The 115,343-nt window shown below is 40.9% G+C and carries 102 protein-coding genes and 1 other RNA gene (2 of these 103 only partly in view); 37 read left to right on the top strand and 66 right to left on the bottom strand.

The window, feature by feature from the left end:
- The 3 genes from HWV01_RS01595 to HWV01_RS01585 all read left to right on the top strand — a co-directional run.
- A protein-coding gene (locus tag HWV01_RS01595) for a bifunctional protein-serine/threonine kinase/phosphatase (protein ID WP_211673781.1) crosses the window boundary here: on the top strand, nucleotides 1-1,094 show its 3' portion. It extends 646 nt beyond the left edge of the window; the window shows 1,094 of its 1,740 coding nt (coding positions 647-1,740); the start codon falls outside the window, past its left edge; it ends in the stop codon at nucleotides 1,092-1,094.
- 271 nt (nucleotides 1,095-1,365) lie between these two features.
- Complete coding sequence (locus HWV01_RS01590) at nucleotides 1,366-1,974, top strand: MarC family protein (protein ID WP_211673780.1); 609 nt, start codon at nucleotides 1,366-1,368, stop codon at nucleotides 1,972-1,974.
- Nucleotides 1,975-2,041: 67 nt separating this feature from the next.
- The gene (locus HWV01_RS01585; RefSeq protein WP_211673779.1) at nucleotides 2,042-2,677 is read left to right on the top strand and encodes a bifunctional 4-hydroxy-2-oxoglutarate aldolase/2-dehydro-3-deoxy-phosphogluconate aldolase; all 636 of its coding nucleotides are present in this window, start codon (nucleotides 2,042-2,044) and stop codon (nucleotides 2,675-2,677) included.
- Between the two features lie 65 nt (nucleotides 2,678-2,742).
- Here the strand turns inward: HWV01_RS01585 and trpS are convergent, their stop codons facing one another.
- The 12 genes from trpS to pilM form a co-directional block, all read right to left on the bottom strand.
- Nucleotides 2,743-3,744, bottom strand: coding sequence for a tryptophan--tRNA ligase (gene trpS / locus HWV01_RS01580; protein ID WP_211673778.1), 1,002 nt, complete (start codon nucleotides 3,742-3,744; stop codon nucleotides 2,743-2,745).
- A 93-nt stretch (nucleotides 3,745-3,837) separates the two neighbouring features.
- Nucleotides 3,838-4,509 (bottom strand): phosphoglycolate phosphatase, encoded by a 672-nt coding sequence (locus tag HWV01_RS01575; protein ID WP_211673777.1) that lies wholly within the window; start codon nucleotides 4,507-4,509, stop codon nucleotides 3,838-3,840.
- Nucleotides 4,502-5,176: a ribulose-phosphate 3-epimerase gene (rpe, locus tag HWV01_RS01570; protein WP_211673776.1), complete on the bottom strand. Its 675-nt coding sequence runs from the start codon at nucleotides 5,174-5,176 to the stop codon at nucleotides 4,502-4,504. Before rpe ends, HWV01_RS01575 begins: the two co-directional genes overlap by 8 nt.
- A 148-nt stretch (nucleotides 5,177-5,324) precedes the next feature.
- The gene (locus HWV01_RS01565) at nucleotides 5,325-6,137 is read right to left on the bottom strand and encodes a Dam family site-specific DNA-(adenine-N6)-methyltransferase (protein WP_211673775.1); all 813 of its coding nucleotides are present in this window, start codon (nucleotides 6,135-6,137) and stop codon (nucleotides 5,325-5,327) included.
- Between the two features lie 69 nt (nucleotides 6,138-6,206).
- Nucleotides 6,207-7,694 (bottom strand): SPOR domain-containing protein, encoded by a 1,488-nt coding sequence (locus tag HWV01_RS01560; protein ID WP_211673774.1) that lies wholly within the window; start codon nucleotides 7,692-7,694, stop codon nucleotides 6,207-6,209.
- A complete protein-coding gene (gene aroB, locus HWV01_RS01555) occupies nucleotides 7,672-8,781 on the bottom strand; it encodes a 3-dehydroquinate synthase (RefSeq protein WP_211673773.1) in 1,110 nt (369 codons plus the stop codon). Before aroB ends, HWV01_RS01560 begins: the two co-directional genes overlap by 23 nt.
- Nucleotides 8,782-8,791: 10 nt before the next feature.
- A complete protein-coding gene (gene aroK, locus HWV01_RS01550; protein WP_211673772.1) occupies nucleotides 8,792-9,307 on the bottom strand; it encodes a shikimate kinase AroK in 516 nt (171 codons plus the stop codon).
- A gap of 212 nt (nucleotides 9,308-9,519) precedes the next feature.
- Nucleotides 9,520-11,781 (bottom strand): type IV pilus secretin PilQ, encoded by a 2,262-nt coding sequence (locus HWV01_RS01545; RefSeq protein WP_211673771.1) that lies wholly within the window; start codon nucleotides 11,779-11,781, stop codon nucleotides 9,520-9,522.
- A gap of 21 nt (nucleotides 11,782-11,802) precedes the next feature.
- A complete protein-coding gene (locus HWV01_RS01540) occupies nucleotides 11,803-12,330 on the bottom strand; it encodes a pilus assembly protein PilP (RefSeq protein WP_211673770.1) in 528 nt (175 codons plus the stop codon).
- Nucleotides 12,327-12,905 carry a type 4a pilus biogenesis protein PilO gene (locus HWV01_RS01535; RefSeq protein WP_211673769.1) on the bottom strand — a complete coding sequence of 193 codons (579 nt, stop codon included), beginning with the start codon at nucleotides 12,903-12,905 and terminating at the stop codon, nucleotides 12,327-12,329. Before HWV01_RS01535 ends, HWV01_RS01540 begins: the two co-directional genes overlap by 4 nt.
- On the bottom strand, nucleotides 12,902-13,462 hold the full coding sequence (locus HWV01_RS01530) for a PilN domain-containing protein (RefSeq protein WP_211673768.1): 561 nt from the start codon (nucleotides 13,460-13,462) through the stop codon (nucleotides 12,902-12,904). Before HWV01_RS01530 ends, HWV01_RS01535 begins: the two co-directional genes overlap by 4 nt.
- Nucleotides 13,462-14,493, bottom strand: a complete 1,032-nt coding sequence (gene pilM / locus HWV01_RS01525; protein ID WP_249185533.1) for a type IV pilus assembly protein PilM — start codon at nucleotides 14,491-14,493, stop codon at nucleotides 13,462-13,464. The genes HWV01_RS01530 and pilM overlap by 1 nt, the downstream gene beginning before the upstream one ends.
- 202 nt (nucleotides 14,494-14,695) lie before the next feature.
- Here pilM and HWV01_RS01520 point away from each other — a divergent pair, with 202 nt between their 5' ends.
- Nucleotides 14,696-17,257 (top strand): penicillin-binding protein 1A, encoded by a 2,562-nt coding sequence (locus tag HWV01_RS01520; protein ID WP_211673766.1) that lies wholly within the window; start codon nucleotides 14,696-14,698, stop codon nucleotides 17,255-17,257.
- A 109-nt stretch (nucleotides 17,258-17,366) separates the two neighbouring features.
- Here HWV01_RS01520 and oxyR read toward each other — a convergent pair whose 3' ends face one another.
- Nucleotides 17,367-18,263, bottom strand: a complete 897-nt coding sequence (gene oxyR / locus HWV01_RS01515) for a DNA-binding transcriptional regulator OxyR (RefSeq protein WP_211673765.1) — start codon at nucleotides 18,261-18,263, stop codon at nucleotides 17,367-17,369.
- Between the two features lie 297 nt (nucleotides 18,264-18,560).
- On the opposite strand from oxyR, the gene HWV01_RS01510 reads away from it, so the two are divergent.
- Together HWV01_RS01510 and HWV01_RS01505 are read left to right on the top strand one after the other, a co-directional pair.
- Complete coding sequence (locus HWV01_RS01510) at nucleotides 18,561-20,063, top strand: DUF1566 domain-containing protein (protein ID WP_211673764.1); 1,503 nt, start codon at nucleotides 18,561-18,563, stop codon at nucleotides 20,061-20,063.
- 14 nt (nucleotides 20,064-20,077) lie between these two features.
- Nucleotides 20,078-20,662 (top strand): DUF1566 domain-containing protein, encoded by a 585-nt coding sequence (locus HWV01_RS01505; protein ID WP_211673763.1) that lies wholly within the window; start codon nucleotides 20,078-20,080, stop codon nucleotides 20,660-20,662.
- An 82-nt stretch (nucleotides 20,663-20,744) separates the two neighbouring features.
- On the opposite strand, the gene dapA is transcribed toward HWV01_RS01505, so the two are convergent.
- A complete protein-coding gene (gene dapA, locus HWV01_RS01500) occupies nucleotides 20,745-21,662 on the bottom strand; it encodes a 4-hydroxy-tetrahydrodipicolinate synthase (RefSeq protein ID WP_211673762.1) in 918 nt (305 codons plus the stop codon).
- Nucleotides 21,663-22,058: 396 nt separating this feature from the next.
- Between dapA and rsmC the strand changes: the two genes are divergently transcribed.
- Nucleotides 22,059-23,093, top strand: coding sequence for a 16S rRNA (guanine(1207)-N(2))-methyltransferase RsmC (gene rsmC / locus HWV01_RS01495; RefSeq protein ID WP_211673761.1), 1,035 nt, complete (start codon nucleotides 22,059-22,061; stop codon nucleotides 23,091-23,093).
- A gap of 175 nt (nucleotides 23,094-23,268) precedes the next feature.
- Here the strand turns inward: rsmC and HWV01_RS01490 are convergent, their stop codons facing one another.
- A complete protein-coding gene (locus HWV01_RS01490) occupies nucleotides 23,269-23,988 on the bottom strand; it encodes a 1-acylglycerol-3-phosphate O-acyltransferase (protein WP_211673760.1) in 720 nt (239 codons plus the stop codon).
- A gap of 68 nt (nucleotides 23,989-24,056) precedes the next feature.
- A complete protein-coding gene (parC, locus tag HWV01_RS01485; RefSeq protein ID WP_211673759.1) occupies nucleotides 24,057-26,312 on the bottom strand; it encodes a DNA topoisomerase IV subunit A in 2,256 nt (751 codons plus the stop codon).
- 249 nt (nucleotides 26,313-26,561) lie between these two features.
- On the opposite strand from parC, the gene HWV01_RS01480 reads away from it, so the two are divergent.
- On the top strand, nucleotides 26,562-27,161 hold the full coding sequence (locus HWV01_RS01480; RefSeq protein WP_211673758.1) for a LysM-like peptidoglycan-binding domain-containing protein: 600 nt from the start codon (nucleotides 26,562-26,564) through the stop codon (nucleotides 27,159-27,161).
- Between the two features lie 110 nt (nucleotides 27,162-27,271).
- Here HWV01_RS01480 and ftsX read toward each other — a convergent pair whose 3' ends face one another.
- The 3 genes from ftsX to ftsY all read right to left on the bottom strand — a co-directional run bounded on the left by ftsX (nucleotide 27,272) and on the right by ftsY (nucleotide 30,503).
- Nucleotides 27,272-28,231: a permease-like cell division protein FtsX gene (gene ftsX / locus HWV01_RS01475; RefSeq protein ID WP_211673757.1), complete on the bottom strand. Its 960-nt coding sequence runs from the start codon at nucleotides 28,229-28,231 to the stop codon at nucleotides 27,272-27,274.
- Between the two features lies 1 nt (nucleotide 28,232).
- The gene (ftsE, locus tag HWV01_RS01470; protein WP_045112086.1) at nucleotides 28,233-28,904 is read right to left on the bottom strand and encodes a cell division ATP-binding protein FtsE; all 672 of its coding nucleotides are present in this window, start codon (nucleotides 28,902-28,904) and stop codon (nucleotides 28,233-28,235) included.
- Nucleotides 28,905-29,042: 138 nt separating this feature from the next.
- Nucleotides 29,043-30,503, bottom strand: a complete 1,461-nt coding sequence (gene ftsY / locus HWV01_RS01465) for a signal recognition particle-docking protein FtsY (protein ID WP_211673756.1) — start codon at nucleotides 30,501-30,503, stop codon at nucleotides 29,043-29,045.
- Nucleotides 30,504-30,676: 173 nt separating this feature from the next.
- Between ftsY and rsmD the strand changes: the two genes are divergently transcribed.
- The gene (gene rsmD, locus HWV01_RS01460; protein ID WP_211673755.1) at nucleotides 30,677-31,270 is read left to right on the top strand and encodes a 16S rRNA (guanine(966)-N(2))-methyltransferase RsmD; all 594 of its coding nucleotides are present in this window, start codon (nucleotides 30,677-30,679) and stop codon (nucleotides 31,268-31,270) included.
- Between the two features lie 38 nt (nucleotides 31,271-31,308).
- On the opposite strand, the gene HWV01_RS01455 is transcribed toward rsmD, so the two are convergent.
- On the bottom strand, nucleotides 31,309-32,223 hold the full coding sequence (locus HWV01_RS01455) for a helix-turn-helix transcriptional regulator (protein WP_211673754.1): 915 nt from the start codon (nucleotides 32,221-32,223) through the stop codon (nucleotides 31,309-31,311).
- Nucleotides 32,224-32,390: 167 nt separating this feature from the next.
- Between HWV01_RS01455 and HWV01_RS01450 the strand changes: the two genes are divergently transcribed.
- Nucleotides 32,391-33,299, top strand: a complete 909-nt coding sequence (locus HWV01_RS01450; protein ID WP_211673753.1) for a DMT family transporter — start codon at nucleotides 32,391-32,393, stop codon at nucleotides 33,297-33,299.
- A gap of 90 nt (nucleotides 33,300-33,389) precedes the next feature.
- Here the strand turns inward: HWV01_RS01450 and metH are convergent, their stop codons facing one another.
- Nucleotides 33,390-37,079, bottom strand: a complete 3,690-nt coding sequence (gene metH / locus HWV01_RS01445) for a methionine synthase (protein ID WP_211673752.1) — start codon at nucleotides 37,077-37,079, stop codon at nucleotides 33,390-33,392.
- Between the two features lie 84 nt (nucleotides 37,080-37,163).
- Nucleotides 37,164-38,075, bottom strand: coding sequence for a homoserine O-succinyltransferase (gene metA / locus HWV01_RS01440; RefSeq protein ID WP_211673751.1), 912 nt, complete (start codon nucleotides 38,073-38,075; stop codon nucleotides 37,164-37,166).
- Between the two features lie 253 nt (nucleotides 38,076-38,328).
- On the opposite strand from metA, the gene HWV01_RS01435 reads away from it, so the two are divergent.
- Nucleotides 38,329-38,946 (top strand): trimeric intracellular cation channel family protein, encoded by a 618-nt coding sequence (locus tag HWV01_RS01435; protein ID WP_211673750.1) that lies wholly within the window; start codon nucleotides 38,329-38,331, stop codon nucleotides 38,944-38,946.
- Here HWV01_RS01435 and HWV01_RS01430 read toward each other — a convergent pair.
- The 9 genes from HWV01_RS01430 to ampD all read right to left on the bottom strand — a co-directional run bounded on the left by HWV01_RS01430 (nucleotide 38,943) and on the right by ampD (nucleotide 53,542).
- Nucleotides 38,943-39,314, bottom strand: coding sequence for a YacL family protein (locus HWV01_RS01430; RefSeq protein WP_211673749.1), 372 nt, complete (start codon nucleotides 39,312-39,314; stop codon nucleotides 38,943-38,945). The two genes, HWV01_RS01435 and HWV01_RS01430, sit on opposite strands and share 4 nt — an antisense overlap.
- Nucleotides 39,315-39,482: 168 nt before the next feature.
- Nucleotides 39,483-42,062, bottom strand: a complete 2,580-nt coding sequence (acnB, locus tag HWV01_RS01425) for a bifunctional aconitate hydratase 2/2-methylisocitrate dehydratase (RefSeq protein WP_211673748.1) — start codon at nucleotides 42,060-42,062, stop codon at nucleotides 39,483-39,485.
- Between the two features lie 277 nt (nucleotides 42,063-42,339).
- Nucleotides 42,340-44,646, bottom strand: a complete 2,307-nt coding sequence (locus HWV01_RS01420) for a patatin-like phospholipase family protein (protein ID WP_211673747.1) — start codon at nucleotides 44,644-44,646, stop codon at nucleotides 42,340-42,342.
- Between the two features lie 168 nt (nucleotides 44,647-44,814).
- The gene (gene lpdA, locus HWV01_RS01415; protein ID WP_211673746.1) at nucleotides 44,815-46,245 is read right to left on the bottom strand and encodes a dihydrolipoyl dehydrogenase; all 1,431 of its coding nucleotides are present in this window, start codon (nucleotides 46,243-46,245) and stop codon (nucleotides 44,815-44,817) included.
- 233 nt (nucleotides 46,246-46,478) lie between these two features.
- Entirely contained in the window at nucleotides 46,479-48,062 is a 1,584-nt protein-coding gene (aceF, locus tag HWV01_RS01410; protein ID WP_211673745.1) for a pyruvate dehydrogenase complex dihydrolipoyllysine-residue acetyltransferase, read from the bottom strand.
- 10 nt (nucleotides 48,063-48,072) lie between these two features.
- Entirely contained in the window at nucleotides 48,073-50,733 is a 2,661-nt protein-coding gene (gene aceE / locus HWV01_RS01405; protein WP_211673744.1) for a pyruvate dehydrogenase (acetyl-transferring), homodimeric type, read from the bottom strand.
- An 85-nt stretch (nucleotides 50,734-50,818) separates the two neighbouring features.
- The gene (gene pdhR, locus HWV01_RS01400; protein ID WP_211673743.1) at nucleotides 50,819-51,580 is read right to left on the bottom strand and encodes a pyruvate dehydrogenase complex transcriptional repressor PdhR; all 762 of its coding nucleotides are present in this window, start codon (nucleotides 51,578-51,580) and stop codon (nucleotides 50,819-50,821) included.
- A 539-nt stretch (nucleotides 51,581-52,119) separates the two neighbouring features.
- Nucleotides 52,120-52,968 (bottom strand): regulatory signaling modulator protein AmpE, encoded by an 849-nt coding sequence (gene ampE, locus HWV01_RS01395; protein WP_211673742.1) that lies wholly within the window; start codon nucleotides 52,966-52,968, stop codon nucleotides 52,120-52,122.
- Between the two features lies 1 nt (nucleotide 52,969).
- Nucleotides 52,970-53,542 (bottom strand): 1,6-anhydro-N-acetylmuramyl-L-alanine amidase AmpD, encoded by a 573-nt coding sequence (gene ampD, locus HWV01_RS01390; RefSeq protein ID WP_211673741.1) that lies wholly within the window; start codon nucleotides 53,540-53,542, stop codon nucleotides 52,970-52,972.
- A gap of 144 nt (nucleotides 53,543-53,686) precedes the next feature.
- On the opposite strand from ampD, the gene HWV01_RS01385 reads away from it, so the two are divergent.
- From HWV01_RS01385 to yacG, 8 genes are all read left to right on the top strand, one after another.
- Nucleotides 53,687-54,193, top strand: coding sequence for a TIGR02281 family clan AA aspartic protease (locus HWV01_RS01385; RefSeq protein WP_211673740.1), 507 nt, complete (start codon nucleotides 53,687-53,689; stop codon nucleotides 54,191-54,193).
- Between the two features lie 24 nt (nucleotides 54,194-54,217).
- Nucleotides 54,218-55,060: a carboxylating nicotinate-nucleotide diphosphorylase gene (nadC, locus tag HWV01_RS01380; RefSeq protein WP_211673739.1), complete on the top strand. Its 843-nt coding sequence runs from the start codon at nucleotides 54,218-54,220 to the stop codon at nucleotides 55,058-55,060.
- Nucleotides 55,061-55,448: 388 nt separating this feature from the next.
- Complete coding sequence (locus HWV01_RS01375) at nucleotides 55,449-55,862, top strand: prepilin-type N-terminal cleavage/methylation domain-containing protein (protein WP_211673738.1); 414 nt, start codon at nucleotides 55,449-55,451, stop codon at nucleotides 55,860-55,862.
- Between the two features lie 6 nt (nucleotides 55,863-55,868).
- The gene (pilB, locus tag HWV01_RS01370; RefSeq protein ID WP_211673737.1) at nucleotides 55,869-57,572 is read left to right on the top strand and encodes a type IV-A pilus assembly ATPase PilB; all 1,704 of its coding nucleotides are present in this window, start codon (nucleotides 55,869-55,871) and stop codon (nucleotides 57,570-57,572) included.
- Between the two features lie 85 nt (nucleotides 57,573-57,657).
- Complete coding sequence (locus tag HWV01_RS01365) at nucleotides 57,658-58,908, top strand: type II secretion system F family protein (protein WP_211673736.1); 1,251 nt, start codon at nucleotides 57,658-57,660, stop codon at nucleotides 58,906-58,908.
- A 119-nt stretch (nucleotides 58,909-59,027) separates the two neighbouring features.
- The gene (locus HWV01_RS01360; protein WP_211673735.1) at nucleotides 59,028-59,915 is read left to right on the top strand and encodes an A24 family peptidase; all 888 of its coding nucleotides are present in this window, start codon (nucleotides 59,028-59,030) and stop codon (nucleotides 59,913-59,915) included.
- A gap of 11 nt (nucleotides 59,916-59,926) precedes the next feature.
- On the top strand, nucleotides 59,927-60,532 hold the full coding sequence (gene coaE / locus HWV01_RS01355; protein WP_211673734.1) for a dephospho-CoA kinase: 606 nt from the start codon (nucleotides 59,927-59,929) through the stop codon (nucleotides 60,530-60,532).
- A 26-nt stretch (nucleotides 60,533-60,558) separates the two neighbouring features.
- Nucleotides 60,559-60,750, top strand: a complete 192-nt coding sequence (gene yacG / locus HWV01_RS01350) for a DNA gyrase inhibitor YacG (RefSeq protein ID WP_211675603.1) — start codon at nucleotides 60,559-60,561, stop codon at nucleotides 60,748-60,750.
- 22 nt (nucleotides 60,751-60,772) lie between these two features.
- Here the strand turns inward: yacG and mutT are convergent, their stop codons facing one another.
- The 20 genes from mutT to rsmI form a co-directional block, all read right to left on the bottom strand.
- Nucleotides 60,773-61,165: an 8-oxo-dGTP diphosphatase MutT gene (mutT, locus tag HWV01_RS01345; RefSeq protein WP_211675601.1), complete on the bottom strand. Its 393-nt coding sequence runs from the start codon at nucleotides 61,163-61,165 to the stop codon at nucleotides 60,773-60,775.
- Between the two features lie 119 nt (nucleotides 61,166-61,284).
- Nucleotides 61,285-64,002 carry a preprotein translocase subunit SecA gene (gene secA, locus HWV01_RS01340; protein ID WP_211673733.1) on the bottom strand — a complete coding sequence of 906 codons (2,718 nt, stop codon included), beginning with the start codon at nucleotides 64,000-64,002 and terminating at the stop codon, nucleotides 61,285-61,287.
- A gap of 46 nt (nucleotides 64,003-64,048) precedes the next feature.
- Nucleotides 64,049-64,951 carry a M23 family metallopeptidase gene (locus HWV01_RS01335; protein ID WP_249185412.1) on the bottom strand — a complete coding sequence of 301 codons (903 nt, stop codon included), beginning with the start codon at nucleotides 64,949-64,951 and terminating at the stop codon, nucleotides 64,049-64,051.
- 138 nt (nucleotides 64,952-65,089) lie between these two features.
- Nucleotides 65,090-66,013, bottom strand: coding sequence for a UDP-3-O-acyl-N-acetylglucosamine deacetylase (gene lpxC / locus HWV01_RS01330; protein WP_211673731.1), 924 nt, complete (start codon nucleotides 66,011-66,013; stop codon nucleotides 65,090-65,092).
- A gap of 169 nt (nucleotides 66,014-66,182) precedes the next feature.
- Complete coding sequence (gene ftsZ, locus HWV01_RS01325) at nucleotides 66,183-67,364, bottom strand: cell division protein FtsZ (protein ID WP_211673730.1); 1,182 nt, start codon at nucleotides 67,362-67,364, stop codon at nucleotides 66,183-66,185.
- A 29-nt stretch (nucleotides 67,365-67,393) separates the two neighbouring features.
- Entirely contained in the window at nucleotides 67,394-68,641 is a 1,248-nt protein-coding gene (gene ftsA / locus HWV01_RS01320) for a cell division protein FtsA (protein WP_211673729.1), read from the bottom strand.
- Nucleotides 68,642-68,646: 5 nt separating this feature from the next.
- The gene (locus HWV01_RS01315; protein WP_211673728.1) at nucleotides 68,647-69,465 is read right to left on the bottom strand and encodes a cell division protein FtsQ/DivIB; all 819 of its coding nucleotides are present in this window, start codon (nucleotides 69,463-69,465) and stop codon (nucleotides 68,647-68,649) included.
- Between the two features lie 15 nt (nucleotides 69,466-69,480).
- Entirely contained in the window at nucleotides 69,481-70,419 is a 939-nt protein-coding gene (locus HWV01_RS01310; protein ID WP_211673727.1) for a D-alanine--D-alanine ligase, read from the bottom strand.
- On the bottom strand, nucleotides 70,407-71,867 hold the full coding sequence (gene murC, locus HWV01_RS01305; protein WP_211675599.1) for a UDP-N-acetylmuramate--L-alanine ligase: 1,461 nt from the start codon (nucleotides 71,865-71,867) through the stop codon (nucleotides 70,407-70,409). Before murC ends, HWV01_RS01310 begins: the two co-directional genes overlap by 13 nt.
- A gap of 9 nt (nucleotides 71,868-71,876) precedes the next feature.
- Entirely contained in the window at nucleotides 71,877-72,935 is a 1,059-nt protein-coding gene (murG, locus tag HWV01_RS01300) for an undecaprenyldiphospho-muramoylpentapeptide beta-N-acetylglucosaminyltransferase (RefSeq protein ID WP_211673726.1), read from the bottom strand.
- 70 nt (nucleotides 72,936-73,005) lie between these two features.
- Complete coding sequence (gene ftsW, locus HWV01_RS01295) at nucleotides 73,006-74,187, bottom strand: cell division protein FtsW (RefSeq protein WP_211673725.1); 1,182 nt, start codon at nucleotides 74,185-74,187, stop codon at nucleotides 73,006-73,008.
- Nucleotides 74,187-75,527: a UDP-N-acetylmuramoyl-L-alanine--D-glutamate ligase gene (murD, locus tag HWV01_RS01290; protein WP_211673724.1), complete on the bottom strand. Its 1,341-nt coding sequence runs from the start codon at nucleotides 75,525-75,527 to the stop codon at nucleotides 74,187-74,189. Before murD ends, ftsW begins: the two co-directional genes overlap by 1 nt.
- Nucleotides 75,527-76,609 (bottom strand): phospho-N-acetylmuramoyl-pentapeptide-transferase, encoded by a 1,083-nt coding sequence (gene mraY / locus HWV01_RS01285; protein WP_211673723.1) that lies wholly within the window; start codon nucleotides 76,607-76,609, stop codon nucleotides 75,527-75,529. The genes murD and mraY overlap by 1 nt, the downstream gene beginning before the upstream one ends.
- Nucleotides 76,610-76,618: 9 nt before the next feature.
- Nucleotides 76,619-78,040, bottom strand: a complete 1,422-nt coding sequence (murF, locus tag HWV01_RS01280) for a UDP-N-acetylmuramoyl-tripeptide--D-alanyl-D-alanine ligase (protein WP_211673722.1) — start codon at nucleotides 78,038-78,040, stop codon at nucleotides 76,619-76,621.
- Nucleotides 78,037-79,548 carry a UDP-N-acetylmuramoyl-L-alanyl-D-glutamate--2,6-diaminopimelate ligase gene (murE, locus tag HWV01_RS01275; RefSeq protein ID WP_211673721.1) on the bottom strand — a complete coding sequence of 504 codons (1,512 nt, stop codon included), beginning with the start codon at nucleotides 79,546-79,548 and terminating at the stop codon, nucleotides 78,037-78,039. The genes murF and murE overlap by 4 nt, the downstream gene beginning before the upstream one ends.
- A 37-nt stretch (nucleotides 79,549-79,585) precedes the next feature.
- Complete coding sequence (locus tag HWV01_RS01270) at nucleotides 79,586-81,313, bottom strand: penicillin-binding protein 2 (protein ID WP_211673720.1); 1,728 nt, start codon at nucleotides 81,311-81,313, stop codon at nucleotides 79,586-79,588.
- A complete protein-coding gene (gene ftsL / locus HWV01_RS01265; RefSeq protein ID WP_211673719.1) occupies nucleotides 81,310-81,624 on the bottom strand; it encodes a cell division protein FtsL in 315 nt (104 codons plus the stop codon). Before ftsL ends, HWV01_RS01270 begins: the two co-directional genes overlap by 4 nt.
- 1 nt (nucleotide 81,625) lies before the next feature.
- Nucleotides 81,626-82,567 carry a 16S rRNA (cytosine(1402)-N(4))-methyltransferase RsmH gene (gene rsmH, locus HWV01_RS01260; protein ID WP_211673718.1) on the bottom strand — a complete coding sequence of 314 codons (942 nt, stop codon included), beginning with the start codon at nucleotides 82,565-82,567 and terminating at the stop codon, nucleotides 81,626-81,628.
- Nucleotides 82,568-83,469: 902 nt separating this feature from the next.
- An RNA gene (rnpB, locus tag HWV01_RS01255) (RNase P RNA component class A) lies at nucleotides 83,470-83,845 on the bottom strand.
- A 43-nt stretch (nucleotides 83,846-83,888) separates the two neighbouring features.
- Nucleotides 83,889-84,728, bottom strand: a complete 840-nt coding sequence (gene rsmI / locus HWV01_RS01250) for a 16S rRNA (cytidine(1402)-2'-O)-methyltransferase (protein ID WP_211673717.1) — start codon at nucleotides 84,726-84,728, stop codon at nucleotides 83,889-83,891.
- An 84-nt stretch (nucleotides 84,729-84,812) separates the two neighbouring features.
- On the opposite strand from rsmI, the gene HWV01_RS01245 reads away from it, so the two are divergent.
- The 4 genes from HWV01_RS01245 to HWV01_RS01230 are packed head-to-tail and all read left to right on the top strand — an operon-like array spanning nucleotide 84,813 to nucleotide 88,216.
- Nucleotides 84,813-86,687: a penicillin-binding protein activator gene (locus HWV01_RS01245; protein WP_211673716.1), complete on the top strand. Its 1,875-nt coding sequence runs from the start codon at nucleotides 84,813-84,815 to the stop codon at nucleotides 86,685-86,687.
- On the top strand, nucleotides 86,650-87,057 hold the full coding sequence (locus HWV01_RS01240; protein ID WP_211673715.1) for a YraN family protein: 408 nt from the start codon (nucleotides 86,650-86,652) through the stop codon (nucleotides 87,055-87,057). Before HWV01_RS01245 ends, HWV01_RS01240 begins: the two co-directional genes overlap by 38 nt.
- Nucleotides 87,058-87,068: 11 nt before the next feature.
- Nucleotides 87,069-87,665, top strand: a complete 597-nt coding sequence (locus HWV01_RS01235; protein WP_211673714.1) for an SIS domain-containing protein — start codon at nucleotides 87,069-87,071, stop codon at nucleotides 87,663-87,665.
- Complete coding sequence (locus HWV01_RS01230) at nucleotides 87,662-88,216, top strand: BON domain-containing protein (RefSeq protein WP_249185411.1); 555 nt, start codon at nucleotides 87,662-87,664, stop codon at nucleotides 88,214-88,216. The genes HWV01_RS01235 and HWV01_RS01230 overlap by 4 nt, the downstream gene beginning before the upstream one ends.
- Before the next feature lie 102 nt (nucleotides 88,217-88,318).
- Here HWV01_RS01230 and sspB read toward each other — a convergent pair whose 3' ends face one another.
- The 9 genes from sspB to zapE form a co-directional block, all read right to left on the bottom strand.
- On the bottom strand, nucleotides 88,319-88,810 hold the full coding sequence (gene sspB / locus HWV01_RS01225; protein WP_211673713.1) for a ClpXP protease specificity-enhancing factor: 492 nt from the start codon (nucleotides 88,808-88,810) through the stop codon (nucleotides 88,319-88,321).
- Between the two features lie 3 nt (nucleotides 88,811-88,813).
- Entirely contained in the window at nucleotides 88,814-89,449 is a 636-nt protein-coding gene (sspA, locus tag HWV01_RS01220; protein ID WP_006032937.1) for a stringent starvation protein SspA, read from the bottom strand.
- A 112-nt stretch (nucleotides 89,450-89,561) separates the two neighbouring features.
- Nucleotides 89,562-90,362 (bottom strand): cytochrome c1, encoded by an 801-nt coding sequence (locus HWV01_RS01215; RefSeq protein WP_211673712.1) that lies wholly within the window; start codon nucleotides 90,360-90,362, stop codon nucleotides 89,562-89,564.
- Entirely contained in the window at nucleotides 90,362-91,576 is a 1,215-nt protein-coding gene (locus tag HWV01_RS01210; protein WP_211673711.1) for a cytochrome bc complex cytochrome b subunit, read from the bottom strand. The genes HWV01_RS01215 and HWV01_RS01210 overlap by 1 nt, the downstream gene beginning before the upstream one ends.
- Nucleotides 91,576-92,166 carry a ubiquinol-cytochrome c reductase iron-sulfur subunit gene (gene petA, locus HWV01_RS01205; protein ID WP_211673710.1) on the bottom strand — a complete coding sequence of 197 codons (591 nt, stop codon included), beginning with the start codon at nucleotides 92,164-92,166 and terminating at the stop codon, nucleotides 91,576-91,578. Before petA ends, HWV01_RS01210 begins: the two co-directional genes overlap by 1 nt.
- Before the next feature lie 381 nt (nucleotides 92,167-92,547).
- Entirely contained in the window at nucleotides 92,548-92,940 is a 393-nt protein-coding gene (rpsI, locus tag HWV01_RS01200) for a 30S ribosomal protein S9 (RefSeq protein ID WP_211673709.1), read from the bottom strand.
- 18 nt (nucleotides 92,941-92,958) lie between these two features.
- Nucleotides 92,959-93,387 (bottom strand): 50S ribosomal protein L13, encoded by a 429-nt coding sequence (gene rplM / locus HWV01_RS01195; protein ID WP_067045873.1) that lies wholly within the window; start codon nucleotides 93,385-93,387, stop codon nucleotides 92,959-92,961.
- A 247-nt stretch (nucleotides 93,388-93,634) separates the two neighbouring features.
- Entirely contained in the window at nucleotides 93,635-94,567 is a 933-nt protein-coding gene (gene coaA, locus HWV01_RS01190; protein ID WP_211673708.1) for a type I pantothenate kinase, read from the bottom strand.
- 251 nt (nucleotides 94,568-94,818) lie between these two features.
- The gene (gene zapE / locus HWV01_RS01185; protein ID WP_211673707.1) at nucleotides 94,819-95,931 is read right to left on the bottom strand and encodes a cell division protein ZapE; all 1,113 of its coding nucleotides are present in this window, start codon (nucleotides 95,929-95,931) and stop codon (nucleotides 94,819-94,821) included.
- 179 nt (nucleotides 95,932-96,110) lie between these two features.
- Between zapE and HWV01_RS01180 the strand changes: the two genes are divergently transcribed.
- The 3 genes from HWV01_RS01180 (at nucleotide 96,111) to degS (ending at nucleotide 99,094) form a co-directional block, all read left to right on the top strand.
- Nucleotides 96,111-96,482, top strand: coding sequence for a YhcB family protein (locus HWV01_RS01180; protein ID WP_211673706.1), 372 nt, complete (start codon nucleotides 96,111-96,113; stop codon nucleotides 96,480-96,482).
- A gap of 67 nt (nucleotides 96,483-96,549) precedes the next feature.
- Nucleotides 96,550-97,911, top strand: coding sequence for a Do family serine endopeptidase (locus HWV01_RS01175; protein ID WP_211673705.1), 1,362 nt, complete (start codon nucleotides 96,550-96,552; stop codon nucleotides 97,909-97,911).
- Between the two features lie 97 nt (nucleotides 97,912-98,008).
- Nucleotides 98,009-99,094, top strand: a complete 1,086-nt coding sequence (gene degS / locus HWV01_RS01170; RefSeq protein WP_211673704.1) for an outer membrane-stress sensor serine endopeptidase DegS — start codon at nucleotides 98,009-98,011, stop codon at nucleotides 99,092-99,094.
- 72 nt (nucleotides 99,095-99,166) lie between these two features.
- Here degS and murA read toward each other — a convergent pair whose 3' ends face one another.
- Nucleotides 99,167-100,429, bottom strand: a complete 1,263-nt coding sequence (murA, locus tag HWV01_RS01165; protein WP_211673703.1) for a UDP-N-acetylglucosamine 1-carboxyvinyltransferase — start codon at nucleotides 100,427-100,429, stop codon at nucleotides 99,167-99,169.
- Nucleotides 100,430-100,440: 11 nt separating this feature from the next.
- Nucleotides 100,441-100,698 (bottom strand): BolA family protein, encoded by a 258-nt coding sequence (locus HWV01_RS01160; protein WP_211673702.1) that lies wholly within the window; start codon nucleotides 100,696-100,698, stop codon nucleotides 100,441-100,443.
- 325 nt (nucleotides 100,699-101,023) lie between these two features.
- Between HWV01_RS01160 and HWV01_RS01155 the strand changes: the two genes are divergently transcribed.
- From HWV01_RS01155 to mgtE, 10 genes are all read left to right on the top strand, one after another.
- Nucleotides 101,024-101,992: a calcium/sodium antiporter gene (locus HWV01_RS01155; RefSeq protein ID WP_211673701.1), complete on the top strand. Its 969-nt coding sequence runs from the start codon at nucleotides 101,024-101,026 to the stop codon at nucleotides 101,990-101,992.
- A gap of 55 nt (nucleotides 101,993-102,047) precedes the next feature.
- Entirely contained in the window at nucleotides 102,048-103,019 is a 972-nt protein-coding gene (locus HWV01_RS01150; RefSeq protein ID WP_211673700.1) for a KpsF/GutQ family sugar-phosphate isomerase, read from the top strand.
- A 1-nt stretch (nucleotide 103,020) separates the two neighbouring features.
- Nucleotides 103,021-103,569 (top strand): 3-deoxy-manno-octulosonate-8-phosphatase KdsC, encoded by a 549-nt coding sequence (gene kdsC, locus HWV01_RS01145; protein WP_211673699.1) that lies wholly within the window; start codon nucleotides 103,021-103,023, stop codon nucleotides 103,567-103,569.
- Nucleotides 103,566-104,126: an LPS export ABC transporter periplasmic protein LptC gene (lptC, locus tag HWV01_RS01140; protein ID WP_211673698.1), complete on the top strand. Its 561-nt coding sequence runs from the start codon at nucleotides 103,566-103,568 to the stop codon at nucleotides 104,124-104,126. The genes kdsC and lptC overlap by 4 nt, the downstream gene beginning before the upstream one ends.
- A gap of 22 nt (nucleotides 104,127-104,148) precedes the next feature.
- Nucleotides 104,149-104,610 carry a lipopolysaccharide transport periplasmic protein LptA gene (gene lptA, locus HWV01_RS01135; protein WP_249185410.1) on the top strand — a complete coding sequence of 154 codons (462 nt, stop codon included), beginning with the start codon at nucleotides 104,149-104,151 and terminating at the stop codon, nucleotides 104,608-104,610.
- A 15-nt stretch (nucleotides 104,611-104,625) separates the two neighbouring features.
- Nucleotides 104,626-105,351, top strand: coding sequence for an LPS export ABC transporter ATP-binding protein (gene lptB, locus HWV01_RS01130; RefSeq protein WP_045112149.1), 726 nt, complete (start codon nucleotides 104,626-104,628; stop codon nucleotides 105,349-105,351).
- Between the two features lie 49 nt (nucleotides 105,352-105,400).
- Nucleotides 105,401-106,918 (top strand): RNA polymerase factor sigma-54, encoded by a 1,518-nt coding sequence (locus HWV01_RS01125; RefSeq protein WP_211673696.1) that lies wholly within the window; start codon nucleotides 105,401-105,403, stop codon nucleotides 106,916-106,918.
- Nucleotides 106,919-106,949: 31 nt separating this feature from the next.
- The gene (hpf, locus tag HWV01_RS01120) at nucleotides 106,950-107,237 is read left to right on the top strand and encodes a ribosome hibernation promoting factor (protein WP_067045899.1); all 288 of its coding nucleotides are present in this window, start codon (nucleotides 106,950-106,952) and stop codon (nucleotides 107,235-107,237) included.
- A 142-nt stretch (nucleotides 107,238-107,379) separates the two neighbouring features.
- Nucleotides 107,380-108,243 carry an RNase adapter RapZ gene (gene rapZ / locus HWV01_RS01115; RefSeq protein ID WP_211673695.1) on the top strand — a complete coding sequence of 288 codons (864 nt, stop codon included), beginning with the start codon at nucleotides 107,380-107,382 and terminating at the stop codon, nucleotides 108,241-108,243.
- Between the two features lie 149 nt (nucleotides 108,244-108,392).
- Entirely contained in the window at nucleotides 108,393-109,751 is a 1,359-nt protein-coding gene (gene mgtE, locus HWV01_RS01110; RefSeq protein WP_211673694.1) for a magnesium transporter, read from the top strand.
- Between the two features lie 104 nt (nucleotides 109,752-109,855).
- On the opposite strand, the gene pmbA is transcribed toward mgtE, so the two are convergent.
- The gene (pmbA, locus tag HWV01_RS01105; protein WP_211673693.1) at nucleotides 109,856-111,196 is read right to left on the bottom strand and encodes a metalloprotease PmbA; all 1,341 of its coding nucleotides are present in this window, start codon (nucleotides 111,194-111,196) and stop codon (nucleotides 109,856-109,858) included.
- 125 nt (nucleotides 111,197-111,321) lie between these two features.
- Here pmbA and yjgA point away from each other — a divergent pair, with 125 nt between their 5' ends.
- Nucleotides 111,322-111,873: a ribosome biogenesis factor YjgA gene (yjgA, locus tag HWV01_RS01100; protein ID WP_211673692.1), complete on the top strand. Its 552-nt coding sequence runs from the start codon at nucleotides 111,322-111,324 to the stop codon at nucleotides 111,871-111,873.
- Between the two features lie 120 nt (nucleotides 111,874-111,993).
- On the opposite strand, the gene tldD is transcribed toward yjgA, so the two are convergent.
- The 3 genes in view from tldD to HWV01_RS01085 are tightly spaced (at most 8 nt apart) and all read right to left on the bottom strand, a layout consistent with a single transcriptional unit that may run on beyond the window.
- Nucleotides 111,994-113,442, bottom strand: coding sequence for a metalloprotease TldD (gene tldD / locus HWV01_RS01095; protein WP_211673691.1), 1,449 nt, complete (start codon nucleotides 113,440-113,442; stop codon nucleotides 111,994-111,996).
- A gap of 8 nt (nucleotides 113,443-113,450) precedes the next feature.
- Nucleotides 113,451-114,323 carry a carbon-nitrogen hydrolase family protein gene (locus HWV01_RS01090; RefSeq protein ID WP_211675596.1) on the bottom strand — a complete coding sequence of 291 codons (873 nt, stop codon included), beginning with the start codon at nucleotides 114,321-114,323 and terminating at the stop codon, nucleotides 113,451-113,453.
- A protein-coding gene (locus tag HWV01_RS01085; RefSeq protein WP_211673690.1) for a YhdP family protein crosses the window boundary here: on the bottom strand, nucleotides 114,323-115,343 show its 3' end. 2,882 nt of this gene lie beyond the right edge of the window; 1,021 of the gene's 3,903 nt are visible here — the last part of the coding sequence; its start codon lies off the right edge, out of view; it ends in the stop codon at nucleotides 114,323-114,325. The genes HWV01_RS01090 and HWV01_RS01085 overlap by 1 nt, the downstream gene beginning before the upstream one ends.

Below are 115,343 nucleotides of genomic sequence, written 5' to 3'. Positions count from 1 at the left end.
GTGATTTCGAAGCATGCTGCGATCAACTAATTCAACATGCGATGGCCAATAACAGTAATGATAATATCAGCTGCCAATTGTTGCGTATCGACAGTTTACCTAAGCTCAGCGCCGAAGATGTACATGTGCACCTTGCCTCCATGCCTTTCCCTCCCGCATTACGCACTGGGTTATCAATTGATGGACTAAAAGTCATTAAAGAGTTGCATGCCAGTAGTAGCAGTCATTTATATTTAGTCGAAGATAAGGAGACCAAACAGCAATACTGCATGAAAGCACCCTCGGTCAATTATATCGATGATCATGCTTATATCGAGCGTTTTACCATGGAGACCTGGATTGGATCACGACTGCATAATCCGCATATTTTAAAAATTGTCGAAACCAACAGGAAAAAAAGCCACCTCTATTATTTAATGGAAGTCATTGAAGGTATTACGCTAGAGCAATGGATAAGTCAAAATCCGAATCCGCCAATCCAAGATGTACTTAATATTGTAGAACAGGTCATTAAAGGCTTACGTGCTTTTCATCGTAAAGAAACACTGCATCAAGATTTAAAGCCCGGCAATATCATGATCGATAACAACAGCCAAGTTAAAATTATTGATTTTGGTTCTTGTTTCGTCAAAGGCATCGCAGAAATAGCGACCCCATTACAACGAGACAAGATCCTTGGCACAGCAGCCTACTCCGCCCCAGAAACCGTGATCAATGGTGATAGTACTGCGCAATCAGATATCTTCGCCATTTCAGTTATAATTTTTGAAATGCTCACAGGTAAACAACCTTTTAATGGCAAACTCGAAACCTGCCGAACCCAAAAGGCCTATCTTAATACCAAGTATATTCCGGCCTATGAACACAACCCATTAGTCCCATTCTGGTTAGATGGCACAATAAAAAAAGGCCTGCGCTTCAATCCAAATAAGCGTCATGCAGATGTATCCGAACTCTTATATGAGTTACAACATCCTAATCCCAAATATAAGAATAATCGTAAGCAAACATTGGTTGAAAAGAATCCGGAACGTTTTTGGCAAGTTATCTCACTATTATTACTCTTTGCTTTGTGCATTTCATTATTTAGCTAAGCCATACGAGGTTAAATCTAACCTTATATGTAAACATACGTAAAACACCTCAATATCATTGGGTATTAAATAAATGCGTATACTATACAAAGTATAATACTGATCTATAAAGTTGAACCTATTTAACCGCAGATCATTAAAAACCAACTGTATGACAGGAGCCCATTACCGATGAATAATGTGTTTACACTCATTATAAAAATAACGACGCCAACATTACTCCACACACTTTTCTGCCATCAGCACACACCTCAGTTAATAGGTAACCACTATGATTGATTATATATCGGTATTTATATTTTTCTTTGCTGTGATTGATCCAGTGGGAACTGTGCCTGTATTTATTGCAGCAACCAGTCGGTTTGATGAAAAATCAAAACGCAAAATTGCATTACAAGCAGCCTGTGCTGCGGCACTAATTTTGCTCTTTTTTATTGTCGCAGGAGAATTAATTTTAACGGCGATAGATATACCGTTACCAGCATTTGAAATCTCCGGCGGCATCATCTTATTTTTATTTGCGTTGACCATGATATTTGGTGATAGCAAACCCGATACCGAAATGCAGCTGGTCAAAGATGGCAGTGAGACAGCCATCTTTCCACTCGCAGTACCTTCCCTAGCAAGCCCCGGGGCGATGTTAGCAGCGGTATTACTCACTGAAAATTCGAGCTTTAGCATTTTTCAACAAATGCAAACCGCGGGCGTGATGCTGTCGGTATTATTTATCGCTTTTCTCTTCATGCTCGCAGCCAGCTGGATCCATCGCTACATTGGCAATAGTGGCGCCAGCATTATCAGTAAAGTAATGGGCATGATCTTGGCAGCCGTTGCGACCAACAGTGTGTTATCAGGTATTAAGGTTTATTTCTTACTTTAATGTCATGACATCTGGGCTATTATTCCCCAATAGCGACAGACAAATTTCAAATAGCAGGAGCATAACCATGTCTAAAGATCTAATTGCTAAATTAAAGCAATTCAAAATCATCCCAGTGATTCAAATTGATGACGCTTCACAAGCCGTGCCATTGGCTAAAGCCTTAGTAGAGAATGGTTTACCGGTTGCAGAAGTCACATTCAGAACAGAAGCGGCAACTGAAGCTATCCGCCTAATGCGTGAAGCCTACCCTGACATGTGTATTGGCGCAGGCACTGTATTAAACGCCGAACAAGTGGATAAGGCACAGGCTGCCGGTGCTGAATTCGTCGTGGCACCAGGGCTAAACCCAACCACAGTAAAATACTGCCAAGAGATTGGTATGCCGATCGTTCCAGGCATTAATAGCCCCAGTCAAATCGAGCAAGGCTTAGCACTTAACTTAACGTTAATGAAATTCTTCCCTGCTGAAGCGTCAGGCGGTATTGCAATGGTCAAATCCTTACTAGCACCTTATGTCGACGTTTCTCTAATGCCAACTGGCGGCATCAGTAAGAACAATGTATCTGATTACCTCGGTTTAGAGCGTGTAGTCTGTTGTGGTGGCACTTGGATGGTCGCGCCGAAGCTAATTTCGGCAGGAAACTGGGAAGAGATTGGCCGTCTCGTACGTGAAGCTGTTGCACATGTAGCGGAACACTAAATCACAAAAAAACCCTATACCAATATAATATAGGGTTTTAACAATTCTATCATTCAGTAATATTGTTATTTATTAGCAATAAAACCAACAGCCTCGTATGCTTTCGCTAACGTAGGAGCAGCACGCTCAGACGCTTTTTCAGCACCGACACGCATAATACGCTGTAATTCAGTCTCATCAGCACGTAACTCATGGTAGCGCGCTTGAATCGGCTCTATCATAGCGACTACTGCATCTGCCGTATCACCTTTCAAATGGCCATACATTTTATCTTCGTATTCAGGTACTAGATCAGCAACTGGACGTTTCGTAGCAATAGAAAGTAGCGTTAATAAATTAGATACACCCGGTTTTTCTTTATTATCAAAGTAAATACGCGCTTGTTCATCACTGTCTGTGACTGCACTTTTCAGCTTCTTAGCAATCTTTTTCGGATCATCTAATAACTTGATAAATGCTTTTGGATTAGCATCTGATTTTGACATTTTCTTCAGCGGATCTTGCAAGCTCATAATACGTGCGCCCAACGTTGGGATCATCGGTTCTGGTACTTTAAATACATCACCGTAGATATTATTAAAACGAGTCGCGATAGTACGCGCTAACTCTAGGTGCTGCTTTTGATCATCGCCTACTGGTACTTCATCTGCTTGATAAAGTAAAATGTCTGCAGCCATTAACACAGGGTAAGTATATAAACCTGAATTACTGCTGCTAGAGTTATTCGATTTATCTTTAAACTGCGTCATGCGGTTTAATTCACCCATCTGCGTATAGCAGTTAAGTAACCAACTCAATTGTGCATGTTCTGGTACTTGAGATTGTAAGAAGATAGTCGATTTTTCAGGGTCTAAACCACATGCAACATACATTGCTAGGCCTTCAAGCACCTGAGATTTAAACTCTTTAGGGTCTTGACGTACCGTGATGGTATGTAAGTCCGCAAGCATGAAATGACAGTCGCTGTGTTCCTGCATGTCCAGCCATTGATTGATTGCACCAATATAGTTACCAATAGTCATACTGCCAGAAGGCTGAATACCACTTAATACCACAGGTTTTGTCATAGATATATTCCCAATCTCTTAATTTATTCAATTGTGGGCAAGCTTACTTACCCAATCATGTTTATCACGGCTATTTATCGCTAAAGTAGGCGATTACTTTAATTTCACTGCCGTTAATAGCTCACTGATATCATCTGCCACAAAGTCAGGATTACTGTCACTAATTGGAATGCCGTAGTTATAACCATACGTTAAACCAAAGCTAGTGAAGTTTGCCGCTTGTGCTGCAATAATATCGTTCTTAGAATCTCCCACCATTAGCGCATCTTCAGCTTTAAACTGATAGTGATCTAAGCAATGTAATAACGGTAATGGATTAGGTTTTTTCTCAGCCAGCGAATCGCCACCAAGTATCAGTTCAAAGAACTCACTGATACCCGCTAATTCAAGTACTGGCGTGGTTTGAACCATAGGTTTGTTGGTCACTATAGCAAGTTTAAACCCTGCCTCTCTCAGTGCTGTTAGCGTTTCTTTTACATTTGGGTATAACACGCTGTGTGTATATACATTTGCAGAATAGTGCTTTAAAAATGACGCCAGCGCATCATTAAATAATGCAGGATCAATATCATCAGATATATTAACACTGCCCGATAACGCACGCTGCACGAGTACTTGAGCACCATTACCAACCCAACCGCGCACTTCATCTTCCGAGAAATGAGCACGTTCAAAATCACTCAGCATACAATTAACGGCAGCTGCAAGGTCAGGTACACTATCAACAAGGGTACCGTCTAAATCAAAACAAATAAGCTTAAACATTGGCTTTTTCTAACTCCGAACGCATTTCATCAATGACTTTTTTATAGTCTTCTTGGCCGTAAATAGCAGAGCCTGCAACAAACATATCAGCACCTGCTTCTGCAATTTCACGGATATTATCAACTTTAACACCACCATCAATTTCAAGAATGATGTCATGACCACTGGCATCAATCAATTTACGTACATCACGTAATTTTTGTAAGGTGGAAGGAATAAAACTTTGACCGCCAAAACCAGGGTTTACCGACATCAATAAAATCATGTCCAACTTGTCCATCACATAATCTAAGTAATGCAGAGGTGTCGCAGGATTTAATACTAAGCCAGCTTTTAAACCATGCTCTTTAATTAGTTGCAAAGAACGGTCTACATGATCAGACGCTTCAGCATGAAAAGTGATCATTGATGCACCCGCTTTGGCAAATTCATTAATCATATGATCAACCGGTCGTACCATTAAATGCACATCAATCGGAGCGGTCACACCGTGATCACGCAATGCTTTACAGATCATTGGACCAATAGTTAAATTAGGGACGTAGTGGTTATCCATAACATCAAAATGAATGACGTCAGCACCAGCAGCTAGTACAGCATCGACTTCTTGGCCAAGGCTAGCAAAATTAGCAGACAGAATTGAAGGGGCAATCAGAAAGTTTTTCATTTAGCGTGCTCTCAGTTGTTATTATTCCATTACTCTGTGCAAATCTTACCCTAAGTTAGCCCCTAGGGTAAAATAATAAAACCAGAATAACACTGACAACTCAGCATTGGCCGATAAATTAAAGCGAATAGTGTTAATACATTAGGATTTAGCTGTATAACGCCAACAGTTCGTCGACTTTATTACGCTTACCAGCATTACGGCTGATGGTGCGTTTAACCTGAACAACCTCAAATATAGAACCATGATAAAGTTCACGCGTTAAAGGAATGTCATGATTCGAAATCAATATCGGGATCTGTCGCTCTTGAGCTGTTTCACGAGAAACTTTAGCCAGTAGCGCCTGATCATCCAGACTAAATCCATTGGTCGCATACGAAGTAAAACTTGCTGTTGTACTTAATGGCGCATACGGCGGATCACAATAAACCACATCATCACTGCGTAAACGTTTATAAACTTCAGAATAAGATTCACAAATAAACGTGGCTTTTTTCGATTTTTCAGCAAAAAAACGTAATTCTTTTAACGGGAAGTACGGCTTCTTATAAGAACCAAATGGCACATTAAAACCACCCGATTTGTTATAACGACATAAACCATTAAAGCCATGACGATTCATGTAAAGAAACATTAACGAACGCTGATAAGGGTCACGAGTTTTGTTAAACTTTTCACGTATTTTATAATAACGCTCTTTATCATTAAATTCAGGCGTAAAGAAACGCTGAGCATCGGCAATAAATTGCTCAGGTTTTTGTTGCAGGATCTTGTACATATTAATCAAATCAGGATTAATATCATTCAACAAGTACTCGTCATAATCAGTATTTAAAAATACTGAGCAAGCGCCAACAAACGGTTCAACTAAACGCTTACCAGCCGGTAGTTTTTCACGTAGACGATCAACCAGAGAATACTTACCTCCGGCCCATTTTAAGAAGGCTCGCGTTTTCTGCATTTGTGACTTATATCGCTAAATAAAAGGGGGCCGATTGTACATGGATTACAGCTAAATTGCGCTGTTTATTTATAAATCTCTTTGGATCTGAGCGAATCGTTTCAACCACGGTTTATCTTTTTGTACGGACGTCGGCAATTTTAGTTTCGCGGCATTAGCCTGCTCAACACTGGTAAAGCTACCATAAAGAACCACATACCAAGGCTTGTTGTTACGTAGTGTTTGATATGTCCAGACATTTTCAGGTAATTCGTTCTCGTTTAAATACTGCTTTAGCTGTGATTTACGACTTAACCCTGCAATTTGAAATGTATAATTTTTCGCCGGTTGAGCCATCAACCAAGCTTGGCTGGTTAATGTTTTAGCTGTATTTACAACGTCTTTTAGTACCACTTTGTCAGCGACTTCCACAACCATTTTACTATCAATTACTTTTGCAGTATCTGATGTTTTTTGCTTGGCAATCATCTTATTCACAGCAGCATCATCAATCACAATTCGCTGTTTACCCACTTGCGGTCTTGGTACGGACACAACAGGATCTGTTAACGTGATAGTTTGACCTATTTCGGTTGGTAACTCATCATCCCAATCACTGGCTAACATTTGAGGTTCGCTCGCATCGACAATAGCCCCTGCATCTGTATTTACATCCGTTGTCACTGCATCATCTTGTGTCATCACAGGAGAAAGCAATAGAGGCTCTTTCAGTACAGTATCAGCAGCTTGTTGTTGCTCAGTTTGATAAGTGTCATATAAAAATGAGCCTGCACTACCTAACAGCAACACGCCAGCAATCATCGCCGCTAAATAAAATGACTTATTTGACGTTATCACAGATTTATCCGTCGTACTCGGCGTTGGTGATTCAGCGCGATAAACCTGCCCCTGCATGATCGCTTGCGCACATTTTGCTAATTCAGATGGATTACCATGACACGCTTCAATTTGACGATTAATTGCATCCTGATTAACAAACGTGGGTTTATAATCAGCCTGACTAAATTGCTGCTCAACAAATTGCACAGCGGCTTGCGGATCTAATACGGTCATTTCCAACTCCAATACATTGGTTGCTGATTTTGCCAATGGCAGTATGGTTATATCAACCCACTTACTTTCTGCAAATAAAATGATATTTACTTTAATATTAATTTTATGATTAAGGCTTAATTCTACTAATTGCGCAAACTCAGCAATACTTGCTGGCGATAATGACATGGCATTATCAATACATAGCGTGAATTCATGTTCAAGCTGCTGAGCAAATAACGGTAAGCTCTCGGCTAACATTATATGCGCATTGAAACGACCATCATAGCTGATCTGCTGTAATACTTGCGTTCTCACTCCCGTATCATCATGGCACTGCTGCGCATCAATTGTAATGGTTTTTTGATTAAAATCTGATTCTACATAATTACGTAATACCGTTGATTTACCAGAACCAGATTCACCGCTTACGAATAATAAATGTGAAGAGAATTGTGTGAGATGACGCAGCCGTTCACACAGCTGCGTTTGAGAATAAATTTCAGTTTGAACTGAATAGTGCACTAGAATCCGCCTGATTATGGAAATTAACCACATCGCGTAACGTACTTTCAGTTACTGTCGATAATACTTCGGCACTGCCAATTGATGTTGGTAAAATAAAACGAAGCTGGCCATTAAGTACTTTCTTATCACGTTTCATGTGCTGCATAAATGCGTCAAAGCTCATTTCTGCTGGTGCCAGTAAAGGCAGCTCAGCAGCCGCAATTAATGCAGCAATACGTGTTACTTGAGATGCTGTTAATAGCCCCATTAATGCCGATGTTTGTGCTGCCATGACCATCCCAGCAGCAACCGCTTCACCGTGTAGCCAAACACCATAACCCATTTCAGCTTCAATAGCATGACCATAGGTATGACCAAGATTGAGCAACGCGCGTAAACCCTGCTCTTTTTCATCAATAGCAACAATTTCAGCTTTAATTTCACAGCAACGATAAATTGCGTATTCCAACGCTGCCGTATCGAGCGCCATGAGCGCTACAATGTTTTCTTCTAGCCAAACAAAAAAGTCCGCATCATAAATGATCCCATACTTAATCACTTCAGCCATACCAGCCGCCAGTTCGCGTCGAGGCAAGGTAGCTAAACAATCCGTATCGATAAAAACAGCATTGGGCTGATAAAAAGCACCAATCATATTTTTACCCAACGGATGATTAACAGCCGTTTTACCGCCAACCGAGGAGTCAACTTGACTCAACACAGTCGTCGGGATTTGAATAAAGGGGATACCGCGTTGGTAACAGGCGGCCGCAAAGCCAACCATGTCACCAATAACACCACCACCGAGAGCGATCAACGTGGTATCACGTCCACAATTCTCACGCAGTAGCGCGGTAAAGATCTCATTTAAAGTATCTAAGGTTTTAAATTGTTCACCATCAGAAAGAATAATACTGTCAAATTTATAGTCGTGTAACAATGCTTGAACGCGTTGTAAATACAACGGTGCAACCGTATCGTTTGAGATCACGACAACTTTATTGGTTGTTATTGCAGCCGTAAATTGCGCTACTTGCGTTAATACGCCTTCACCAATATAAATAGGGTAGCTCCGCTCACCCAGTTCAACAGTTAAACTTTCCATGTTACTCCAATTAAAAATCCAATAACTTTATAATTTGATTCGCCACAACTTTCGCACTTTGTTCGTCTGTTTTAACTGTAAAATCAGCAATCTCTTCGTATAAAGGATTACGAGCATCAGCTAATGTTTCCAGAACTTCACGTGGTTCTTCTGTTTGTAGTAAAGGGCGACGCTTATCGCGTGATGTTCTTACTAACTGCTTATCAATAGTTGTTTCTAAATAAACAACTACACCACGAGCAGAAAGGTAATTACGACTCTCGTTACTTAAAATAGAGCCTCCACCCGTTGCTAACACAATACCTTGCTCTTGTGTTAGATCGTCAATCACTTCCGCCTCACGAACACGGAAACCAGCTTCACCTTCAACATCGAATACCCATGAAATGTCAGCACCTGTACGGCGTTCAATTTCATGATCCGAATCGATAAAGTCTAAATGCAACTGGCTCGCTAGTTGGCGACCAATTGTACTTTTACCTGCGCCCATTGGGCCTATTAGGAATATATTACGTTTTTCAGCCATTTTAACTCTTCAATAAATCTAAAGTAATAACACCCTTTTTCTTAGGGGCACCAGACCTACCTATAAAATGTCCTCTGATTGCAGCAACCAGTGATGAGACATTTGGCAACAGCCAAAATCAGCAACACCCGGTAAAAAAACCAGGTGATGACATTTCAGGCAGAAAAAGACCGCTATTTATATAGTTTTTACGGCCTTTTGTCAAAGGTAGGTTACAACGTATCCACTACCACTTTTGGTGTAACGAAGATTAACAGCTCTCGTTTTTGGTTAATATTCTTAGTACTACGGAACAATACACCTAACCAAGGGATATCACCGAGAACCGGAACTTTCGTTACAATCTTTTTAATTTCATGCTTAAATATACCGCCTAACACGATAGTTTCGCCATTCTCAACCAACACTTGCGTGCTAATAACTTGGGTATCAATAGAGACAGCTTCACCACCAACGGTTTTCACATCATCACCACGAGTATCCTGATTAATTTTCAAATCTAAGATTATTTTATTATCCGGAGTAATGTGTGGTGTAACTTGTAAACCCAATACCGCTTTTTTAAAAGCAATAGTGGTTGCACCACTTGAACTTGATTCAACATACGGGATTTCCGTACCTTGTTCAATATACGCAGACTTTTGGTCAGTAGTGGTAATTCTTGGACTCGCAATCACTTCAGCTTTTTGTTCTGCTTCTAATGCAGAAAGTTCTAAATCGAGTATCTGACCATTCGCTAATTCAGCAATCTGAAAAGCGATAGAACCTGCGGGTGATGCCACGGGTAAATTAACATTGAGTCTGTCACCAATAGCGGGTACACGACCACCAGAAAGAGCATCGTTACCTTCAATCGAACCCGATGATAAACCAAAGCCACTGCCAATGTCAGTACTGCCGCTTAGACCCCAACGGATCCCAAGTTCATCATCCAGATTATCAACTACAGACACCATTCTCGCTTCAATAACCACCTGACGAACCGGAATGTCCAATACGTCAACAATCCGCCTCACATTAGCGATTGCAGTCGCAGTATCTTTAATTAATACCGTATTCGTGCGTGCATCAAAACTAACCGAACCCCGCGATGATAACAGACTAGAATCTTTTTGTGCTAAAAGCTTTGTGATATCAGCGGCTTTTGCAAAGTTAACCTGAATAAATTCTGATTGTAACTCAGCTAAATCTTCCACTTCTTTTTTACTGACAAGATCACGGCGCTCTAATGCCGATAATTCATCCGAAGGGGCAACCATCAGTACATTACCTTCAAGCTGCTTGCTTAAACCTTTCACTTTCATGACAATATCAAGTGCCTGCTCCCATGGTACACTATCTAAACGCAGGGTGATATTACCATTCACAGAATCAGTGGTAACTAAGTTAAACTCATTAAAATCAGCGATTAATTGTAATACTGTACGCACAGGAATATCTTGGAAGTTAAGCGAGATCGCTTGTCCTTGATATTTACTGGTTTTTTCATCTGGATCTTGCTTAGCAATTTCAATCACAAAAATATTATCAGCTTGATCATAACGGTAAGTAAAATCATCATTCACGTCTAATTCAAACGCAGTCACACCTTCATCATGAAAAGTTTCAATCGCGGTTACAGGTGTACCAAAATCAGCCACATCTAAAATATAGAGCAATTCTTTCAAAATAGCCGTACTGTGAAACTCTGCGATTAATTTATTGCCTTTACGTTGAATATCAACGGCCATAGAGCTATTTTTCATGGTTAAAATTAATTTACCACTGCCATCATTACCAGTACGAAAATCAATCCCACGCACTTGGTTTACAAAACCGCTAACATCTTCTTCAACCGGTATAACCTCTTCAGTTTTAGGCGATTTCACTGTCACTTGACGACCATCTTTAGTGACTAACAATGAAGGACTTACTGTCGCAGAAGGTACATAAAGACTAACAATATTATCAACAGCAGAAGCAGCCGGCAGTACTGCACTATTGCCGATAGTAGCAACTGTCGGCTCAACAGCAAGCACCAAAGTATCCATATCTGCGGTATTATCTGCGATTTCAGGTATAGTCACATCACGAGTAAGTAAACCAAACGTCGCGATTAAGCTGTTATTAGTTTGAGTGATTTGATACGGCACGAGTTCATCTAAGGCAATGGTAATTTTAAGGCCTAAATCAACACGTTCTGCTGCTACATTTAATACATTACCTTGTTCGATAACCACCGGGTTAAGTAGTAAGGTTGAGCTAGCATCCGGTACTAAAATAATTAGTTGATGCGGTGAATATTGCAATTTATCTGCATATTCAACAACATTTTCACTAAACTCCAGTTCGAGCTCTAACTGCCCTTCTGCCAAAGCGTTTAAATGAATTTGTTTTAGTTGCGGTTCAGCAAAGCTGAAAGCAGAACATAAAATGGTCGTCCATAAAACCAAAATTTTTGCTATTTTGGCACATCTTACATGTGATTTAGTCATTTTATCATCCCTGAAAATGGCTTAACTGTGGTCTTGGTTACTGAGTGGAATTTGGGTCGTACGTACTTGCCAGCATCCCTTTCCTGTTAATATCAACTCAGAAAGTTCAATATAGTTTTTAGTAATATCGAGTATTTCACCGTGATTAAGTCCAATATAATCACCTGGTGAGACTCTAAATATTTCCCCCGAACTTGCTCTAATCAATCCCCAGAGGTGTTTATCACTTCCAAGGGTGCCATGCATGTCCAAATTATCTAATGAGTAAGTTTCTAACGGTCCTTTAATCCGCGCAAAATTAGGCTGCGGACAATCTTGTGGAAACGGTGTTTCTGCTTTTACCGATTCCGGACGAGGATTTGAAAAGGGATTACGCGCCCCTGTTTCAGAATAATTTAAAGCTACAAAACCTTCCATATCCGGTACACTTTCAATCTGAACCATTTTACGCGCTTTAACTTCATTAATATAATCAACAAGATCCTGATTATCCGTGGTACAACCACCTATCGTCAGAGATAGAAAAATTAGGCTACTAATACGCTTCATTTATCCCCCTTATAACGATAAGTACGGGCAATCATATTCACTTTGAGTAATTCGCCTTGCAACTTAGTAATAGTGAAATCTTCTAGCGTTACAATCCGTGGTAACGCTGCAATATCACTGGTAAACTGACCAAGTTGATGAAAAGTACCTATCACTTCAAGATTAACGGGTACTTCATAAGAAAAGTCTCGTTTTACTTCCTGCAACCATTTGAATTTACGTAATTGCAAACCATTATGCTGACCAATATAGCTCAAATCATCAAGCAATCCAGCAGTCTCACTTTTGGATGGTAACTGCCTAAGCATACTGTTAAATAAATTTTCCATCTCCGACATCTGATCGGTATATAAACCTAAGTTACCAGCAAGACTTGCTTTTGCTTCAAACTGTAACCTTAAACTCGCCTCTTTCTTTTCAATATTATCGAGCGTTTGTAGTGAAGTTGAAATAAAAACCCAATAAAATAACGCAGCAATTAACACTGAAAATATAATATTAATGGCTATTTTAGCGGGCTTAGGCCAATTACCAAGATCTTCAAGATCAAGTTCATTAAGTTCCTGTAAATTCATTTTAGCACCACCTCGTCCGTCATCATTGGCGTTACCGAAAATCGCATTTCAAAACGATTTCCTTCTGCTTCTGACAAAGCAATTATGGAGTCTAAATTACCATCACTGAGCCAAGTCGATTCCTCAATATTTCGCAATAATACCGCAAGACGCGTATTCGAATCACTGGTGCCATGTATTTTAATAATGTCATTTTTAAACGTGAGAGTAGCGAGATTAACACCGGCAGGAACCAATTGCGGCAAGGTGTTCATTAACTGTGTTGGGGTATTGCGACTACGCTGTAAACTTTGAATTAAATCAATACGTTCTTGTAGTTTATCTTTACGCCCTCGTAACTCTTTAATTTTACCTAGTTTGATATCAATAACTTGCATCTCTTGCATCAACAAGGCATTACGTTGTTTTTGATTACTGATGTAACCGCCAACCACCATATTTAGTACCATCATAACCAACAAGGTAACACCTAGACTCATGCCACTTAAGGTAAAGAAACGCTGCTGTCGGGACTTTTTCTCGGTTTCTCGCCACGGTAGAAGATTAATATTTGACATTATAAAGCCCTCATCGCTAAACCAAGTGCCACCATATAACGAGGACCATTCGCAATTAAACGCGCTTTATCTTCGACATCTTCAGAATAATCAAATTGTGCAAAAGGATTCGCGACCCGAGTAGTAATCCCCAATTCGTTTTCAACTTGTTGAGCCAACTCCATGATTAATGCAGAACCACCACTCAATGTGATCATATCAATCTTTTGTAACGATCCTGAGTTAGTAAACAATTGCACATTACGACGGATTTGTTGGATGCATGCCGTTATATAAGGGGCGAGAACATCAATGTCGTAATCCAACGGCAAGTTTTGAGCGATCTTCATTTTCTCTGCTTCGTCACGCTTTAAGCTATAATGCTCGCTGATTGTTCGCGTGTAATTTTCGCCACCAAAATTTTGCACACGAGAATAAATCGACTCCCCCTGATGCAACATTGAAAAAATAGTCATATTGGTGCCAATATCTATCGCAGCAACCACCTTGCTATCATCTTGTAATTCAGCCAAACGTAAATAAAGATCATGAGATCGTGCTAACGCATGTGCAGCTACATCGACAATTTGAGGGATAAAGTCATTTTCTTCTAAACAGCCCGCTAATGAAGTAACGCTTTCGGTACGAGTAGCGCTCAACAACACATTATGCTTGCTGGGATTATTGTCATTAACGCCTAATATTTCAAAATCTAGGCTGATTTCGTCAAGCGGAAAAGGAATTAAACTCTCCGCTTCCAGTTCGATATGCATTTCAAGCTCTGGGCCAGAAAGGTCTGTATCAACATATATAATTTTTGTAATAACATTCGTACCAGATACGGCAGTAGCAGCTTGTTTATAACGGAAAGGAAAATCTTGACGCACTTGTTGCAACACATTAATTAATGCTTCTATATCTTGCAATTGGTGATCAACGACACATCCTTTTGGCGTTGCAACCTCTGATACCATATCTACCACATAATGCTCTGATCGCTTAGACAGCGCTAGGGCTTTTACGGACGATGATCCAAAATCAACTCCGATCATTGCCACTGTCTGATTCCTTTTAAACAGCTTTAGCATGATGACCTTCAACTCTATGTAATAACAATGAATTTTATTTGTTAATTATTTGTTACAAATAAAGCATACAGTCTTAAATGTATTAGGTCTATCATAAAGAACTCGTACTATTTCACAAAACAGAGATATAATGGTTAATCCTTGGTAAATCATTGTGGAAATTATTGTGAAATGGGCTAAACGATTATCCGTATTTATATTGGTTAGTGGGTTATTAGGAATAGCGAGTATTTTTGCGCTTTATTTCTATATTAAGCCAGAACTACCTGATGTTAGTAGCTTAAAAACGGTACAGCTACAAACACCAATGAAGGTCTATAGCCAAGATGGTAAACTGATCTCGCAATTCGGTGAAAAACGGCGTATCCCTATAGAGATTGACGATGTCCCGCCCTTAATGATCAAGGCATTTCTTGCTACAGAAGATAACCGCTTTTATACCCACCCAGGCATAGATCCAATTGGAATCATGCGTGCAGCTAGCATCATGATTATGACAGGAGAACGTAAACAGGGTGCGAGTACCATCACCCAGCAGGTTGCTCGAAATTTCTTTTTAACCCGAGAAAAAACCTTTATTCGTAAGATTAAAGAGATCTTTTTAGCGTGGCATATCGAACAAAATCTCACTAAAAATGAAATCTTAACGCTATATCTTAATAAGATCCCTCTCGGTTACCGCTCGTTTGGTATTGGTTCCGCAGCACAAGTTTATTACGGTAAAACGTTAAATGAGTTAACCCTAGCCCAAATGGCGGTCATTGCCGGATTACCAAAAGCTCCTTCTGCATTAAATCCAATCCGTTCACCAAAGCGCGCCAAAGCACGTCGTCACACAGTCTTATTACGCATGCTAGACGAGAACTATATTACTCAAGCGCAATTCGAAGAAGCTAACAATGCCCCTATAACAGGTGAATACCACGGTGCAGAAATTGACTTGTCGGCACCTTATTTAGCTGAAATGGTACGTAGTGAAATGATTTCACGCTATGGTGAAGAGCAGGCTTATACCCGAGGCTTAAACGTCTATACTACTGTGCACAGCGATCGCCAAACAGCAGCGACGACAGCATTGATAAATAACCTACTCAATTATGATTTACGCCATGGTTACCGTGGACCACTTGGTCAGGCTTGGACGAATGATAAAGTACTAAGCAACGAAGATATCTTGTTATTACTTAAAGATAAGCCAAGTTATAAACCGCTACAACCAGCCGTTATTATGGTTGTAAAAGAGCAACAAGTGGAAGCCTTACTTGCCAATGGTGATCAAGTTACCGTGAGCTGGGATGGATTAAAATGGGCTCGCCCATTCATTTCTGATAAAAAACAAGGCCCTGCACCACAAACTGCAGATACGATCGTCAACGCTGGTGACATCGTACTATTACGTCCAATGTCAGTGAATAATAAGCACGAGCAGTGGATGTTAGGTCAGCTCCCAGATGTAAGTTCAGCATTCATTGCCATTAATAATAATGACGGAGCCATTGAAGCCTTAGTGGGTGGCTTTAATTATCAACAAAGCAAGTTTAACCGCGTGACGCAAGCTGAACGTCAAATTGGGTCAAACATCAAACCATTTGTTTATTCGGCCGGTCTCGCACAAGGTGCTACACTCGCAAGTCTTATCAATGATGCACCGATTAACCAATGGGATCCACGAGCTGGCACCGCTTGGCGACCAAAAAACTCGCCGCCGACATATAATGGTCCAACGCGGCTACGTTTAGGTTTAGCACAATCAAAAAATGTAATGTCTGTACGTTTATTCCGTCAAGTCGGTTTAACTAATGCTATTAATTACATGGCCAAATTCGGTTTTGATAAAAGTAAACTACCACGTAATGAATCATTAGCATTGGGGTCTGCATCTTTAACACCGCTTGAAGTTGCTGTTGCGTTCGCAACATTTGCTAACGGTGGCTTTAAAGTTGAACCCTACTTTATTGACCGTATTGAAAGTGCCAATGGTGAACTCCTTTACCAAGCAACACCAAAACAAGCCTGCCTAACGTGTGAAAAACAAATTGCGTTAAACACTGATGATCCTGAATATTGGTCAACAATTGAAGGGGATGCACACGCACTCTGTGATATAGCGCCTTACGGTGCCCTACAAGTGGCTCCGCGTATTATTACTGAACAGAATGCCTTCTTAATGCGTCAAGTGATGGCGAGTGTGATTTGGGGCGGAGGTAGTTGGCGTCATAAAACAGGCTGGAATGGAACAGGTTGGCGTGCAGCCGCTGCACTAAAACGCCATGATCTTGGTGGTAAAACAGGTACAACAAATGAAGCGAAAGATGCTTGGTTCTCTGGCTTTAATCCAGATCTATCAGCAACAAGCTGGATTGGTTTTGATGATCATCGCCGTGAATTAGGTCGTGTAAGCCGTAATATTAATTTGGATAAACATCAGATTATCGGTGGTGAAGCGGGTGCAAAAACAGCCCAGCCGGCTTGGATTTCGTTCATGAAATCTGCGCTAAAAGGGATCCCAGAGCGCCCTAATGTACTACCTGAAAACATTGTGCAAGTCCGTATTGATCGTAAATCAGGCTTGTTAACGTATAAGTCTGATTACACTTCGCGTTTTGAATACTTTATCCAGGGTACGGAACCTACAGAATATGTTAATAATCAAGATGTTGATTCTTCATTTGATCGCGTTGGAGAAAACAGTGATGAGGCAGAAGAATCACTGGATGACTTATTTTAATACCCATTGCATTAAACAAATAAACTAAAAATGGCGCTGCTTTATTTTAAAGTAGCGCCATTTTTATATCAAAATTCTAGCCACCGCTCACTAATAAGCAGGGTTTATATTAAGCGATGGTTGCAGTCACTTGTTTATTAATCACTTGCGCAATATCGTTAAAACAAGGGCGTCTTACCGAGCCCTTACGGTATAATAAAACAATACGTCGAATAGGCTCAGGTTCAGTCAATTTTATATATTCAACACCTTCGGTAAAGCGGTTGCGAGGTATCGCAAGATGCGGTAATAAAGTAATCCCAGCTTCTGCTGCAATCATGTGACGCAACGTTTCCAAACTTGTCGCTTTAAAACTCGGGTCTTCTGTTGCGCCTGCGGTAAAGCAATAGTCCATAGCCTGATCACGTAAACAATGACCATCTTCCAACATTAAAATATGCTCACCACGTAGCTCCGATAAATCAACACGGTCACGACCCTTAAAGCGATGTGAACTTGGAACAATAAGCTCTAATGGTTCTTTATATAACTCAATATGACCGTACTTTTCCATACCCGGTAAATAAGCCAATAACAAACAATCCAACTCGCCTTCATCAAGTTGTTTTAATAATTCATTCGTTTGATTTTCATGTAAAAACATATCCAAATCTGGAAATTTCTTCTTCATCGACGGTACGATTAGCGGTAATAAATACGGTGCAACGGTTGGAATCAAGCCTATATGAATGGCCCCTGCGGTCGGGCTGGCATAGCTCTTCGCTATTTCTTTAATGGCTTTCGATTCTAATAATACCGTACGAGCTTGATCCGCAATTTGATCTCCAGCAGGCGTAAACAATACCTTTCTTGATGTACGCTCAATTAAAATAACATCCAACTCATCTTCTAACTTTCGGATCTGGCCACTGAGTGTAGGTTGACTAACAAAGCATTTTTCAGCGGCTTTTCTAAAGTGCTTTAACTCTTGTAGCGCGACAAGATATTCTAAATCTCTTAAGTTCATATCGACCCAACTTGAACGGTAATAGCAATGAAATAATTAAAAACGATTTGTACATACTATCAATAAAACATTAATTACCACACCTTTTATCACCAAAAACACACAAAAAATTGATCATAAATAAAAATATTATAACCATTTGTGACAATTGACACTTCTCAGCCGTTAAAATTATAGGTACTATCATAACCTCACTGTGAATTAACATATCGGCAACATTTCGCCTGTGTTGATTTAGAGAATAAAGCACACTTATTCAGTAACGGATTACTGTCGTAGCAATAATAAGGATTTTATATGCGCTTAAAAAAGTTAAGTTTCTTAACTATTTTACTGCTATCTCTCGGCTTAACTGGCTGTGGTAGTGATAACTTAGACGCAGCCACAAGTGGCTCTGGTAATACTAATAATGGTACAGACTCCGGTGATAATGGAGACTCCAGTGGCGATACTGATAACGGTAGTAACGAAGATACCGTTTACACTGCCAGTGGTAATTTATTACCTAAAATTATCCAACGTGGACAAACATTTACTTTCAACTATTACTTAGATAAAACACCTGACGCTGCCGTTATTTACGATATTGACATTGTCGGCACCGCTATCCAAGGTATAAACCAAGATTACACCATCAATAATGCTTCAACCCTCACCTTTGCTAAAGGCTCGACGACAACAAGTCTAACTATCACCACCTATCAAAAAGATGATGTATATGATGCACGAACACTGTCATTAACGTTTACTGGCAATACCGGTGAGCCAGCAATAATTAATCTGCTCATCTCGGGTAATGTTTATCTTAATGATACTGGTATAAGCGATTATTCCGACGGTAGTGACTTCAACCTAGGAGCACAACCAGGCGGCGCTCCTGCCTTACAAGATGCGGCATATGGACTGGATGTCATCATCAATCCTAATGCGTTAGCAAATGCCGGTGGTGATACTCAGGATCCCAGTAGTATTTTTTACAAAAATAGCCGAGATATTGATACTTCAAATCCAGAATATAAAGGCAAAGCTGGGTTTAGATTTGTAAAAATAGCTAACAACGGTATGCCAGTGATCGCAACTAGTCATAATTATAGCTGTGTCAAAGATGAGATCACGGGATTACTTTGGCAAGTGAAGTCCACGACGAATACGCTCACGAATAGCGAGGTTGACCCATCTCTCCCTGCAAAATATCAAATGACAGAAGAGCGTCGTTACAATGCTGCCAATTTTAGCTACCCATGGGAAGCATCCACATTATCAGGCATTGGACCTGGCTGGCATCATGGTTCAGCAAACAATAACAACAACAGCTTTACAACCAATACCGATCCAGCAGGATTTGCCAATAGCATCTGCGGCTACAACAGCAGCTATGGTGATCGTGAACTTCCATTATATTGTGCATCTGGTAGTTATGCGAATGAAACGAACTTTTTAAAAGTATGCGGAAAGAGTAACTGGGTAATACCCACTGTAGAACAGCTACGCAGTATTATGAACTATGGGAAAGTGAGTGATTACAGCACTATAGCTACCAAAAAACATGCACTCGATAAAACCTTCTTTGATTGCGCGACTGAAGATTGTGTGATTAATAATAACGGCGAAAATGGCTCTGTTTACTGGACCAGCTCATCAGTTAAGGATTCAGAAGGTCTGGCTTGGTGTGTCAATTTACAAAGCGGTAATGTGCAAACCTGCAATAAGCAGGAATATCATAAAGTGCTTGTTGTTAGCAGTAATGTCCCGAGTGAATTCTTTAATCCAGTCGCTGATGACAGCGAAGACACAGAATGAGAGGCGATACTATAATGAAAAAAATACCATTATTACTTATCTGTGCTGGATTATTTAGCGCTCATACATTGGCAAGTTCAGATCCCGCCAATATAAATTGCGATACAACACTACAGCAAGATTATACTCCAGCCGATTTTATTGATAATCGTAACGGCACCATTATTGATCTGCGCACTAGTCTGACATGGGCAAAGTGTAGCATAGGGCAAACTTACGATCTTACCTCAAATACGTGTTCAAATAGTGGGGCGATAAGTTACTCGACTTGGCAAGAAGCCTTACTTGCTGCTGGAGCTTATAGCGTTAATAATATTAACGATTGGCGATTACCAAATATTAAAGAACTAGGTTCACTTATCGATCGCAGTTGTGCTGCACCAGCAATTAACCTCACGTTATTTCCAAATACAATATCCAGTATTTATTACACAAGTACACCCTATAAAGGAGCCTCAGATAGTACACTCCCCTACTCGATTGCGCATCTAGTTTCACGTGTAATCGATTTTTCAAATGGTACTGAAGTACCTTTCTCACGGCATGATAGTTCGCTAACGACTTATGCGGTACGTGCAGTAAAAGGTGGTTATCGCTAATCGATAAATAAATCGGTTAAGATCAAAAACGGCGAGCTAAGCTCGCCGTTTTCATTTCATACTAGCAATGATGTCTGCAAGGTTAAATGAGCGCTAATTCAACCATGGCTGCACGAATTTCATCTTTAGTACCTTGGGTCAGTTCAATCACAGGTAAACGGCACTCAGGTTCACACAAGCCTAATAACGACACTGCATACTTGACACCTGCCGGGCTAGTTTCTTTAAACATTAAGTTATGTAGCGTAATCAAACGATCTTGCAGTTCTCTCGCTTCTACATATTTACCCGCAAACGTTAATTCCTGCACTTCTGCATACAGTTTTGGCGCCACATTAGCTGACACAGAAATTAAGCCATTACCACCAGACACATTATAAGCGACCGTTGTGCAATCATCTCCAGATAGGAAAGAGAAATCACCTTTAATTAATTGACGCTCTAACCAAGGACGCGACAGATCACCTGTTGCATCTTTAATACCGACAACATTTTCGAGCTCTGCCATACGCGCTAACGTTTCAGGTTGAATATCAACAATTACACGGCCTGGAATGTTATAAACAATGATAGGTAAGTCATTGTTATCGTTAATTGCTTTAAAATGTTGATATAAACCTTCCTGGCAAGGTCGGTTATAATAACCAGCAACATGTAACGTCGCGATAGCACCCGCCGCTTGTGCATGGTTAGAAAGTAAGATCGCATCAGTTGGGTTATTTGAACCTGCTCCAGCGATAACCGGTAAACGACCTGCAGCTTGGTTCACCACGATATCCAGGATCTGGCAATGCTCTTCTAATGACAGCGTTGGGCATTCACCCGTTGTGCCGACTGCAACAATACCATGCGTACCTTGCTCTACATGCCAGTCAACAAGGTTACGTAATGCTGGTTCATCAATTTCATTATTTTTAAACGGGGTAACCAAAGCAACAATTGAGCCTTTAAGTAATTCTTTCATTGCTGATTTATCGGTGACCGTTGAGTTAACACTCATAGAAGCTCCATTTCGGTTATAAAAAAACCTCGATTACATAAATTGCGGTCGAGGTTTCTACAGGGATTTATATGTTCTCGAATCACATGCTACGTGGGCTTTAATTTGCCTTGTTTATCTTGTTTTCGTTTTAAATTAAGCATGTGGCGTTCTCATTTTGATGAAAAAAACATTCAAATGTTTATTATTTATAGTTTAATAATTCTTCATTCACCGCAAAATGTCAAGCAGGATAATACATAAGGAAAATCAAACCTGACTAGCCTTCGAAGTAAAGCGATACCCAGCAACGTCTGGATACACCATCAGCAAACCGAAAGGAGAGGATATTGAAGTAGTTTGGGTATATACTCTCCGGCCAAATCTTCGACCAAATTAAGTAAAGAGTCCAGACCCATGATCAGCAATAGCTATACCCCAGCAAGTCAATTACTCGAGCGTAATACTGCACATTTTGAAGATAAAGACCTGTTGATTGCGGGTTACATCGAAGATACATACCCTGCTGAGTTAGCAAAAATAGCTAAAAAAGTAACGCTATTCAGCTACGATTACTCTGCTAAACTACATTATGATAATGTCAGCAATATTGATAATCATTGCTCTACAGAATATCAAGCAGTTAAAAAACACCAAGTCGCTTTGATTTATATGTCAAAATCAAAAGCAGAAGTAGAATACCTATTAGCCAACATTACAGAACATCTTGAAGATGACGCGATGATCTTCATGGTTGGTGAAAATAATGCAGGTATTCGCAGTGCCAATAAATTCTTTGCCCCGTATGGCGATATTTGTAATAAACTCGATGCAGCACGTCGTAGCTCACTGTTTGTAACTCAATTAAATAAACCTGTAGCTAAATTTGTGCAAGATGATTGGATCACGACATTCCCAATGACAGTGAAAGGGATCGAACTAACCGTATGTACATTACCGGGGGTATTTAGCCACGGTAAACTAGATACAGGCAGTAATATTCTACTTAATAACCTACATAAAAAACCATCAGGTCGTGTGCTTGATCTTGGTTGTGGTGCAGGTATTATCGGTAGTTATATCGCGAAACGTTTCCCTGAAAGCAAGGTTGAAATGACAGATGTTAGCGCGCTTGCTGTTAAATCAAGTCAATTAACATTAGCAGCAAATGAATTAGCGGGTAAAGCTTACCTTTCTGATGTGTATTCTGATATTAGTGGTAAGTTTGATTATATTATTTCTAACCCACCGTTCCATGCTGGTTTAAAAACACATTATGCAAGTACTGAAACATTCTTAAAAGAAGCGCATAATTACATTAATCCACGCGGTCATTTAGTCTTAGTTGCAAATAGCTTCCTTAAATACCCAGAAATCATCGAAACTGCTTTTGGGCATTGCTTACTACAAATAAAATCATCTAAGTTCGCTGTTTACTACGCTAATAAATAGTTATGCTAATAAATAAGTCCGCGAATAAATAGTTACGCTAATAACGCATTGCGTTAATAAATAGCATAAATAAAAACGCCCATCACAATTCAATTGTGATGGGCGTTTTACTATTAACAAAACGTTATTTATCTTAAATTCAGGTACAGCGCTTAAGCTAAACTTACCAATCTAATTAAGCGTCTCTTGCTTCTGCAGATAACTCGTCAATTCGTTTTTTCATAATCGCGTGTACGTCCGTTGATAATTTTCTTACCGAACGACGTTCTAATCCTACCGTTGGAATCGGTGCCATGATCTCAATAATCACTTCGCCATTATCCCAGCGGTTTAATTTTATTTTGTTATGCGTATTTGAGCAACACACTGGCACAATCGGTACTTCCGCTTGCATTGCAGTGTGGAATGCGCCGGTTTTAAACGGTAATAAACCTCGGCCACGGCTACGCGTACCTTCGGCAAACATCCAAATACTCAAGTGACCTTTACGAATACGATCCGCAACTTCAGAAATAGTACCGACCGCTTTACTTTTGTTATTACGGTCAATCAAAATATTACCCGATAACCAATATACAAAACCAAAAATAGGTACCCAAACTAAGCTTTTCTTCCCGACTGATACTGTCCCTGGTTGTACTGCAGCAGTCATGGTCATCAAATCAAAATTATTTTGATGATTACCAACAAATACATACGGTCCACCATCATTCAAATCCGCAGGTTTCCGCACAATTAGTTTAACGCCCATAAGTCGTGCCAAACGAGAGAAGTTTCGCGCCACACATGCCACGTGTTTTGGATTTCTAGGTTGTAAGCTAAAGCGCAATACGCTCATGATCAATAAATAGATCATAAATAGCATGACCAAGACTAAACGACTAATTAATAACATTTGTAACCCTCTTATAACATGGCACTGAGTATACCTAGCCGATACTCAGTGTACAAGCGTTAGCTGAATCATTCATCCACGGTTTCTAACGTATCAACACGCTGTAATCCGCGTGGCAACTTAAACCCACGACGTCCACGTTCACCTTTATAGTGTTCTAAATCAGCGGGTTTCAACGTTAATTTACGCTTACCAGCATAAAGCGTTACCGATTGCCCATCAGGAACTATCGTCAACATTTGTACAAATTCTTCACGACTTTTTACGCGTGCTGACGGAATATTCATTAACTTATTCCCTTTACCTTTCGATAATAACGGTAATGATGATAGAGGGAAAATCAGCATCCGCCCTTCGTTAGAGATAATTAAACAGTGATCAGTCGTTATATCTGTCACCGCTTGTGGTTCAATCACCAAACCGCCAACTGGCAAGGTTAATAATGCTTTACCGTTTTTATTACGACTAACCATGTCACTAAACTTACCAATGAAACCATAACCCGCATCAGAACTCAGTAAGAACTGTTGGTTATCTTCAGCCATGATAGCGTGGGTAAAGGTTTTCCCCGCTGCTAACGTAAAGCGGGTCGTTAATGGTTCTCCCTGACTACGCGCAGATGGTAATGTGTGCGCATCAAGTGCAAACGAACGACCACTTGAATCTATAAATACCGCAGGACAGTTACTGCGTCCTTCTGCGGCATCTTTATAACCGTCACTGGCTTTATAACTGAGTCCTTTAGCATCCACATCATGACCCTTGGCACAACGTGCCCAACCTTGTTGTGATAACACCACCGTCACGGCTTCATTTGGCATTAATTCTTTTTCGGTTAACGCTTTCGCTTCTTTACGCTCGATGATCGGTGAACGGCGCTCATCACCAAATTTCTCTGCATCTGCGATTAACTCTTTTTTCACTAATGTCGCTAAACGGCGATCTGAACTTAATAGTTGCTCAAGTTTATGGCGTTCGGTGTTTAATTCACCTTGCTCACCACGAATACGCATTTCTTCTAACTTGGCTAAGTGACGAAGTTTAAGTTCCAGTACCGCTTCAGCTTGTTTAACCGACAAATCAAAACGTGAAATTAATTCAGTTTTTGGATCATCATAATTACGAATAATTTCAATCACTTCATCAATATTTAAGAATGCAATTAATAAACCGTCGAGCATATGCAAACGTGCAAGTACTTTATCCAAACGGAATTGCAGACGACGACGTACCGTAGTACGACGGAACTCCAACCATTCTAATAATATTTTCTTTAAACCTTTAACTTGCGGTTTGTCATTCAAACCGATCATGTTCAAGTTAACACGGTAATTTTTTTCAAGATCAGTACTGGCAAATAGGTGCGCCATTAACTGCTCGATATCGATGCGGTTAGAACGTGGTATTATTACTAAGCGCGTTGGGTTTTCATGATCAGACTCATCACGTAAATCAGCCACCATCGGTAATTTCTTCGCCTGCATTTGTGCAGCAATTTGTTCTAAAATTTTACCACCAGACACTTGATGAGGCAGCGCGCTAATCACGATATCGCCACTTTCAATGCTGAATACCGCACGCATTTTAATACTACCCTTACCTGTTTCGTAGATTTTAGCGATATCTTTTTCTGGGGTGATAATTTCTGCTTCAGTCGGGTAATCGGGACCTTTCACATACGCCATCAATTCTGATAGCTCAGCTTTTGGCTTATCAATCAAATGCAGGCATGCATTCGTCACTTCACGCACGTTATGTGGTGGAATATCAGTTGCCATACCAACCGCAATACCGGTCACACCATTTAATAAGATATGTGGTAACCGTGCAGGTAATAACTGGGGCTCTTTCATAGTGCCATCAAAATTAGGTGACCAGTCAACGGTACCTAACCCGACTTCACCCAGTAATACTTCCGCAAACTTAGATAATTTAGCTTCGGTATAACGCATTGCCGCAAATGACTTTGGATCATCCGGTGCACCCCAGTTCCCCTGACCATCGACTAATGGATAACGATAAGAGAAAGGTTGCGCCATAAGTACCATAGCTTCATAACAAGCACTATCGCCATGCGGATGGTACTTACCGAGTACGTCACCAACAGTACGTGCTGATTTTTTATATTTAGCCCCTGCGTGTAAACCCAGTTCTGACATTGCGTAAGTGATACGACGTTGTACTGGCTTTAACCCGTCACCAATATGAGGCAAGGCACGATCCATAATCACATACATGGAATAATTCAAATATGCTTGCTCAGTAAATTCCCTTAGCGGTTGCTCTTCGACACCCTCTAAGCTCATATCAATAACGTCAGTCATCAAGATTCCTGTTATTTAAAATAAAGTAAAAATTTCACATTCAAAGGCGAAAACAACATATGCTATTTTTCAGCATTTATACTATGATAAAACGCGCAATAAAATTATCTTAGATAATAACAAAAAATTGTATTGTTTAGTGCCGTTATAGATAGTTATTTCAACTATAACGCGCCAATATTATTATTATCTAAAGTGACTTAATTAGCTCAAAATCCGATTAAAAACAAAAATGACAGGAAATTAATCATGGGGAGCAGTGCATTATATTCTCTTATCGAAAAAACTAAATTATTATTTCCATCATTGACAAAGCGCGTTAATGCGTTAAGTAGTACATATCAGACCCTGCCCAGTGTTCATCGAAAATTACTGCCCGTATTATCACTGGCAGTAATCGTGTTACTCATAATTCCAATATCAGATGACGCGACGAATAGTGAAGATACGAGCAACGAACGCAAGTCAATCGAACTGACGTTCACAACGACACAAAATGTAGCAAATAAAGCGGGCCTAGAACAGAGTCAAACCCGTAATACCCCGCCACCAGTACAAATTAAAGTGCTCGATCCTGAAAATATCGACGGAGAATGGCGCGCGCATGTCATTCGAAAAGGCGATTCTGTTTACCGGATTTTTCGTCAGTATGATATTCCCTCTGCTGTACTCCATGATTTAATCGCATTGCGCACACCCGCGCGATACATTACGCAAGTGAAACCTGGACAGATCATGTCATTTTATATCTCGGCGACAGGCAAGCTAATACAGCTTCGCATTAGTGATGTAGATAGTGAGCCGGTGCTATTTTCGTTACGTGAAGATGGCAGTTATATTTATCAGTAACATTCTATATAGATAATAAAAGAACAGGGTAACTCAAGCACACACTTGATTACGCCTGACTCTTTTACACTTTCCTCTTAGTCCTGTGGCACTCTGCGCTAAATTCAGTCTTAGCTCGGTTCAATTTTAGCAATATAATAATTAACAGAAATAGCAGCAGAGATAAGTCCCATACCAATAGCGGTCATAAACAACAGCATTATCTCGCTAAAAGCTAATCCTTCAATCGTAAATTCAGTGTTATATAACTGAGCAAGATTAAGGACTGTATCTTCCATCCAATACACCATAAATATAGTCACTAACCAAGCTAAAACCCCTCCGATAGCACCATACCAAAACCCGGTATATAAAAATGGCCGTTGCACAAATGCATTCGTGGCACCCACCAATTTTAAGACTTCAATTTCAGCTCGATTAGATAAGATGTTTAACCGTATAGTATTACCGATTATTAATAACACTGAACTTAATAATAGTACTGATACCACGAATACCGCATCACTGAAGATCGAGATAATACCTTCTAGGCGTGCCAACCACATAATATCCAACTTGCCTTGTTGAACTTCCGGTTCGCGCTCTAACTTCGCTAATAGCTCTTGGGCGGCAATTGAGGTGCGGTAATAAGGTTTAGGCGTCACCACTACCACTGCTGGTAACGGGTTATGATCTAACAGTGTCAATGCCGAAACTAATCCAGAAGAGCGCTTAAATTCTTCCATGCCTTGTTCTTTGGAAATGTACTCAAAAGTATCGACTTCTTTGTAAGTTTTTAATCGGTGCAATAAATTTTTATAACGCGATTCAGGTAGGTCTTTCTTCAAGAATAGATTAATATCAGTCGGGCTAGTCCAGCCTTCACTGACTGTTTGACTATTTTTTAATACGACATACAGGGTACTAGGCAAGGCTAAACTGACGCCAAGAACCAGCATAGTCATTAATGATGCAATAGGCGTACGCCATACGTCGGTCAAACTCGATATCGCTTGGTGGATATGCTGTTGACAACGAATTTGGATACGCTTAATAAATGATACATCAGGTCGATTGGGTTGCTTATTCATGTTAAATCCCTTGTAACTCGTCATTACACATCTCACCACGCCTAATACGTAAAGTGCGATAGCGCATTTTAGCAATCAAACCCAAATCATGAGTGGCAATCAATACCGAAGTACCAGTGCGATTGAACTCTTCAAACAGTTTGATAATTTCCATCGATAGTTGTGGATCCAAGTTACCAGTAGGTTCATCGGCCAACAACAATTTAGGACGAGAAATAATAGCACGGGCAATACCCACACGTTGTTGCTCACCACCAGAAAGCATGGGCGGGTAACACTTGGCTTTATTGTATAAACCCACTTTATCTAATGCCGCCAACACTCTGTTGTTAACTTGTTTGGCAGTATAACCTTTGATAATCAGAGGCAATGCAACATTGTCAAATACGGTTCGATCGACTAATAAGCGATGATCTTGAAAAATAATACCTATATCTCGACGTAAAAAGGGGATCTCAGATTTGCTAATTTTAGTGACATTACGACCATTTAAGGTGATCTCACCAGCGGTTGGTCGTTCTAACATGCTGATTAGTTTTAATAAGGTACTTTTACCGGCACCCGATGGGCCCGTTAAAAAAGCCATTTCACCTTTTTCAAGATGAAAATTTACCTTTTGTAGTGCACTAAGGCTGCCAGGATAAACTTTAGATACATTATCAAACCGAATCATGATGACCGTGTCCTTGGTATATTTGTATGAACATTAGAATAGTAAAACCAAATACTCATCGTATGATCGATGAGTATTTGGTCAATATATGATTAACAGCAGCAGTGATAGCAACGTGTTCTCGCTGTATTAACCTTATTATTTTTGTTCTTCAGTACTAAAGAGCGCATCAATAAACTCTTCAGAATTAAAGGTACGTAAATCATCAATACCTTCACCAATACCGATAAAGCGAATTGGGATCTGGAATTTATCTGCGACAGCAAAAATAACACCACCTTTCGCAGTTCCATCTAACTTAGTTAACGTAATGCCGGTAAGACCTACGGCTTCTTTAAATAGTTCCGCTTGGCTTAAGGCATTTTGACCGGTACCTGCATCAATCGTTAACATAATCTCGTGCGGCGCAGTCGCGTCGTGTTTTTTCATCACACGCACAACTTTCTTCAGCTCTTCCATTAGATGCGCTTTGTTTTGCAAACGACCCGCGGTATCTGCGATCAGAACATCTACGTCTTTTGCCGTTGCCGATTGCATCGCATCAAATAGTACCGAAGCACTATCTGCACCAGTATGTTGTGCAACCACAGGGATGCCGTTACGATCACCCCATACTTGTAATTGTTCAACCGCAGCAGCGCGGAATGTATCACCTGCAGCGAGCATCACAGATTTACCTTCGCCTTGGAATTTCTTCGCCATTTTACCGATAGTCGTGGTTTTACCCACACCATTCACACCGACCATTAAGATCACGTGTGGTTTGTTGTTACTATCTATTTCTAACGGCTGCTCAACTTTATGCAACATCTCCGCCATATCTTTTTTCAAGATATCGTACAGGGCTTCTGCATTTTTTAATTCTTTACGCGAGGCTTGCTGCGTTAAGTTATCAATAATGCGAGTTGTTGTCGCGACACCAAGATCGGCAATTAATAGCTGCTCTTCAAGTTCTTCAAATAACTCATCATCGATATGCTTACCGCGAAAGAAGTTTTTAAAACCACTACCGATATTACCCTTGGTACGTGATAAGCCACGTTTTAAGCGGGTAAAGAATTTATCCTTTGGTTCTTCATCAATCACATCATCTGCGCGATCATCAATAACAGCGGGAACTTCAGCTACAGGCGTATTTTCAGTGTCGACAACAGGAGTTGTCTCGGTAGACGTTGCCGTTGTTTGAACCTCATCTGTAATCTCAATAGACGCTGACGTAGCGACAATGTCTGTTACTTGTTCGTCTATCGTTTGTTGCGGTTTCGCCTCGGCTTGTTCAGTGTCCTGTTTTAATTGTTTCTTTTTGCCAAACTGGTACCACTTTGGAGCGTCAACATCCACACTGTCAGTCTCTGCCGTTTCAGCGCTAGGCGCGTCAATAACACATTCTTCAGCGTTATCAATAGTCGCAGTTTCTACCACCTCAACGTCTGTTTCAGTTATCTCAGTATTGTTAACTTGAGCGCTGTCAGTTTGAATACTGTCAATTACGTTATCCTGTTGAATATCGTCATTATTTACTAACACTTCATTTTCATGTGTGTCTTCTGCTTCTTTTTTACCGAAGCCAAACCAATTTTTCATGCCTTTCTTTGCCATTTTCGGAAAACCTTACTTTCAGCAGCATTGACCTGCTACAATGACTCAATATCGATATAATTAAACTTCACCTACAAGTGACAGTGTGATCCGGTATCATCCCGAGCACTGAAACTTGCATTTCTAAGTTGCTTGAGTATATTACCATTATTCTGTCCAGACAAAGAATTACTATGGCAAAATCTAACAGCAAACAACAAAATCAACGTCCTTCTGGACAAATTCGGATCATCAGTGGCCAATGGCGCGGTCGAAAACTCCCCGTTAAAGATGTTATTGGTCTAAGGCCCACCACAGACCGGGTGAAAGAAACCGTGTTTAACTGGTTATCACCTTATGTCCGTGACAGCCATTGCTTGGATCTTTTTGCTGGAAGTGGTGGATTAATATTTGAAGCTTTATCCCGCTATGCTGACACGGGTCTACTGTTCGAAAAGGACGCTAACGCGGCGGCACAACTACAACAAAACATTAATTTGTTAAAAGCAGAGAATGCCCAGTTAGTACGTGGTGATACGCTGCAGTTATTAACCAAGGTACCAGCACAGCGCTACGACCTAGTGTTTATTGACCCGCCTTTTCGTCAGGCTTTGTTGGAAGAGTGTTGCGCCAAGCTGGAAGAAAACAATTGGTTAAGTGCCAATGCAGTGATTTATATCGAGCGCGAAAAAGAACTTAACCAAGTTAAATTACCAGCGAATTGGACGATCTTAAAAGAAAAACAAGCGGGACAAGTTTGTTTTGAATTATATCAGCGTCAACAATAACTTAATAATACAGCGACTAAAGTACAAGCTAAAATCCATTAATTCGTACTTAACTGGCGGTATTGGCGAGGTGAAATACCCACCAGCTTTTTAAAGTAACGCCCCATGTGGCTTTGGTTCGCAAAGCCACATTGCAATGCAATATCAACCATACTCCCTCGCCCCTTAGTAACAGATAACTTCACCTGCTCAATTCGAACAGCTAACAAATATGCTTGTGGTGTTTGTGCCATGCTTTGTTTAAACATCCGGCAAAAATGATATTCACTTAATTGAGCTAACTCCGCCAGTTCAGCAAGGTAAACCTGACGGTAAAAATTCGCCTGCATATAATCACATACCAACGCCGTGACTTTGGGTGATAGCCCGCCTTTCACCGGTACAGTAAGTTTGGTGATGCCCATATTTTTCAACATCGACACTAAAATAGTGTTTGTCACTTGTTCCATAGCGAGATGATCATCGCCACTGCGCCAATCACTCGTCGCCATACAATGACGAAACAAAGCTTCGGTTGCCGCATCATTGGCAAAGGTTAATTCTGGTAGTTGTAACATACGCGGATCAATATCAAACACTTTCAAGGCTAATTGCTTAAGATAATCATCACTGAAATATAGGTGCATGAATTGCTGCGTTTGTCCCAATTGCCAATGGCTTTCAGAATCTTTCGGCATTAAACAAAATTTACCAGGCGCACCAAACCCCGAGTCAACATCAGTACGGTGGGTTTCATAGCCACCAGACATGTATAAACTCAAAGTGTGCTGCTTATCATTCACATAATATAAGCGGTCATGTTCATTTTGATAATGCGCCCACGACAGTGCATCCGTTAATGACGTTTGTCGTAAACAGATCTTACTGGGCGATTGTTCAAAGCTAGTTGCACTGCCCTCAAGTTGAGGTAAGGCAATATCCAGCGGGTCCATTACAGGCTTTATTAAAGGCATAACAAAATACTACCATTAATGTCAGATTGCTCAACTGATACCGTGATCATGCTAATAATTAAACCGCAATATTGTGTTAGTTTTACCGACATCGTGATATTTCCAACATCAAAATACTTTAATAATGCAGACTAATTAATTGTGGGCATAATAAAGAAGGAGCCGCTATGTCAGCACTACTCTATGTTTCGATGATATTTATTTGGGGGTTTTCGTGGATATCAATCAAGTGGCAACACGGTGATGTACCAATGGAAGTCTCAATCTTTTACCGCTTTGCAATTGCGGCAGCGGTCATGTTTGTTGTCGGTAAACTTTGGGGTAAACTACAACCCGTAAAACGCAAAGACCATGCTTTTTTGGCATTCCAAGGCGTGTGTTTATTCTGTTGTAATTTCCTCGCCTTTTACAGTGCGACTTTGTATATCCCCAGTGGCTTAGTGGCGGTATTTATGGCAAGCGCGCCAGTATTCAATGCCTTTCACAGTAAGCTGTTTTACAAAACCCAAACCAACGCTAATTTCTGGTTAGGTGCCACACTTGGGCTTGTTGGTATTAGCTTGTTGTTTGCAGGTGATTTACTGCAGACAGATTGGTCACAAGATACGTTGTACGGTCTATTATTTGCCCTACTTGGCACTTGGTGTTTCTCGATTGGCAATATGCTGAGTATACGTAATACCAAGAATAATGTGCAACCATTCACCGCCACCAGCTATGCCATGGTTTATGGCTGCTTTGCCTTATTATTGATTATTTTAGTCCGTGGAATCTCGTTTGAATTTACGATCTCGACGCAATATATCGGCAGCTTATTATATCTCGCCATTCCGGCATCGGTACTTGGTTTTACTTTTTACCTTATCTTAGTCGATCGTTTAGGTGCCAGTAACGCCGCGTATATTTTAGTTATCACTCCGGTTGTAGCCTTAAGTGTTTCCGCGGTATTTGAAGATTATCATTGGACGCTGTATTCAACGCTGGGACTGGTATTTGTGATATTAGGCAATGTATTAACCCAACGTAAAAAACCGTTGTTAGTGCGTACTAAAGTTCAATCATTACAGCCGTATTAATCATTACAGGTAGGTGTATTAATAATACGTTATAAAAATGCCCGTATCGTTAATTAACGATACGGGCATTTTTGCAATCAATACGTAACGTTAGTCAGGCGCATACCCTAAGTTAGGTCCTAACCAACGTTCGGCTTCTTCAAGCGTCATGTTTTTACGTTCCGCATAATCTTTCACTTGGTCTTCTTGAATCGATGCAACCGCGAAGTAACGTGATTCAGGATGGGAGAATATCCAACCCGATACCGCCGCACCCGGCCACATTGCATAAGAAGAAGTTAGCTTCATACCGATGCTTTCTGGGTCGAGTAATTCCCAAATAGTGCCTTTCTCGGTATGTTCAGGACAGGCTGCATAACCCGGTGCCGGACGAATACCTTGGTATTTTTCACGGATCAGGTCATCGTTGTTCCACTCTTCAGTTGGTGTGAAACCCCACTCTTCTTTACGTACTAATTCATGCAGGCGTTCAGCCATTGCTTCAGCTAGACGGTCACACACAGATTGAACGAGAATAGCGTTGTAATCATCTTCAATACCTTTGAAGTAATTCGCCATTTCGTCTTCACCGATGCCACCCGTTACCGCAAATGCACCAACGTAGTCAAATTTACCTGACTCTTTCGGCGCTACAAAATCCGCTAAGCAATTATTATACTGCCCAGATTTTTTCTTAGTTTGCTGGCGTAGGTGCTCAAGCTTGGTTAATACCTGCGAACGTGTTTCATCGGTATACACTTCAATGGTGTCATCGTTCACTGTGTTTGCAGGGAATAAACCAATCACGCCATTAACACCCACTTCATTTGATTCTTGCAAACGATCAAGCATATCGTTGGCATCATTAAACAAACTTTGCGCTTGCTCACCCACGACTTCATCAGTCAGGATTCGAGGGTATTTACCCGCCAGCGTCCAGGTCATGAAGAATGGCGTCCAATCGATATATTTTCGTAACTCTGCAATTGAGTAGTTAATATATTTTTGTACACCGAGTGTTTTCGGTACTGGCGGTGTGTAGTTAACCCAATCAATCGGCGCTTTGTTAGCACGTGCAACATCAAGTGTCACCGGTGCACTGCGCGGACGTTTACGAGCATGCTGTTCACGCGCAACTTCGTATTCTTTGGCCATACGCGCAACCAATTCAGGCTTTTTAGTTTCAGACAACAATGCCGATACCACACCGACTGCACGTGAGGCATTGGATACATAAATCACCGGCTCATCGTAGTTTTGTTCAATTTTAACCGCGGTATGGGCTTTCGATGTTGTCGCGCCACCAATAAGAATAGGTAGTTTTAAACCTTTACGTTTACATTCTTTAGCAACATGCACCATTTCATCTAGTGACGGCGTGATCAGTCCTGATAAGCCAATAATGTCGCAGTTTTCTTCCACTGCTTTTTTCAAAATATCATCACAAGATACCATGACGCCCATATCGACGATCTCATAGTTATTACACTGCAGTACAACGCCTACAATATTTTTACCGATATCATGCACATCGCCTTTTACCGTGGCTAATAAAATCTTACCGTTTGAAGAACCTTTTTGTTTTGACGCTTCGATGTAGGGATTTAAATAAGATACTGCACGTTTCATTACGCGGGCAGATTTAACCACCTGAGGTAAGAACATTTTACCGGCACCAAACAAATCACCAACGGTATTCATACCGTCCATTAACGGACCTTCAATCACTTCTAATGGCAGCGTTGCTTGTTGACGAGCTTCTTCAGTATCTTCTTCGATAAACTCAGTGATACCTTTGACTAATGCATGTTCTAAGCGTTTATTAACCTCAAAAGTACGCCACTCTTGCGTTTCAGCTTCCACTTCAACACCTGAATCACGGTATTTATCAGCAATATCTAACAACGCTTCCGTACCTTCAGGAGTACGGTTAAGGATCACATCCTCAACAGCATCCAACAGCTCTTTCGGCAGATCATCATAAATGGCTAACTGTCCTGCATTCACAATACCCATATCCATACCTTCACGGATACAGTAGTACAAGAACACAGCATGAATTGCTTCACGTAATGGATTGTTACCACGGAACGAGAAAGATACGTTAGAGACACCACCAGAAATCATGGCATGGGGTAACTCACGTTTAATGTCTTTAACGGCTTCGATGAAATCAACCGCATAGTTATTATGCTCTTCAATACCCGTTGCAACAGCAAAAATATTTGGATCGAAGATGATATCTTCTGGCGGGTAATTTAATTCGTGCACCAAGATATCGTAAGAACGCTTACAAATTTGGAATTTACGCTCTTGAGTATCCGCTTGGCCATCTTCATCAAAAGCCATGACGATCATCGCAGCACCATAGCGGCGGATTAATGTTGCTTGGCGGCGGAAGTTATCTTCACCCTCTTTCAATGAAATAGAGTTAACAATCGCTTTACCCTGAACGCATTTCAGACCCGCTTCAAGGATCTCCCACTTCGAGGAGTCAATCATGATTGGCACTTTCGATATTTCTGGTTCTGACGCAACTAGGTTTAAAAATCGCTGCATACAATGCAACGAATCCAGCATACCTTCATCCATGTTGATATCGATGATTTGTGCGCCAGACTCTACTTGCTGCTGAGCAACATGTAGTGCTTCGTCATAATTTTCTTCTTTGATCAGACGTTTAAAACGGGCAGAACCGGTTACATTAGTACGTTCACCAACGTTAACAAACAGGCTTTCTTTAGAAATTGTTAATGGCTCTAAACCACTTAAACGGCAAGCAATTTCGATTTCAGGTAATTGACGTGGCTTAATACCTTCAACCGCATCAGCCATAGCTTTAATATGTTCTGGTGTGGTACCACAACAACCGCCAACCATATTTAAGAAACCAGATTCAGCCCATTCCTTAATATGCTCAGCCATGTCTTCCGGGTTAAGGTCATACTCACCAAACGCATTCGGTAAACCGGCATTGGGATGCGCAGTCACATAGCTTTCTGAAATGCGTGAGAGTTCGCCGACATATTGGCGTAATTCATCTGGCCCTAATGCACAGTTAAGACCAAAGGTGATCGGCTCTGCATGGCGCAATGAATTATAAAATGCTTCTGTGGTTTGTCCCGTCAATGTACGACCCGAGGCATCGGTAATGGTACCTGAGATCATAATAGGTAATTCGTAACCGAGTTCTTCGTATACTGTTTTCACCGCAAAAACCGCAGCTTTAGCGTTCAAGGTATCAAAGATAGTTTCGATCAGAATAAAGTCAGAACCGCCTTCGATTAAGGCTTTGGTTGATTCGATATACGCTTCAACCATAAGGTCAAATGAAGTATTACGGAAAGCGGGATCGTTTACGTCAGGAGAAATAGAACAAGTACGGTTTGTTGGGCCTAATACTCCAGCAACAAAACGGGGACGGTCTGGGTTTTCTGCGGTTTTTTCATCGGCAGCTTGACGTGCGATACGTGCCGCTTCACGGTTAATCTCTGCCGATAATGATTCCATATCATAATCAGCCATCGCGATAGTAGTGGCATTAAATGTATTGGTTTCAAGAATATCGGCACCTGCATCGAGGTACTCTTTATGAATGTCTGCAATGAGCTGTGGCTTACTTAATACCAATAAATCATTGTTACCTTTGACGTCGCAATGCCAGTCAGCAAAGCGTTCACCACGGTAATCTACTTCTTCTAATTTATAGTCTTGGATCATCGTACCCATGCCGCCATCGATAAGCATGATACGTTTTTTTAATTGCTGTTCCAATTGCTGTTTATTTTTTATAGTAGCCACAAGATCCCTCGTTTAATTTACTGCAGACCCAGTCCTGAGTCTTATTATTTGATACTAATCTCTAACGTCTATAGATCATTGCATTTATAGATCATTTAAGTCATATGGCGTTTGTTGATAAACATAATAGTTTAACCAGTTGCTATAGAGCAGATTACCATGACTACGCCAAGTAACACGAGGGGCATTTTCAGCATCATTACCTTCATAGTAATTCGCCGGTACTCCGGCCTCAACGCCTTCGGCAATATCACGCATATATTCTTGGTGTAAAGTATCTGCGCTGTATTCTGGATGACCAGTTACAAATACCTGACGGAAATCTTTTGATGCGGCTAAATACACACCCGTTTCATCATTCGCCGCTAAGATATTAAGGTCTGTACCTGCAAACATCTCTTCAGAAAAGTTGGCATAACGCGACATCGGTACGGAAAATTCATCATCAAACCCGCGTACTAATGGATTATGGCGGTGGAATGTTTGCTGTGGATAGACACCAGAAAATTTATTCTCATGGACTTTTTTATCAATACCATGCAAGACTTTTAATGCCGCTTGCGCAGCCCAGCATAAGAACAGGGTGGATACCACGTGGGTTTTCGACCAGTTAATGATCTCTTCGATTTGTGGCCAATACACAACTTCATCATGACCGACTAAGCCTAATGGCGCACCCGTGATGATCAAACCATCGTAATTATTATGACGAATACGTTCAAAGTCGTGATAGAACTCATCAATATGTTCTTGGGGGGTATTCTTAGAGGCACGATAATCAATCCGCAATAACTCTACATTTACTTGCAGTGGCGTATTTGATAATAACCGTAGAATTTGATTTTCAGTCTCAATTTTCTTCGGCATAAGGTTAAGAACAACAACCTGCAGCGGTCTAATTTCTTGCTTCGTTGCTCGTGACTCTAGCATCACAAAAATATTTTCATTACCTAATATTTCCGCAGCCGGTAGCCCGTCTTTAATTCTAATCGGCATTATTCCCATCCTTAAGTAATACATTAGCCATCCAGAAGTCTAACCCATTTATGCAACCTTTGTAAGTGTTACAACAAATTTAATCCCGCATTACAGAGTTTACAATCTAAGTCGAAGTAAAATCCTGACCTCAAATTCAGTTTAGGTTGACCATAAAAATGTTTATGTATAGGATCGCCAACTTGTAAGGAGCTAAGCATATTTTAAATGGATATCTCCCCCCAAATTTCGTTAACTTAAAGGGTTCGCAATAATGCTAACTTATATCTATTTAATCGCGATAACTGCCGAAGCGATGTCGGGTGCATTGATGGCGGGTCGCCGTAATATGGACATCTTCGGCGTGGCTGTTATCGCATTTGTTACTGCGCTTGGTGGTGGTACAGTGCGTGATCTGTTATTGGGTAATTTTCCAATATCTTGGACCCAACATCCCCACTATGTCTATATCACCATATGTGCAGGTTTGTTTACTATTCTGATAGCTAAACACATGAATCATTTACGCCGTTTATTCTTAGTACTTGATGCGGTAGGCTTGATAGCATTTACCATTATTGGTTGTAATGTAGCGATGAAACTCGGTTATCACCCAACCGTGATTATTATGGCGGGTATGATAACGGGTATTTGTGGCGGGGTAATACGCGATCTACTCTGTAATCGTACCCCAGTGGTATTCTGTAAAGAGATCTATGCGGGTATCTCATTATTAGTCGCGGTACTTTATCTGGGCTTAGAAACGTTTGGTATTGACCACAATATCAATCTTATTGTGGCCTTCTGCCTCGGTGTGTCACTGCGCTTGTGTGCTATTTATTGGAAATGGTCATTACCAACATTTAGCTACACATCGGAAGAGTGGGATTAACGCTGACTAAAGAATTCTAACCAGGCTTGGAGTATGATCTCAAAATCCTCCAAGCCACAAACTGCCACAGTTTCCGCATCATAAAAATTCATATCGTCATCTAGCTCTTCGCCAGTATCAATTAACTCCGAATTCATACAAGCACAGACATCTTCTTGCGTCATGGTTAATGTCATCTCATCACCAACTAAACGGTACTCTTGTTTTTTACGTGCTTTTAATAAATCAACTTCCGCTTGAATCAACGCAATAGTGGCCTTATCCGTGCCTAAAGTGCCTTGGATCCAACTACCTAGTGCCGTCTGTTCCATTGATATGATGACGCGGTATGTATCTGTAAGGGTATCTTTTCGAAATTCAAAATCCACGGTTATGCCTGCTTCTTATTAGTTAATAAATATAATAGCTGTTCAGCGCTGGAGTGTAACAAAAAACAACAGAAACAAAAACGGCTCCCTATCGAGGGAGCCGTTTCATTATTATTTTATCTATTTCTGTTTAATTAACAGTTCAGCACCAAGGATGCTACGCGTTAATTATACTGCTTCTTGAACAATCACTTCGTTCGCTTTCTCAATGTAAGAAGCAATTTGATCGAAATTTAAGTAACGGTATGTATCCGCTGCTGTTGCATCAATTTCAGAAGCCAGTTCCATGTACTCTGCAACTGTTGGGATCTTACCTTTAATCGCCGCTACTGCAGCAACTTCAGCAGAACTGAGGTAAACGTTAGCGCCATTACCTAAACGGTTCGGGAAGTTACGTGTTGAAGTAGAAACAACCGTCGTATTATCGCCTACACGTGCTTGGTTACCCATACACAGTGAACAACCAGGCATTTCTGTACGAGCGCCCGCTTTACCGAAGATTGAGTAGTAACCTTCATCACTTAATTGTGCGGCATCCATACGCGTTGGTGGTGTTACCCACATACGTGTTGGTAAAGTACCACTGAATTTCTCAAGTAGTTTACCAGCTGCACGGAAGTGCCCGATGTTAGTCATACATGAACCAACAAATACTTCGTCAATTTCAACACCAGCAACATCTGTTAATAATTTAACGTCATCTGGGTCGTTTGGACAAGCTAGGATAGGCTCTTTAACGTCAGCTAAATCGATTTCGATGATCTCAGCGTATTCTGCATCCGCGTCAGCTTCAAGTAATTGTGGATCTGCGATCCATGCTTTCATTTCAGCTACACGGCGAGCAATCGTCTTCGGATCGCCATAACCTTCAGCAATCATCCAGTTTAACATCACGATGTTAGACTCTAGATATTCAATGATTGGCGCTTCATTAAGCTTGATTGAACAACCTGCAGCAGAACGCTCTGCTGATGCATCTGATAATTCGAATGCTTGCTCAACTTTCAGCTCTGGTAGACCTTCAATTTCAAGTACACGACCAGAGAACGCATTGATTTTACCAGCTTTCTCAACAGTCAGTAGCCCTTGTTGAATAGCATAGTAAGGGATAGCATTAACTAGATCACGTAGTGTGATACCAGGTTGTAGTTCACCTTTAAAGCGTACTAAAATAGATTCAGGCATATCCAATGGCATAACACCAGTTGCTGCTGCAAATGCAACAAGACCAGAACCAGCAGGGAAAGAAATACCTAATGGGAAACGTGTATGTGAATCACCACCAGTACCAACTGTATCTGGTAATAACATACGGTTTAACCATGAGTGAATAACACCATCACCTGGACGTAAAGAAACACCCGCACGATTACGGATAAAATCAGGTAGTGTATGATGCGTTTGCACATCTACAGGTTTCGGATAAGCGGCTGTATGACAGAAAGACTGCATAACTAAATCAGCAGAGAAACCAAGACAAGCTAAATCTTTTAGCTCATCACGTGTCATCGGACCCGTAGTATCTTGAGAACCAACAGTTGTCATTTTTGGTTCACAATATTGGTTAGGACGTACGCCTGCAACCCCACATGCTTTACCAACCATTTTCTGTGCTAGGGTATAGCCTTTCGTTGATTCAGCAACATCTTCTGGTAAACGGAATACCGTTGAATCATCTAGACCTAGCGCTGTACGTGCACGCGTCGTTAGACCGCGACCAATAATAAGTGGGATACGGCCACCAGCACGTACTTCATCAAGAATTACATCTGTTTTGATCTTAAATTCAGTGATCTCTGCGCCAGTTTCGTGAGCTTTAACAACACCTTCATATGGGTAAATATCAATAACGTCGCCAGTATTTAAGCTAGTTACATCAAATTCGAGTGGTAGTGCACCTGAATCTTCCATTGTATTGAAGAAAATAGGCGCGATTTTAGAACCGATACAAATACCACCACCACGTTTGTTCGGTACGAATGGGATATCATCACCCATGCACCATAACACAGAGTTAGTTGCTGATTTGCGTGAAGAACCAGTACCAACAACGTCACCAACGTAAGCAACTTGATGACCTTTTTCTTTTAGTTCTTCAATTGCTTGTAGTGAATTTGCAGCAACACCTTCACGCTCATTCTTAAGCATAGCAAGTGCGTGTAGTGGGATATCTGGGCGAGACCATGCATCTGGTGCAGGAGATAAATCATCGGTATTCGTTTCGCCAGGTACTTTAAATACGGTAACAGTCAGTTTCTCAGCAACTTCTGGTTTGCTTAAGAACCATTCTGCATCTGCCCAAGACTGTAATACTTGTTGTGCGAATTTATTACCCGCTTTTGCTTTTTCTTCAACAGTATAGAAAGCATCGAACATTAATAGTGTGTGAGATAAGGCTTTTGCAGCAATTGGAGCAAGTGCATCAACATCCAGTAATTCAACCAATGTTTCTATGTTGTAACCACCTTGCATCGTGCCAAGTAGTTCAGTCGCACGTTCTGCAGATAAGATCGGTGATGTCGCTTCGCCTTTAACAATCGCAGTTAAAAATCCAGCTTTTACATAAGCAGCTTCATCCACACCTGGTGGTACGCGATTGGTTAAAAGATCTAAAATAACTTCTTCTTCGCCAGCAATTGGGCTTTTCACCAATTCAACTAGAGCAGCAACTTGTTCAGCATCAAGAGGTTTAGGTACAACCCCATCAGCGGCACGTTCTTCGACATGTTTACGATAAGCTTCTAACACGACTCATTCCTCTTAGTTTATGCCACCCATGGTGGACATCCTTGTTATATGTAACCTTAACCTATTCATTTGCGATGTGAATTCAACGGTTATTGATGTGAACTCAGCGATAATAAAGTTAAGGCCTCTTGCAGAGTGTTCACAAATATAACATTTTTAACCTAAAATTAAAATTAAAGCAGCAAGTGCAGAAGCATTTTTACATCAATACTCAACATTCATCAAACTTATGGTGTAAAAAGAAGAGTTAATTCATATGAATAGTGCTAACGCGTATTTAGAAATTATTACCAATAAAGAGATAACCAGAAGCGTGTCCACCTTCAGCATAACCGTAAGAGAACATCACAGGACCTATGCCCGTGTCTAAGGCTATAAATACACTACCCGCAGAAATGGTTGAATCAAAGCTGATGTCATCTTTATCATTCCATACATTCCCTCGTTCGATGGACGCGCCCAGATAAAGCGGGAATGAGAATGCGCCAAAATTGTTATCCAATAAACGATGTCGATAGATTAGAGCAACTAAACCTTTATAATTACCCGTGATCTCGTTAATGCCATAACCCGAGAGGTTTTGGAAACCACCGAGTCCCACTTCAAATGTTGGTGAAATAGGAGGGCCATCATAACTTGCCATCGACGCTTTAAATTCAAAGGTCGAGCGATTAAATGACATTGCATTACGCCAATCTAGGCTGAAGAACACGTTGTTTTCACTACTATTAAAGTAGTCACTTGTATCTATGTATATATCAGAATCGAGCTTAAAGCCTTTCGTTGGAAAAGAGATATTATCGAACGAGTCTAAGCGCGTCTGTAAATACCACCCCTGGCTATCAAAATTAGTATTGATACTGGAACCCTCGATGTCTGCATTACCAGTTTGATAATAACTACCAACCGCAATTTGCGCCCAATCAAAAGGAATAATACCGAGCTCTGCATAAACATTGATTTGTTCTGTGGTCACAACAAAATATTCAAAACTAGAATTAACAGGCTTGAGTTCAGGATCATTTATTGAGCTTAGGTATAACTTACTTTCATAGTCTTCTAGTCTTATCCCCGATTTAAAAAAGAAGTTTTGGTTATAATCAATCGGTGAATAAAATTCGGTACTGATATTAGAATCCGTGCCATACACTAACTCAGAGCGCCATTCCGCACCCAATCGGTTTAAATCCGTTAGTATGTATTGTAAGCCAATTTGCTGACGGTCATCACTGGTAGTTGACTCTTGAATATTAAATTTAAAATCAACATAGCCTGGTCCCCAACTTTTCTCTACTACGTTGATATGTAGGTCATGGACACCCTCTTTTTCAGTAATGCTGTAATCGACTTTTTGAAATAAATTTAATGCATAAAGCACATCAATTTGCGTCTCTAATTCAGCAACTGTGATCTTATCCCCACGTTTTAAGTTTAATTTATTTTCAATCACCTTGGGACTTAAACGGGTATCAGTGGTGATGTCGATATCATTGATTTGAATAATATCAATTTGTGCCAACTGTTGTTTTTTAACTGCCTTTTGTTGTTGATATAATGCGTAATCGTCATCAGATAACGACAAACCCATTAATTTAGCACTCGCACTCTGCGCAGACTTTTCACCACGATCCACCGCATCTAACATCAAATCAAAATCTGCAGTGCCAATACCGTCAATTTCAGGACTGAGCAAAATATCTTGTTCGGATAGTTTCAATATCTGTTCATTGGCACTGGTACGTGTCATCGAGCTCGATAGCTGATCAAAGATAAGAAAAGCGCTGGTGATCTCCTCTTCGCGATAAAGCTGAGAGCCGATATCAACCGCAATAATAATATCCGCCCCCATATCTTGTAATACCGATATAGGTAAATTATTCACCATACCACCATCGACAAGATACTGACCTTCAATAAACACAGGGGTTAACGCACCGGGAATAGACATACTCGCCTGCATCACTTTGGACAAATCACCACGCTCTAATACCACTTCGCTCATGGTTTCAATATTGGTAGCGACCGCACGATAAGGGATCGGTAATAAGTCAAAATGACGTACATAAGGCAAACTGTTCGTTGATAAACGTAATAGCTTGCCCATGCCTTGACCTTGGACAAAACCTGATGGGTATTCCACACTAGTGCCATCAAAGCCAATATTGGTTTGCAATTGAAAGGAATCTTGGCGCTGCTTTTCTCTTACCGAGAGAGCATCACGTGGTACGTCATCATTGTAACCTTGGCTCCAATCATACTCTGCTAGCATAGCTTCAATTTGCGCAGATGAGCGCCCCATGGCATACATGCCACCAATAAACGAGCCCATACTGGTACCCGCTATATAATCGATAGGGATATTATTTTTTTCTAAATATTTAATAACCCCTAAATGCGCAGCACCTTTAGCACCACCACCACTCAATGCCAGACCAATTTTAGGCCGTTGCTGTTCATTGTTATGACCACGATCTAAAGCTGTTTCTGCGGCAATTGCAGTATTTAAGTGCAGGCTGATGAAAACGAGTAATAACCCATTCAGCATGTTAAATGAAGAACCAAAAATCCGTTTAATCTGTACCATATCTTGATGACAATCCTAAAAATTAATCCATCGCATCCAATGGGGACAACTGGTTATATTACATATAACTTAACTATATTAGCAGCACCTGTTTTAAAAAACCTAATTTCAGGTATAAAAAAAGCGACCCTAAGGTCGCTCTCTAATATTAACGATTAAATCGCTAAATTATTTTTTCTTCACAGCTTTTGCATTAGGAAGATCTGTAATAGAACCTTCATAAATTTCTGCAGCCATACCAACTGATTCGTGTAACGTTGGGTGAGCGTGAATTGTTAATGCGATATCTTCTGCATCACAACCCATTTCAATTGCTAGACAAACTTCACCTAGTAATTCACCAGCGTTAGTACCAACCATAGCACCACCGATAATACGGTTAGTGTCTTTGTTGAATAATAACTTAGTCATACCGTTAGATGCGTCAGAAGCGATCGCACGACCTGATGCAGCCCAAGGGAATACAGCAGCTTCGTAGTTTACGCCTTGCTCTTTCGCTTCTTTCTCAGTTAGACCTGCCCACGCCATTTCTGGCTCAGTGTAAGCAATTGAAGGAATAACTTTAGGATCGAAGAAGTGTTTCTTGCCAGCAATGTTTTCTGCAGCAACGTGACCTTCATGCACACCTTTATGCGCCAACATAGGTTGACCAACGATATCGCCGATTGCATAAATGTGTGGAACGTTCGTGCTCATCGTTTTATTTGTTTCAATAAAACCACGTTCAGTTACAGTAATACCTGCTTTTTCAGCATTTAAGCCTAGACCGTTTGGTACACGACCAACAGCAACAAGAACAGCGTCATAACGTACTGGTTCAGCAGGCGCTTTTTTGCCTTCAAACGTAACATATAGGCCGTCTTCTTTTGCGTCAACAGCTGTTACTTTTGTGCTTAACATTACGTTAAATTTGTTTTTAACTGCTTTAGCATAAATTTTAACGATGTCTTTATCCGCTGCAGGTACTAATTGATCTGCAAACTCAACAACGTCAATATCAGAACCTAGTGCAGAGTACACAGTACCCATTTCTAGACCGATGATACCACCACCAAGTACAAGCAATTTACCAGGAACTTCTTTCAGCTCTAGTGCATCAGTTGAATCCCAAACGCGTGGATCTTCATGCGGAATGAATGGTAGTTTAACTGGACGTGAACCCGCTGCAATGATTGCATTATCAAATGTAACAGTTGTAACGTTACCGTCACTGTCTGTTGCTTCAATAGTGTTAGCGCCAGTAAATTGTGCTAAACCTTCAACCACTTTAACTTTACGCATCTTAGCCATACCGCCAAGACCACCAGTTAATTGACCAACAACTTTTTCTTTCCATGAACGGATTTTAGTGATGTCAGTTTGTGGTTCGCCGAACACGATACCGTGATCTGCTAATGATTTTGCTTCTTCAATTACTTTAGCTACGTGTAGTAAAGCTTTTGAAGGGATACAACCAACGTTAAGACAAACACCACCTAGGGTGTTGTAACGTTCGATGATTACAGTTTCTAAACCTAGATCTGCCGCACGGAATGCAGCAGAATAACCAGCAGGACCAGCACCTAGTACTACTACCTGAGCTTTAACTTCATTACTCATTATGACCTCGTTGTCATTTAATTATCTGGAATGGCGGGTTACCTCACTCAGAGGCTCTATTTTAACGCTTCTGAGTAATGATGTTCGATTCCAGATAATTTTACATATATGTTAAATAAATGAGAAGTAAAAAGAGTTAAAAGAGTTAAAACATTGCAAAAATGCGATAACTCTACTTAATAAATACTTAAACTTCTCTTTAATTAAATACTAAAACTATTACTTAATTAAAATTAAAGTACTAGTTGACGAAGATCTGAAAGATATCCGTTTAATGCTGTAACAAAACGAGCACCGTCAGCACCATCGATCACGCGGTGATCATATGAAAGTGCCATTGGTAACATAAGACGAGGAGCAAAGTCTTTGCCATCCCACTTAGGTTTAATTTCAGAGCGTGATACGCCTAAAATTGCAACTTCTGGCGCATTAACGATTGGTGTAAATTGAGTACCACCGATACCGCCAAGACTAGAAATTGTGAAACAACCGCCTTGCATATCAGAAGAAGTCAGTTTACCAGAACGTGCTTTCTTAGAGATAACAGCAAGATCTTGGCAAAGCTCGTAAATACCTTTCTGGTCAACGTTACGGATAACCGGAACAACTAGACCGTTTGGTGTATCAACAGCAACACCAACGTTGATGTATTTCTTCTGAATGATGCTTTCGCCATCTTCGCCGATTGAAGTGTTGAACTTCGGATAATCAGCTAACGCTTTAGCTACTGCTTTCACGATGAAGATAAGTGGAGAAATCTTGAAGCCTTTATCTTGCTTAACAAGTTTGTTGTTCTCAACTTTACGGAATGCTTCTAGTTCAGTGATGTCTGCTTCGTCGAACTGTGTAACGTGTGGGATTTTAACCCAGTTACGGTGCAGGTTCGGACCAGAAATCTTCTGGATACGAGTCATCTTAACTACTTCGATTTCACCAAATTTAGCGAAATCAACTTTCGGCCATGCTAGTACGTCCATACCAGAACCATTGCCGCCAGTAGCGCCAGATTCTAAACGTTTAACAGCGTTTTTAACGTAAGTTTGTACGTCTTCTTTCGCGATGCGACCTTTACGACCAGTTGCGCCAACTTTATCTAAGTTAACACCGAATTCGCGTGCTAGACGACGAACTACTGGTGATGCATGGTGGTAAGCATCGTTTTCAACGAAACCAGTTGCTTCAGGTGCTTTTGCAGCAGCTGGAGCAGCAGCTTTCGGCGCTTCAACTTTTGCAGCAGGTGCAGCCGCTTCAGCTACAACAGGAGCAGCAACAGGTGCAACACCAGCAACTTCAAACGTCATGATGAAAGAACCAGTTGTTACTTTATCGCCAACAGCTGCTTTAATTTCTTTCACAACACCTGCGAATGGTGCAGGAACTTCCATTGAAGCTTTATCGCCTTCAACAGCCATTAACGTGTCTTCTTCAGCAACAGTATCGCCAACTTTAACTGAAATCTCAGTTACTTCCACTTCATCGTCGCCGATGTCAGGAATGTTAACTTCTAATACTTGCACTGCTGCCGCTGCAACTGGTGCAGGAACGGCTTCAACAGCAACCTCTGCAGCCGGAGCAGCTACGCTTGCTGCATCAGCAAAGATAAATACTAATGAACCAGTTTTCACTGTGTCACCAACATTTACACGAATTTCTTGTACTACACCTGCTTGTGGTGCAGGTACTTCCATAGACGCTTTGTCACCCTCAACAGTAAGCAAAGTATCTTCTTCTGCAACTGTATCTCCGATTTGAACGGAAATCTCAGTTACTTCTACTTCATCATCACCAATGTCTGGAACGAAAATTTCAATACTCATTTTTTATACCTTATGCGTATAGAGGGTTTAATTTATCAGCGTCGATGTTATATTTTGCAATTGCATCAACAACAACTTGATTTTCAAGCTCGCCTTTCTTAACTAATTCAGATAATGCAGCAACAACTACGTATTGCGCGTTAACTTCGAAATGACGACGTAAGTTTGCACGGCTGTCTGAACGACCAAAACCGTCAGTACCAAGTACTTTGTATGACGTTGGAACATAAGCACGTACTTGATCAGAATAACTCTTCATGTAGTCAGTCGCAGCAATCGCTGGAGCATCACCCATTAAGCTAGTGATATAAGGTACTTTTTTCTCAGCTTCCGGATGTAACATGTTGAAACGTTCAACATCTTGACCATCACGAGCAAGTTCATTAAATGAAGTTACAGCGAAAACATCAGAACCAATACCATAATCTTCACTTAAGATACGAGCCGCTTCGCGAACTTGTATCATGATAGTACCTGAACTTAATAATTGTACTTTTGCTTTATCGCCAGTATAAGTTTCTAGCTTATACATACCTTTACGGATACCGTCTTCGGCACCTTCAGGCATAGCATGATGCGCATAGTTTTCGTTCATTAGCGTTACATAGTAGAAGATGTTTTCTTGATCTTTACCATACATACGACGGATACCGTCTTGTAAGATAATAGCAACTTCGTAAGCGAATGTTGGGTCATATGCCACACAGTTAGGTACTAGACCTGCTTGAATTAAGCTGTGACCATCTTCATGTTGAAGACCTTCACCATTCAATGTTGTACGACCAGCTGTAGCACCTAATAGGAAGCCACGAGCTTGTTGATCACCTGCCATCCATGCTGAGTCACCGATACGTTGGAAACCAAACATTGAATAATAGATGTAGAATGGGATCATCGGTAAATCATTTGTACTGTATGATGTTGCAGCAGCAACCCAAGAAGACATAGCACCAAGTTCGTTGATACCTTCTTGTAGTACTTGACCACTCGTTGATTCTTTATAATAAGAAACAAGCTCTCTGTCTTGAGGTGTATATATCTGACCTTTCGGATTATAGATACCCACTTGACGGAATAGACCTTCCATACCAAATGTACGCGCTTCATCAGCAATAATCGGTACTACATTTTTGCCAATACCTTTATGCTTAAGTAACACGTTCAATGCACGAACATACGCCATAGTTGTAGAAATTTCACGTTTTTGAGCACCAAGTAGTGCAGCAAAATCATCAACTTCAGGAATAGCTAGTTCACCAGAGAATGTTGGTTTACGCTGTGGTAAATAACCATTAAGTTCTTTACGACGAGCATGCAGATATTCATGCTCAGGCGTACCTTCTTCTATCGTCACATATGGAAGATTTAACAAGTCTTCATCTGCAACTGGTACATCGAAACGATCACGGAACTGCTTAAGCACATCCGATTTCATTTTTTTCACGCCGTGCGCGATATTTTTACCTTCTGCAGCTTCACCCATACCATAACCTTTTACAGTTTTAGCTAGGATCACAGTAGGCTTACCAACTGTCGCTTGTGCTTGTGCATATGCAGCGTAAAGTTTACTGGTAGAATGACCACCACGCTTAAGTGCGTAGATCTCATCATCAGTCATGTCTTTAACTAATTCAGCAGTTTCAGGGTAACGACCAAAGAATTGCTCACGAACATAAGCGCCGCCTTTAGCTTTCAACGTTTGGTAATCACCATCCACAGTTTCATTCATTAGCTGTAGAAGTTTACCAGACGTGTCTTTAGCAAGAAGTTCATCCCACTCTTCACCCCAGACAACTTTAATCACATTCCAGCCTGCGCCTTTAAATACGCCTTCAAGCTCTTGAATGATCTTACCGTTACCCATAACAGGACCGTCTAGGCGCTGTAGGTTACAGTTAATAACGAATACTAAGTTGTCTAAACCTTCACGAGCAGCAAATGATAATGCGCCGCGTGACTCAGGTTCATCCATCTCGCCATCACCTAGGAAAGCGTATACAGTTTGATCTTCAGTTTGTTTTAGACCACGGCCATCTAGATATTTCAAGAAACGTGCTTGATAGATAGCAGAAAATGGACCAAGACCCATAGATACTGTAGGGAACTGCCAGTATTCAGGCATCAACTTAGGATGTGGATATGACGGGATACCTTTACCATCTACTTCTTGACGGAAATTATCTAGCTGTTCTTCAGTTAGACGACCTTCAACAAATGAACGCGCGTAAATACCAGGAGAAATATGACCTTGGTAATAAATTAAATCACCACCATCTTTTTCAGTAGGTGCACGGAAAAAGTGATTGAAACATACATCATAAAGTGCAGCAGATGATTGGAATGATGCCATATGGCCACCCAAATCTAATTCTTTTTTCGACGCACGCAGTACGATCATTAACGCATTCCAGCGGATAATCGAACGAATACGGCGTTCTAGTTTTTCGTCACCTGGGTATGCAGGCTGGTCTTCAGTACGGATGCTATTGATATAATCGGTAGTGATACCACCTTGACCTATTTCAATACCGTCTTGATGTGCTTTTGCAATTACTTTTTCTAACAAATACTGTGCGCGCTCAAGACCTTCTTCACGGATAACTGATTCAATTGACTCAAACCATTCATTCGTTTCGATAGGATCTATATCATGCTTTAAGATGTCGGACATTTGAGATTCCTTACTATTAGATCTCTACAACATTAAAGAAATATTCTTAAACATATTTTATGTTTAAACATATTCATTATTAATACTATTTAGCCTGTTTTATGCGGCGTGTCGCTCGGCTGATACGACTATCCTCACGCCCAATATCAAGCAATGCTTGCTCGATATAAGCCAGATGGGCATGACATGCTTCTCTGGCTGTTTCTGGTTGTCGGTTAAGAATTGCAGTGAGCATATCACCACGGTGTTGGCTAATTTGTTCAACCACACCTTGACGCTTTTCCAACAACCTAAAATTTTGGCAGATGTTATCTTCTAACAATGGATTCAGCCCACGCAGAAGATGTAACAACACTATATTGTGTGATGCAGCTGTGACCGCAATATTAAACGCACTGACTGCTTGCGCCTGTAGCTGCGGGTCATGTGCTAATTCAGACGCTGTCACTGCATCAAGCGCAACGCGTAATTGTTGAAAGTCGGTTTCAGTACCACGCAACGCCGCGTAATACGCTGAAATACCTTCCAACGCATGACGAAATTCTAATAGGTCTAATTGCGCTTCTGGGTGTGTCGTCAATAATTGAAACAGTGGTTCCATCAGCGTTTGGTCCATGGCCTTTTTCACCCATGTACCACGTCCTTGACGACGTTCCAATAAACCTTTGCTTTCCAACCGTAAGATTGCATCGCGTACAGTAGGGCGAGACACCCCTAGCTGTAGGGCTAAATCACGCTCTGAAGGTAAGCGCTGGCCGGATTCTAAACTACCTTCCAAAATCATTTGCTCTAGTTGCTCTGCAATCGCATCGGACAACTTCGGCGGCTGAATTTTTCGATAGACCATGTGAACCTCAAAATGACCAGTGGTAAATTGGTCAGACCAATTTAATATTAAGTCATGACAATTTACCAAAACCACGTTCGATTGTCATTAAAAATAGACGTTTTTGTTCGTTTTTATCGTGTTTAAATAAAAATAGGCAGTATAAATACATCTAAGCAACCGGATAAACAAAGCATAAAGGCATGGGAATACGTATTAAAGGCAGTTTAAATAACTGCCAACTCAAGATTAACAGTCAATGACGTACCCCCAAAGTAATACCAAAGATCTATTGGTCTTACCACATAATACAATTCTTTAGCTCTTCAATAGCAGATCGACAGAAAGCCCTAGGGTAAAATAAAAAATAAAGATATAACAAGGATTAAGCGAGATAAGAGCATCTTGGTAAACAGTTAAATACTGATACACCGCCGATACGAATGCCATGAAAAGTAAATTTTAAGGAAGGAAAAAATGACATAATTGTAATCAAGGTTACGAACGTATCTGTCAACGCTAAGACTCGTTAATAACCTTGCTTAAATACCATGTTTCAGCTAATTAAGTGTACCGTTAATGGTAAGGAGAGAAATGATGGTCACAAAAAAGATAATGTTACGTTTGGCCAGTTGCACTAAATAACAGGTATAGTCATAACACTTATCTGTTGTCATGTTCGCTTTACTTGCTAGGCAAACGACTTTCCCTAGCAAGTCAAACTCCGGTGTTGATAAATCACGCCAACTACGCAAACTCTGAGGTAAAGCAGCCTGCTCTTCTGCGACTACTGCATAGCCAAACATGGTTAAGCGTGCTGGTAACCAATCAACGACACGCATAACGCGGTGAATAGCACTGCGGTTTAATTGCTTACTATGATGCTGAATAATATATTTATGATAACTACGGGCCACTACATACATAGTCAAACCTATCGGGCCAGCCACCACAAAATAAAAGATCACCGCAAAATAAAAACGATAATTAATCCAGACGAGTTGTTGGGCAACCGCTTCAGTCAGTAATTTTGCGCAAAAACGTTCGCAATTTACATCCAAACATCCGGCATACATACCTTTCGCTTCTAAATCATCACGACTTAATGCTTTTAAGTACTGACGATAATCACGGCGATAGTCACTGCCACCAAAGCTCATTAATAACAGCATCAGCCAAGCTAGTACCGTAAAAGCACCATAATATAAACCTGAAATAGCATCTAACAAGCTATACATAACCGCTGTCGGCAACGCAATAATAACCAAGGTGCCAAACAGACCTTGGTTAATAAATGAGGGTAATAAAGGGTAAAGGTAACGCTGCAAGACATTATCCAATTGTAACTTAGCACTCAAATGCACCACCCGTTCAATGAGTAATGCGAGCAGCAAAGAGATTAAAGCCATATTAATTATCCTTCGAATTTAAACATGAAAAATAATGCTGCCAGTCAAAATGCGGACCAGGATCATCTTTACGCACAGGGGCAATATCGCTATGACCAGTAATGCGGTCCAAGGTAATTAAAGGGTAACGTTGCTGGATGTCCGCTGTGACAGTCGCCAAACACTGATACTGCACAGATGTATAAGGATGATTAACATCCCCTTCCAACTCAATACCAATAGAGAAATCATTACACCGCGATTTATCTGCAAATTCAGAAAGCCCTGCATGCCAAGCACGTTTATCCAAAGGCACAAACTGAATCAATTGGCCGTCTCGCTTAATATATAAATGTGCCGATACCCGCACTGATTCTAATTGTTGAAAATAAGGGTGTAAGCTACAATCGAGTTTACCAAGAAAAAAATCTTCGACATACTCTGCACCGTATTGCTCCGGTGGTAAACTGATACAATGAATAACCAGTAAATCAATATCAGTCTTCGGCGGACGATCATCAAAATGCGGCGATGACAAGAAATGTGCACTTGCCAATAATCCTAAGCTTGATTGTCTGTTTGTCACGCTGTTCATACCTTCTGACTATAATCGAGTGACTGCTATTCAAGACGACTCTTCACAATTGCTCCACTTTACAATGATATCGTTAGCAATAACATAGCAGAGTCCGTAAAATACAAAACGAATAAATTAACGCACTCGTAACGGAGAGAGACAATGGATGGAAATCAAAAAATCGCCAAAGCCATGACTTACATCGCCTGGATCAGTGGGTTAATTATTATGTCTCTATTCTTTAATGATTATTTGGCCAAGCAAGAAAATCCCAATACCCGACCAGAAAGCTATCAACAAAATGGCAATGCAGTCGTCATGCTGCAACAAAATCGTGCTGGCCACTATGTTACTAATGGTTATATAAATGGTTATCAGGTAAAATTTTTACTCGATACGGGTGCCACGCAGGTTTCGATACCAGCAACAATCGCGAAACAGATCGGTCTTACCGCAGGTTATAGCCAATCGGTGAATACCGCCAATGGCGTGATTGAAGTATTTTCGACACGCCTCGACAGCTTATCTGTGGGTGAACTGACGCTCTACGACCTCAGTGCGAATATTAATCCCTACATGCAAGGTGATACTATTCTGCTTGGTATGAATGCATTAAAACAAGTTAAATTAGTCCAGCAAGGCAAAACCCTCACCTTAAGTGAGTATTAGTTTTTAATCGACCTAGGAATTATTATGTTACAACAAGAAATACGCCGCGCAGTAAGCACTGCATTAGCAGAAGACCTTGGTGGTCAAAGTGTGGCAGAAGGTGATATCACGGCAAACTTAATCGCAGCAGAAACACAAGCTAAAGCCAAAGTGATCAGCCGTGAACAAGCGGTATTTTGTGGTAAAGCCTGGGTTGATGAAGTTTTCCACCAGCTCGGTGACACTGTAACAGTGACTTGGTTTGTTGCTGATGGTGACCTAGTCGCTGCAGATCAAACACTATTTACGCTAGAAGGCCCTGCCCGTACATTATTAACGGGTGAGCGTAATGCACTCAACTTTGTACAAACATTATCTGGCGTTGCCACATTAACCAAAGAATACGTTGATCAACTTGCAGGTACTAAATGTCAGTTATTAGACACGCGTAAAACAATCCCAGGTCTACGCTTCGCCCAAAAATACGCAGTGACTTGTGGTGGCGGTAAAAACCACCGTATCGGCCTATTCGATGCTTACCTGATTAAAGAAAACCACATCATGGCCTGTGGCGGTATTGAAAACGCGATTGCCAAAGCAAAAGAGTTACAACCTGGTAAACCAGTTGAAGTTGAAACCGAAAGTCTTGCTGAACTGCAACAAGCTTTGGATGCAGGTGCGGACATCGTTATGATCGATAACTTTGACATTCCAATGATGCGTGCAGCGGTTGAATTAAACCAAGGTAAAGCAAAATTAGAAGTATCAGGTAATGTGACAATTAAGACCCTTGCGAGTTTTGCTGCAACTGGCGTTGATTTTATCTCGGTAGGCGCACTAACAAAACACGTGCAAGCAACCGACCTGTCGATGCGCTTTATTAAATAGTCATTATTGAATAATAATCACTAATAATAGAATTAATGACAAAGTCCTAATTAAGCATTTTAGCACTATCCCATTAGGGTAGTGCTTTTAATTTTCTGGTCGAGCCAAGTAGCATAAAATTAACCACTGCATAATAACCCTCATTTTAGTTATTCATCTATAAATAGCTTTTAAATTACTTAATTCCAACTGCAAATCCCTTAGTACAAGATAATTATATATCAACAAATCAATAGGTTATTTTGACGTGTTACCTTATAACTTGATCTTGATCGTTAAATTTATGTATACAAAATGTTAAATCAAGGTTTAAATAAATCAACTCATCGGGTATCTCATACCATTTGATGACTAAAGGACTATTAGCTAATTTTATAAGGATATAAAAATGAGAGTACAACAGAAAGTACAACAACAAGGTTTTACATTAATTGAATTGATGATCGTAGTCGCGATCGTGGCTATTCTAGCGGGTGTTGGCATGCCTGCTTATCAGAATTATACAAAAAAAGCACAGTTTTCAGAAGTCATTGGGGCAACAGGCGCTTATAAAACTGGTGTTGAAATCTGCTTAAACTTGACAGACAAAGAGAGCTGTGACGCTGGTACTAACTCAATCCCAACAGCAATTACATCTGCTGCGACAGGTAGCTTCGTTAAAAGCGTAGCCGTTTCGGACGGTGTGATCACTGCAACTGCAACTGGTGCAAGTGGTGCAACTTATACGTTAACACCAGCAATTGATAATGGCCTAGTGAGTTGGACTAAAGGTGGTAATTGTAAGGACGGTGGTTATTGCTAATCCCTAATGCCACACAAGCATAATGCTAGCGGCCTGGCACATAGCCTGGTCGCACATTCATACCTCGCCACAGAAGAGATTCAACAACTTCTGCAAAGCGCTAAACAGGAAGGTAAAGCCTTCACGACTTATATCGTCGACAATAACATCATCGACAGTAAAACCTTAGCGCAATTACTAGAGCGTGAATACGGCGTTCCACTACTCGATTTAGATACCTTTAAACTGGAAGAAATTCCCGATAACCTGCTTAATGGAAAATTAATCGAGAAACACCATGCTTTGCCTATCTACGTCCAGGGACAAACTTTATATCTGGCGATGTCAGATCCAACCAATGTCACCGCATTAGAGGAGTTCTCTTTTAGCTTCAGTCTGCATACCGAAGTACTTTTGGTTGATGAAGTACAATTACAAAAAGCGTTAGAGATTGTACTCGAAAGTGATATTGATGCCCTTGGTGATCTGAATGATGCCAGCATTGATGAGTTAGAGGTTGATAACAACGAGTCACGCCTAGAGCAAGAAAATAACAGCGGTGCTGACGACGCCCCGATTGTTAAATTCGTCAATAAGATCTTACTGGATGCGATTAAAAAAGGCGCATCCGATATTCACTTCGAACCGTATGAATTCAAATACCGGGTGCGTTTTCGTATCGACGGTATCTTACATGAGATGGTATCTCCACCCGTTAACTTAGCGATGCGTTTTTCTGCGCGCTTAAAAGTCATGGCGCAATTAGATATTGCCGAGCGTAGAGTGCCACAAGATGGCCGAATCAAATTAAAATTATCCAAAAACAAGTCCATTGATCTACGCGTTAGCACCCTGCCCACCATGTGGGGTGAAAAGGTGGTGATGCGGATCTTAGATTCTAACCAAGCCAGTCTCAACATTGATATTCTCGGTTATGACGATACACAAAAAGCCTTGTACCTTAAAGCGTTAGAAAAACCGCAGGGCATGATCTTGATCACAGGCCCAACAGGCAGTGGTAAAACGGTGTCTTTATACAGTGGCCTCAATATCCTCAACACCGTGGAACGCAACATATCCACAGCCGAAGATCCTATCGAGATCAACCTCACAGGTATCAATCAAGTCCAGATCAACCTGAAAGCAGGACTGAACTTCCCCAGTGCATTGCGATCATTCTTACGTCAAGACCCGGATGTAGTCATGGTTGGTGAGATCCGCGATATAGAAACAGCCGAGATTTCGATCAAAGCAGCGCAAACCGGTCACTTAGTATTATCTACTCTGCATACCAACTCTGCAGCAGAAACCCTTACTCGTTTATCCAACATGGGTGTCCCTGCTTATAATATAGGTTCATCAGTCAGCTTGATCATCGCCCAACGGCTCGGCCGTCGCCTTTGCAGTGAGTGTAAGCAGCCCGAAGACATACCCGCTATCGAATTAGCCAAGCTCGGTTTTAGCCAACAGCAAATCAATGATGGGATCACTTCATTTAAAGCCATAGGTTGTAACCAATGTACTAAAGGTTATAAAGGACGCGTAGGGATCTACGAAGTCATGCCGATGTCAGATAAGATCGCACGTATGATCTTAACCGGCAGCAACTCGCTTGAACTCAGCGACCAAGCGCAGCAAGAAGGCATGAATACATTACGCCAATCAGCCTTGAAAAAAGTGATCGACGGCGTCACCAGTTTACTTGAGGTTGAACGTATCACTAATCATTAGTGCTCAATGACTCACGATCAGTAATAAAAAATAGTCCTCTGTATAAAAAGGATCGTATCTCACACCATCAGCTAAGGATAGCATCATGGTCGCAGTAACTAAAAAAGCCAATCGCAGCACATCGACAGTCAAAAAACGCTATCCCTATAACTGGCAAGGCGTTAACCGCAAAGGTAAAAAGGTCAGTGGTGAGATGCAAGCTGAAAGCATCAGTAACTTAAAAGTTGAGTTACGCCGTCAAGGTATTAATGTATTAAAAGCCAATCGTAAATCAACAGGCTTATTTTCCAAAGCCACGGCTAAAATAAAACCGATGGATATTGCGCTTATTTCACGACAAATTTCAACCATGCTTAGTGCTGGCGTACCGCTCGTACAGAGTTTAGAGATTATAGCCCGCAGTAATGATAACCCTTCCATGCGCGCGCTAATTGGTGAAGTTGCAGCGGAAGTAGCGACGGGTACTCCGCTTTCTGATGCATTACGTAAACACCCTCTTTATTTTGATGACTTATATTGTGATCTTATTAGTGCCGGTGAACAGTCCGGTTCATTAGACAGTATTTATGATCGTATCGCGACTTATAAAGAAAAATCTGAAGCTCTCAAATCTAAGATAAAAAAAGCCATGTTCTACCCGATTATGGTACTCGCAGTTGCAACTGTCGTGACACTTATTTTATTACTCTATGTGATCCCCCAATTCAAAGACATTTTTTCCAGTTTTGGTGCTGAGCTTCCCCCTTTCACCCTGTTTGTCTTATCTATTTCTGACTTTGTCAGTCAATTTTGGTATTTGGTGATCGGGATATTATTTGGATTACCTTTTATTTACCTTAAGGCCAATAAACGGTCCATCAAAGTTAAGCACCTGACCGAACGGAGTATTCTCAACATACCAGCCATTGGGCCAATACTACACAAAGGGGCGATGGCGCGTTTTGCTAGAACCCTTTCAACAACTTTTGCAGCAGGTATTCCGCTCGTAGATTCATTAACGTCAGCAGCAGGCGCATCAGGTAACATTGTTTATAAAAATGCGGTGATGAATATGCGTAATGAAGTGATCGCCGGATTACAAATGCATATTGCCATGCGCTCAACCAATTTATTTCCTGATATGGTCACGCAAATGGTGATGATCGGTGAAGAGTCAGGCTCACTTGATGATATGTTGGCGAAAGTCGCCCATATTTATGAACAACAAGTTGATGATGCGGTCGATGGCTTAACCAGTTTAATCGAACCCATGATCATGGTGGTATTAGGTGTGGTCATCGGCGGCCTCGTTATTGCTATGTATTTACCTATCTTTGAAATGGGCAATATTATGTAGTGAATATCGACCAGTGTTATTTTGATAGCAAGCTTTAACAGCTTTTCTGTGATGGGTTTGTTATCATCTTATTTCAATTAATATTTATCTATCAATTTGATTCGGTACAGGTAATTTACATGCAAGACTTAGCGCTTCTCTTTCAACTCTATCCTTGGCTATTATGGTTATTCGCTACCTTACTTGGCCTACTCGTTGGTAGTTTCTTAAATGTGGTCATTTACCGTTTACCTATCATGATGGAGCGTGAATGGAAGCAAGAATGCACCGTTTACTTTGATGAAGAATGCAAGACCGCAAAATCAGAACCAGGAGCAACTAAATTCAATTTATTATTACCCCGCTCCACTTGTCCTAAATGCGATCATCAAATAACCGCATTAGAAAACATTCCCGTGATCAGCTGGTTAGTATTACGCGGAAAGTGCAGCAGCTGTGCGAACCCCATTTCAGCACGTTACCCTAGTATTGAGCTACTAACCGGTTTGTTATCGCTCGTCGTGGCCTTGTACATTCCCTACGGTATCCAATTAGCGGGGGCATTGTTACTGACTTGGTGTTTAGTTGCGCTGACTTTTATCGATATCGATAAAATGTTACTACCCGACCAAATGACATTACCCTTGTTATGGTTAGGCTTACTGCTCAACATCAACTACGCTTGGGTAACCCCTTCAGATGCGATTATCGGTGCTATGGTTGGTTACCTATCTCTCTGGACTGTTTATTGGGGATTTAAATTACTGACCGGTAAAGAAGGCATGGGCTATGGCGACTTCAAACTATTAGCCGCGTTTGGCGCATGGTTCGGCTGGCAGTCGATTTTAGCGATTGTATTACTCTCGTCATTTGCTGGCGCTATCATAGGTATTAGTCAAATCCTATTGAAAAAGCATACCCAAGGTAACCCCATTCCATTTGGTCCTTATCTGGCGATTGCAGGTTGGCTGTATCTTATTTGGGGTGATCAACTCGTTGATTTCTATCTATCCAATTTTATTTATTAAAGTAGAAATTTATGTATGTAGTTGGATTAACAGGTGGTATCGCATCAGGTAAAACAACCGTTGCCGATCTAATCGCGAACGAAGGGATTAATTTAGTCGATGCAGATATCGTTGCCAGAGAAGTGGTGGCGATTGGCAGTAATGGATTAAAACAGATTAGCGCTCATTTTGGTGAACAGATATTACTGGATGATGGCAGTTTGAATCGCGCCTTGTTACGTGAAAAAATATTTTCTAATAACGTCAATAAGCAATGGTTAAATAACTTATTACATCCCATGATCCGCGCTGAATTATTAGCGCAATTAGCCGCCAGTAAGTCCGCTTATACTTTGTTAGTGGTGCCATTATTAGTTGAAAACAACCTCACCACGTTATGCAATCACGTTCTGGTTGTTGATGTGGAAGAACAAGTCCAAATCGACCGTACAATGGCGAGAGATAAGGTATCACTACAACAAGCGAATGCTATATTAAAATCACAGGCTAGTCGTGAGCAGCGCCTCGCAGCAGCAGATTCGGTGGTGGTGAATAACGAACGTCAACAGCTTGAGCAGGATGTTGCCGTCTTACATCAGAAATTTCTTGAGTTAGCGGCCGCAGCCATGGCAGACTAAAGCCTTAAGCTCTGTATATTTAGGAAATCACTATGCAAGTAAATTGCCCAACCTGTCAAAAACCTGTTGAATGGGTTGCCACTAGCGAATTTCGCCCGTTTTGTTGTGAACGCTGCAAACTGATTGATCTTGGCGAATGGGCAAACGAAGAACGCGCCATTCCAGGTGAAGATGTATCACCACAAGAATTACAGCCTAAAGGTTACGAATTCGATTAAGTAGCGACCTTAGCGTAATGGCTCAGGCAAACTGAGTCATTAACATTTCAACAATTACTTGATTCGCAGCGGGGAAATTATAATCCGCCAACTCGCTGATATTTATCCAAGCCGTTTGCTGCCCTTCGAGTCCTTTACCTACCCCTTCAAACTTATCGACAAGATAGAAATCTAATTGCACGATTTTATCACCATAATCAAATTCTAACTGGTGAAATGCCTGTGCATTCATGACGTCAAGATCCACTTCTTCTTTTAGCTCTCTGGTTAACGCCTCAAGCACAGATTCATCAGACTCCACCTTACCACCCGGAAATTCCCATTTATCACCTTGGTGCTGTGCTGAGCTACGCCTACTGATAAATACTTGCTGGCCACGAATAATAATACCAGCAGCGACATGAACGACTTTCATCATTATTTCTCTTATTTAATAATTGGAATAAAATATAGTTAACAAAAAGCGCTAAAACATTGCTGCTTTAACGCTTCCAATTTTAAGTAATAATCGTCACTAATAAATAGTGTTCGCTACTAGCTTAATTTACCATGACACTGTTTGAACTTAGCGCCTGAACCGCAAGGACAAGGATCATTACGGCCTACTTTTTGACCTTGACGCACGAATGTTTCAGCATCTGGCGTTGCCGATGCATCAGCAAGCTGGTTTTCAGCCGCTGCATGGCTCATGCTTTGTGGTAATGACTCACTACGACGACGCTGTGCTTCAACCGCTTCCACGTCTTCTGGTGCTTGTACCTGCACTTTAGAGATAACGCCAACCACGTCTGATTTTAGATTTTCTAACATTTCAGTGAACAGCTCAAACGACTCACGCTTGTATTCTTGTTTCGGGTTTTTCTGTGCATAACCACGTAAGTGAATACCTTGACGTAAATGGTCCATCGCTGCTAAATGCTCTTTCCATAAACCATCCAGGGTTTGTAGCATCACTGCTTTTTCAAACTGACGGATCACTTGTGCACCAACCGCGTCTTCTTTCGCTGTATAAGCTTCTTTGGCTGCAGTCATAATACGCTCACGAATCTTCTCTTCGTATAACTTAGTATCATCATCTAACCATTGCTGGATTGGCAGTTCAAGCATGAAATCAGCACGCAAACGCTGCTCTAAACCTGAGATATCCCACATTTCATGTAATGATTGTGGTGGAATATAAGCATCCATTACCGCGTTGATTACGTCTTCACGGATCACAACCATAGTTTCGCTGATATCTTCCGCTTCCATTAATTCATTACGTTGCTCATAAACCACTTTACGCTGATCATTAGCGACGTCATCGAATTCAAGTAACGATTTACGAATATCAAAGTTACGACCTTCAACTTTACGTTGTGCGTTTTCGATTGCGCGTGTTACCCACTTATGCTCAATCGCTTCGCCTTCTTCCATACCCAGTTTTTTCATCATGCCAGTAATACGGTCTGATGTGAAAATACGCATTAACGGATCGGTCATTGACAGATAGAAACGTGTAGAACCCGCATCACCTTGACGACCAGAACGACCACGTAATTGGTTATCAATACGACGAGATTCATGACGTTCCGTACCAATAATGTGTAAGCCACCCGCAGCAAGTACAGCGTCATGACGAACTTGCCATTCCGCTTTAATATGTGCGATTTGCGCTTCAGTTGGATTCTTCAGCTTATCAACTTCAGTCTGCCAGTTACCACCTAACACGATATCGGTACCACGACCAGCCATGTTCGTTGCAATCGTAACAGCCCCAGAACGACCCGCATCAGCAACAATCTCAGCTTCACGTTCATGGAATTTCGCATTCAATACGTTATGTTTGATTTTGTCTTTTTTAAGTAGTTTAGAAAGTAACTCAGAGCTTTCAATTGATACAGTACCAACCAGCACTGGCTGCTGTCTTTCTACACAATCTTTAATATCTTCAATGATCGCAACATGCTTCTCATTTGCCGTCAGGTAAACCAGATCACCAAAGTCTTTACGCGCCATTGGTTTATTGGTCGGCAAGACAACCGTTTCAAGGCTATAGATAGATTGGAATTCAAATGCTTCAGTATCAGCCGTACCAGTCATACCCGATAGCTTTTCATACATACGGAAATAATTCTGGAACGTGATCGATGCTAAAGTTTGGTTTTCATTTTGAATTTTAACACCTTCGCGTGCTTCTACCGCTTGATGTAAACCTTCTGACCAGCGACGTCCAGGCATAGTACGGCCCGTATGTTCGTCAACAATAACAATCTCGCCTTCATCACTAACGATATAATCCACGTCTTTTTCAAATAACGTATGTGCACGTAATGCCGCATTGATGTGATGTAATAATGAAATATTTGCCGCAGAGAACAAATTGTCATCTTCGCTTAATAATCCACGCTCTTTGAGCATTTCTTCAACTTTAATTTGACCGTTTTCAGTCAGTAATACTTGTTTGTTTTTTTCATCGACCGTGAAGTGACCATCACCAGTGTATTCTTCGGTATCTTCTTGTTCTTGCTGTTCTAGCAGTGGAATGATGGTATTGATCTTAGTATATAGCTCTGAACTATCATCAGCAGGACCAGAAATGATAAGCGGGGTACGCGCTTCATCAATTAAGATTGAATCCACTTCATCGATGACAGCGTAATATAACGGACGCATAACACGCTGTTGCGGCTCAAAAGCCATGTTGTCACGCAGATAATCAAAACCAAATTCATTATTCGTGCCGTAAGTAACATCTGCAGCATACGCGTCACGTTTTGCCATGTTATCCATGCCTGAGACGTTAAGACCAACGGTTAAACCTAAAAATTCAAACAGTTCACGATTCCATTCCGCATCACGTGCAGCAAGGTAATCATTCACCGTAATAATATGTACACCTTTACCTGTTAATGCATTTAAATAGGCTGGTAATGTAGCTGTTAGAGTTTTACCTTCACCCGTACGCATTTCAGCAATCTGATTATTATTTAAAACCATACCACCAAGTAACTGCACATCGAAATGGCGCATGCCAAATACACGTTTAGAACCTTCACGAACAACCGCGAAGGCTTCAGCTAAAATGCTATCAAGTGATTCACCGGCAGCAACACGCTGTTGAAAATCAACTGTTTTTGCTTTTAATTCTGCATCTGATAATACTTCAAAATCAGCTTCTAATTGATTGACCTGTTTTACAACTTTATGCAATTTTTTTAAAATGCGGTCATTGCGGCTACCGACTATTTTTGTAATTATATTAGTTAACATTTTATGACCAAAAGTTATTGTGAATCTATTTGAAATTTAAAGCATTTTAGCGATAAACATAGCGTTTAGGATCGACTTGTCGTCCCGATTTTAGCACTTCGTAGTGCACATGAGGTCCAGTAGAGCGCCCTGAACTTCCCATAATAGCAATAGTTTGCCCCTTGCCAACAACATCGCCTTCTTTTGCGATGAGCTCTTTAGCATGGGCATAACGTGACGACAGACCATTTCCGTGGTTAATTTCGATTAATAGCCCATAACCAGAACGTCTTCCAGACCAGGTTACCACTCCAGCACCAGTTGCAATAATATTCATGCCATTATTACCTGCAAAATCAATCCCCTTATGCATAGTCGCTCGCCCTGTAAAAGGGTCTTTACGCACGCCGTAATGGGACGATAACCAAGAACCACGTTGAATAACTGGACGTCCAGATAAAACAGCCTCATCAGTTATATTGTGATTCAATAGCATAGTTTCAAGTAGCGATAGTTGTTGGGTACGATTATTTACTTCAAGTGACAATAAATCCATCTCTTCGAGCAAGGCTTGTAAATCAACAGCATAACTTGAATCTGTAACAACCGGACCGCCAATTGCAGGTTTTAAGTTAAAATCAAATTCACCACGCGTTAGACTGGCATTTTTAGCCAATTCATCACCCAATAAACTCAAACGGTTAACCTCCGCTTGCATCATGCCAACTTTACTCGCAAATACTGCGATTTTCAAATCAGTTTCTTGACGTAACGCAAGAACTTCATCTGCTTGTTGCTGATATTTCTGTTGCGTTCTCGCAATCTTAAGTTGTATAGCTTGGGAAGAGAAATTTGAATAGAGAAACCAAGAAGACGTGATCGAGATGGCAATAACAGCTATGAATGAAAATATTAAAAAGTAAATATTAAATAATTTAGAATGGTTATGTTTACCATTCGAGTAAGTCACTGTAACGCTCATAATCTTTTATTAACTGATAAATTGGTGACACTAAATATAAACAATTTAATGCCACAATTCTATCTGTATTTCTCTCAGAGCGAACTAACTCACTCAGTTCCGAGATACCAAACCGATTTGATTAGATTATAACGCCAGTTCTAAATTTGATTCTAACCAACGAATTGGTGCATCTTGGGCTTCATCTACAGTGGTGAATTCCCATGCTTCTTGATTAGCAAGTAATGCTCTTAGCAATAAATTATTCATGCCGTGGCCAGTTTTAAATGCTCTAAACTCACCTAGGATTGAATGACCTGATAAGTACAGGTCTCCGACAGCATCAAGTACTTTATGTTTCACAAATTCATCTTCATAACGTAAACCGTCATCATTTAAAATACGGAATTCATCGATCACAATAGCGTTCTCTAGGCTACCACCCAGTGCAAGGTCTTGCGATTGAAGATATTCAATGTCTTTCATAAAGCCAAAAGTACGTGCTCGGCTGATTTCTTGATGGAACCAATCACCCGAAAAGTCTGCTCGAATATGTTGATTTTGACCTTCAAACACAGGATGATCAAATTCAATACGTAAATCCATAATAAAGCCATGGTTCGACGGTAAAAATTCAGCCCATTTGTCGCCATCTTCAACACGTATAGGTTGTTTTATTTTAATAAACTTCTTAGCGCAGTTTAGCTCTTCGATTCCCGCACTTTGCAGTAAGAAAATAAAAGGACTTGCACTACCATCCATAATTGGAATTTCAGCCGCATCTACTTCAATAATAATATTATCAATGCCGAGACCTGCTAAGGCCGCATTTAGATGCTCTACAGTCGAAATACGATGACCATCTTCGCTAATTAGACAAGTACATAACATTGTATCTTTCACCATGTCAGCTGATGCTTTGAAATCAACTACTGGATCAAGATCGATACGACGGTAAATAATACCGGTATTGGCTGCCGCTGGACGAAGATTAAGGGTAACCTTGTTGCCAGAATGCAGACCGATACCGGTGCCACGTACCGCTTGTTTTAATGTTCTTTGCTTAATCATTAATGTCACCCTATTTAAATCCCACACTCCAACGCGAGGCCGAGCAATTTACCACAGCCCTACTGGAAATGCAAAATCACCAATCCAGACACGTTTTATATAATTCAGTCTTTACGCTAAAAATACCCCGAAAGACTGAATCATGTTCTAGCTATAATACAGTAAAGTATTAGTCTGCTTGGCGACGTAAGAACGCCGGAATATCTAAATAATCCGGTTCACTTTTCGTTGCCGTTGTCGTATTACTTTCACCAACAGCAATTTTCTGTATATCGACTTGGTTATCGGCCGGTACAACTGTCGCTTTAACTGTTTCGTCAACTTTCGTCGATTCAACTTTCGCTTCTTCAATTTTTTTCGCTGGCGTTGGTACTAAAGTAATATCGGGTTTGTTTTCAGCACCGATACCCGTAACAACCACAGTTACACGCAATTCATCCGTCATTTCAGGGTCAATTACCGCGCCCACAACAACCGTTGCATTATCAGAAGCAAAAGCTTTAACTGAATTACCTACTGTTTCGAACTCTTCGATATTGATATCGAGGCCAGCAGTAATATTAACCAGAATACCCCGAGCACCCGCTAAATCAACATCATCAAGTAATGGGCTTGAGATAGCAGCTTCTGCGGCTTCTGCGGCTCGATCTTCACCAGAAGCAACACCGGTACCCATCATTGCAGTACCCATTTCACTCATGACTGTGCGAACATCGGCGAAATCCACGTTGATTAGACCTGGACGCGTAATGAGTTCCGCAATACCTTGTACAGCACCAAGTAATACGTTATTGGCAGCTTTGAATGCATCTAATAAACTGACACCACGACCCAATACTTTCAATAATTTGTCGTTAGGTATTGTAATCAAAGAATCAACTTGTTCACTTAAGGCATCGATACCAGCTTGTGCATAACTCAAGCGACGCTTACCTTCAAACGAGAAAGGTTTAGTAACTACAGCTACCGTTAAAATCCCTAATTCTTTAGCAATTTCAGCAACAACTGGAGCAGCACCAGTACCTGTACCACCGCCCATACCCGCAGCAATAAAGATCATATCAGAACCTTGCAGCTGCTCACGAATACTATCGCGATCTTCCATTGCAGCTTCACGACCTACTGTTGGGTTTGCGCCCGCGCCCAAACCTTTAGTGATAGTGTTACCGATTTGAATAACAGATCCAGCGGCTGAATTACGTAATGCTTGTGCATCCGTATTTACGACAATAAATTCAACACCTTCAATTGTTTCACTGACCATGTGATCAACAGCGTTACCGCCGCCGCCACCAACACCAATGACTTTAATGACAGCTTCATCGTGACTATCATCTAGTAGTTCAAACATGGTAATATCTCCAAAAATCTTATAGGGTTTTAAAACCCGCCTTTGAACCAGCTCATTATTCTTTTAAGTAACTGATTACAATTATTCCGTTCTACGACTACGTCTGTTGTTGGTTCGAACTGATGTTCTTTACCAAACTGAAGTAAGCCAACCGCTGTTGAATACACTGGTGTATTTACATATTCAGTTAATCCATTTATATTTAATGGAATACCTATTCTAACTTGTGAGTTGAATACGCTTTCTGCACATTCAACTAAACCTTCAATTTGTGCCGCACCACCAGTAAGTACAATGCCAGCCGCCAATTTATCCAGTTTTAATGACTCTAAAATAGTTTTTAATTCAGCTTCAACCATTCCGAATAGTTCAGAATATCGAGGTTCGATCACTTCTGCAAGTGTTTGTCGCTGTAAAGTGCGCGATGGTCGTCCACCGACACTTGCAACTTCGATAGTATCATCACGTTGTAATAACTGAGCATGCGCACAACCAAAGTTAACTTTAATCTCTTCTGCGTCTGCAGGAGGGGTACCAAATGCATACGCAATATCACTAGTAACTGCATTACCTGCATACGAAAATACTGATGTATGACGTAATGAACCATCATAAAATACAGCGATATCAATAGTGCCACCGCCAATATCGACAACACATACACCAAGTTCTTTTTCATCATCGGTCACAACGGCATAACTTGATGCGAGAGCAGAAAAAATTAATTTATCCACTTGTAGTTCACAACGCTCTGCACATTTTACAATATTTTTTGCCATATCATTGTGACAGGTGATCAAATGTACCTTCGCTTTCATCCGAACACCGGATAAACCGACTGGATTTTTAATCCGTTCTTGATAATCAATAGCATATTCTTGTGGAATTACGTGTAAAATTCGATGTTCGTCACGAATTCTCACAGATCTTGCAGTGTAGATCACATTATCTACATCATCTTGTGTGACTTCATCTTCCGAGATTGCCACCATGCCAATTTCATCTTGGCTGCTAATGTGTTTACCTGAAATGCTCAGGTAGACAGAAGATATTTTCATATCCGCCATCATTTCGGCTTCTTGTTTCGCACGCTGAACCGCTTTAACAACAGATTCCAGGTCGTTTACCCCCCCTTTATCCATGCCTCTCGATGCACTTTGTCCTAAACCGATAATGTTCAGTTCACCGTCTGGTAATAATTCACCGACAACAACGGCAATTTTTGATGTGCCGACATCTAAACCTACAATTAATTTTCGTTCCATCGACTTAGTCATTATCATTACTCTTTATTGTCATTTTTCCAGCCAACTGAGAAACCTGTATCGTAACGTAAATCTATATAGGCTATCTTTTCTTTATCTAATACTGCAACATAATCGATATAACGCTGAATCCGTGATATTGCATTTTCTCGTCCTAAACGCAGCATAATACCATTACTTAATTCGACCGTGATTGCATTACGTAAATTAAGCGAAACTTTAACTATTTTATAATTATTTAGCTTCAGCAATCCATTGAACTCATTAAATTTGGCCAGTGTTTGTTCGATTTTATCATTCGGACTATAAAGTTTCACTAATGATTTCGGCGCACTATTCATAGCTGCATCAAACACTATCCCGTCTTCGTTCAACAAGTGCGTATCATTCCACACTGCAACTACGGGTTGTTCTTGAATATATACACGTAATAAATCAGGCCAACTTTTTCGTACCGACGCGTGATAAACCCAAGGTAACGATTCAATTTTATTTTGAATATCATCAACATTTACCGAAAAATAATTTTCTATTGCCGGCTTTTGTAACAAGACGGCTCGGATATCGTCGTCACTGACATACTCTCGGTCCCCCTGAATAATCAGGGCTGACATTGGCATTTTGCTGGCATCGGTCAAGTATGCTTCCATACTGCTAAACATCCAGCTAAAAAATACTAACACCAAAAAAAAGAAAAAGAGACCTAAACTACGCCTTAAACGTAATGGTGCTAATTCTTCAGCGCAAAATTCATCCGCTTGAATCTCAAGTTCTGTGAGCGCGTAGATATTATCATCTAAGGCTTCATTTCTCGGTGTTGGAATAACAGCTGTCATATCAAAATTCGTTTATTAATGCGCGAGCGCTAATACTTTAGCAACTAAACTCTCGAAGTTATACCCAGCAGCATTGGCCGCCATTGGCACTAAACTTTTTTCAGTCATGCCCGGTACCGTATTTACTTCCAACAATTGAAACTGACCCCGTGCATCTAACATTGCATCAACACGGCCCCAGCCCTCTGCTGCTACAGCACGAAATGCTTTTAATGCATAAGCTTGCAGTTGTTGGCGTTGTTCATCGGTAATGGGGGCTGGACACAAGTACTCAGTGGTATTTGATTGGTACTTAGCTTGGTAATCATAAAACGTATTTGGTGTTTTAAGCTGAATAACCGGCAACACTTCATCACCTAAGATCGCAACCGTGAATTCAGGCCCTTCAATCCATTGCTCAATTAAGATCTCATTATCATATTCAAACGCAGCCATGACCGCCGTTTCTAATTCCGCTACATTATGCACTTTCGCCATACCGATGCTGGAGCCTTCTTTCGCCGGTTTAATTATTACCGGAGAACCAAGATCCGCAATAATATCGCTTGCTATCGCATTATCAAAATGATTTGGTGTAACAATACGATAAAGCGCAGTCGGTAAACCTTGAGACTGCCAGATTTGTTTAGTACGGATCTTATCCATCGCTAATGCGGCGCCTAAAACCCGGCTACCGGTATAAGGAATGGCAAGCTGCTCTAACGCACCTTGCATCACACCGTCTTCGCCACCGCGGCCATGTAGCGCAATAAACGCATGGGTGAAACCATCACCCCTCAGTTGACTAACATCGTATTCAGCGGTATCTAAAGCATGCGCATCAACACCCGCACGTTGTAAGCCAGATGTGACTGCGATACCCGATTTTAGTGAGACTTCACGTTCGGCAGAATATCCACCAAATAATACCGCTACTTTTTTAATGCTTGTTACGCTCATGATTACTTCTTCCATTGTTTCATCGTACTAACATTCATTTCCATTGCTGCCAGTTCCTTAGCAAGCGTACCCACATTACCAGCACCTTGGGTTAATACCAAGTCACCGTGTTGTAAATGCTCAGCTAAAATGGCTGGGATTTCATCAGGACTAGAAACAAAAATTGGTTCAATATTACCACGTTGTCTAATACTACGACATAATGAGCGACTATCAGCACCAGGAATGGGTTCTTCACCTGCCGGATATACTTCTAATAAAAATAACAGATCAACCTTTGATAACACGTTTGCGAAATCTTCATACAAATCACGGGTACGTGTATAACGATGTGGTTGGAATACCGAAACCAAACGTTTTTCAGGCCAGCCTGCACGTGCGGCAGTAATAGTAACATCAAGCTCGGTCGGGTGATGACCATAGTCATCAACCAGCATCACATTACCTGTACCTGAATCAAATTCACCAAGATGATCAAAACGTCGACCAGTACCCGCAAAGTTAGCGAGCGCGGTAATAATCGCGCTATCATCAATACCATCTTCAGTCGCGACAGCTACTGCAGCTGTCGCATTTAAGGCATTATGTTGACCCGGAGAATTCAAGCTAACACGTAAATTTTCGCGATCTTTACGACAAATGGTAAAATGACTTTTATGACCTTTTTGCACATAATCAATAATACGTACATCGGCATTTTCGGAGAAACCATAAGTCACGACCTGACGACCAATATCTGGGATCAACTTTTCAATAACTGCATCATCAGCGCACATCACGGCTAAACCGTAAAATGGCAAGTTATGCAGAAAATCCATAAAGGTTTTTTCTAATTTAGCAAAATCACCACCATACGTATCCATATGGTCAGCTTCGATATTCGTCACGACAGCAACCATCGGCTGCAGTAGTAAGAATGATGCATCGCTCTCATCCGCTTCAGCAATCAGATAACGACTTTTACCTAAACCAGCATTGGTGCCAGTGCTCTTCACTAATCCGCCATTAACAAATGTAGGATCTAAGCCTGCTTGATGGTAAATACCTGTTACTAGCGCTGTAGTCGACGTTTTGCCATGTGTGCCTGCAATCGCAATCCCATGACGAAAACGCATTAATTCTGCTAGCATTTCAGCACGTTTAATCACCGGAATACGGTTTTCATGTGCAGCCATAATTTCAGGATTAGTGAGATCGATAGCCGTTGATACCACCACTACGCTAGCATTCAGTACATTTTCAGCTTTATGCTCAAAATTAATTTTTGCACCTAATTTGACTAAACGTTCAGTCACTGGATTAGGCGCGAGATCAGAACCCGTGATCTGATAACCTTCATTTGCTAATACTTCTGCGATCCCACCCATGCCAGCACCACCGATGCCAACAAAATGAATAGTTTTCACACGACGCATCTCTGGCACTACCGTTCTTAGTTGTGCGATCTTTTGTTCAGACATTATCTATCTCTCTTAACTTAATGCTGAACAGGCATTTGCGACCTGCTCAGTTGCATCTAGAATAGCAGCACTTTTGGCTGCATTTGACATAGCGACAAGTTGTGCTTCATCGTCAATCCATTGCTGTAATAATTTGGCTAAATCCACTGCATTTAATTGGCTTTGTGGGAGTAATACCGCGCCACCTGCTTGTACCAATGATTGGGCATTTTTAGTCTGATGATCATCCACTGCATGTGGTAATGGAATAAAAATAGCGGGTAGTCCTGCAACAGCCACCTCTGACACAGTCAACGCGCCTGCACGACACACTACCACATCAGCTTGATAATAAGCTTGCGCCATATCATCAATAAAATCAGATACTTTAATATCAGCTGTAACACCTACTGACTGATAAGCAACATTCACCGCAGTACTATTATTTTTACCCACTTGATGGCGAATACTAATTTTATCTTGGGGTAATAGCGCCAGTGCTGCTGGTAACGTTTCATTTAATACTTTTGCGCCTAAGCTACCACCAACAACCAATACCGTCAGCTTATCTGTGCTCACGTGTGGTAGTGCATGTAAAGCCAATACATCTTCACGTACTGGATTGCCTACCAACAGACCCTGAGAAAATGCACCAGGAAAGGCCATTAGTACACGTTTAGCAATTTTAGCTAATAGACGGTTAGTGAGACCTGCCGCCGCATTTTGCTCATGCAATACCACAGGAATACCTTGTAACCAAGCCGCTACGCCACCCGGTCCACTAGCAAACCCCCCCATCCCTAAAACAACATCAGGTTTGAAGTTTTTCATCACTTTACGTGCCTGTAACACGGATTTTAAAATTCGAAAGGGTGCAAGGCATAAACGCTTAACCCCGTTACCACGCACCCCTGAAATATCAATGAATGAAATATCAAAACCATGTTGTGGGACTAAATCGGCTTCCATCCGATCCGCAGTACCAATCCAGTGAATCGCCCACCCCTGCTTTTTTAAATGTTTTGCAACCGCAATACCAGGAAATACGTGACCACCAGTGCCACCAGCCATCACTAATAAACGTTTTGTCATAATATTATCTTTCATTGTAATAAGATTTAATCAGTTATGTTAAGGCGTAACGTGCTCATACATATGATAACTAACTGGTCGCTGTACTATTTGACATCGACACTTTTTGTGCACGATATTCATAATCGATTCGTAATAGCACCGCCACAGCACAACTCATAATTAATAAACTCGACCCACCATAACTCACGAGGGGTAATGTTAACCCTTTCGTTGGTAATAATCCGGAGGCTGCACCAACGTTAACCAAGGTTTGAAAACAAAACCAAACACCAATGCTAATTGCTAAAAAACCAGCAAAAAATTGATCCATTTCCAGACTACGACGACCAATTTGCAGCGCTTTAAATACCAATAACATCTGTAGTATCAAGACGATAAAAACGCCAACAAAACCTAATTCTTCAGCTAGAATTGCAAATACAAAATCGGTATGAGCTTCTGGTAGATACTCTAATTTTTGAATCGAGTTACCAAGCCCTTCACCGCTAAAACTACCACGGCCAAATGCCATTAAGGATTGGGTTAGTTGATAACCACTACCAAATGGATCATCCCAAGGGTCAAGAAAAGAGGTTATCCGTCGCATTCGATACGGCGATAATATCACCGCTAATACACCCAGTAAAATAGCCACAACACATAGTGCCATGAAGTGCACCAACTTTGCACCACCGATAAATAACAGTGCTACACTGGTGGTTAAAATAACCATCACAGAGCCGAAATCAGGTTGAAAAAGAAGCAATGTAGAGATAACAGCGATCACCAGTAAGCCATTTACAAAACCTTTATAGCTTTCTTGTAATAAGCTTTTTTGACGGACTAAATAACCTGAAAAATAAATAAAGAGGGCAAATTTAGCAAACTCGGCGGGCTGCATATTCAAGGGGCCAAACGAGATCCAACGAGTACTGCCATTAACCGTACGACCAATGACTAATACCACGATCAATAAAGCAATAGCGACAAATAAAAACCGCACGCTATTACGCTCATAAAAAGCAATCGGTACATTCAACACACAGATTGCGGCACACAAGGACACGCTCAGAAAGACTAAATGCTTTTTCACAAACATGAAGGGATCATCACCCAACGCAATACCTTCTGGTAAGGATGCCGATGCAACCATCACCAAACCAACCATCATTAAAATAATCGCTAATAATAATAGCTGGCGATCATAAACCGCCGCGCGCTGCTCTTCAGCACCTAATAAATAGGCTTTCGTCCGTGTCAGAAATTCCATTATAATGCCTTCACTAGCGCTCTAAAGTGGTCACCCCGAGCCATAAAATTAGCGTACATATCGATACTTGCACACGCAGGTGACAACAAAACCCAGTCACCCGGTTGTACAAACTCACTAATTTCAGCAATCGCAACGGCCAAGTCAGGAACCTGTTTCGTATTTTCCGCTAACGCCGAAAAACGTTCACCGTCTTTGCCAAAGCAATACGTCAACGCAATGTCATCACGTAATGCGGGGACTAAAGGACTAAAATCAGCGCCTTTTCCATCACCGCCAGCAATCAGGTATAAGTGTCCTTTAACACTGCTTTTCAACCCGGCCAGCGCTGCTAGTGTAGCTCCGACATTGGTGGCCTTAGTATCATTAATCCACCTTACCCCATTAAGTTCACGAATAAACTCACAGCGATGTGCTAGCCCCGTAAATTGACGCAAGCCCGGTAACGTTTTAGTTCTATCCACACCTGCCGCATCAAGCAGGGCAATGGCAGATAATGCGTTCATTAAATTATGCACACCGGTGATCTGTAACTCATCGGCGCTGATAATACCCTCACCTTGATAAGCAAGCCACATCCTTCCTTGTTGTTGAATCAAGCCATAGTCAGTATCATCCTCACCAAAACTACGCTTAACAGCATTGAATGTATTATCTTGTTCAGGACAAGCCGTTAATACATCATCACGATTTGTCACCACGGTTTGCGCATGCTGATAAATTGATAATTTGGCTTGGCGATAGGCTTCGAAATCAGGGTAACGATCAAGATGGTCGTCTGTTACATTCAGTACGGTCGCAGCAATAGCCTTTAGACTATGGGTCGTTTCTAATTGAAAGCTTGAAAGCTCTAACACATATAACTGATAAGGATCGGCTACATCCAGTAGGTCTAATGCTGGAATGCCAATGTTGCCACCGATTGCGGTTATCACGCCTGCCGCATTCGCCATTTCACCAACCAGTGTGGTCACGGTTGATTTACCGTTTGAGCCAGTGATGGCAATAATGGGCGCTTTTGCAGCCCTGACAAACAATTCAATATCACCAATAACTTCAACACCATGTTGTTGCGCAGCAGCAATCGCAGGCGTTGCAATAGCAATACCTGGACTAACAACTAATTGTTTAGCTTGTAATAAGATCTCTGGGTGTAAGCCACCCTTATATAAGGTTACCTGAGCTGGCAACTCATCTTGTCCCGGCGGTGCATCACGACTATCCACAACAACAGGAACTATGCCTTGTTTTAGAAAATAACGGACACAAGACAGACCGGTTTGGCCTAAACCAACAATAACGATAGACGATGCCATATTTTGCTCAGATAATTGTGTCATTAGCGTACCTTCAACGTTGCTAAGCCAATGAGTACTAAAATAATAGTAATGATCCAAAAGCGTACAATCACACGCGGTTCAGGCCAACCTTTTAGTTCATAATGGTGATGAATTGGTGCCATTCTAAAGATACGTTGACCACGTAACTTATAAGAACCTACTTGTAAGATAACCGATACTGTTTCCATAACAAAAACACCACCCATGATCACCAACATAAACTCTTGGCGAACCAATACCGCTAGCGTACCTAAACCCGCACCTAATGCTAATGAACCAACATCGCCCATAAATACTTGCGCTGGGTACGTGTTAAACCATAAGAAGCCAAGTCCGGCACCAACCATCGCCGCACAAACAATCACTAATTCACTGGCTTGTGGGATGTAAGGGATAAACAGATACTCAGCAAATTTAACGTTACCTGTTAAGTAAGATACAAGCATAAATGCACCCGCCACTAATACCGTTGGTAAGATAGCTAAACCATCCAAACCATCGGTTAAGTTAACCGCATTACTACTCCCCACAATCACAAAATAAGTTAATACAATGAATAACAATCCAAGTTCTGGCATATATTCTTTAAAGAAAGGCACAACTAATGTCGTTTCTGCCGCCGAACCTGCCGTTGCATAGAGATAAACAGCGATACCAATTGCGACCGCTGACTGCCAGAAATACTTCCAACGCGCAATCAAGCCATCGGTATCTTTACGGATCACTTTGCGATAGTCATCCACAAAACCAATCGCACCAAACGCGACAAACACAAACATCATGATCCAAACATAAGCATTATCTAATCTTGCCCATAATAGCGTTGATACTAAAATTGAAACTAGAATCATTACGCCACCCATTGTTGGCGTACCACGTTTACTGAAATGTGATTCAGGGCCATCATCACGTACCACTTGACCAATCTGCATATCTTGCAAATAGCGGATAAGTTTAGGTCCCATCCATAATGTCAGTAATAACGAGGTAATTATCGTGATAATTGCACGAAATGTGAGATATGAAAAAACTCTGAATAGCGAGAAATGCTCACTTAAAGATTCGAACAACCAAACTAACATTTTATTTCCTTATACTGTATTTTTAACTAACATTGTATTTTCGATTAACATAGCACTGTTCTTAGATAGCTTTGTGGTTAACAAACTAATTGCCTGCTCCATTTTAGCACTACGGGAACCTTTAAATAATAAAGTAAACATCTGCTCTTTAGGAGCAGTAGTGATTAAGTCAACTAACGCATCAACCAGTGCTGGCTGTGCTAAAAAGGCGCGACCAATAACACCAGCAGTTAATGCAGCTTCACGGCTAACAGCACCACAAGTATAAACATGATCAACCTGTTTCTGCTGAGCATAATGTCCAACTTGTTGATGCATATCAGCAGTACTAACACCCAGTTCTCCCATATCGCCCATTACCAATACGTTTGTTGATTTGAAATGGGTTAATACATCAATGGCCGCCTTTACTGAGGCAATATTGGCATTATAGCTATCATCAATAATACGAATACGTGAAGTTAATTGTGATATTTTCAATCGGCCCTGTACACTAACCATAGATTCAAGGCCTAACTTAATGGTTTTAATATCAATACCAAAACAACTTGCCATTGCAGCGGCAGCTAATGCATTAGCGACATTATGACGACCTGCAACACCTAAGTTAATTGTACAGTCACTATCTGGCGTACATAATCTAAACGTCGGGTTACCCGAACTATCAAATTCAATATTAGCTGCAAAATAATCAGCACTCTCATCAACAACCGAAAAGTTAACATGTCGCTGTGAATCAACTTTACGTAACCAGTATTGATAAAACTTATCATCGCGATTTAGTACCGCCATACCTTGTTGCTTAACCCCTGATAATATCTCACTTTTAGCCAATGCGATGCCCTGTAGATCACCAAAGCCTTCTAAGTGTGCCGCATCAACATTATTAATTAACACCACATCTGGCAATACCAATCCCGTGGTATAAGCAATTTCTTTTTTATGATTAGCACCAAGCTCCATCACCGCAAATTGATCTTCTTGCTGTAAGCGTAATAGTGTCAGTGGAACACCAATATCGTTATTAAAATTACCTGCAGTTGCTAAGGTTGGGGCGACTTGCTTTAAAATTGCTGCCAACATTTCTTTCGTCGTGGTTTTACCATTACTGCCTGTAAGCGCTGCAACTTTAGGATTAACTTGTTCACGCACCATTTTACCTAACAAACCTAACGCAATACGGCTATCTTTTACCATAATTTGCGGTATATCCACCGCTTGTTTTTTTGTAACGATAGCTGCGATAGCACCTTGCTCTGCCGCTTTAGCAACAAAACTATTGGCATCAAAATTATCACCACTTAACGCAACAAACAAATCACCAACTTTAATCGTGCGTGTATCTGTTGAAACGTGAGTAATGACGACATCATCACCTTGCAGCTTGCTATTGAGCTGTGCTGCGATCGCACTTAACGTTAAACTAATCATTGTTTGTTACCCAACATCTCTGTGATCGTTTCTCGATCACTATAATAGTGTTTCTCTACACCGATAATTTGATAATCTTCATGACCTTTACCCGCCACTAAAATAATATCGTCTGCACGACTTTGTTCCAACGCCCAATGAATAGCACGACAGCGATCGTGAATAACTTGCATCGCATCGGGGTTAGCAAGACCGGTTAGCATATCAGCTACAATCGAAAAGGCAGACTCTGTACGCGGATTATCATCAGTAATGACAGCCATATCTGAAAATTGTTCAGCAACTTGTGCCATTAATGGTCTTTTACCTGTATCTCGGTCACCACCACAGCCATAAATACACCAAAGTTTACCCTCACAATGCACACGTAATGCTTTTAATGCTTTTTCTAATGCGTCAGGTGTATGTGCATAATCAACAACGCAAGCAGCTTGCCCCGCTTGTTTGAATAATTCCATACGGCCACATACAGCGGTTAGTTTTGGTGCTACCTGTAATAAATCATCTAAATCATAACCCAGTGCTAACAAGCTCGCGCAAGCGGCCACCACGTTAGAAGCGTTAAACTCGCCAATTAAACCACATTGCAATGTACCTTCACCCCAGCTAGTTTTTAACTCACAGCTAAAACCACCGGTATCAAAACTCAAGTCACTACAACATAAAAAGGTGCCAGAATAATCTGATAAATCTTGCTGGACTGAAAATTGAATAGCATCAGGCCATTGCTGTGACCACGCTTTACCATAAGCATCATCAACGTTAAGGATCTTATGCTTCACAGTACCTTGAAATAAGATTTTTTTGGCATTAGCATAAGTATCCATATCTCCATGATAATCAAGATGATCACGGGTTAGATTGGTAAATAATGCCACATCAAAATCGAGCGAATTCACACGACCTTGGATCAAGCCGTGTGAGGATACTTCCATGGCACACAATTCTGCACCTTGTTGCACTTGATTCGCTATTTCAGCTTGTACATCTAAGCCGCTACCTGTGGTATTTTCGGTTTGCACTAATTGATCGAATAAGCCATTACCGATCGTACCCATCACGCCAGCTTTACCGTTTAATAAAGTAACCCAATTAGCAATAATCTGCGTGATCGTGCTTTTACCATTCGTGCCAGTAACACCGACAAGTTTTAATTGCTGCGAAGGGAATCCATAAAAACTATCGGCTAATGCGGATAAGGCCTGATTAAGACCAAAAAAAGCGACAATAGGGATACCATCAACATATTCAATATGACCATGTTCAGCCTGAATATCAGCGTCTTTCAATACCAATATCGCACCACATTGTAATGCATTTCCAATAAATCGGCGACCATCAAGGGCATGACCATTTATCGCGACAAAACAGTCGCCCGCTTGTACTTTCCGACTATCAATGATCAACGCGTTAACCGCTAATTCAAGATCAATATTCCACGTTTGTAGAGATAAGACTCGACATGACGAATTCATTTCCAAACCCTTAATATTTAAAGCCCGTGGCATTTAACAATCCTTAAACGCCTTAGCGCCGTTTAACTTCTTAAGAGTCTTTTGCCGTGATCGTTAATGATTGTTTTTTATCTGGTGTTATATTCAACATTTGCAATGTTCTTTCCATTACTTCCGCAAATACTGGCGCCGCGATCACACCGCCGTAATAACGATCACCACTTGGAGAGTCAATCACCACTACTAATGCAAAGCGTGGGTTAGACACAGGTGCGACACCGGCAAATAAAGCAACATAATCATCGCCATAACCACCCGCAATCGCCTTACGGGAAGTACCAGTTTTACCTGCAACACGATAACCATCAATGCTAGCTCTCTGACCCGTACCGCCTTTTGTTACCACGCTTTCCATCATGAGTAATAGCTCTTTCGCGTTATCTTCAGATAACACCCGTTCAGACAATGGCATAGTTTCTTGTTTTCTGATCGTCAGTGGACGATATAGACCACCTGAACCAATCGTTGCATAAGCATGAGCAAGCTGTAATGTCGTCGACTGCATGCCATAACCAAAGGATAACGTTGCATTCTCAAACTCTGACCAGCGTGAACGTCGTGGCATATAACCTCTACTTTCACCATTTAAGATCAAACTACTTTCATTACCAAAGCCAAATTGATAGTAAGTATCGAGTAAACGTTGATGGCCTAATTTCAACGCTATTTTACTTACGCCCATGTTCGATGAATAACGTAGAATATCGCCCAGTGTAATGTCACCACGGTTGCGGGTATCTTGTACTAAACGGCCACCTAGACGCATACGTCCAGGGTTGGTATCAATGATAGAATCGGCGGCAATAATGCCATTATCTAAACCACTGGCAATCACTAACGGTTTAATGGTGGAGCCCGGTTCGTAACTATCCGTGATAGCCCGATTCTTTAACTTATAACTGTCATATTTGTTACGATTGTTGGGGTTAAACGATGGACTATTTACCATTGCTAATATTTCCCCGGTTTTAACATCAATCATCACCAATGAGCCCGACACGGCACCATTGTATTTAACCGCTTTTTTCAAGCGCTGATAAGCTAATGATTGGATGCGTTGATCGATACTGAGTTGAATATTATTAGCTTGTTCACTTTGCTGAATAACAGAGATGTCTTCAATGACATTCCCTAACCGGTCTTTACGGACAATTCGTTTACCTGGTGTGCCAGTAAGGAAATCATCATAAGCCTTTTCAACGCCTTCAATACCAATGTCATCAATATTAGTCATGCCAACCAGTTGTGCACTGACTTCACCTGTGGGATAAAAACGGCGCGACTCTGGTACTTGGCTCACGCCGACTAGTTTTAATTCATCAACATACTTAGCAACCGCAGGACTAATTTGGCGCTTGATATACATAAAACGACCATTAGATGCCATTATTTTTGCTTGCAGTTCAGCAAGATTTAGATCTAAGATTTCTGCAAAAGCTTGCCATGCGCGTTTGTTATCAAAACTATTTTTATTCTTAATTGTGCGAGGATCAACATGAATGGCCATCACCGGAACACTAACCGCCAATTCAACACCATTACGATCGGTGATAATACCGCGTTGAACTTGCTGTGACGTGACCCGTAGAGAACGCATATCTGCTTGTTTACGCAGATGTTCAGGATTGATCACTTGAATGTAAGCGGTACGGGCTAGTAAGCTTAAAAAGATAATAACGACCGTGGCCGCAACTAAATGATAACGCCAAAGGATAAAATTGGCTGGTTCTTCGTGGGCAATATTTCTACGATTTGTCACTGCTGTTCCACCAATTTCTCTTCTGCAGTACTTGGTCGATACATACCGAGTTTATGTTTTGCGGTGTATTCAATTTTACTGTGTTCTTCTAGCGTACTTTGCTCTAACAATAAGTTGCGCCATTCAATATCTGTAAAGTCGCGCTGAGTCAGTAACTGCTCTTTATTATTAGTGAGTAAACGGGTTTCATGCGTTAGCATGATCACGGCAAAAGCGGAAATTAAGATGGCAAACAATAGACTAACGACTCGCTTATGCTGGCCGATGTCAGTCATGATAACCTTGCCTAAATCCCACTTAATGCCAAACATATTACAATTTTTCCGCCACGCGTAATACAGAACTACGCGCTCGAGGATTGAATTCTAATTCTTGCTCCGAAGGTTTTAGCATTTTACCAACCGCCTTCATGGTACGCGTTTTATCAATTTCTTCTTGCATGATAGGTAAACCGTATGGCACTTCTTTACCACGCGCTTGTTTACGAATGAATTGCTTCACAATACGATCTTCTAACGAGTGGAAGCTGATCACAGATAAACGACCACCAGACTTAAGACATTTTAATGCGCCAGATAATGCACGTTCGATCTCTTCTAATTCACTATTAATATAAATACGGATCGCTTGGAATGAACGTGTCGCCGGATGTTTGGTTTCTTTTTTCGATTTTGGTACCACACGGCAAATTAAACTTGCTAACTGTGCTGTTGTTTCGAATGGCGTGCCGTCACGATCAAATACCACGGCGCGGGCAATCTTACGGGCAAACTTCTCTTCACCAAATACTTTCAATACCCACACGATATCATCGTAATCTGCTGTTGCTAGCCATTTCGCCGCACTAAGACCGGATGTTGGGTCCATACGCATGTCCAACGGTCCATCACGTAAAAAACTGAAACCACGTGATGCATCGTCTAACTGTGGCGAAGAGACACCAAGATCGAGTAACACGCCGTCAACTTTCTCTGTTAATCCTTTGTTTTCCATATATTCAGCAATACCAGAAAATGGTCCGTGAACAATATCAAAACGAGGGTCTTCTAATTTTAAAGCTTCACCTACTGCAATCGCTTCAGGATCGCGATCGATTGCGATCAAGCGGCCGTTTTCACCTAGTTGAGACAAAATAAAGCGAGAGTGACCACCGCGACCAAAAGTACCGTCAATGTAAATTCCGTCCGGTTTTAAGTCGAGCCCGGCTACGGTTTCGTTAAGTAAAACGGATACGTGTGCAAATTCTTGTGTCATGTCAATGAAAGCTCTTAAAAATACTTTAAATTATAGCAGGTGCTAAAATGGCTATTGTAACGTAAAAGGTCTAGCTTAGGGAGGGGGTAGTGTATTGTAAGTGATGTAAGTTGTCATCACTATAAAATCAGATAAGAAGTAATCAATTAGACAATATACCCAAGATACAAAATCAAACGATTAGTTTTATTAAATTCGATACAGGCATCTTAATTTACAACTATCAATTCTACCCATCCCATTTAACAAGTAATTAATGATTTTTTAATTATTAAACATTATTTATATTCTATCATAGGTTAATTATTAAGTAAGGAGAAATCCATGGCTATACCCACAAACTTGTTATTAACCGAAGATGAAAGACGGGCACTGTTAAAAGAATTATTTCCCCAGAATAAGTCCCCCGAAATTCACGAGCTACTCCTATCAGGCATACCCACTAAAATAATAGAGTTATTACACTCATCAAAGTCCATCACCATAACCGCGGACCAAAATAAGTATATATTCACCGCCCCTACATGCACCACAAATGCGAGTACAGCAATAAGCCATGATTTATTTGAATTTCATTTAACTGAAGTTAGTTAAAGAAACTATCACGACAGTTCAATCGCATATCAAGAAAAGCGACTCACCTCATGCATTAATTCATTACAGAGAGCGTAACTGTCGAGTATGCATATCTAAAGAAGAAATATTGTCAGGTATCATTCTGAATCAACAACTTGAAAGGTTGAGAGCATGAATTAATATCAAGTATCATAAGTTAATGAACGATTGGATTTTTATTAAAACGAGTATATTGGAAAAATATAGAAAACTGCGGAAAATATACGAGATTAAGATGGATTGCCTTTTTGAATGATGATCAAATGTATAATCATAATTCAAAAAGGTCTTGGAGTTGGTCGATAAGCCGGGTTTTGTCGTGGACAATCATTCCTCTAGGTCTGCAATCGCTCACAGACTCAAGCAACCTACCCGCTTTCAGCGTGGGCCACGCCTATAGAAAGCCTATTTGGTCTTGCTCCGGGTGGAGTTTACCCTGCAACGAACTATTACTAGTCGTCCGGTGCGCTCTTACCGCACCCTTTCAGCCTTACCTGTGCTTCCGAAAAAGCCATCGGCGGTCTTCTCTCTGCTGCACTTGTCGTAGGCTTGCGCCTCCCAGGCGTTACCTGGCACCCTGCCCTGTGGAGCCCGGACTTTCCTCCCCTCTATAACCTCAATATAAATACCGAGTCATAAAGCGGCGATTGTCTGACCAACTCCAAGGCGGAGGATAGTACATAATCTAAGACAAAAAATCCAGCGATTAATTAAAGTTTTCTAAACCCCATTTATACAAGGCGTTCTTTTTGCAACCATGAATTTCAGCCGTTAATGCAGCTGCTTTTTTCAATGGCAATTCCTCGTTCAATAATTTCAATGTATTCAATACCTTAGCTGGAATCTCAAGGCCTGTAGGTTTATAACCCGCAACTAGAAGTACAATTTCACCACGGCTACGGTTACTGTCTTCCTCTACCCATGCTGCTAACTCACCCACTGGCATAGTAGTAATACTTTCAAACGCTTTGGTTATTTCTCGTGCAACACACACTTCACGCTCAGGCCCCATGATCGCCGTTAAGGCATCTAAGGTATATTGCAGGCGACGTGGTGATTCATAAAAAATCATCGTACGAGTTTCTTCTTTCAGCTCGGTAATTTTATCATTACGGGCTTTTTCTTTCGAGGGTAAAAAACCTTCAAACGAGAAACGGTCTGATGGGAGACCAGAACCACTCATTGCAGTTACTGCAGCGCAAGGACCGGGTAGTGGGACCACTTTAACACCATGTGCACGACAGGTATTTACCAAATGGTAACCAGGGTCACTGATCAACGGCGTACCGGCATCTGAAACCAGCGCGATGCTGATACCAGATTGTAGTTTTGATACTAAATATTCAGCTTTTTGCTGTTCATTGTGATCATGCAAAGCAAATGTTTTAGTCTTGATTTGGTAATGGCTTAGCAGTTTCCCAGTATGGCGGGTATCTTCTGCAGCAATTAAATCAACACTTCTTAGTATCTCTAAACCACGCTCTGTGATATCAGAAAGGTTGCCAATCGGGGTTGGAACGATAAATAAAGTTGCTTGTTCAGACATTTCATTCTCATGGGTAGTTTTTTGTTAAGCGATGATGCTTTAGTATAGGGGTATTATAAATCTCTTTTGCAGGATAATACACCAATGGAATTTAAGTACAGTTATTCCCGCTTGATTATGTTTTTTAGTTTGAGTTTACTGCTCAGTGCGTGTTCAAGTACCACAACATCTGAAAAAGCAACATCGAAGCCTCAGCTAATTGGTGCGCCAGACGTACTCACGCAAATAGATCAACCGGCGCAATACTACATTGATAAGATAGCATTAGCGAATAAACCACAAACTATCTCTTGGCAGTTATTATCCGCACGTGCTTTGATTACAGAAGGTCATCCCCAACCTGCACTTGATATATTATTATCGGTAGAGAGAAATCCATTATCAACACAGCAATTATTTGAAGTCGCGTTAATCAAGTCAGAAGCCTATCTATTAGAACAGCGCTATCAGGATGCAGCCACAGCGTTAAACTTTAGCTCGACACTAAGCACACTGAAATCCGCACATTGGCAACGTTACTATTTATTAAACGCTACTATTTCCGAACTTCTGAATAATAATGCGAAAGCGGTTGAATACCGTGTCGCGTTAAATGACTTCCTCGATGCAGAGCTGCATAACACCAATAATACGCGTATATGGGAATTAGTCACAGTAATACCAGCATCAGAGTTACACCAGCTAACACAGCAGTTTGACACTGAAAACCCAACGCTTTCAGGTTGGTATCATTTAGGTATGGTCGCACAACAATATAGTACCGACCCACAATTACTCATTCAGAATTTACAAATATGGAAAACAGAATACCCACAACACCCTGCATTGAGTACTTTCCCTGTCCAACTGGTAAAAGCAATGGCAATAACGCCTTATTCGCCAAATCAAATCGCGGTACTTGCCCCTTTAACCGGTAAACGTGCAGTCGCAGGTGAAGCAATCAGAGACGGAATGCTAAGTGCTTACTATCAAGATGAAGAAGCAGATAGAATTAACTTACGTTTCTATGATACAGCAGCAACAAGCGCAGATGAACTGTACTTACAGGCTATTGATGATGGGGCTGACTTTGTTGTCGGACCATTATTAAAATCAAATTTGACTAAAGTATTACCTCTAGTAAAAGAGATACCATTAATTTCATTAAATAAACTGACTGGATCACCCACAACAGAAGGTATCTATTATTTCTCATTAAGTTCTGACGATGAAGCTATTGCTGCCGCGAAAAAAATGCAAAAAGATGGTATCAAACAACCCTTAGTACTCGCACCAAATAACCGAACCGGTAATCGCTTGTCAGCTGAGTTCACCAAGCAATGGCAATTACTCACGCAGGGTACAAACGATACTTATAAGTATAAAAGCCGCAGTGACATGCAAAATACAGTAACTACGCTATTTTCAGTGACGTCGAGTAATCAGCGTATTAGCTTAATGAAAAATCTAGTCGGTGCTGATATTAAAACTAAAACCCGTAGTCGTCGTGATATTGATGCCATTTATATTATTGCCACGCCTTCTGAAGCGATGTTAGCAATTCCTTACATCATTACAACCCAGAACCCTTATGCGCCACAGGTTGCCCTGTATGCGAGTTCACGTACCCATGGTAATAATCTTTCTAAAAGCCAAAGTCGTGATCTTAATGGTTTAATATTTAGTGATATGCCTTGGTTGTTGAACCCAGATCGCGAACTTAAACAGCAAACTTTGGCACTGTGGCCAAATATGTCGAAAATCCAGCAAAATCTTTTTGCGATGGGCTACGATTCATTTAAATTAATTCCAAACCTGCTACAGCTACGTAATTTTCCTAACTTACGCCTAGCTGGCCAGACTGGTATTCTTTATATTAATGAAAACGGCATTATCGAACGCGAATTTAGTTGGGCTAAATATCGATCAGGCAAGATAAGACTTGAGGACACTAACGCTGAAACCAAAACAACCCCGTAAACGCGGTGAATATTTTGAAGGTATAGCAGCCGATTTTTTACAGCGCCAAGGATTAATTATCTTGGCGCGAAATTTCGCTTGCCGCCAAGGTGAAATAGATTTAGTTTGCCAGCACGGCGCAAGCTGTGACATAAAATCAACAACAACACTACCCACCTTAGTATTTGTCGAGGTAAAATATCGGCAATACACCCATTACGGCGGTGCTATTTCAGCAATTCCGGTCGCGAAACAACGAAAATTGCGTTATACGGCGCAATATTATATGGTGCGCCACGGAATAAATGAAAACTACACCCCTTGCCGTTTCGATGTGATAGCCATTGAAGGTTCCAGTGATAATATTCAATGGATAACCAATGCTTTTTAGAGTAGATACCCATGTTAGAGCTAATTAAAGAAAATTTTACTGAAAGTATTCAAACTAAGATCGCCGCAGCCGAGGCGTTACCCGAATACATTCAAAACTCAGCCATGATGATGGCACAATGCTTATTAAACGGTAACAAGATCTTAATCTGTGGTAATGGTGCATCAGCTAGCTTGGCACAAAATTTTTCTGCATCATTATTAAATCGTTACGAAACCGAACGCCCAAGCTTACCTGCATTGGCATTAACCCCAGATTGTACGCTAATGACAGCCATTGGCACCGACACCAGCTTTGATATGGTTTATTCTAAACAAGTGCGAGCCTTGGGGAATGACGGTGACATTCTGGTTGTCATCTCTGCAGGCGGTCACAGTCGTAATGTCATTAAAGCGATTGAAGCAGCGCTAACACGCAATATGACTATTGTCGCTTTAACCGGTAAAGACGGGGGGGAAATATCTGGGTTATTAGGTCCACACGATGCCGAAGTCCGCGTACCATCACGCCGGGAAGCAAGAATACAAGAAGTACATGCTCTGATCATCAATTGTCTTTGTGACATTATCGATCAAACCTTATTCCCACAACAAGAGTTCGAAGAATGAGTATAGCAGTGGCAAGAAAACTTAAATATTGGCTGACTATCAGTATCACAATACTGAGCTTTACAGTTATACAAGGCTGCAGTAACACCGGTAGTTTTAGCCAGTTAATTGATGATGAAACAATTACCTTGGATATAACGGCAGGGCTTAATGATGCCAACATACAACTACTGTTAAATAATAACCTGCATATTTTAACCAACAACAGTAAAGTATTACTATCTGGTCAAGTTAGAACCGAAGCTGAGCGCAAGAAAATCGTCGATATTGCCGCAAACACAGCGTCTGTGCAGCAAGTATATAACCAGATCCGTTTAGGGACACCAATTTCATTTGAACGGGCCAGTAAGGATGCTTGGCTAACCACAAAAGTGAAAACCAGTATTCTTAATTTAAAAAATGTTGAACCGCTGGGAATTAAAGTGATCACTGAGAATGCCGAAGTATTCTTAATTGGGCGAGTAACTAAAGCAGAAGGCGATAAAGTTGCCGAAGCAGCGCGTTATGTCGTTGGTGTCGATAAAGTAATTAAAGTATTCGATTATCGCTAATCAGCGAACTGCTTTGTAAATCTAGCATAAAAAAAATGCAGTACTGAATGATGTCCGTCGACAAATTCAAGTACTGCATCGATTCGTTAATTAAGTGTTATGTTACTTAATGACCCGTAAAGAGGGTCTACCTTTAGTAGGTTTTGGACGCTCAGGTGTTTCACTTTCATCATCAGAGCTAACCGCAGGCGCACTCACTAGAGCCGGCGTACTTCTCTCTTCACTTGGCTCAACAGCCGCTTCAGCGCTCTCTTGTTCTGCTTGATCGATATATGCTTGTTCCGGTTCAAACATACTACCTGCGCCATTCTCACGCGCGTAGATAGCTGTAATAGCCGCAATCGGTACATAAACATCAAATGGCACACCACCGAAACGAGCATTAAAGCTCAGCGCGGTGTTGTTCAGCTCAAAAGCAACAACAGCTGTTGGGGCAATATTCAACACAATTTGGCCATCTTGAACAAATTGCTGCGGTACATAAACACCAGCAATATGTGCATCAACAACAATATGTGGTGTTAAGTCATTATCAAGTAACCACTCATAGTGGCTACGTAATAAATAGGGACGAATTGGGGTCATTTTATCCATAACTTACATTAACATTCTCATTTCACGTTCTTGTTCAGTTAAAGATGCTTGGAATGATTCACGATCAAATACACGAAGCATATAGTTCTTTAACTCACTTGCAGCTTGACCTGGAAGATCGATACCTAGCTCAGGTAAGCGCCATAGTAACGGAGCCATATAGCAATCAACTAAGCTGAACTCTTCACTCATGAAATATGGGTATTCAGCGAAAATTGGGCTGATACTCATTAGCGCTTCTTGTAGTTGCTTGCGCGCTACAGCAGCTTCTTCAACAGAGCCTTTCATGATCTTCGTCACTAATGAATACCAATCGTTCTCGATACGGTGCATCATTAAACGACTGCTACCACGAGACACAGGATAAACCGGCATCAAAGGTGGATGCGGAAAACGCTCATCCAGATATTCCATGATTATACGTGAGTTATATAATGTCAGTTCACGGTCGATTAATGTTGGTACTGTCTGATATGGATTCAAATCAATTAGATCTTCAGGTAGGTTATTACGATCAACCTGATGAATATCAACACTTACGCCTTTTTCAGCTAAGACGATTCGGACTTGATGACTATATAGATCAGTCGGCTCCGAATATAACACCATAACTGAACGTTTATTAGCAGCTAATGCCATGCCACCTCCAATAAATTGTAAACACAAACGCCAATGATAGCCTAAACTAGCATTGGCGGTACGTAATTCTTTTACCAGCAACTTTACAAGTAATGCGGCAACATCTCAGTGATTAGTGGATATCACGCCAGTATTCACGGTTCAGGAACCAAGTAAATACAAGTAGAATCAGTAAGAATCCAATAACCCAGAAGCCCATCTCTTGACGTTCAAGCTGATTAGGCTCTGCCGAGTAAACCAAGAAGTTTACCAAATCGAGCATTGCTTCATCAAACTCTTCTGCTGATAACTCACCGTTTCCATCGGGACTTAGGTAGCTAGTCAGAATTTCACCTGTTGCAACACCATTAGCGTCAACAACTTCGGTTTCTTTAACAATTCTAGCACCTTCCGGCAGATCTAGCTCTTCTTCGTTATGTTTTATTTCTAAAAGACGCGCTGTACCTTGCAGTTCTTCAAGTACATGCGGCATACCCACACTTGGGAATACTACATTATTCACACCAAATGGGCGAGTTTCGTCAATATAGAAAGAACGCAGGTAAGTATAAACCCAATCTGCACCACGTAAACGCGCTTCAAGCGTTAGGTCTGGTGGTGTAGCACCAAACCATTTCGCACCACTTTCAGCAGGCATAGCAGTTTTCATTAATGAGCCTACTTTAACGCCTGTAAATACCAAATTTTCAGTCATTACATCACGATCGATACCCAGATCATCAGCAACACGTGAATAACGTTGATATTGAGTAGAGTGACAAGTAGAGCAATAATTCATGAAGATTTTAGCACCATTTTGCAGTGATGCTTTGTCTCTTAAATCATAATTTGCTTCATCTAAATGCGCAGCATTACCAGATGCAAATGCAGCCATAGGCAATAGGGTAAGTAACGCGATAAATAATTTTTTCATTACATTGTCACCCTTTTTGGTAATGGTTTAGTGGTTTCATTCTTACTGTAGAACCACAGCAGAGCAAAATAGCCAAAGTAACCTAATGTGGTAACTTGCGACAATAATGTACGACCAGGTGTTGGTGATAATGTACCTAGTACGCCAAGAATAATGAAACAAATAACAAACTGAGCTAAATTCAATTTATGCCAAACACTACGATAACGGATTGATTTCACTTTTCCGCGATCGATCCAAGGTACTAGGAATAGCATCACAATAGCTAGGCCCATCATGATCACGCCACCAAGTTTGTCCGGAACCGCACGTAAAATAGCGTAAAACGGGGTGAAATACCACACTGGCGCAATATGATCCGGTGTTTTCAATGGGTTTGCCGCTTCGAAGTTTGGCGCTTCTAAGAAGTAACCACCACCCTCAGGCATAAAGAAGATAACAATACTACATAAGATAAGCATCACCACTACCGCAACAGCATCGTGCACAGAATAGTAAGGGTGGAATGGAATACCGTCTTTCGGCCAACCATTTTCATCTTTGTTTTCTTTGATTTCAATACCGTCTGGGTTATTAGAACCAACGTGATGCAGTGCAACTATGTGTAAGAACACCAATACCACAAGTACTAATGGCACAGCAATAACGTGTAGCGCAAAGAAACGGTTTAATGTCGCACCCGAGATTACATAATCACCGCGGATCCAAAGTGTTAAATCATCACCAATTACTGGAATCGCACCAAACAAAGAGATAATAACCTGTGCACCCCAAAATGACATTTGACCCCATGGAAGTAGATACCCCATGAAAGCTTCAGCCATCAGTGCTAAAAAGATTAAGCAGCCAAAGACCCACAATAATTCACGTGGTTTTTGGTATGAACCGTACATCAAACCACGGAACATGTGCAGATACACCACCACAAAGAATGCTGAAGCACCCGTAGAATGCATATAACGTAACAACCAGCCAAATTCAACATCACGCATGATGTATTCAATTGAAGCAAAAGCACCATCACCAGATGGGTTATAATTCATCGTTAACCAGATACCCGTCAGGATCTGATTAACAAACACAACCGTAGCTAAAATGCCAAAGTAATACCAGAAGTTAAAGTTTTTCGGCGCTGGATATTGACCAGCGTGTTTATTCCATGTATCCGTCATTGGGATACGGTCATCAATCCAATTGACTAATTTACCAAGCATTAGGTAGCTCCCTTATCTACACCGATTAGAATCGTCGTGTTATCAATATAATAATGCGGTGGTATGACTAGATTCAACGGTGCAGGTACACCTTGGAATACACGACCAGCCATATCAAATTTAGAACCATGACATGGACAGAAGAAACCAGAAGAAACACCTTCGACTTGTTCGCCAAAGCTATCAGGCAGATAAGTTGGAGAGCACCCTAAGTGAGTACAAATACCAACGGCTACAAATAAGTCTGATTTAATCGAGCGATATTTGTTTTGTGCGTAATTTGGTTGTTGTTCTTGTTCTGATGCCGGATCGCGTAACGAACCATCATGCTGTTCAAGTTCGTTTAACACGCTTTCTGTACGAGATACAACCCATACAGGTTTACCTCGCCATTCAACACGAATTAACTGACCAGGTTCAATTTTACTAATATCAACTTCAACCGGAGCGCCAGCTGCTTTAGCTTTAGCACTCGGATTCCAAGATTTGATAAAAGGTACGGCTGCGCCGACAGCTCCAACACCACCTACTACACATGTAGCAGCGGTCAAAAAGCGACGACGACCAGAATCAACAGGCGCATTGCTCATCCAATTATTCTCCCATTCGGACTCAGCGCAAATTATTGTTATTATCTTGCAGTGAATACCATTTCAAAAAAGATAACTTTTTATTAGCTAAAAAAGTTACATAAATGCCGTTGAATTTTAATTAATTGGTTACATTTTTACAAGGATAATGAGACATTAATCATGAATTTTCAGTGATTAAGTCAATATCTGTCGCTTATGACTCAGTAAACAGAGCAAGTAGCCCTCTTTCTGTGTTAAGTACTGTCGCGCAAGTAAGAAACAACATTACATTTAACAAAGATATAACCTAGTTAAATAAAAAAAGACAAAAAAAAGACAAAAAAAAGCCTGGCATATGCCAGGCTTTCGTCGCAATAAAGCGAACCACCAAAAAACGAATTAACGTTTTGAGAACTGTGGACGTTTACGTGCTTTTCTAAGACCAACTTTCTTACGTTCAACTTGACGAGCATCACGAGTAACAAAACCAGCTGCACGTAGAGTAGGACGAAGAGTTTCGTCATATTCCATAAGTGCGCGAGTGATACCGTGACGGATTGCGCCAGCTTGACCAGTAGTACCACCACCAGAAACAGTGATGTTTAGGTCGAATTTGTCTTGTAGTTCAACTAATTCTAGTGCTTGACGAACAACCATACGAGCTGTTTCACGACCAAAATAAACGTCTAAAGAACGCTTATTGATAGTTAGTTGACCAGTACCAGCTTTCATGAATACACGAGCTGTTGAACTTTTACGACGACCAGTGCCGTAGTATTGATTTTCTGCCATTTGCTTAAATTCCGTAAATTAGATGTCTAGAACTTGTGGTTGTTGAGCAGCATGATTGTGCTCAGGACCTGCGTATACTTTCATCTTACGGAACATTGCACGGCCTAGAGGACCTTTTGGCAACATACCTTTAACCGCAGACTGGATAACACGCTCTGGAGCTTTTTCAATAAGCTTTTCAAAGCTAATTGATTTTATGCCGCCAATGTAACCAGTGTGCGAGTAGTAAATTTTACCTTTCGCTTTGTTACCAGTTACAACGATTTTTTCACAGTTTACAACGATGATGTAATCGCCAGTATCAGCATGAGGAGTGTACTCAGGCTTGTGCTTACCACGTAAGCGAGTAGCGATTTCAGTCGCAAGACGACCTAAAGTTTTACCTTCAGCGTCAACAACGAACCATTCACGTTTGATCGTGCTTGGTGTAGCAACAAAAGTTTTCATTTTATATTGAACCCAATAAAATTTGTTTAAACTATCACATATAGTTATCTATACGTGAACTATATACCTTGCTCATCCCTTCGAATAAGTACATGGCGTCATTAGGACAAGGAACCACCACAGCACCTTGTTCGTGGGCAGCGCGTATTATAAAGAGAAATGAGTGAAATTTCACCTATATTTTAAAAAAAATAGGATTAATCTCAAAAAACATCGAATAAGACCAAGAAAATGACTGAAATTAAGATTATTTCCGCAATTTAACTTGATGCACTTGATGATTTAGGCCTTTAGTTAGAATGAGGTTAGCACGTTCTCGCGTTGGTAAGATATTTTCTACTAAGTTTTTACCATTAATTGTACGCCAAATGTTCAATGCCACATCTTTTGCTTCATCCTCACCCAGTTTGGCGTAATGATGGAAATATGAACTTGAATCGGTAAACGCACTTTCTCGTAGTTGCAAGAAACGTTGCACATACCAGTTCTCGAGGTTTGCAGTCTCTGCATCCACATAAATAGAAAAATCGACAAAATCAGAAACAAATACCCGATGCGGATCATTGGGGTATTCTAATCCCGACTGTAAGACATTTAAACCTTCCAGAATAACGATATCAGGCTGTTCAACAACCATTTCTTGGTTTGTTTCGATATCATAAGAAAAATGTGAATAAACGGGAGCCGTAACACGGCCATGCCCCGACTTAATATCAGCTACAAATTTCACGAGGGCATTAATGTCATAACTTTCAGGAAAGCCTTTACGCTTCATCAAACCATGCTCTTTTAAATGCGCATTTGGATAAAGAAAGCCATCAGTGGTGATTAACGCGACCTTCGGATGTTCGCTCCAGCATTGTAATAATGCTTGCAAAATTCTGGCGGTGGTACTTTTACCGACAGCAACACTCCCCGCGAGACTAATAATATAGGGTACTTTAGCCACTTTACGGCCCAAGAATTGATCGCGAACAAGGCGGCGTTGAATTCGATTCGTGACATATAAGTTAAGCAGACGTGACAACGGCAGGTAAATATCACACACTTCTTCAATAGAAACACGTTCATTAATACCTTGTAACTGCTTTAACTCTAGAGCTGATAAGGTCAAAGGTACTGACTCTCTAAGTTCAGCCCAATATTCCCTGTCAAACACTTGGTATGGTGAGTAATTCATTAAACTAAAAGCCTACTTAATGCCATGATAATCACTTGCTTCATGTATCTAGAAGCAAGCCTTTGCAATGGATTTAATGACGTAATAACACTATTAACGTCACTTTCTCAGTCCATGTCCGCCGAAACAATAGCCTATATACTCACCGTAACTCAATCAATAAATACGTTTATTACAGTATTTATTTTACTAACGCGCACAAAAACTACCTACTTAGTGCTGAAAGTAGGCGTGTTTTCGTCGTTGTTAACCTAAGGTAAATGTTCACGCGCCAAATATTCAAGGGATTGCATTTCTTGTAAGCGTGATAAACAACGGCGAAATTCAAAATCGAGTAAACCAGTACTATACAAGGCTGACATTTCAAACTCGGCCGAAATAATTAGGGTAACGTTACGCTCATAAAACTCATCTACCATCGCAATAAAGCGACGGGCAATATCATCCCTTAGTCGTCCCATTTGTTTCACATTGGCTAATAATACCGTGTGATAAATACGGGAAATCTCCATATAATCAACCTGACTACGCGGCCCTCCACACAACTCCGAAAAATCAATCATCAACACACTATCCGCTTCTGCTAATGTGGGTATTTGACGGTTTTCAATTTCTATCGACTGATTATACTGGCGGGGATCACAAGATAATTGTTGAAAATATTGGTCTAAATTTTTCTGAGCCATGCCATCTAATGGAAAATGATAAATTTCAGCTTGCTCTAAGGTACGTAACCGATAATCAACGCCACTATCCACATTAATAATGTCACAATTTTGATTAATCAAATGAATCGCAGGTAAAAACCGCGCACGCTGTAAGCCGTTACGGTAAAGCTCGTCAGGAATAATGTTTGATGTGGCAACCAAGATAACTTGATGAGAAAATAATTCTTCAAATAATGAGCCTAAAATCATCGCATCAGTAATATCCGAAACAAAAAATTCATCAAAACAAATGACGCGTGTTTCGTTAGCTAGCTTCTTTGCAATCACTTTCAATGGATCTTTTTGTTGCGCTAATCCTTTCAGTTCTTGATGGATCCGATGCATAAAACGATGAAAGTGAATACGGGTTTTATTCTCGAACGGGAGACAATCGTAGAAAGTATCAACTAAATAGGTCTTACCTCTTCCTACCCCTCCCCAAAAATAAATACCTTTAACTGGATTCATTAGCGTCGGTGTTGGCTTTGCTGTTAGCCCTTTCAACTTGGCTAAGAAACTACGTTTAACGGGTTTGTCTGGCACCGCTAACAATTCATCAAACAGCCGTTGTAATGCGATTACTGCATTCTCTTGTGCCGCATCAAACATAAAGTCAGGGCGCTTTAAATCAAGCTGATATTTTTCTATTGGGGTCATTATAATTGCTAATCCTTTACTGTTTCTAACGCCTTACTCACCACGCATTAATAATAATCAATGCTACCATGTTGTATTCTTTTGAAATACACTATTTTAAAACTAAGGTGCTTATATTAGAGTATCAGAATGAGTGTCCCGTATTAGTAGAATACAAATTACCATTTAACGAGGTGTATATGCCCTATCTTGAAATATTAATTAGTTTGGTTATCGGTATTATTATCGGTTTTTCTATTGCGAAGATAACCAACACAAAAGATCAAACAGGTAAGTTTAAGGGTAAGCTACTGGCCAAAGAAGCTGAAATCGAACAATACAAACATGATGTTAATGAACACTTCACTAGCACCGAAGCATTATTAATGAAATTGTCTGATACCTATGTAGAAATGCAACAACATTTAGCCAGCAACGCCAAACATTTATTAGATAATGTCGCCGTTAAAGATATTCCTTTTCAAACCAAAGAAGTCGTAGACCCTGCAGAACCGATAGAAGGGCAACCAAAGGATTATTCAAGTACTAGTTCAGGGTTACTGAACAAATAACTTGAACTTTTAGCTTTTAACTACACCTAACTGTTTATGCTTCTAATTTTTAAAGGCTTAAACTGTTATGAAACCTAAATTACACTTCAAAACACTCACTGCTTTAGCATTAAGTACAGCAATGGGGTTAGCAAGTTTACCTGCAACAGCAGCTTTCCCTCCCGCTGTTGCAGGGCAAGCCTTACCCAGTCTTGCGCCGATATTAGAACAAGTTACCCCTGCCGTGGTAAATATCTCCGTATCTGGTACTAAGGTATCTCAACAGCGTATCCCAGAAGCATTTCGCTACTTTTTTGGCCCTGAAGGCCCAGGTTCTCAACAACAAACCCAACCTTTTCAAGGTCTAGGTTCTGGTGTAATCATCGATGCCAAACAAGGTTACATCCTCACTAACAATCATGTGATTGCTGATGCCGATGAGATCCAAGTTATGCTGAAAGATGGCCATGAATATGATGCCAAACTCATCGGTGCGGATAAAAGCAGTGACATTGCCCTATTGCAAATTAAAGCAAAAAACTTAACCGAGATTAAATTCGCCGATTCGGATAAATTACGCGTCGGTGATTTCACCATTGCCATTGGTAATCCCTTTGGTTTAGGCCAAACAGTGACATCTGGTATTGTCAGTGCTTTAGGCCGAACTGGTCTCCAATTAGAAAATCTAGAAAACTTCATCCAAACCGATGCTGCAATTAACAGCGGTAATTCCGGCGGAGCATTAATTAATTTACGCGGTGAATTAATCGGTATTAACACTGCGATATTAGGGCCAAATGGCGGTAACGTAGGTATCGGTTTTGCGATACCCGCCAACATGGCTAACAATCTGGTACAGCAAATTATTGAACATGGCGAAGTTCGCCGTGGCGTATTAGGTGTTACAGGCCAAGAATTAACTGCAGATCTGGCTAAGGCGTTTGATATTGATGTGCAATATGGCGCATTCATTAACCAAGTAACTCCCAACTCTGCTGCTGAAGAGGCAGGCTTAATGGCCGGTGACATAATTGTCAGTGTAAACAACAATAAAATACGTAGTTTCAGTGAGTTAAGAGCCAGGATTGGAACTTTGGGTGCTGATAAAAAAATCACTTTAGGCGTAATCAGAGATGATAAAGAAAAACGTCTCATCGCAACATTAAAGCCCGCTGACAATAATATCGCAAATGCCAGTAACCTACATCCAGGGCTTGAAGGCGCTGCATTAGTTAGTACTGACAACAATCAAGGTGTGCGAATTGAGAAAGTAGAACCCCGCTCAATAGCCGCGATATCCGGCTTGAAGGAAGGTGACATTATTATTGGTGTTAACAAGAATAAAGTGAAAAATTTAGTCCAGTTACGTAAGTTACTCAGTGAAGATAAAGCCACACTGGCACTTAATATCAACCGTGGTGACCAGCATTTATTCTTAGTGTTGCGTTAGCACTTACATCACTTTATAAGTAATTTCCTACATTCTCCTAGAAAGAGATGCTATTCTCTACGTTGCTATTTTTGATAGGTAACGTAGGGATATCTCAGTGCAAGGTTTGTTGTCATATATTTCAAAAAGTGTCTTACTCGGTATCGTTGTCGCAACGATATTGCTTTTAGCATTACCACAATTAAAAAATAACCAAGGTTTAGCACTCAATCAACCATTTTCACTCGGCCTTCATGATCAAATGAGTTTTTCTGCCGCCGTTAAACGCGCAGCGCCTTCAGTTGTCAATATTTATACACGCACCTACCAAAAATCAACAATTAATAGTAAGCCGACATTACGTCCGCAAAGCCTTGGCTCTGGCGTGATCATGAATAAGAAGGGTTATTTACTCACAAACTATCACGTTATTGCCAATGCAGATCAAATAATTGTTGCGCTCCAAGACGGACGGTTTTTTACCGCCGAGTTAATTGGTTTTGATAAATATACCGACCTTGCAGTGTTAAACATCGATGCCAAAAATTTACCCAGTATTCCACAAAGTAAACATGAACAGACCAATATTGGTGATGTGGTACTCGCCATTGGTAATCCATACAACTTAGGGCAAACTATCACCCAAGGTATTATTAGTGCCCGTGGTCGTATTGGTATGAGCACGACTGGCCATCAGAACTTCTTACAAACGGACGCAGCAATTAACGAAGGTAACTCGGGTGGTGCGCTTGTAAATAGTCTAGGTGAATTAGTGGGTATTAATACGGCATCATTCCAATTGGCCGAAAATGTTGAAACCATGGGTATAAGCTTTGCGATTCCCTACCCACTCGCGGTTAAAATTATGGATTCATTGATTGCTAATGGTCGCGTTATCCGTGGTTATATCGGTATTGAAGGTACGTCAATAAATGCCGTTATGGCAAAGTTACTCGGTTTGGAAGCCAATCAAGGTATTGTCATACAAAATACCGCACCAGACTCGCCGGCAGAGAAAGCCGGATTAATCACGGGTGATGTGGTAATCAAATTCAATGGTACTGAAATTGATAATGTAATCTGGTTAATGGATGTGGTAGCGGAGCAGCGTCCTGGCTCAAAAATTAACTTAACGGTAATACGAGAGGGTAAGCAGTTTGATGTCTCAGTCAAGCTAGGTGAACTGCAAGCACTACAGCCATAACACACAACCCATAGAAATAAAAAGGGCGCATATCAATGCGCCCTTTTTATTTATTATACTGTCAGAGGAACATTAACCTTCAATACGGGTAATGTTACCGCCTAAGCCTTGCAGCTTATCTTCAATAAACTCATAACCACGGTCAATGTGGTAAATACGCTCAACCGTTGTTTCGCCTGTAGCAAGGAAACCAGCGATAACAAGACTTGCAGACGCACGTAAGTCTGTTGCCATCACTTGTGCGCCAGTTAAACTCTCTGTATCACGGCAGATAGCCGTATTACCTTCCAGTTCAATGTCTGCGCCCATGCGCGCTAATTCAGGCACGTGCATGAAACGGTTTTCAAAAATCGTTTCAATGATAGTTGAAGTACCTTTCGCCACTGTATTTAATACCGTGAACTGTGCTTGCATATCTGTTGGGAAACCTGGGTAAGGCACCGTCTTGATATTTACCGCTTTTAATTCACGGCCTTGCATATCAAGCGTGATCCAATCATCACCAGTTTCAACCGTAGCTCCCGCTTCTTCAAGCTTTAGCAATACAGCATCCAGTAATGAAGGGTCTGTTTTATGGCATTTAATTTTACCACCAGTGACAGCCGCAGCAACAAGGAAAGTACCCGTTTCGATACGATCAGGTTGCACTGTATATGTACCACCATGAAGCGCTTCAACACCTTCAATGGTTAATACGTCAGAACCAATACCACTAATCTTAGCACCAAGTGAATTCAAGAAGTTAGCTAAATCAACCACTTCAGGTTCTCTTGCTGCATTCTCAATAGAGGTTATCCCGTCAGCAAGTACTGCTGCCATTAATAGATTTTCAGTGCCTGTTACGCTGACCATATCCATTAAGATACGCGCACCTTTTAAACGACCATCAACGCGGGCTTTAATGTAGCCTTCTTCAACGCGAATGTCCGCTTGCATCATCTCTAAACCATGAATATGTAGATTCACAGGACGAGCGCCGATTGCACAACCACCCGGTAAAGACACATCAGCAGTCGAAAATTTAGCCGTCAAAGGACCTAATGCTAAGATCGATGCTCGCATCGTTTTAACTAATTCATAAGGGGCTTTTTGACAGTTCACAGAGCCTGCAGTAATAACAACATCACCTTCTGCGTTGCGTTCAGCCTGTGCACCAAGCTCACGTAACAATTGCAGCGTGGTCTTAATATCTCTTAATTCAGGAACATTCTTAAGAGTGATCGTTTCATCACTTAGCAATGTGGCAAATAAAATCGGCAGTGCAGCATTTTTAGCACCCGAAATAGTCACATCGCCATTTAACTGACAAGGACCTTTAATTAAAAACTTATCCATTCTAATCCAGCCTAAGAAGGTAATATGAATTTACGTTCGCGAATCCATTCTTCAGGTGTGTATGCCTTGATGGATAACGCATGAATACTATTTGATGCAATCTGCTCTTTTAATGGTGCATAAATAGCTTGTTGTTTTTTTACACGGTTCATACCGACAAACATCTCGGCGACAGCGATAACTTCATAATGGCTACCTTCACCTTTAACGTGTAATTCCTGGAACGTGTACTCATTCTCCAGCAATGTTTGTAATTCTTTAATATCCATAATACTTAAATCCTATGATGTCGCCATTCTAAGCGTAGTTAAAACCGTACATGCCGCTAGCGTTATTGTAATAGACCCTTAACTGCACGTTTAGTTTTAAGTGAATGGCAATCTAGCTGAAAGAATTGCGCTTAAAACTAAAGTATTAAAATAGCCCAGTATTCTAAAAGTAATCGGTATAATACACAATCATAAAAGCATAACTATGTGAGGATTTTTCCCCTTCAATCCTGAATACTAAACAAGATTTAACAATTTACCTTTTCTTTCAGTGCAAAAAGACCGAAAATAGTGTTCTTATTTATTCAATTTTTAAACTGTGCCGATGTTAACTACAAATATTATTATTTTAATTCTTGGATTTATTGGCCTGGTAATCAGTGCCGATAAATTCGTCTATGGTGCCGCAGGACTAGCGAGAAACTTAGGTATTTCACCACTGGTTATTGGCCTGACAATTGTCGCGATGGGTTCGTCCGCGCCAGAAATGATGGTCGCTGTATCGGCATCACTTAATGGTTCACCGAACACTGCTATTGGTAATGCGATTGGTTCTAACATTACCAACATCACCTTAGTATTAGGTATCACCGCGTTAATAAAACCATTACTCGTAGGCTCAGCAACTATCCGTCGTGAGATCCCGATGGTATTAATTACCACACTACTGGCGGGTGTTGTGCTATGGGATTTAAAACTGGAAATGTACGAAGGCGTGATTTTATTATTACTCTTCTTCATTACTATCATCACCTTAACTATCCTAGCATTAAAACGTCCAAGTAATGATCCGCTTATCCAAGAACATAGTGATGAAGTACCTGAAGGTGTGCCAACCTGGAAAGCGGTTGCTTGGTTAGTCTTCGGCATGATTGCATTACCTGTCAGTTCACATTTTCTTGTAGATTCAGCCGTTGTTATTGCACAGTATTTTGGCATGAGTGATTTAGTGATCGGCCTAACTATTATTGCTATTGGTACTAGCTTACCAGAACTCGCCGCATCCGTAACTGGAGTACTCAAAGGTGAAGATGATCTTGCTATTGGTAATATCATTGGTTCTAATATATTCAATATCTTAGCTGTATTATCACTACCAGGTATTTTAGCTCCTGGCATGATTGACCCGGCGATTATTAGCCGTGATTTCTATTATATGCTTGGCGCAACTGTGTTAATGCTGGTGATGGCAATGGGCTTTAGAGGCCGTCCAGGACGTATTACGCGTGTTGAAGGTGCCATTTTACTCGCTGGTTTTGTAGCGTATCAATTCATTGTATTTAGTAGCATTTAACAACGCTTAATATTTTAAGCTAAATATTAAACAGTATTTTCATTAGGGAATAACCATGTCGAGTCAGTTTAACTATTGCCAAAGCGCGCTTAATGTCATTAACACGGAAGCATCAGCGATCTCTCAATTAAGCCAATATATTGATGCCACGTTTACCGCGACTTGTGAATTATTAATCGAATGTAAAGGTAAAGTCATTGTAACTGGCATGGGTAAATCAGGGCATATAGCCAATAAAATTGCCGCGACATTAGCCAGTACCGGAACCCCTTCATTCTTTGTGCATCCAGCCGAAGCAAGCCATGGTGATCTTGGCATGATTGAACGTGGTGATGTGGTTATTGCGTTATCTAATTCAGGTGAATCAGATGAAATTTTAGCGGTATACCCAGTGCTTAAACGTTTAAGTATTCCCATTATTGCGATGACAAGTAATGCTAATTCAACCATGGCGCGCGAAGCAAAAATTAGTTTATGTATTAAAGTTGATAAAGAAGCTTGCCCACTGGGATTAGCACCTACATCGAGTACGACTGCAAGCCTGGTGATGGGTGATGCTATTGCGGTAGCCTTACTTGAAGCAAAAGGGTTTACCGCTGATGATTTTGCACTGTCTCATCCAGGCGGTAGCTTAGGCAGAAAATTATTATTACGTATTTCAGACATTATGCATAAAGGTAACGACGTACCAAACGTACAACAAACCGAGACGATCTCTGACGCGCTATTAGAAGTATCTCGCAAAGGGCTTGGTATGACGGCTGTTAATGACGGGACTAAGCTGGTTGGTATTTTCACGGATGGTGATTTACGCCGTATCCTTGATGCACGTATAGATATTCACCAAACCCCAATCAGTGAAGTAATGACACAAAGATGTGTTACTATTAATGAACATATCTTGGCTGCAGAAGCCCTTGCCGTCATGGAAAACAAAAAAGTTAACGGCTTAATTGTCGTCAATGAACAACAAGAGCCCGTCGGCGCCTTCAACATGCATGACTTACTACGCGCAGGTGTACTATAAAATGATCAATACATTATACGGTCCGATTCCACAAGACATCTTAACCAAAGCAAAAACATTAGAACTACTCATTTGTGATATAGATGGCGTTTTTTCTGACGGCCGCGTATACATGGGTAACGACGGTGAAGAACTAAAAGCCTTTCACACTCGCGATGGTTTTGGCGTAAAATCACTCCTTAATGCCGATATCGAAGTTGCTGTGATCACTGGCCGTCAATCCACAATTGTTGCTAACCGTATGCAAGGTTTAGGTGTTAAACATATCTATCAAGGCCAAGACAACAAAGTGATCGCATTTAATATGCTGCTCGAAGAACTAAAAATATCGCCAGAGCATGTGGCTTATATTGGTGATGACGTCATTGATTTACCGGTAATGAATCTTTGTGGACTCAGTGTTGCCGTTGCCGATGCCCACCCGCTTGTTAAAAAAAGTGCCGACTTTAGCACTTCAATTCGAGGTGGCTTTGGTGCAGTAAGAGAATTAGCAGATCTAATCCTATTGGCTAAGGGGATCTTAGAGCAAGCACAGGGCACCTCTGTATGAGTCGTCAAAACATGGGGATTGTGATTCTCTTTCTTTGTGCACTTGGTATTTGGCGTTTTTTTTCGCCTGATGGCGAGTCTACAACGGCACCGTCAACCCAATATCAGCCTGATTTCACCGCTCAAGTTCTACGTAGCGTTGAGTTTAGTATTGAAGGAAAAATTATACGTCGCACTTTTGCAGATAGCATGGAGCATTATGGTGAGTTAGGCATGACAATGTTTACTAACCCCGTTATTATTATTTATGATGAAAATGCGCAAGCGACATGGAAGATCAAAGCGAAAGAAGGTAACTTCAGTAGTGACGATGTAGCAACACTACGAAACGATGTTGTCATCAAAAATATGAAAAAAAGTGATTATATTGATGTCATTACTACCAGTTATTTACAATTAGAACTTGCCGAAAATTTGGTGCATAGCGATCAGTTAATTACCATTTCAGGGGACTTATTTCATCAAACAGGTGTCGGACTTGAAGGTGATTTAAAGCAAGAATACATGACTATCCTTAAGCAAGTTGAAGCGATTTATACTAATGATGAAAAAATATAAAGTTTTACTATTAACATTATTCATGAGTAATTCAGCACTCGCGCTAGAGTCTGATTTTCAAGAAGATGTTACCGTAACTTCCAAGCGTCAAGAAGTTTTCATTAAAGAGAACCGAGTAATCTTTTATGATAGTGTAGTGGTTACCCAAGGCACGATATTAATTCATGCCGATAAACTCACGGTCTTAAGCACTGGCGAAAAAGGCACTGAAATCATGATTGCCACAGGTAGTCCAGCCACGTTTTATCAAGAGCTTGATGACGGTAAAAAGATTAATACCGAGTCAGAAGAGATCCGTTATGAGCTTGGCAAAAAACGCTTAACCTTGTCAAAAAATGCACATTTACGCCAAGCTGATAGCGAAGTTAAAAGTGAAAAAATTATCTACCAAATTGACAAACAAGAAATGATAGCCGAAAGCGGCAATCATGAATCCGATCGCGTGATCACTATTTTCACTCCTGAAGACAACAAAACTAATTAGAGTAGATGAATTCATATGGCACGTTTAAAAGTATCACACTTAGCAAAAAGTTATAACAAACGAAAAGTTGTGTCAGATGTGAGTCTCGAAGTTGAGTCAGGCCAAATTGTTGGTTTACTCGGGCCTAATGGCGCAGGTAAAACCACCACCTTTTATATGGTAGTTGGCTTGGTTAAACGAGATCATGGACAAATCTTCATTGATGACCAAGAATTAACACATGAGCCAATGCACATTCGTGCACAACAAGGTATTGGTTACTTACCCCAAGAAGCGTCTATTTTTCGTCGTTTATCGGTAACGAAAAATATCATGGCAATCTTAGAGTTACGAACTGAACTCACCCGTTTCGAACGTGAAGAAAAGTTAGAAGAATTATTAGAAGAGTTCCATATCACCCATATTCGCGATAGTTTAGGTATGAGCTTATCGGGTGGTGAGCGCCGCCGTGTTGAGATTGCTCGCGCGCTCGCGGCAGATCCAAAGTTTATTTTATTAGATGAACCTTTTGCTGGCGTTGATCCAATCTCGGTAGGTGATATTAAAAAAATTATTCAGCATCTGCGCGATCGTGGTTTAGGGGTATTAATTACCGACCATAACGTACGTGAAACACTCGATGTATGTGAACACTCTTATATTGTGAGCCATGGACACTTGATCGCATCTGGTACTTCTGAAGAGATTTTATCCAACGAAAAAGTAAAAGAAGTATACCTAGGTGATCAATTCCGACTATAGTTTGATATTGATACGTTACCGCATTTAAGGAAGAGAGAGTAGTCGTTAGATGAAGCCATCATTACAACTTCGTATGAGTCAATCTCTGGCAATGACGCCACAGTTACAACAAGCGATTCGATTATTACAATTATCGACCTTGGAGTTACAGCAAGAGATTCAAGAAGCATTAGACAGTAATCCGCTACTGGAACAAGAAGATCCCAACACAGCTCAACCAAACGATGCAGAAAGTAGTGATGGACATAATTCAGATAATAACGACACCGTTACCGATGCCAGCCAAATAGAAGTTAGTGATGCGCTAGCCAGTGAAGCCATGCCAGATGAATTACCTAATGACAGTAATTGGGATGATGTCTACACCCCTCAAATACAGACTCACAGCAGTGCGGGCAGCAGTATTGATGGTTTAGACCAAGTCTATCAAGGTGAGACCAGCGAAGGCTTATACGAGCATCTCATGTGGCAAATGGAATTAACCCCATTTTCTGACACCGATCGTGCTATTGCAGTTGCGATTATTGATGGCATTGATGATCATGGTTACCTTAATCAGACTTGTGAAGATATCCTGTCTAGCGTCAATAACGGTCACCAAGAACTTAGCGACAGCAGTAACGAAAATAGTGAAGAGCAAGTTGAATTAGACGAAATAGAAGCAGTATTAAAGCGTATTCAACATTTCGATCCCATCGGCGTTGCAGCGCGTTCATTACAAGAATGTTTATTGATCCAACTTCAGCATTTACCTAAAAACACACCTTGGTTAACAGAATGTCAGCAAATAATTCAGTCTCACATGGATTTATTAGGCAATCGCGACTACCGTCAATTAAGCCGTAAGACAAAATTAAAAGAACCACAGCTTAAAGAGATCATGCAATTAATTCAGAGTCTAGAACCCAGACCTGGCAATGTTATTGATCAGACTGAAGGGCTTTATGTAATTCCCGATGTTTTAGTAAAGAAAAAAAATAATCAGTGGGTAGTCGAGTTAAATCCTGACATTGTGCCAAGATTAAAAGTGAACAATGAATATTCAAACTTGTCGACAAGCAATCGTAATAGCAGCGATGGGCAGTTTATTCGAACGCATGTACAAGAAGCTAAATGGTTTATTAAAAGCTTAGATAGCCGTAATGAAACCTTACTAAAAGTAACGAAAAGTATTGTTCAACGACAAATTGATTTTTTTGAATATGGCGATGAAGCCATGAAACCTATGGTTTTAAATGATGTTGCCGAAGAAGTGGAAATGCACGAGTCAACCATTTCACGGGTAACAACGCAGAAGTTTATGCATACACCACGTGGTATTTTTGAACTTAAGTTTTTCTTTTCAAGCCATGTAAGTACTGACAATGGCGGAGAATGTTCATCAACTGCTATTCGAGCATTAATAAAAAAATTGGTCGCGGCAGAAAATGTCATTAAACCATTAAGTGACAGCAAGATTGCTGATTTACTTGCTGATCAAGGTATCAAAGTGGCTAGACGTACGATTGCAAAATATCGGGAGGCACTAAGTATACCACCGTCTAATCAGCGTAAAAGCCTATTATAAGGCTAATCCAACCTTCATAGGGGAGACATATATGCAAATTAATTTAACCGGTAGACATGTAAACATTACAGACTCACTGAAAGATTATGTTGATAGCAAGTTTTCCAAATTAGAACGGCATTTTGATCATATAAACAATATCCATGTGATTTTAAATGTCGAAAAATTACTTCAAATTGCAGAAGCAAAAATACATTTAAATGGGGGGGAGATCTTTGCCGTGCATGAACACAATGACATGTATGCCGCAATTGATGGCTTACTGGATAAGCTCGATCGCCAAGTGATTAAGCATAAAGAGAAGTTGATTCGTCATTAATTTTAATCTCGCCACAGATAACCTAAAGGAAAACCACTTTTTCCTTTAGGTATTAATGCTTCTGACATAATTAAAACATATCATATCCAAATCAATTGCGGGATAATGAACCCATTATTTTATATCGCTGTGAGGATAAAAGATGAAATTAATAATAGTCAGCGGCCAGTCAGGATCTGGTAAATCAATTGCATTACGCGTGCTTGAAGATCTAGGCTACTATTGCGTAGATAACCTACCAGTAAAATTACTACCACAACTGCTAAAAGCCTTAAATGACCAAACCGAAAAAGTGGCAGTGAGTATTGATGTCCGTAACTTACCGACAGAAAAAAAAGAATTAAACGACATAATTACAGAGTTAAGAACGAGCACCGATCTGACTAGTTTATTTCTTGATACTAACCAGTCAGTCCTTATCAAGCGTTATAGTGAAACCAGACGCCTTCATCCATTAACAAAAGATGAGCTATCTCTATCACAAGCGATTGAAATAGAAAAAAAACGATTAAGCCCTTTAGCGTTACTTGCTGATTTAAAAATCGATACTACTGAACTCAATATTCATGAACTCAGTGAACAGATTAAAGAACGTATTTTAGGAAAAAAAAACAACCAACTTGTCTTAGTATTTCAATCATTTGGTTTTAAACATGGTCTACCTATGGATGCCGATTATGTATTTGATGTCCGTTTTCTACCAAATCCCCATTGGATCCCAGAATTAAAACCTTACACAGGTCTTGATGAACCCGTCATTAAATACCTGAGCCAACAGCCTGATGTCATGAGCTTTTCACAACAGATTGAAAACTTACTCACGACTTGGTTGCCAATGTTAGAAAAAAATAACCGCAGTTATGTCACCGTTGCTATCGGTTGTACAGGCGGCCAACATCGCTCGGTATTCATTGCTGAACAATTAGCAAAGAGCTTTAAACTACAAAGTCGTGTAGTGCAAACTCGCCATCAAACCTTAGAAAAAAATAAACATAAAATTATCTAGGTACTCATTTGCAATGGCGTTAACGATCTATACAGTTAATTATTTTACTTTATTGTTAATGCTGATTATAAATACAGATTAAGCTAGAATTACGCAGCACCTGCAAGCAAGGTCTTGCAGAAGAAGAATAATAAGAATGGGGACGACATATGCCAGAAAAGATGGAGCATGACTGCACACACCTACGTTTAAGCGAAGTGAACGAAGCACTTGATAGTGGTATGTTCATTCACGTTAAACGAATGCTCTACCAAACGCCCCCTTGTGATATTGCGTTATTACTGGAATCATCGCCACCAGCAGGCCGTAAAGTACTGTGGCGTTTGACCGACTCTGAAATGCAAGGTGAAATCCTTGACGAACTTAATGAAGATGCCAAGACCAGTATTCTTAAACTGATGGATACGGAGTCCCTTGTCGCTGCGACAGAAGGGCTCGATACTGATGATTTAGCCAATATTCTCCGTAGCCTACCAGACAGTATCTATCAAGAAGTTATCACCCAAATGGATACCCAAGATCGTCAGCGTTTAGAAACAGCGATGGCGTATCCAGAAGACACTGCTGGCAGTATCATGGACACAGATACCATTACTTTAAGACCAGATGTGACTGTCGATGTGATCTTACGTTATATCCGTTTACGCGGTGAATTACCCGATGCTACAGATACTTTATACGTGGTTGATACAGATGATCGCTTAATTGGCGATGTGCCCTTAGCCATGTTATTAACAACAGATCCAAACAGTGTGATTAGCACCATTATGGATCGCGAAGCAGAAACCTTACCTGCCCATATGGATACCTCAGAGGTTGCCAAGCTGTTTGAACGTCATGACTGGATCTCTGCACCAGTACTTGATGACTCAGGTAAACTGCTCGGACGTATTACCATCGATGACGTGGTTGATATTATTCGTGAAAATGCCGAGCATGACATGATGGGTATGGCCGGTATGGATGACGATGAAGATACCTTCGCGCCAGTAATACAAAGTACCAAACGTCGAACACTCTGGCTTGGGGTTAATTTAATTGCCGCGCTGACTGCTGCATCCGTATCTAACATGTTTGAAGCGACCTTAGAACAACTCGCTACACTTGCTATTTTAATGACCATTGTGCCAAGCATGGGCGGTATTGCCGGTAATCAAACCCTCGCATTGGTTATTCGTGGCATGGCAGTTGGTCATATTAATGACGACAATAGCCGTTGGTTAATTGGTAAAGAAGCCATGGTTGGCGCACTGAACGGGGCTATCTGGGCAATATCTATTGCAATCATAGTATCATTATGGAAAGGCGATCCATCTCTGGGGCTGATCATTGGTGGCGCCATGTTTATCAACATGGCGATGGGCGGGCTTGCTGGCGTGGTCATTCCACTGGCAATGAAGAAATACAATATCGATCCTGCCTTAGCTGGCGGCATGGCACTCACTACCGTTACCGATGTCGTCGGTCTATTTGCCTTCTTAGGCATGGCAACACTCGTCTACGGTTAACCTTTTTAACGAAAGCAGAGTTCAGAAAGTAAAGTTAATAGCCTATAACGTAAAAAGCCTGTGTCATCATAACACAGGCTTTTTCACTTAAACCTAGAGGGATATTAGTTACCTGCAATCTGCATTGATTCTAATAGTGTAGAGCCCATTAGAATACTGCTACGAACATCAATATCGTTACCGACTGCAACAATATTTTTGAACATATCCGTTAAATTACCTGCGATCGTGATCTCGTGTACTGGATACTGCAGCTCACCATTCTCAACCCAGAAACCTGAGGCGCCACGGCTATAATCACCCGTTACAATATTCACACCCTGCCCCATGAGTTCAGTCACCAATAAACCAGTGCCCATTTGACGACACAATTGACCTAATGTTTCGCCTTTACCTGTGACATTCCAGTTATGGATACCACCAGCATGGCCAGTTGTTTGCATACCCAATTTACGACCGCTGTAGCTGGTTAATAGGTAGCTCTTTAAAATGCCTTGTTCTACAACATTTAAATCTTTAGTTCGCACACCTTCAGCATCATACATAGATGAGGCTAAACCACCTTTAATATGCGGACGTTCTTGGATGTTTAACCAGTCAGGGAAAATTTGTTCGCCTAACTTATCTAATAAGAATGATGACTTACGGTATAAGCTACCACCACTAATACCCATTACCAGCTGACCCATTAAGCTACTTGCAACATCATGATGAAAAATAACCGGTACATTACAGGTATCGATTTTACGCGCTCCTAAACGGTCTACAGTACGATTAACCGCTTCGATAGCAACTTGCTCTGGTGTCCACAATTTACTTGCGTCACGCGCCATTGAATAGCCGTAATCACGTTCCATTGCGCCGTCTTGCTCTGCAATCAATACCGAACTCATGCTATGACGGGTACTTGCATAGCCATTCACGAGACCATGACTGTTCCCATAAACTTTAATGCTGCTATGGCTGGTAAATGCACCTTCACTATTAACGATACGAGAATCTTGCGCCAAGGCTAAGCGCTCGGTGAGACAAGCTTGTTCAATAGCATACTCAGGTTCAATTTCAATTGGATGACATAAATCTAGGTCTTCTGGTTCAAACGCCATCAGATCACGATCAGCAAGACCAGCAAATTCATCTTCTGCAGTATGTAACGCGATATCTAACGCCGCAGCAACGGTGCTTTGAATTGCCGCTTCACTTAAATCAGAGGTTGATGCATTCCCTTTACGTTGACCGCGGTATACACAGATACCTAATGCGCCGTCATGGTTGAATTCAACATTTTCAACTTCGCCCATGCGTGTACTCACAGACAAACCCGTTTGTCGTGAAATAGCTACTTCAGCATCTGTCGCGCCTGCCTTTTTCGCGATATCGAGTGCTTGAGTAACGGCTAATTCCAATTTATTTTGTTCTAATGTAATTTGCTGTTTTAAGTTCATGGGCTCGTTTCAATAAGTTATACTGGATTAAGCATACCATGTTGCGATAAAAATTCCTGCAGCAACTGCGCAATTAGCAATAAACTGATACAATTAACATATCAATCGTTTTGAAAAAGAATATTATGAGCGTAAAAGAACGGAATATTACCAGCGAAAAGTCTTACCGACGTGCTGAAGACGACGAGCTATATCAAAGTCGTGCAGAAAACAAAATTGAAATTGCCGAGACGCTTAAACTCGCTGGCGCGATCTCTTTACTAAGTAAAGCAGAAATTGCCAAGATGGGTTTCTCTGAACACTTACTTGCTGCGATTGTGACAGCAAGAAAAATCGCAGTACGTACAGATGCTTACAGCAGACATCTATCGTACATGTGCAAAATTATGCGTAGCGATGGCCTCGAGCCGATCCAAATGGCATACGATAAAATCACGAATAAACACAACCAAGCAACCGTTGAATTAACAAAACTAGAGATAGTACGTGATGAGTTAATTGCCGGTGGTGATGCTGCAATCACAGCATTAATGGAAAAATATCCAAACGCTGATCGTCAAAAATTACGTCAACTGATTCGCCAAGTGAATAAAGAACTTAAAGCGGAAAAGCCGCTGAAAGCAGCTAAACCAAGCAAAGAAATCTTTAAACACCTACGTGATATTGCGGGTATATAATATTAATTAGCTATTTCGGCAGTATTAATGTTTAACCGGTACAAACAATAAAGCCCTAACAAGTCATTTATACACTTGCTAGGGCTTTATTTTAATCAACTGCATACCACAAATAGCAAATTAGCTACCAGTGCCACCCACCGTCATACTATCTAGTTTCAGTGTAGGCTGACCGACTCCCACAGGAACACTCTGGCCTTCTTTACCACAAATACCCACACCCTTATCTAATGCTAGGTCGTTACCGACCATTGAGATGTGCTGCATTGCTTCATGACCATTACCGATCAAGGTTGCCCCTTTAATTGGCGTGGTGATTTTACCGTTCTCAATTAAATACGCTTCAGATGCGGAGAATACAAATTTACCCGAGGTAATATCAACTTGACCACCACCAAAGTTAGGCGCATAAATGCCCTTCTCAACCGTACTAATGATCTCTTCTGGTGTACTCTCACCAGGTAACATATACGTATTAGTCATACGCGGCATAGGTAAATGTGCGAATGATTCACGACGGCCGTTACCCGTAGACTCCACACCCATCAAACGCGCGTTAAGCTTATCTTGCATGTAACCTTTCAAAATACCATTTTCAATCAACATGGTATTTTGTGTCACAGTACCTTCGTCATCGATGTTCAATGAACCACGGCGATTAGCTAGCGTGCCATTATCAACAATTGTGCACAGTGAAGATGCTACTTTCTCACCAATTTTACCCGCATAAGCAGATGTACCTTTACGGTTAAAATCACCTTCTAGACCATGACCTACGGCTTCGTGTAGTAATACACCCGGCCAACCCGCACCAAGAACAACAGGCATTGCACCAGCAGGGGCATCAATCGCATCAATATTAACTAATGCTTGACGCACTGCATCTTTGGCATAGCTGAATGCACGTTGCACACCATCCACATCATCTAAGAAATAATCAAAACCATAACGGCCACCGCCACCCGCGCCACCACGTTCACGTTTGCCATTTTTCTCAATCAACACAGAACAGTTCATGCGTACTAATGGTCGAATATCTGCCGCAAGAGTGCCATCAGTTGCAGCCACCAAGATCTCTTCGTATACTGCCGACAAGCTCACACTTACTTGTGTAACATGTGAATCGAGTGAGCGTGCGTACACATCCACTTCATGTAACAAGGCAATTTTACGTTGCTTATCCATACTCGCTAATGGATCTAATGGCTGATATATTTCACTGCCTTGAGGTTTACTCCATGCTTTAACTCTACCTTCACCACCGCTAGCAGCAATACCTCGTGCCGCTTTCGCAGACTGGATTAATGCTTGTAGATTGATGTCATCGGAATAAGCAAAACCAGTTTTTTCACCAGATACTGCACGTACACCAACACCCCTCTCGATATTAAACGACCCTTCTTTGACGATACCGTCTTCTAAACCCCAAGATTCATGTTTGCAAGCTTGGAAATAAAGATCACCATAATCAAGCTGGTTGCCCATCAATAATGACAGTGTACTCTGCAGCTTATCGATATTTAAATCGGCTGGCAGTAAAATTGAATTTTCGACTTGTTCAAATATCATCGGAGTTGTTACTCTTTATTTTTCAAGCTCGCCGTAAAGCGCGCATGTTGTAAAATAGGTATATCAGTACGTACTTGTACTAACTTTTGTTTGTCTAATGTTGCACTGCTAATGCCACACGCAAAGGCTTGTTGTGCCAGTAGTTCACCCCAAGGGTCTAAGATAACAGAATGTCCCCAAGTATGGCGATTTTGGCCATGGTCACCGACCTGATTCGCCGCCAACACATAACATTGATTTTCTATCGCTCGGGCTTGTAACAGAGGTAACCAGTGCGCTTTACCTGTCGCATAAGTGAATGCGGCTGGCAATAATAACACATCGACCTTGGCAGCACTGAGTACCCGAAATAGCTCAGGGAAGCGTAAGTCATAACAGATAGCCATACCAAACTTAATATCACCAACATTAAAGGTGGCGACGCTGTCGCCAGGTATGAAACTATCCGACTCTTTATACGCTTGAACGTTTATGACAGCCTTCTCTTGATTATCACTCGCGGCGGTTAATACAGCAGGCACATGGGCATCAAACAAGTGAATCTTGTTGTAATGTTGCACCAATTCCCCATTCGGGTCAAATGCTAAACTGGTGGTATAAATACGCTCGTTACTATGACTAAGAATAGGAAAAGAACCCGCCACCAGCCAACATTGATATTGCTTAGCCCAGTCTGCAAGTTGCTGTTGTACAGGTCCTTGGCCTAAGGGCTCTGCATGAGCGAAATAATCATCACGATTAGAAAATAATGCAAAATTCTCTGGCAATAATATTAAGGTTGGTTCAACACCAATATTAATCAGCCTAAGTTGCGAGGCTACATACGCTAAGTTTGCTGCAATATCAGCTCCAGAGGTCATTTGAATCGCCACTAATTGCATCACTTATTCCTTGTGGTTTCTGACTCTGCAGCGTTGATTAATTTATCGGGTACTGCAATCTGTTTTTTATTCCGTTTTACTTCCGTAAATACTGGATTGTCAAAATCGCCGCTGACATTGAATTTAAGCTCAGTGATCACGTCAAGCACAGGCTCTAAAATCTTCGATAAGGCAAATACAGCCAATGCTGTTGTTGGCGTTACCGCAAACGCAGTCAATACCGGTAAACTCGACGTCACATCTGGAAAGAAGCTTAAATTATAATTAATGGTGCGAGTTACTAAATCAAGGTAGCCGCTACCGGTAATCTTACCGCTGCTTGAATTCAGCAAAAAATCGCGATTATTAATCGCACCATCAGCAATCTGCAGTGACGCTTCCATAGATGAATACGGAAGGCCATCATTATATACGTCACTAAAATCTAAACTGAGTCGTTTCACTAATGACTGTAAACTTAACACACTTAAAAAACGTGTACCTTTATCACTGACATTAGAGATCCGCCCTGCTTCCGTTTTTATCGTGGCGTTACCACTTAACGAGTCGCCATCAATATTAAAAGGGTTATCTTGCCAAGCAAGACTAAAATCCACATCGGCAGGCGTTTTCGCTAACGGGCTAATTAATCCTAAGCCAGTCATAAACTCTTCAACACTCTTTGTTTTTAAGTCACCCTGTAATTGGGTCGACTGACTACCTTGTTTATCAGTGAACCAACGGCCAGTCATAGCGACAGTTGAATGTTCCATATCAATATCAAGTGCTTTAAGTGTTAAGCCCGACGTACTTTTAATCACTTCTGCAGACGTACTCCCTAAATTAATTTTACCCAGAATACAGGCACCACAATTGAAGTTGAAACCGGGGACATCTTGCCAGACGAGTGCTGTTGATTTGGCTTCTTGTGTTACATCGGCATCATTAGTTACATCTGACGGTAGTACCAGATCAGGCAAATAAAGATAATCAAAGTCGATATTTATATTACCGATATCCGGAATAACAACCGAACCATTA

Origin of the sequence: Moritella sp. 5 (genome assembly GCF_018219455.1) — a bacterium.
Taxonomy (GTDB): domain Bacteria; phylum Pseudomonadota; class Gammaproteobacteria; order Enterobacterales; family Moritellaceae; genus Moritella.
This window is presented reverse-complemented; position numbering and strand designations above follow the sequence as displayed.

Coding starts and splice junctions, on each gene's coding strand:
- HWV01_RS01385 (WP_211673740.1), top strand. CDS start 53,687: ATGGATGGAAATCAAAAAATCGCCAAAGCCATGACTTACATCGCCTGG.
- coaA (WP_211673708.1), bottom strand. CDS start 94,567: ATGAATTACTCACCATACCAAGTGTTTGACAGGGAATATTGGGCTGAA.
- rsmC (WP_211673761.1), top strand. CDS start 22,059: ATGATCAGCAATAGCTATACCCCAGCAAGTCAATTACTCGAGCGTAAT.
- HWV01_RS01210 (WP_211673711.1), bottom strand. CDS start 91,576: ATGCTTGGTAAATTAGTCAATTGGATTGATGACCGTATCCCAATGACG.
- ampE (WP_211673742.1), bottom strand. CDS start 52,968: ATGGCTTTAATCTCTTTGCTGCTCGCATTACTCATTGAACGGGTGGTG.
- lpdA (WP_211673746.1), bottom strand. CDS start 46,245: ATGAGTAATGAAGTTAAAGCTCAGGTAGTAGTACTAGGTGCTGGTCCT.
- kdsC (WP_211673699.1), top strand. CDS start 103,021: ATGATCAATACATTATACGGTCCGATTCCACAAGACATCTTAACCAAA.
- HWV01_RS01315 (WP_211673728.1), bottom strand. CDS start 69,465: ATGACAGCTGTTATTCCAACACCGAGAAATGAAGCCTTAGATGATAAT.
- HWV01_RS01175 (WP_211673705.1), top strand. CDS start 96,550: ATGAAACCTAAATTACACTTCAAAACACTCACTGCTTTAGCATTAAGT.
- mutT (WP_211675601.1), bottom strand. CDS start 61,165: ATGAAAGTCGTTCATGTCGCTGCTGGTATTATTATTCGTGGCCAGCAA.
- HWV01_RS01150 (WP_211673700.1), top strand. CDS start 102,048: ATGTCGAGTCAGTTTAACTATTGCCAAAGCGCGCTTAATGTCATTAAC.
- HWV01_RS01375 (WP_211673738.1), top strand. CDS start 55,449: ATGAGAGTACAACAGAAAGTACAACAACAAGGTTTTACATTAATTGAA.
- murE (WP_211673721.1), bottom strand. CDS start 79,548: ATGCCACGGGCTTTAAATATTAAGGGTTTGGAAATGAATTCGTCATGT.
- dapA (WP_211673762.1), bottom strand. CDS start 21,662: ATGAGTGTTAACTCAACGGTCACCGATAAATCAGCAATGAAAGAATTA.
- aroB (WP_211673773.1), bottom strand. CDS start 8,781: ATGGAAAGTTTAACTGTTGAACTGGGTGAGCGGAGCTACCCTATTTAT.
- HWV01_RS01245 (WP_211673716.1), top strand. CDS start 84,813: ATGGAATTTAAGTACAGTTATTCCCGCTTGATTATGTTTTTTAGTTTG.
- HWV01_RS01565 (WP_211673775.1), bottom strand. CDS start 6,137: ATGCAGAAAACGCGAGCCTTCTTAAAATGGGCCGGAGGTAAGTATTCT.
- rsmH (WP_211673718.1), bottom strand. CDS start 82,567: ATGACACAAGAATTTGCACACGTATCCGTTTTACTTAACGAAACCGTA.
- ftsL (WP_211673719.1), bottom strand. CDS start 81,624: ATGTTTGGCATTAAGTGGGATTTAGGCAAGGTTATCATGACTGACATC.
- HWV01_RS01510 (WP_211673764.1), top strand. CDS start 18,561: ATGCGCTTAAAAAAGTTAAGTTTCTTAACTATTTTACTGCTATCTCTC.
- HWV01_RS01125 (WP_211673696.1), top strand. CDS start 105,401: ATGAAGCCATCATTACAACTTCGTATGAGTCAATCTCTGGCAATGACG.
- rapZ (WP_211673695.1), top strand. CDS start 107,380: ATGAAATTAATAATAGTCAGCGGCCAGTCAGGATCTGGTAAATCAATT.
- petA (WP_211673710.1), bottom strand. CDS start 92,166: ATGAGCAATGCGCCTGTTGATTCTGGTCGTCGTCGCTTTTTGACCGCT.
- yjgA (WP_211673692.1), top strand. CDS start 111,322: ATGAGCGTAAAAGAACGGAATATTACCAGCGAAAAGTCTTACCGACGT.
- HWV01_RS01535 (WP_211673769.1), bottom strand. CDS start 12,905: ATGAATTTACAGGAACTTAATGAACTTGATCTTGAAGATCTTGGTAAT.
- HWV01_RS01480 (WP_211673758.1), top strand. CDS start 26,562: ATGGGGAGCAGTGCATTATATTCTCTTATCGAAAAAACTAAATTATTA.
- rsmD (WP_211673755.1), top strand. CDS start 30,677: ATGGCAAAATCTAACAGCAAACAACAAAATCAACGTCCTTCTGGACAA.
- sspA (WP_006032937.1), bottom strand. CDS start 89,449: ATGGCATTAGCTGCTAATAAACGTTCAGTTATGGTGTTATATTCGGAG.
- tldD (WP_211673691.1), bottom strand. CDS start 113,442: ATGATATTTGAACAAGTCGAAAATTCAATTTTACTGCCAGCCGATTTA.
- zapE (WP_211673707.1), bottom strand. CDS start 95,931: ATGACCCCAATAGAAAAATATCAGCTTGATTTAAAGCGCCCTGACTTT.
- HWV01_RS01530 (WP_211673768.1), bottom strand. CDS start 13,462: ATGTCAAATATTAATCTTCTACCGTGGCGAGAAACCGAGAAAAAGTCC.
- rplM (WP_067045873.1), bottom strand. CDS start 93,387: ATGAAAACTTTTGTTGCTACACCAAGCACGATCAAACGTGAATGGTTC.
- coaE (WP_211673734.1), top strand. CDS start 59,927: ATGTATGTAGTTGGATTAACAGGTGGTATCGCATCAGGTAAAACAACC.
- HWV01_RS01545 (WP_211673771.1), bottom strand. CDS start 11,781: ATGACTAAATCACATGTAAGATGTGCCAAAATAGCAAAAATTTTGGTT.
- hpf (WP_067045899.1), top strand. CDS start 106,950: ATGCAAATTAATTTAACCGGTAGACATGTAAACATTACAGACTCACTG.
- HWV01_RS01160 (WP_211673702.1), bottom strand. CDS start 100,698: ATGGATATTAAAGAATTACAAACATTGCTGGAGAATGAGTACACGTTC.
- HWV01_RS01310 (WP_211673727.1), bottom strand. CDS start 70,419: ATGGAAGAAGTAATCATGAGCGTAACAAGCATTAAAAAAGTAGCGGTA.
- HWV01_RS01420 (WP_211673747.1), bottom strand. CDS start 44,646: ATGGTACAGATTAAACGGATTTTTGGTTCTTCATTTAACATGCTGAAT.
- lptB (WP_045112149.1), top strand. CDS start 104,626: ATGGCACGTTTAAAAGTATCACACTTAGCAAAAAGTTATAACAAACGA.
- ftsE (WP_045112086.1), bottom strand. CDS start 28,904: ATGATTCGGTTTGATAATGTATCTAAAGTTTATCCTGGCAGCCTTAGT.
- murA (WP_211673703.1), bottom strand. CDS start 100,429: ATGGATAAGTTTTTAATTAAAGGTCCTTGTCAGTTAAATGGCGATGTG.
- mgtE (WP_211673694.1), top strand. CDS start 108,393: ATGCCAGAAAAGATGGAGCATGACTGCACACACCTACGTTTAAGCGAA.
- HWV01_RS01505 (WP_211673763.1), top strand. CDS start 20,078: ATGAAAAAAATACCATTATTACTTATCTGTGCTGGATTATTTAGCGCT.
- HWV01_RS01235 (WP_211673714.1), top strand. CDS start 87,069: ATGTTAGAGCTAATTAAAGAAAATTTTACTGAAAGTATTCAAACTAAG.
- metA (WP_211673751.1), bottom strand. CDS start 38,075: ATGCCGATTAGAATTAAAGACGGGCTACCGGCTGCGGAAATATTAGGT.
- ftsX (WP_211673757.1), bottom strand. CDS start 28,231: ATGAATAAGCAACCCAATCGACCTGATGTATCATTTATTAAGCGTATC.
- HWV01_RS01575 (WP_211673777.1), bottom strand. CDS start 4,509: ATGTTTAAGCTTATTTGTTTTGATTTAGACGGTACCCTTGTTGATAGT.
- murF (WP_211673722.1), bottom strand. CDS start 78,040: ATGATTAGTTTAACGTTAAGTGCGATCGCAGCACAGCTCAATAGCAAG.
- rsmI (WP_211673717.1), bottom strand. CDS start 84,728: ATGTCTGAACAAGCAACTTTATTTATCGTTCCAACCCCGATTGGCAAC.
- murG (WP_211673726.1), bottom strand. CDS start 72,935: ATGACAAAACGTTTATTAGTGATGGCTGGTGGCACTGGTGGTCACGTA.
- HWV01_RS01155 (WP_211673701.1), top strand. CDS start 101,024: ATGTTAACTACAAATATTATTATTTTAATTCTTGGATTTATTGGCCTG.
- ampD (WP_211673741.1), bottom strand. CDS start 53,542: ATGAACAGCGTGACAAACAGACAATCAAGCTTAGGATTATTGGCAAGT.
- HWV01_RS01360 (WP_211673735.1), top strand. CDS start 59,028: ATGCAAGACTTAGCGCTTCTCTTTCAACTCTATCCTTGGCTATTATGG.
- secA (WP_211673733.1), bottom strand. CDS start 64,002: ATGTTAACTAATATAATTACAAAAATAGTCGGTAGCCGCAATGACCGC.
- aroK (WP_211673772.1), bottom strand. CDS start 9,307: ATGGCTGAAAAACGTAATATATTCCTAATAGGCCCAATGGGCGCAGGT.
- HWV01_RS01180 (WP_211673706.1), top strand. CDS start 96,111: ATGCCCTATCTTGAAATATTAATTAGTTTGGTTATCGGTATTATTATC.
- pdhR (WP_211673743.1), bottom strand. CDS start 51,580: ATGGTCTATCGAAAAATTCAGCCGCCGAAGTTGTCCGATGCGATTGCA.
- HWV01_RS01490 (WP_211673760.1), bottom strand. CDS start 23,988: ATGTTATTAATTAGTCGTTTAGTCTTGGTCATGCTATTTATGATCTAT.
- lptC (WP_211673698.1), top strand. CDS start 103,566: ATGAGTCGTCAAAACATGGGGATTGTGATTCTCTTTCTTTGTGCACTT.
- ftsY (WP_211673756.1), bottom strand. CDS start 30,503: ATGGCAAAGAAAGGCATGAAAAATTGGTTTGGCTTCGGTAAAAAAGAA.
- trpS (WP_211673778.1), bottom strand. CDS start 3,744: ATGACAAAACCTGTGGTATTAAGTGGTATTCAGCCTTCTGGCAGTATG.
- mraY (WP_211673723.1), bottom strand. CDS start 76,609: ATGTTAGTTTGGTTGTTCGAATCTTTAAGTGAGCATTTCTCGCTATTC.
- lptA (WP_249185410.1), top strand. CDS start 104,149: ATGAGTAATTCAGCACTCGCGCTAGAGTCTGATTTTCAAGAAGATGTT.
- pilB (WP_211673737.1), top strand. CDS start 55,869: ATGCCACACAAGCATAATGCTAGCGGCCTGGCACATAGCCTGGTCGCA.
- nadC (WP_211673739.1), top strand. CDS start 54,218: ATGTTACAACAAGAAATACGCCGCGCAGTAAGCACTGCATTAGCAGAA.
- sspB (WP_211673713.1), bottom strand. CDS start 88,810: ATGGATAAAATGACCCCAATTCGTCCCTATTTATTACGTAGCCACTAT.
- ftsW (WP_211673725.1), bottom strand. CDS start 74,187: ATGGAATTTCTGACACGGACGAAAGCCTATTTATTAGGTGCTGAAGAG.
- ftsZ (WP_211673730.1), bottom strand. CDS start 67,364: ATGTTTGAACTACTAGATGATAGTCACGATGAAGCTGTCATTAAAGTC.
- ftsA (WP_211673729.1), bottom strand. CDS start 68,641: ATGACTAAGTCGATGGAACGAAAATTAATTGTAGGTTTAGATGTCGGC.
- oxyR (WP_211673765.1), bottom strand. CDS start 18,263: ATGAACTTAAGAGATTTAGAATATCTTGTCGCGCTACAAGAGTTAAAG.
- HWV01_RS01230 (WP_249185411.1), top strand. CDS start 87,662: ATGAGTATAGCAGTGGCAAGAAAACTTAAATATTGGCTGACTATCAGT.
- HWV01_RS01450 (WP_211673753.1), top strand. CDS start 32,391: ATGTCAGCACTACTCTATGTTTCGATGATATTTATTTGGGGGTTTTCG.
- pmbA (WP_211673693.1), bottom strand. CDS start 111,196: ATGAACTTAAAACAGCAAATTACATTAGAACAAAATAAATTGGAATTA.
- HWV01_RS01215 (WP_211673712.1), bottom strand. CDS start 90,362: ATGAAAAAATTATTTATCGCGTTACTTACCCTATTGCCTATGGCTGCA.
- lpxC (WP_211673731.1), bottom strand. CDS start 66,013: ATGATTAAGCAAAGAACATTAAAACAAGCGGTACGTGGCACCGGTATC.
- rpsI (WP_211673709.1), bottom strand. CDS start 92,940: ATGGCAGAAAATCAATACTACGGCACTGGTCGTCGTAAAAGTTCAACA.
- aceE (WP_211673744.1), bottom strand. CDS start 50,733: ATGTCCGACATCTTAAAGCATGATATAGATCCTATCGAAACGAATGAA.
- murD (WP_211673724.1), bottom strand. CDS start 75,527: ATGACACAATTATCTGAGCAAAATATGGCATCGTCTATCGTTATTGTT.
- parC (WP_211673759.1), bottom strand. CDS start 26,312: ATGACTGACGTTATTGATATGAGCTTAGAGGGTGTCGAAGAGCAACCG.
- HWV01_RS01455 (WP_211673754.1), bottom strand. CDS start 32,223: ATGCCTTTAATAAAGCCTGTAATGGACCCGCTGGATATTGCCTTACCT.
- aceF (WP_211673745.1), bottom strand. CDS start 48,062: ATGAGTATTGAAATTTTCGTTCCAGACATTGGTGATGATGAAGTAGAA.
- HWV01_RS01585 (WP_211673779.1), top strand. CDS start 2,042: ATGTCTAAAGATCTAATTGCTAAATTAAAGCAATTCAAAATCATCCCA.
- pilM (WP_249185533.1), bottom strand. CDS start 14,493: ATGATCGGAGTTGATTTTGGATCATCGTCCGTAAAAGCCCTAGCGCTG.
- HWV01_RS01435 (WP_211673750.1), top strand. CDS start 38,329: ATGCTAACTTATATCTATTTAATCGCGATAACTGCCGAAGCGATGTCG.
- HWV01_RS01540 (WP_211673770.1), bottom strand. CDS start 12,330: ATGAAGCGTATTAGTAGCCTAATTTTTCTATCTCTGACGATAGGTGGT.
- HWV01_RS01590 (WP_211673780.1), top strand. CDS start 1,366: ATGATTGATTATATATCGGTATTTATATTTTTCTTTGCTGTGATTGAT.
- HWV01_RS01365 (WP_211673736.1), top strand. CDS start 57,658: ATGGTCGCAGTAACTAAAAAAGCCAATCGCAGCACATCGACAGTCAAA.
- rpe (WP_211673776.1), bottom strand. CDS start 5,176: ATGAAAAACTTTCTGATTGCCCCTTCAATTCTGTCTGCTAATTTTGCT.
- HWV01_RS01090 (WP_211675596.1), bottom strand. CDS start 114,323: ATGCAATTAGTGGCGATTCAAATGACCTCTGGAGCTGATATTGCAGCA.